83 protein-coding genes and 4 tRNA genes (1 of these 87 cut by a window edge) are annotated in these 90,452 nt (G+C 33.2%); 61 read left to right on the plus strand and 26 right to left on the minus strand.

The window, feature by feature from the left end; all coding sequences use genetic code 11:
• The 3 genes in view from GSY47_RS02165 to GSY47_RS02175 are tightly spaced (at most 43 nt apart) and all read left to right on the plus strand, a layout consistent with a single transcriptional unit that may run on beyond the window.
• On the plus strand, positions 1 to 5 hold the 3' portion of the coding sequence (locus tag GSY47_RS02165) for a dienelactone hydrolase family protein (protein WP_179002885.1). The gene continues 769 nt to the left of window position 1, outside the view; 5 of the gene's 774 nt are visible here — the last part of the coding sequence; its start codon lies off the left edge, out of view; it ends in the stop codon at positions 3 to 5.
• A gap of 43 nt (positions 6 to 48) precedes the next feature.
• The gene (locus GSY47_RS02170; protein WP_179002884.1) at positions 49 to 1,050 is read left to right on the plus strand and encodes a DUF3667 domain-containing protein; all 1,002 of its coding nucleotides are present in this window, start codon (positions 49 to 51) and stop codon (positions 1,048 to 1,050) included.
• 9 nt (positions 1,051 to 1,059) lie between these two features.
• Positions 1,060 to 2,076, plus strand: a complete 1,017-nt coding sequence (locus GSY47_RS02175) for a M28 family peptidase (protein WP_179002883.1) — start codon at positions 1,060 to 1,062, stop codon at positions 2,074 to 2,076.
• Between the two features lie 168 nt (positions 2,077 to 2,244).
• On the opposite strand, the gene rho is transcribed toward GSY47_RS02175, so the two are convergent.
• Positions 2,245 to 4,077, minus strand: coding sequence for a transcription termination factor Rho (gene rho / locus GSY47_RS02180; RefSeq protein ID WP_179002882.1), 1,833 nt, complete (start codon positions 4,075 to 4,077; stop codon positions 2,245 to 2,247).
• Positions 4,078 to 4,260: 183 nt separating this feature from the next.
• On the opposite strand from rho, the gene GSY47_RS02185 reads away from it, so the two are divergent.
• The 3 genes from GSY47_RS02185 (at position 4,261) to GSY47_RS02195 (ending at position 6,406) form a co-directional block, all read left to right on the plus strand.
• Positions 4,261 to 4,671: a DUF4293 domain-containing protein gene (locus GSY47_RS02185; RefSeq protein WP_179002881.1), complete on the plus strand. Its 411-nt coding sequence runs from the start codon at positions 4,261 to 4,263 to the stop codon at positions 4,669 to 4,671.
• A gap of 146 nt (positions 4,672 to 4,817) precedes the next feature.
• On the plus strand, positions 4,818 to 5,477 hold the full coding sequence (locus GSY47_RS02190; RefSeq protein ID WP_179002880.1) for a response regulator transcription factor: 660 nt from the start codon (positions 4,818 to 4,820) through the stop codon (positions 5,475 to 5,477).
• A gap of 11 nt (positions 5,478 to 5,488) precedes the next feature.
• Complete coding sequence (locus tag GSY47_RS02195) at positions 5,489 to 6,406, plus strand: sensor histidine kinase (protein ID WP_179002879.1); 918 nt, start codon at positions 5,489 to 5,491, stop codon at positions 6,404 to 6,406.
• Between the two features lie 2 nt (positions 6,407 to 6,408).
• On the opposite strand, the gene GSY47_RS02200 is transcribed toward GSY47_RS02195, so the two are convergent.
• Positions 6,409 to 6,903 carry a metallophosphoesterase family protein gene (locus GSY47_RS02200; protein ID WP_179002878.1) on the minus strand — a complete coding sequence of 165 codons (495 nt, stop codon included), beginning with the start codon at positions 6,901 to 6,903 and terminating at the stop codon, positions 6,409 to 6,411.
• 306 nt (positions 6,904 to 7,209) lie between these two features.
• Between GSY47_RS02200 and truA the strand changes: the two genes are divergently transcribed.
• The 42 genes from truA (at position 7,210) to GSY47_RS02410 (ending at position 45,411) form a co-directional block, all read left to right on the plus strand.
• Positions 7,210 to 7,944, plus strand: coding sequence for a tRNA pseudouridine(38-40) synthase TruA (truA, locus tag GSY47_RS02205; protein WP_179002877.1), 735 nt, complete (start codon positions 7,210 to 7,212; stop codon positions 7,942 to 7,944).
• A 151-nt stretch (positions 7,945 to 8,095) separates the two neighbouring features.
• Complete coding sequence (locus GSY47_RS02210; RefSeq protein WP_179002876.1) at positions 8,096 to 9,850, plus strand: ABC transporter ATP-binding protein; 1,755 nt, start codon at positions 8,096 to 8,098, stop codon at positions 9,848 to 9,850.
• 16 nt (positions 9,851 to 9,866) lie between these two features.
• Positions 9,867 to 11,444 (plus strand): histidine kinase, encoded by a 1,578-nt coding sequence (locus GSY47_RS02215; protein ID WP_179002875.1) that lies wholly within the window; start codon positions 9,867 to 9,869, stop codon positions 11,442 to 11,444.
• Positions 11,445 to 11,529: 85 nt separating this feature from the next.
• A complete protein-coding gene (locus GSY47_RS02220; RefSeq protein WP_179002874.1) occupies positions 11,530 to 14,127 on the plus strand; it encodes a zinc-dependent metalloprotease in 2,598 nt (865 codons plus the stop codon).
• Between the two features lie 16 nt (positions 14,128 to 14,143).
• On the plus strand, positions 14,144 to 17,482 hold the full coding sequence (locus GSY47_RS02225; protein WP_179002873.1) for a SusC/RagA family TonB-linked outer membrane protein: 3,339 nt from the start codon (positions 14,144 to 14,146) through the stop codon (positions 17,480 to 17,482).
• 12 nt (positions 17,483 to 17,494) lie between these two features.
• The gene (locus tag GSY47_RS02230; protein ID WP_179002872.1) at positions 17,495 to 18,814 is read left to right on the plus strand and encodes a RagB/SusD family nutrient uptake outer membrane protein; all 1,320 of its coding nucleotides are present in this window, start codon (positions 17,495 to 17,497) and stop codon (positions 18,812 to 18,814) included.
• Between the two features lie 115 nt (positions 18,815 to 18,929).
• Positions 18,930 to 19,694, plus strand: coding sequence for a LytR/AlgR family response regulator transcription factor (locus GSY47_RS02235; RefSeq protein WP_179002871.1), 765 nt, complete (start codon positions 18,930 to 18,932; stop codon positions 19,692 to 19,694).
• Between the two features lie 224 nt (positions 19,695 to 19,918).
• On the plus strand, positions 19,919 to 20,503 hold the full coding sequence (locus tag GSY47_RS02240; protein WP_109194317.1) for an NUMOD4 domain-containing protein: 585 nt from the start codon (positions 19,919 to 19,921) through the stop codon (positions 20,501 to 20,503).
• A 470-nt stretch (positions 20,504 to 20,973) separates the two neighbouring features.
• Positions 20,974 to 22,362 carry a dihydrolipoyl dehydrogenase gene (gene lpdA, locus GSY47_RS02245; RefSeq protein WP_219071086.1) on the plus strand — a complete coding sequence of 463 codons (1,389 nt, stop codon included), beginning with the start codon at positions 20,974 to 20,976 and terminating at the stop codon, positions 22,360 to 22,362.
• A gap of 236 nt (positions 22,363 to 22,598) precedes the next feature.
• Entirely contained in the window at positions 22,599 to 23,552 is a 954-nt protein-coding gene (locus tag GSY47_RS02250; protein WP_179002869.1) for an SPFH domain-containing protein, read from the plus strand.
• On the plus strand, positions 23,552 to 23,794 hold the full coding sequence (locus GSY47_RS02255) for a hypothetical protein (protein WP_179002868.1): 243 nt from the start codon (positions 23,552 to 23,554) through the stop codon (positions 23,792 to 23,794). Before GSY47_RS02250 ends, GSY47_RS02255 begins: the two co-directional genes overlap by 1 nt.
• Before the next feature lie 11 nt (positions 23,795 to 23,805).
• A complete protein-coding gene (locus GSY47_RS02260) occupies positions 23,806 to 24,753 on the plus strand; it encodes a hypothetical protein (protein WP_179002867.1) in 948 nt (315 codons plus the stop codon).
• A 26-nt stretch (positions 24,754 to 24,779) separates the two neighbouring features.
• Positions 24,780 to 25,736: a DUF6620 family protein gene (locus GSY47_RS02265; RefSeq protein WP_179002866.1), complete on the plus strand. Its 957-nt coding sequence runs from the start codon at positions 24,780 to 24,782 to the stop codon at positions 25,734 to 25,736.
• A 102-nt stretch (positions 25,737 to 25,838) separates the two neighbouring features.
• Complete coding sequence (locus tag GSY47_RS02270) at positions 25,839 to 26,588, plus strand: DUF2314 domain-containing protein (RefSeq protein ID WP_179002865.1); 750 nt, start codon at positions 25,839 to 25,841, stop codon at positions 26,586 to 26,588.
• A 142-nt stretch (positions 26,589 to 26,730) separates the two neighbouring features.
• Complete coding sequence (locus GSY47_RS02275; RefSeq protein WP_179002864.1) at positions 26,731 to 27,222, plus strand: TPM domain-containing protein; 492 nt, start codon at positions 26,731 to 26,733, stop codon at positions 27,220 to 27,222.
• Positions 27,223 to 27,330: 108 nt separating this feature from the next.
• Positions 27,331 to 27,975: a suppressor of fused domain protein gene (locus tag GSY47_RS02280; RefSeq protein WP_179002863.1), complete on the plus strand. Its 645-nt coding sequence runs from the start codon at positions 27,331 to 27,333 to the stop codon at positions 27,973 to 27,975.
• Entirely contained in the window at positions 27,975 to 28,385 is a 411-nt protein-coding gene (locus GSY47_RS02285) for a hypothetical protein (protein WP_179002862.1), read from the plus strand. The genes GSY47_RS02280 and GSY47_RS02285 overlap by 1 nt, the downstream gene beginning before the upstream one ends.
• Positions 28,386 to 28,442: 57 nt before the next feature.
• Positions 28,443 to 28,781, plus strand: a complete 339-nt coding sequence (locus GSY47_RS02290) for a n-acetylglutamate synthase (protein WP_179002861.1) — start codon at positions 28,443 to 28,445, stop codon at positions 28,779 to 28,781.
• Positions 28,782 to 28,797: 16 nt separating this feature from the next.
• Complete coding sequence (locus tag GSY47_RS02295; RefSeq protein ID WP_179002860.1) at positions 28,798 to 29,244, plus strand: hypothetical protein; 447 nt, start codon at positions 28,798 to 28,800, stop codon at positions 29,242 to 29,244.
• An 86-nt stretch (positions 29,245 to 29,330) separates the two neighbouring features.
• Entirely contained in the window at positions 29,331 to 29,732 is a 402-nt protein-coding gene (locus tag GSY47_RS02300) for a DUF1801 domain-containing protein (RefSeq protein ID WP_179002859.1), read from the plus strand.
• Positions 29,733 to 29,826: 94 nt separating this feature from the next.
• Positions 29,827 to 30,498 carry a DUF2625 domain-containing protein gene (locus GSY47_RS02305; RefSeq protein ID WP_179002858.1) on the plus strand — a complete coding sequence of 224 codons (672 nt, stop codon included), beginning with the start codon at positions 29,827 to 29,829 and terminating at the stop codon, positions 30,496 to 30,498.
• A 203-nt stretch (positions 30,499 to 30,701) separates the two neighbouring features.
• Entirely contained in the window at positions 30,702 to 31,382 is a 681-nt protein-coding gene (locus GSY47_RS02310; RefSeq protein ID WP_179002857.1) for a DUF4919 domain-containing protein, read from the plus strand.
• 148 nt (positions 31,383 to 31,530) lie between these two features.
• Complete coding sequence (locus GSY47_RS02315) at positions 31,531 to 32,073, plus strand: DUF2975 domain-containing protein (protein ID WP_179002856.1); 543 nt, start codon at positions 31,531 to 31,533, stop codon at positions 32,071 to 32,073.
• Positions 32,074 to 32,084: 11 nt separating this feature from the next.
• Positions 32,085 to 32,291, plus strand: coding sequence for a helix-turn-helix domain-containing protein (locus GSY47_RS02320; protein WP_179002855.1), 207 nt, complete (start codon positions 32,085 to 32,087; stop codon positions 32,289 to 32,291).
• 69 nt (positions 32,292 to 32,360) lie between these two features.
• On the plus strand, positions 32,361 to 32,804 hold the full coding sequence (locus GSY47_RS02325) for a hypothetical protein (protein ID WP_179002854.1): 444 nt from the start codon (positions 32,361 to 32,363) through the stop codon (positions 32,802 to 32,804).
• 26 nt (positions 32,805 to 32,830) lie between these two features.
• Positions 32,831 to 33,289 (plus strand): hypothetical protein, encoded by a 459-nt coding sequence (locus tag GSY47_RS02330; protein ID WP_179002853.1) that lies wholly within the window; start codon positions 32,831 to 32,833, stop codon positions 33,287 to 33,289.
• Between the two features lie 168 nt (positions 33,290 to 33,457).
• Positions 33,458 to 33,943: an SRPBCC family protein gene (locus GSY47_RS02335; RefSeq protein WP_179002852.1), complete on the plus strand. Its 486-nt coding sequence runs from the start codon at positions 33,458 to 33,460 to the stop codon at positions 33,941 to 33,943.
• Positions 33,944 to 34,078: 135 nt separating this feature from the next.
• The gene (locus tag GSY47_RS02340) at positions 34,079 to 34,969 is read left to right on the plus strand and encodes an SDR family oxidoreductase (protein ID WP_179002851.1); all 891 of its coding nucleotides are present in this window, start codon (positions 34,079 to 34,081) and stop codon (positions 34,967 to 34,969) included.
• 20 nt (positions 34,970 to 34,989) lie between these two features.
• A complete protein-coding gene (locus GSY47_RS02345) occupies positions 34,990 to 35,904 on the plus strand; it encodes a helix-turn-helix domain-containing protein (protein WP_179002850.1) in 915 nt (304 codons plus the stop codon).
• A gap of 66 nt (positions 35,905 to 35,970) precedes the next feature.
• Entirely contained in the window at positions 35,971 to 36,384 is a 414-nt protein-coding gene (locus GSY47_RS02350) for a hypothetical protein (protein ID WP_179002849.1), read from the plus strand.
• A gap of 2 nt (positions 36,385 to 36,386) precedes the next feature.
• Positions 36,387 to 36,599: an ArsR family transcriptional regulator gene (locus GSY47_RS02355; protein ID WP_179002848.1), complete on the plus strand. Its 213-nt coding sequence runs from the start codon at positions 36,387 to 36,389 to the stop codon at positions 36,597 to 36,599.
• Positions 36,600 to 36,679: 80 nt separating this feature from the next.
• The gene (locus tag GSY47_RS02360) at positions 36,680 to 37,048 is read left to right on the plus strand and encodes a nuclear transport factor 2 family protein (protein ID WP_179002847.1); all 369 of its coding nucleotides are present in this window, start codon (positions 36,680 to 36,682) and stop codon (positions 37,046 to 37,048) included.
• Positions 37,049 to 37,198: 150 nt separating this feature from the next.
• Entirely contained in the window at positions 37,199 to 38,230 is a 1,032-nt protein-coding gene (locus GSY47_RS02365) for a serine hydrolase domain-containing protein (RefSeq protein ID WP_179002846.1), read from the plus strand.
• Positions 38,231 to 38,248: 18 nt separating this feature from the next.
• Positions 38,249 to 38,671, plus strand: coding sequence for a DUF1801 domain-containing protein (locus GSY47_RS02370; RefSeq protein WP_179002845.1), 423 nt, complete (start codon positions 38,249 to 38,251; stop codon positions 38,669 to 38,671).
• Positions 38,672 to 39,775 (plus strand): MBL fold metallo-hydrolase, encoded by a 1,104-nt coding sequence (locus tag GSY47_RS02375; protein WP_179002844.1) that lies wholly within the window; start codon positions 38,672 to 38,674, stop codon positions 39,773 to 39,775.
• 56 nt (positions 39,776 to 39,831) lie between these two features.
• Positions 39,832 to 40,956 carry a lactonase family protein gene (locus tag GSY47_RS02380; protein WP_179002843.1) on the plus strand — a complete coding sequence of 375 codons (1,125 nt, stop codon included), beginning with the start codon at positions 39,832 to 39,834 and terminating at the stop codon, positions 40,954 to 40,956.
• Positions 40,957 to 41,006: 50 nt separating this feature from the next.
• Positions 41,007 to 41,531 (plus strand): GNAT family N-acetyltransferase, encoded by a 525-nt coding sequence (locus GSY47_RS02385; protein WP_179002842.1) that lies wholly within the window; start codon positions 41,007 to 41,009, stop codon positions 41,529 to 41,531.
• Between the two features lie 66 nt (positions 41,532 to 41,597).
• Entirely contained in the window at positions 41,598 to 42,179 is a 582-nt protein-coding gene (locus GSY47_RS02390) for an LOG family protein (protein WP_179002841.1), read from the plus strand.
• Between the two features lie 88 nt (positions 42,180 to 42,267).
• Positions 42,268 to 43,452 (plus strand): porin family protein, encoded by a 1,185-nt coding sequence (locus GSY47_RS02395; RefSeq protein WP_179002840.1) that lies wholly within the window; start codon positions 42,268 to 42,270, stop codon positions 43,450 to 43,452.
• A gap of 145 nt (positions 43,453 to 43,597) precedes the next feature.
• Positions 43,598 to 44,065, plus strand: a complete 468-nt coding sequence (locus GSY47_RS02400) for an SRPBCC family protein (RefSeq protein WP_179002839.1) — start codon at positions 43,598 to 43,600, stop codon at positions 44,063 to 44,065.
• A 286-nt stretch (positions 44,066 to 44,351) separates the two neighbouring features.
• Positions 44,352 to 44,720, plus strand: coding sequence for an iron chaperone (locus GSY47_RS02405; RefSeq protein ID WP_179002838.1), 369 nt, complete (start codon positions 44,352 to 44,354; stop codon positions 44,718 to 44,720).
• 7 nt (positions 44,721 to 44,727) lie between these two features.
• Positions 44,728 to 45,411: a 2'-5' RNA ligase family protein gene (locus GSY47_RS02410; RefSeq protein WP_179002837.1), complete on the plus strand. Its 684-nt coding sequence runs from the start codon at positions 44,728 to 44,730 to the stop codon at positions 45,409 to 45,411.
• A gap of 107 nt (positions 45,412 to 45,518) precedes the next feature.
• Here the strand turns inward: GSY47_RS02410 and GSY47_RS02415 are convergent, their stop codons facing one another.
• Genes GSY47_RS02415 through GSY47_RS02425 form a run of 3 tightly spaced genes read right to left on the minus strand, consistent with a single transcriptional unit; the run spans position 45,519 to position 48,491 of the window.
• Complete coding sequence (locus GSY47_RS02415) at positions 45,519 to 45,878, minus strand: VOC family protein (RefSeq protein ID WP_179002836.1); 360 nt, start codon at positions 45,876 to 45,878, stop codon at positions 45,519 to 45,521.
• A gap of 22 nt (positions 45,879 to 45,900) precedes the next feature.
• Positions 45,901 to 46,326: an SMI1/KNR4 family protein gene (locus GSY47_RS02420; RefSeq protein WP_179002835.1), complete on the minus strand. Its 426-nt coding sequence runs from the start codon at positions 46,324 to 46,326 to the stop codon at positions 45,901 to 45,903.
• A 17-nt stretch (positions 46,327 to 46,343) separates the two neighbouring features.
• Positions 46,344 to 48,491 (minus strand): cation:proton antiporter, encoded by a 2,148-nt coding sequence (locus GSY47_RS02425; RefSeq protein WP_179002834.1) that lies wholly within the window; start codon positions 48,489 to 48,491, stop codon positions 46,344 to 46,346.
• Positions 48,492 to 48,787: 296 nt separating this feature from the next.
• Here GSY47_RS02425 and GSY47_RS02430 point away from each other — a divergent pair, with 296 nt between their 5' ends.
• The 8 genes from GSY47_RS02430 (at position 48,788) to ypfJ (ending at position 60,815) form a co-directional block, all read left to right on the plus strand.
• Positions 48,788 to 50,215, plus strand: a complete 1,428-nt coding sequence (locus tag GSY47_RS02430) for an L-serine ammonia-lyase (protein WP_179002833.1) — start codon at positions 48,788 to 48,790, stop codon at positions 50,213 to 50,215.
• Positions 50,216 to 50,397: 182 nt separating this feature from the next.
• Positions 50,398 to 51,588: an SH3 domain-containing protein gene (locus GSY47_RS02435; RefSeq protein ID WP_179002832.1), complete on the plus strand. Its 1,191-nt coding sequence runs from the start codon at positions 50,398 to 50,400 to the stop codon at positions 51,586 to 51,588.
• Between the two features lie 51 nt (positions 51,589 to 51,639).
• On the plus strand, positions 51,640 to 52,458 hold the full coding sequence (panB, locus tag GSY47_RS02440; protein WP_091491724.1) for a 3-methyl-2-oxobutanoate hydroxymethyltransferase: 819 nt from the start codon (positions 51,640 to 51,642) through the stop codon (positions 52,456 to 52,458).
• 187 nt (positions 52,459 to 52,645) lie between these two features.
• Entirely contained in the window at positions 52,646 to 53,335 is a 690-nt protein-coding gene (locus GSY47_RS02445; RefSeq protein WP_179002831.1) for an RluA family pseudouridine synthase, read from the plus strand.
• A gap of 76 nt (positions 53,336 to 53,411) precedes the next feature.
• Positions 53,412 to 54,740, plus strand: coding sequence for an aldehyde dehydrogenase (locus tag GSY47_RS02450; RefSeq protein WP_179002830.1), 1,329 nt, complete (start codon positions 53,412 to 53,414; stop codon positions 54,738 to 54,740).
• A 119-nt stretch (positions 54,741 to 54,859) separates the two neighbouring features.
• Positions 54,860 to 55,654, plus strand: a complete 795-nt coding sequence (locus GSY47_RS02455) for a hypothetical protein (protein ID WP_179002829.1) — start codon at positions 54,860 to 54,862, stop codon at positions 55,652 to 55,654.
• Positions 55,655 to 55,747: 93 nt separating this feature from the next.
• The gene (locus GSY47_RS02460) at positions 55,748 to 59,800 is read left to right on the plus strand and encodes a PAS domain S-box protein (RefSeq protein WP_219071087.1); all 4,053 of its coding nucleotides are present in this window, start codon (positions 55,748 to 55,750) and stop codon (positions 59,798 to 59,800) included.
• Positions 59,801 to 59,963: 163 nt separating this feature from the next.
• On the plus strand, positions 59,964 to 60,815 hold the full coding sequence (gene ypfJ, locus GSY47_RS02465) for a KPN_02809 family neutral zinc metallopeptidase (protein WP_179002827.1): 852 nt from the start codon (positions 59,964 to 59,966) through the stop codon (positions 60,813 to 60,815).
• 270 nt (positions 60,816 to 61,085) lie between these two features.
• Here ypfJ and GSY47_RS02470 read toward each other — a convergent pair whose 3' ends face one another.
• The 6 genes from GSY47_RS02470 to GSY47_RS02495 all read right to left on the minus strand — a co-directional run bounded on the left by GSY47_RS02470 (position 61,086) and on the right by GSY47_RS02495 (position 68,539).
• Positions 61,086 to 62,444, minus strand: a complete 1,359-nt coding sequence (locus tag GSY47_RS02470; protein ID WP_219071088.1) for a RagB/SusD family nutrient uptake outer membrane protein — start codon at positions 62,442 to 62,444, stop codon at positions 61,086 to 61,088.
• 11 nt (positions 62,445 to 62,455) lie between these two features.
• On the minus strand, positions 62,456 to 65,530 hold the full coding sequence (locus tag GSY47_RS02475) for a SusC/RagA family TonB-linked outer membrane protein (protein WP_179002825.1): 3,075 nt from the start codon (positions 65,528 to 65,530) through the stop codon (positions 62,456 to 62,458).
• Between the two features lie 548 nt (positions 65,531 to 66,078).
• Positions 66,079 to 66,152: transfer RNA gene (locus GSY47_RS02480), tRNA-His, on the minus strand.
• Between the two features lie 77 nt (positions 66,153 to 66,229).
• The gene (bshB1, locus tag GSY47_RS02485) at positions 66,230 to 66,946 is read right to left on the minus strand and encodes a bacillithiol biosynthesis deacetylase BshB1 (protein ID WP_179002824.1); all 717 of its coding nucleotides are present in this window, start codon (positions 66,944 to 66,946) and stop codon (positions 66,230 to 66,232) included.
• 81 nt (positions 66,947 to 67,027) lie between these two features.
• Positions 67,028 to 68,104 carry a chorismate-binding protein gene (locus tag GSY47_RS02490; RefSeq protein ID WP_179002823.1) on the minus strand — a complete coding sequence of 359 codons (1,077 nt, stop codon included), beginning with the start codon at positions 68,102 to 68,104 and terminating at the stop codon, positions 67,028 to 67,030.
• A 3-nt stretch (positions 68,105 to 68,107) separates the two neighbouring features.
• Entirely contained in the window at positions 68,108 to 68,539 is a 432-nt protein-coding gene (locus GSY47_RS02495) for a PaaI family thioesterase (RefSeq protein ID WP_179002822.1), read from the minus strand.
• Between the two features lie 280 nt (positions 68,540 to 68,819).
• Between GSY47_RS02495 and GSY47_RS02500 the strand changes: the two genes are divergently transcribed.
• Together GSY47_RS02500 and purL are read left to right on the plus strand one after the other, a co-directional pair.
• Complete coding sequence (locus GSY47_RS02500; protein ID WP_179002821.1) at positions 68,820 to 70,331, plus strand: hypothetical protein; 1,512 nt, start codon at positions 68,820 to 68,822, stop codon at positions 70,329 to 70,331.
• A gap of 426 nt (positions 70,332 to 70,757) precedes the next feature.
• On the plus strand, positions 70,758 to 74,411 hold the full coding sequence (purL, locus tag GSY47_RS02505; protein ID WP_179002820.1) for a phosphoribosylformylglycinamidine synthase: 3,654 nt from the start codon (positions 70,758 to 70,760) through the stop codon (positions 74,409 to 74,411).
• A 209-nt stretch (positions 74,412 to 74,620) separates the two neighbouring features.
• Here the strand turns inward: purL and GSY47_RS02510 are convergent, their stop codons facing one another.
• A complete protein-coding gene (locus tag GSY47_RS02510) occupies positions 74,621 to 74,902 on the minus strand; it encodes a hypothetical protein (protein ID WP_179002819.1) in 282 nt (93 codons plus the stop codon).
• Positions 74,903 to 75,146: 244 nt separating this feature from the next.
• Here GSY47_RS02510 and GSY47_RS02515 point away from each other — a divergent pair, with 244 nt between their 5' ends.
• The 3 genes from GSY47_RS02515 (at position 75,147) to GSY47_RS02525 (ending at position 80,095) form a co-directional block, all read left to right on the plus strand.
• Positions 75,147 to 77,558, plus strand: coding sequence for a TonB-dependent receptor domain-containing protein (locus tag GSY47_RS02515; RefSeq protein WP_179002818.1), 2,412 nt, complete (start codon positions 75,147 to 75,149; stop codon positions 77,556 to 77,558).
• Positions 77,559 to 77,705: 147 nt separating this feature from the next.
• Positions 77,706 to 78,137, plus strand: coding sequence for a hypothetical protein (locus GSY47_RS02520; RefSeq protein WP_179002817.1), 432 nt, complete (start codon positions 77,706 to 77,708; stop codon positions 78,135 to 78,137).
• 179 nt (positions 78,138 to 78,316) lie between these two features.
• Positions 78,317 to 80,095 carry an AMP-dependent synthetase/ligase gene (locus tag GSY47_RS02525; protein WP_179002816.1) on the plus strand — a complete coding sequence of 593 codons (1,779 nt, stop codon included), beginning with the start codon at positions 78,317 to 78,319 and terminating at the stop codon, positions 80,093 to 80,095.
• Between the two features lie 49 nt (positions 80,096 to 80,144).
• On the opposite strand, the gene GSY47_RS02530 is transcribed toward GSY47_RS02525, so the two are convergent.
• The 14 genes from GSY47_RS02530 to GSY47_RS02595 all read right to left on the minus strand — a co-directional run bounded on the left by GSY47_RS02530 (position 80,145) and on the right by GSY47_RS02595 (position 90,338).
• Entirely contained in the window at positions 80,145 to 80,690 is a 546-nt protein-coding gene (locus tag GSY47_RS02530; protein ID WP_179002815.1) for a 3'-5' exonuclease, read from the minus strand.
• Between the two features lie 294 nt (positions 80,691 to 80,984).
• Complete coding sequence (locus tag GSY47_RS02535; RefSeq protein ID WP_179002814.1) at positions 80,985 to 81,488, minus strand: hypothetical protein; 504 nt, start codon at positions 81,486 to 81,488, stop codon at positions 80,985 to 80,987.
• 325 nt (positions 81,489 to 81,813) lie between these two features.
• Complete coding sequence (locus GSY47_RS02540; RefSeq protein WP_179002813.1) at positions 81,814 to 82,911, minus strand: slipin family protein; 1,098 nt, start codon at positions 82,909 to 82,911, stop codon at positions 81,814 to 81,816.
• A 795-nt stretch (positions 82,912 to 83,706) separates the two neighbouring features.
• Positions 83,707 to 84,489, minus strand: coding sequence for a hypothetical protein (locus GSY47_RS02545; RefSeq protein WP_179002812.1), 783 nt, complete (start codon positions 84,487 to 84,489; stop codon positions 83,707 to 83,709).
• A gap of 4 nt (positions 84,490 to 84,493) precedes the next feature.
• A complete protein-coding gene (locus tag GSY47_RS02550; RefSeq protein ID WP_219071089.1) occupies positions 84,494 to 85,018 on the minus strand; it encodes an exonuclease domain-containing protein in 525 nt (174 codons plus the stop codon).
• Between the two features lie 151 nt (positions 85,019 to 85,169).
• On the minus strand, positions 85,170 to 85,745 hold the full coding sequence (locus tag GSY47_RS02555) for a hypothetical protein (RefSeq protein ID WP_179002810.1): 576 nt from the start codon (positions 85,743 to 85,745) through the stop codon (positions 85,170 to 85,172).
• 58 nt (positions 85,746 to 85,803) lie between these two features.
• A tRNA-Leu gene (locus GSY47_RS02560) sits at positions 85,804 to 85,877 on the minus strand.
• Positions 85,878 to 85,906: 29 nt separating this feature from the next.
• A tRNA-Tyr gene (locus GSY47_RS02565) sits at positions 85,907 to 85,990 on the minus strand.
• 315 nt (positions 85,991 to 86,305) lie between these two features.
• Positions 86,306 to 86,379, minus strand: a tRNA-Arg gene (locus tag GSY47_RS02570).
• 1,339 nt (positions 86,380 to 87,718) lie between these two features.
• Positions 87,719 to 88,213: a hypothetical protein gene (locus GSY47_RS02575; protein WP_179002809.1), complete on the minus strand. Its 495-nt coding sequence runs from the start codon at positions 88,211 to 88,213 to the stop codon at positions 87,719 to 87,721.
• Positions 88,214 to 88,411: 198 nt separating this feature from the next.
• A complete protein-coding gene (locus tag GSY47_RS02580; RefSeq protein WP_179002808.1) occupies positions 88,412 to 89,041 on the minus strand; it encodes a hypothetical protein in 630 nt (209 codons plus the stop codon).
• A 202-nt stretch (positions 89,042 to 89,243) separates the two neighbouring features.
• A complete protein-coding gene (locus GSY47_RS02585; protein WP_179002807.1) occupies positions 89,244 to 89,651 on the minus strand; it encodes a hypothetical protein in 408 nt (135 codons plus the stop codon).
• Positions 89,651 to 90,001 carry an immunity 51 family protein gene (locus GSY47_RS02590; protein ID WP_179002806.1) on the minus strand — a complete coding sequence of 117 codons (351 nt, stop codon included), beginning with the start codon at positions 89,999 to 90,001 and terminating at the stop codon, positions 89,651 to 89,653. Before GSY47_RS02590 ends, GSY47_RS02585 begins: the two co-directional genes overlap by 1 nt.
• Positions 89,991 to 90,338, minus strand: coding sequence for a hypothetical protein (locus GSY47_RS02595; RefSeq protein WP_179002805.1), 348 nt, complete (start codon positions 90,336 to 90,338; stop codon positions 89,991 to 89,993). Before GSY47_RS02595 ends, GSY47_RS02590 begins: the two co-directional genes overlap by 11 nt.
• Between the last annotated feature and the right edge of the window lie 114 nt (positions 90,339 to 90,452).

A 90,452-nucleotide genomic window follows, 5' to 3' on the forward strand; every position in this document is an offset into this window, starting at 1 on the left:
AATAATACCACTTAAACTCTACCAAAAACAAATCAACTAAAAAAACCAATGTCACATAATAAAATCAGAGAAGATAAAACCTGTTTGAATTGCAGACACGTTGTAGAACAAAAATTCTGTCCAAACTGCGGACAAGAAAACAGCGACAGCCGAAAAACTTTTCACCATTTATTTATTCATTTCTTTGAAGATCTAACGCATTATGAAAATGCTTTCTGGAAAACGATTCGAAATCTTCTTCTTAAACCTTCTACGCTTACAAAAGAGTATCTTTCAGGGAAAAGATTATCTTATCTAGCTCCAGTTCGTCTGTATATCTTTATAAGTTTTATTACTTTTCTTTTAATCGCAATGTTTCCTAGTAAAGTAACTGAAGACCTAACGAAAAATGAAAAAGAAATCACTTCTAATTTTGAAAAAGAAGCTGCAAAAGAAAAGAAAGACTGGAATGAAAAATCATATTTAAAGTCTAAAACAATTGACAAATCTTATTTTCATTTGAAAAGTATGAAAGAGATTGACTCAATTCAGAAATATGGAAAGGAAAGAGAAAAGTTAAATACAACATCGTACTGGTTTTATGAAAAAGCCGTTCATGTTACTGAAAAATATACTAAAAAAGAGATAATTGTAAAATTCATCGACTCTTTTTTTCATAATCTTCCGAAAATCCTATTTATTATAATGCCGTTCTTTGCTTTTTTCTTGTGGCTTTTTCATAACAAAAAGAAATGGTATTATTTTGATCATGGTATTTTTACGCTCCATTATTTTTCATTTTTGCTACTTATTTTTCTTATTATGTTTATAATTGACAGACTTGTTGGTCTTTTTGGAGAAAATAGTCCGCTGTCTTATATATCTGCAATTACCAATTTTGCAGGAACTATCTGGATGTGTTATTATTTTTATCCAGCACATCATCGTTTTTATGGCGAGTCAAGAATCGTATCTTTTGTAAAAAGTTTCTTATTATTTATAATAAATTCTCTTTTTATTCTATTTTTACTCACTTTATACGTTCTTTACACATTTATTAATTTACACTAACTATAAGAAATGAAAAAAATACTCATTTTATTCTTAATTGTCTCTGCGTATTCATGCAAAACCGCACAGTCAGCCGCATCCAAAGACAATTCTGATCCAACCAAATATGTTAAAGCAATCAGCGAAAAAGATCTAAAGAAAATGCTGTATACGATTGCTTCTGACGAAATGGAAGGTCGTGAAACAGGTTCTGCTGGACAGAAAAAAGCGGGTCTTTACATGATTGAGCAATACAAAGAAAATGGTATCTCTTTTCCAAAAGGAGCATCAGATTATTACCAGCATATTCCAGCAGCTTTCTTAAATGCAAGACGAAACGAAAATCTGCCTGATTCTGAAAATATTTGGGCATTTATTGAAGGCTCTGAAAAACCAGATGAAATTTTAGTTATTTCTGCACATTACGATCACGTTGGAATTAAAAACGGCGAAGTTTATAATGGAGCTGATGATGATGGCTCTGGAACTGTAGCGCTTATAGAAATGGCTAAAGCATTTACTAAAGCTAAAAAACAAGGACACGGGCCAAAACGTTCGATTTTATTTCTTCATGTAACTGGAGAAGAACACGGGTTACATGGTTCTCGTTATTATTCTGAAAATCCTTTGTTTCCAATTGCGAATACTATTGCGGACATCAATATTGATATGATCGGACGCCGTGATGTAGAACATGCCAACACCAATAATTATGTATATGTAATTGGAGCTGATAGATTATCATCTGATTTACACAACGCAGTTGTGGCTCAAAACGACAAATACATTAAAATGGATTTGGATTTTAAATTTAATGATCCGAAAGACCCAAACCATTTTTATGAGCGTTCTGATCACTATAATTTCGCAAAACATGGTATTCCAGCCGTTTTCTTCTTTAATGGAGTTCACGAAGACTACCACAAACAAGGAGATGAACCACAAAAAATAGAATATGACGCTCTTACCAAAAGAACACAACTAGCTTTTGTTGTTGCATGGGAATTAGCAAATAGAGAAAATAGACCGGTAGTGGATAAGAAGTAAGATTCTAAGTACTAAGATTCTGAGATACTAAGTTTTCTCTTAGGAACGGTTATAAAAAAAGGATGAGTTAAACTCATCCTTTTTTTATTTTATATCTTTTTACTTTTAATACTTTAAATACTAAAAAACTTAGCATCTTAGCATCTTAGAACCTTAGCATCTTTAAAACTAGTCATTCATCGAAATCAAAAACTCTTCGTTGTTTTTGGTTTTCTTGAAGCGGTCGTTTACGAAATCCATAGATTCTACTGGATTCATGTCTGATAAGTATTTACGCATGATCCACATTCTTTGAAGTGTTTTTTCGTCTAATAATAAATCATCGCGACGTGTACTTGAAGAAGTAAGATCGATTGCAGGGAAAATACGTTTATTAGCTATCTTACGATCTAATTGAAGTTCCATGTTACCAGTTCCTTTAAATTCCTCGAAGATCACTTCGTCCATTTTAGAACCTGTTTCTGTTAATGCTGTTGCGATAATACTTAAAGATCCACCATTTTCTACATTTCTAGCTGCTCCGAAGAAACGTTTTGGTTTTTGTAACGCATTCGCATCAACACCACCACTTAACACTTTTCCTGATGCTGGCTGTACTGTGTTGTAAGCTCTTGCTAAACGTGTAATTGAATCTAGTAATATTACAACATCATGTCCACATTCTACTAAACGTTTTGCTTTCTCTAAAACAATGTTAGCAATTTTCACGTGTTCTTGAGGCTCTCTATCAAAAGTCGAAGCAATAACTTCTCCTCTTACACTTCTCTGCATATCTGTAACCTCCTCTGGACGTTCGTCAATAAGAAGGACAATTAAATAAACTTCTGGATGATTGGCTGCAATTGCGTTTGCTATATCTTTAAGAAGCATTGTTTTTCCTGTTTTAGGCTGTGCAACGATCATACCGCGCTGTCCTTTACCTATTGGTGAAAACAAATCTATAATTCGGGTTGAAATAGAACTTCCTTTTTCGGCAATTTTGAATTTTTCTGAAGGGAATACCGGTGTTAAATGTTCAAAAGAAACTCTGTCTCGAACCACCTGCGGGTCGTGTCCGTTAATTTTTAATACACGAACCAAAGGGAAAAATTTCTCTCCTTCTTTTGGAGGGCGAACCACTCCTTTAACTGTATCTCCAGTTTTTAAACCAAATAATCTGATTTGTGATGTTGACAAATAAATATCGTCTGGAGAAGCTAAATAATTATAATCTGATGAACGTAAAAATCCGTAACCGTCTGGCATCATTTCAAGAACGCCTTCACTTTCTATAATTCCGTCAAATTCAAAATCTGAATCCCTGAAATTATTATTGTTCTTTTTATTTTTGTGATTAGGATTTTGGTTGTTGTGATTTCCATTACCATTCCCGTTTTGATTTTGATTCTGATTCGGGTTTTGATTTTGGTTCTGGTTTTTATTTTGATTCGGATTAATCTTTTTTGCAGGAGCAAGAGGTGGAGTTTTCTCAGTTGTTTCGGCTGTTGGTTCAGAAACAGTTGGTTCTGCTGGAGTTGCTTCTACTACTTCTTCAACTGCAACATCTTGTACAGCTTCTTTTTCTTTTTTCAGCGCTACTTTCTTCTCGTAAGCCGACTTATTGAATTTCACAATTTTCGGTTCTTTTTTTGCTGCTGGTGTTTTATTTTCTGGAGCTTCTACAGTTACGTTTTCTGCAGTTGGCTGAACTGTTTCTACACTATCGTTTTTTTGAACAGTTTCCTCTACTTTATCAAATTCTAAAACGGGAGTGATTTTTGTATTTGCTGCTTTAGTTTTAGCTGGTGCAATTCTAGCGCGTTTCGGTTTGTCATCTTTAGCATCAGAAACCGCTTCTGTTTGAGGAGCTTGAGCTGGTGCATTTGTGCTCTCTTGGTGTGCTAAAATCTGACTAATCAAAGTCTCTTTTTTGACACCAGTAATCTTTATTGTTTTAGCTAACTTAGCTATTTCTTGAAGCTCAGCAAGCTTCATTTCTTTTAATGCAGAAATATCAAACATGAATATTCTATGAATTTAATTATTTTAAAGGAAATACTGTAAAAAGAATAGGTAGATAATAAATTTGAATTGACCGCAGTATGAAGTGCTTACGGTATTATGATGCAATAATACGAATAAAATTTTATCATACAATAGTATTTTAAAAAAAGAAAATATATTTTTGTAAAACATTTTTAGACCATGATACAAAGAATTCAAACTGTATATTTATTTCTCGCTTTTGTTGCAACAGGCATTTTGATGCTTTTCTTGCCACTTTGGACAACAAGCGCAGGAAAGCCGTTCTATTTTATGCAGGATCAACTTTATACTATTTTATTAGGTTTAACAACAATGCTTAGTATAATTAGTATAATTTCATTTAAAAAGAGACAAAATCAGTTTGTACTAAACAGACTGAATATCATATTAAATTTAATTTTATTAGGATTATTTGTTTATCGATCACTAAATTTATCTGGAGAAGCGGAAGTTTCTGAGAAAGGTATTGGGATGTTTCTTCCTATTGTTGCTATCGTGTTATTAGTATTAGCTAATAAGGCCATCAAAAAGGACGAAGATCTTGTAAAATCTGTAGATCGTTTGAGATAAACCTATAAACTTAGTTTATTGCGCGAAGAAGAACCCGAATTTTATATTCGGGTTTTTTTTACCCTATTATATTATAAATCAGACTTAAAGAGCACAATGAAAAGGTGATTTACATGATAAATTTGTATTTTCAAATTCAAATAATCATGACGCCAAAAATAAGAATCCATCTCGCAGACGATCATCAGGTTTTAATTGATGGACTCTCCAACTTACTAAGAACCGTTTCTAACTTTGAATTAGTAGGAAGCTCCCTTGACGGCACCACCGTTTATGATGATATACTATCTGATAAAGCCGACGTTTTGATTCTGGATATCAGCATGCCTAAAAAAGACGGCATTGAAACTCTAAAAGAATTTAAAGAAAAGCAATCTTCTTGTAAAGTCATTATTTTATCGAGTTATGATGATTTAAAAATCATAAAAGAAGTAATGAAACTAGGTGCAAAAGGATACCTGACAAAAAACTGCGCTGGAGAAAACATAATCGAAGCTGTGAACGCTGTTTATCAAGGACAGGAATATTTTAGTGATGCTATTAGAGAAAAGATTTTCAATACTTTTAAAGACAATCCTAAACTAAACCAACATATAATAATTGAAAATCCAATTTTAAGTCCCCGAGAAATTGAGATTATTATACTAATCGCTTTAGAATACAGTGGCAAAGAAATAAGTGAAAAGCTTTTTATCAGTTCTCATACGGTAGAAACACATCGCAAAAATCTTATGAAAAAGCTAAACATTAAAAGCACAATCGGCTTGGTAAAATATGCCCTAAAAAACAATTTGATTAATCCGTAGAAACAAACTTTATGATGGGTTTCAATTTTCTTATATCATTGTTTTTATGCATTGCTGTCAAAGGAACTTCTCTTTCGTATTACGCTTTGGCAAATGACAGCTTGAATACGACTCAAACACAAATACAAAACAAAACGGATCAAGAGCAAATTAAAAAATCAGAGCAGTTACGAAACAAAAAAATAGTCAGTTTATCTATTTTACTGATCATTATTATCTTTCTTCTATTCTATTTCCTTTATCAAAACAACAAATTAAAACAAAAAATAAAACGAAAAGATACCAAGCAGAAAATCCTTCTTAACATTATTAATTCTGGTATTGACACACAGGAAATAGAACGTAAAAAAATTGCTTCTTTTCTTCATGATAACATCAATTCACTTTTATCATCGGCTGGATTACATCTAAATACTTTTACGGCACAACATGATATAAAATCTGATGAAATACAAAAAGCAAAAACCATTTTATCTGAAGCTCATGAACTTTTAAGAGATATGTCTCACGATCTTGTCCCTACTCTTTTGGTTCGTTTCGGGTTAATTTATGCCCTGGAAGATCTATGCGAAAAACACTCTAATTCTGCTATCGATTTTGAATTTTCGAGTTCAATTCCAACAAGCAAAAGGTATGTGGAAAAATTTGAAATGAAAATTTATTTCATCGTCAGTGAACTATTCAATAATATTATCAAACACAGTCAGGCAGTAAAAGCCGAAATTCACTTAGTAGAGAAAAACGATGAATTAATATTGACGATAAATGATGATGGAATTGGTTTTAAAACGCAAACACTAAAAGATGCAGAAGGTTTTGGTTTAAACCGAATCAGAGCACGCATCAAGAAATATAAAGGTCGTTTGACCATTACTTCTAAAGAAAATAAGGGGACTAAGATAAAGATTCAAATTCCGTTGCCACATTAAGATTATTTTTCTCCAATTTCGATGATCTCCAAATCCTTGATTTTATCATCGTCAATTACAAATCGAAGCATTGTTCTCACTTTGTGAAAACCGCTTTTTCCAGCAGCGCCTGGATTCATGTGCAAAAGATTATTCTTTTTATCAAACATCACTTTTAAGATATGAGAATGTCCGCAGATAAAAATTTTTGGCGGATTCTGAGCCATTTCTTCTTTAATATTCGGATTGTATTTTCCCGGATAGCCTCCAATATGCGTAATCCAGACTGAGACATTCTCGCAAGAAAAACGATTGTTTAATGGAAATTCTAATCGTGCTTTAGCATCGTCGATATTCCCGTAAACTGCTCTTAATGGTTTTAGCTTTTTAATCGTATCGGTTACAACCAAATCCCCAATATCACCCGCATGCCAAACTTCATCAGCTTGATTTACGTATTTTAAAATTGTATCGTCTATATGACTGTGGGTATCTGAGAGCAGGAGGATTTTTTTCATTTTTTTCAAAAAGGGACAAAGGTTCAGAGAGACAAAGTTACAAAGGTTTTTTTATTTAGGAGCAAAGGTTCAGAGAGGTAAAGGGACAAAGTTTTTTTTGTAGAGATGCATCTCAATACGTCTTTCGTATTGTTTTAAAATTAATTACTTTTTTATATGGCGCTAGACGCACTGCAGTGCGTCTCTACAGATATGCGTGATGGAAACCTTTGTCTCTTTGTTTCTTTGTTTCTCTGAAACTTTGTTCCTAAAAAGAAAGAAACTTTTTTTCGTACCTTTGCCACTCTGAACCTTTTAACCTCTAAAGTGAGATATTTTATTCAATTTGCTTATAACGGAACACATTATCATGGCTGGCAGATACAGCCAAACGCCTCTTCTGTTCAGGAAACTTTAAATAAAGCTTTTTCGGTTTTATTGAATGAACCTATAAGTATTATGGGTGCAGGAAGAACAGATACCGGCGTACATGCTACTGAAATGTTTGGGCATTTTGATACTGAAAAAACTTTGGATATCCCTGTTTTGGTTCATAAGCTGAATTCTTTTTTGCCAAAAGATATTGCCATTTTTGACATTATTCTGGTTCACGATGATGCGCATTGTCGATTTGATGCTACCAAACGAACGTATGAATATCATATCAATACGATTAAGAATCCGTTTTTGCAGGAATTGAGCTGGTATGTCAATCAGAAATTGGATGTGGATTTTATGAATGAAGCTGCGCAGTTATTACTAAAGTATACGGATTTTCAGTGTTTTTCGAAAACCAATACGGATGTCAATACATTTGACTGCACGATTTTTGAGGCATTTTGGAAACAGGAAGAAGGAAAACTGATTTTTACGATTTCGGCCAATAGGTTTTTGAGGAATATGGTTCGGGCCATTGTGGGAACTTTGATTAATATCGGTTTACACAAAATTAAACTGGAGGATTTAGAAAACATTATTGCCAGCAAAAGCAGAGAAAAAGCGGGATTTTCGGTTCCGGCACATGGTTTATATTTAACCAATATTTATTACGATTACATTTAATAGCCCTGATTGAAGTGAAAAGCTTTTTTGAAAAAAATATTGTTTTTGTAATTTTTATGGAGCGACCAACGGAAGCTTTATAAAAATAATACAAAAACCTATTTTTGAGAAAAACTTGAAACGGAAAGCAGGAAACAGCTCCTAAAAATAAATGAAAGCAAAAGCATTCGACACAGGATTATTTAAACGAATTTTAAAATATACAAGGCCTTATAAATGGCGTTACTACGGCGTAATTATTTTTGCCGTTTCGCTTTCTATTTTTGCCGCACTTCGTCCCTATTTACTGAAAGAAACGGTTGATGGTTATATTAAAACTCACGACAAAATGGGATTATTAATGTACATCATTTTAATGGGCGTGGTTTTACTGATGGAGGTTTTCTCTCAATTTTACTTTGTATACTGGGCCAACTGGCTTGGACAGGATATTGTAAAAGATATTCGAACAAAACTTTTTAAGCACATTCTGAGTTTCAGAATGAAATATTTTGATTTGGTTCCGGTTGGACAGTTGGTTACGCGAGCTGTTTCGGATATTGAATCGATTGCACGTATTTTCAGTCAGGGATTGTTTATGATTATAAGCGATTTGATGAAAATGGTGGTCGTTTTGATTTTTATGTTTTATATGAACTGGAAACTGACCTGGATTGTAATCGTTGCGATGCCTATTTTGGTTTACATTACCCGAATTTTCCAACGTAAAATGCAGGTCGCTTTTGAGGAAGTAAGAACGCAGATTGCCAATATGAACTCTTTTGTTCAGGAACGTGTAACGGGAATGAAAATCGTACAGCTTTTTAACCGTGAAAAAATCGAAGCTGAAAATTTTAAAGACATCAACAACAAACATAGAGTGGCTTGGATTAAAACGATTTTGTACAATTCTATTTTCTTCCCAATTGCCGATATTATTTCGTCTATTACTTTAGGTTTGGTTGTGGTTTATGGCGGTTTCCGAATTTTGAACGGAGATCATTTTACGACTTTTGGAGATTTGTTTTCTTATACGATGTTTATCGGAATGTTATTTAATCCGCTGAGACAAATTGCAGATAAATTTAACGAGATGCAGTTGGGAATGATTGCAGCCAATCGTGTTTTTGATATTATCGACACACAAGATCATATTCAGGATACAGGTAAAATTGAAGCGCCAGTTTTTAACGGAAGTATCGAATTTAAGCAAGTTCGTTTTAGTTACATTCCCGAAGAAGAAGTAATCAAAGGAATCGATTTATCGGTTTCGGCTGGGCAGACTGTTGCAATTGTAGGTTCTACAGGTGCCGGAAAATCTACGATTATTAATCTGCTAAATCGTTTTTATGAAATCAACAGCGGAACGATTTGTATTGACGGCGAAAATATCGAAAACTATACTTTAGCCTCTCTTAGAAAACAAATCGCTGTGGTTTTACAAGATGTATTTTTGTTTGCAGATACGATTTACAATAATATTACTTTGCACAATCCAGAAATTACCCGAGACATGGTAATTGATGCAGCAAAGAAAATTGGTGTTCATGATTTTATTATGAACCTGCCAAACAATTACGATTTTGATGTAAAAGAGCGTGGTGTTATGTTATCATCCGGACAACGTCAGCTGATTGCCTTTTTACGTTCGTATGTAAGTAATCCGAGTATTTTGATTTTGGATGAGGCTACTTCTTCTATTGATACCTATTCAGAAGAAATGATTCAGCGTGCAACGGAAACGATTACAAAAGGAAGAACTTCTATTATTATAGCACATAGATTAGCAACAATTGTAAATGCAGATAAAATTGTGGTGATGGATAAGGGATTGATTGTTGAACAGGGAACGCATCAGGAGTTATTAACTAAAACTGATGGTTACTATAAAAATTTATATGACTCTCAGTTTGCTGTGGCAAACTAAGTCATAATGGTATTCTTTGAAATTTAGATTAAAAAATATTACTTCAAGACGTGCTTTTTTAATATACGTTATTGTCTCGATTCTGGTTACGGTTACATCGGTTTACATTTTGAGTAATCTGATTACGGATCTGACTGAAAAAGCGAACGATGATCTGGCGACGCGTAACTTCTTTAAAAAGCAGGAATTCATGTCCGAAGAGCTTACGAAGTTTTGGGAGCAGGAAAAAAGAATCGAACATGTTTTAAAAATTAGTAGTTCGGCAAATCTTGACAATAATTTGCAACTTTTGTCTTCGCTTCAGGCAAATAATAAATTGGTTGTAAACAATTGGTTTCAGATTAATGAAAACGCTATTCATTTTGGAAACAATACTATTTCGGACGAAATTAAAAATGATGTAAAATCATTTCTTCTTCAAAATAAAAATGCCAAACATCTCAGTGTTGTTATTCCGCAAGGAAACGAATGGGTTTGGCGCATTTATTTCAAATTAGTTTCAGAAAATAATACGACTATAAAATACGGTTATGATATCAATCTGAGATTACTTCATAGTTATATTTCTAAAATAGACAAAACCAAAACGGCTACCAATTACGCTTTTGTTTTTGATAAAAACGGAACCTGCGTTTACCATCCCGAAATTGCTTTTCTTGGAAAGAATATTTTTAAAATCTCAGGTTTCAATCCTTCTGATACTATTTACAGCAAAAAACAAGATTTCGCTAAAAGAACAACGTTATCTGAATTTTTGAAAGTTGATGTTATTCGTTTTACCAAAAAACTGGATATCAAACATTCCAACTGGTTTGTGTGTGTTAACGTTCCGAAAATGGTTTCGGATGAAAATGTGGCTTTGATTAAAAAGTACTCGACCTGGATTTATTCGATTACGACAGTAATGCTTCTTTTGATTTTTTATCTTTTCTCTTATGCCAACAGACGTGCTTACAGAGAAAAAGGAATTGTGATTAAAGAGAAAAACAAACTTCTGGTAGAGAATGAAAAAATCATCAAAGAAAAAGCTCTTATTCAGTTACAGCAATTAAAGGAGCAGATTAATCCGCATTTCCTGTTCAATTCGCTCAATTCACTTTATATGTTAATTGGAAGTGATATTAAAACAGCACAAAAATTTACGCTGAATTTATCCCGTATTTATCGTTATTTAATTGATCCGCCAGAAAAGAACATTGTTCTTTTAAAGGATGAATTACTATTTATTGAAAAATATATCTTTTTACAGCAGACTCGTTTTAAGGAAGAATTATTCTTTTCGATAGAAATCGAAGACGAATCGGCATTAAACAAACAGATCCCCTATCTTGCTTTTCAGGTTATAGTCGAAAATGCTATTAAGCATAACACCGCTACCCAAGAAAATCCACTTACTACAAAAATCCTGATTAAAGCAGATCAGGTAATTATCAGCAACAATCTTCAAAAGAAATTGACTGCTGAACCGAGTACCAAATTTGGATTAAATTATCTCCAAAGCATTTACAATTATTATTCAAAAAACGAATTTAAGACATCAGAAAAAGATGGCTATTTTGTTTGTACCCTTCCATTACTATCCATTCACTCCTGAAAAAAATCCATTCACTCCCTTTTTTTTTTTTGCTGCACGAAAATAAAATAGTTTCGGCCAAAAATTAACCTAAACTTAACATCTGATGAAGGAAAAGTCATTCCTGCATAATTTGATAACAATTTGCATACTCCTATTATTATTATCTCCGCTTAGTGTTCAATCTCAAAAAAAGAAGAAAGACAAAAAAGGAGAAACTACTGAAATTAAAAAAGATTCTACCGATTCTAAAAAAGGTAAAAAATACAGTGACCTTGTAAAAAAAGGTACCATTAAAAAAGGACTGTTCAATATTATTCAAGTTAAAACTGATGTTTATTTTGAAATTCAGGACAGTTTATTCAAAAGAGAATTTCTAGTTGTAAACAAATTATCTCAAGTCCCTTTACAGGCAAACGAATATGGTGTAAACAAAGGAATGAATTATGAAAACAAGGTAATTAGTTTTTATAAAGATACAATCGCAAAGAAAGTCTGGGTAAAATCATACGTTCCTAAAGTTTCTTCACCAAAAGAAGATGCAATTACCCAATCTGTTCAAAATAATTTCGCCGAATCTATTATTGAAGTTTTTGATATTGAAACGAAAAATAATGACTCGACCGCTGTTGTAATAAAAGTAAATAAGATTTTTGATGGAAAACAGAAAAGTTTCAATGATGTTTTAAGCAATATTGGTTTTGGCGGTTCTGTAAAATCTGAGCTTTCTTATATCGAAGGCGCAAAATCTTTTCCTAAAAATATTGTTGTAAAATCTCAATTGACAACTTCTGTAACCGAAGACGGTCCAGCGTTGTCGGTAACTCTTGGCGTTACAAGTAATATTGTTTTGTTGGATAAAACACCAATGAAACCCCGTTTTTCTGACAAAAGAATTGGTTTTTTTACAGAAAAACACTGGTATTTTACCGATGCACAACAAGCAATGCTTGAAAAAGAATTAATAACACGCTGGCGTCTTGAACCTAAAAAAGAAGATGAAGAGCGTTATTTAAAGGGTGAATTAGTAGAGCCGAAGAAGCCAATCGTTTATTACATCGATCCGTCGACTCCAAGGCAGTGGAGAAAGTACATCATTGATGGTGTGCACGATTGGCAGGCCGCTTTTGAAAAAGCTGGTTTTAAAAATGCTATTATAGCAAAAGAACCTACTGAGCAAGATTTAGATTTTGATATTGACGACGTTCGTTATTCTGTAATTACGTATGCAGCTTCTCCGAAATCAAACGCAATGGGTCCCTCTGTAGTTGACCCAAGAAGTGGTGAAATCATTGAATCCGATATTATTTGGTGGCACAATGTAATGACTTCTCTTCAAAGCTGGATGCGTATTCAAACTGGAGCAATTGATCCAAAAGCACGCGGCAATATATTCAGCGATGAACATATGGGAGAAGCTATTCGTTTCGTTTCGTCTCATGAAGTAGGCCATACTTTTGGTCTAAAACATAATATGGGTTCTTCTTTTGCTTATGATGTAGAATCGCTACGTTCAAAAGAATTCACAGCAAAAATGGGCGGCACTGCTCCATCTATCATGGATTATGCGCGTTACAACTATGTAGCACAACCAGAAGATAATGTAACTGTAATTACGCCAAAAATTGGAGAATACGATAAATATGCTATCGAATGGGGATACAGATGGTACGGGCCAAATGATAATGAGACTTTAAAACTAAATACTTTAATCGCTAGACACCAAGATGATCCAATTTATTTTTACGGTGAACAGCAGGAAAATATAATTGATCCGCGCTCGCAGTCAGAAGATTTAGGAAATGATGCTGTTAAGGCAAGCGAATACGGCTTAAAAAATTTAAAACGTGTTGTCGATAATATCTTAAACTGGACATACGATAAAGATCAGTCGTATTATGAAACTGGAAAATTATACATCGGAACTATTGGGCAATGGCAAATGTACAATCGTCACGTGATGAACAATATTGGCGGCGTTTATTTAAATGTAACCGTTCATGGCGACAACAAACAAAGTTATATTCCTGTTCCAGCTGCAATGCAAAAAAGAGCGGCAGATTATTTAGCTAAAAATGTAATTACAATTCCGCAATGGTTGTTTTTTAATGACATTTTAGACAAAACCAATCCGTTGAAAGATTCTCCTCTTGGGCCTTTCGAATATACGCCTTATACACTTTCAAGAGAATTGCAGTACGGTGTTATGTATGATTTATTCAGCGATGATCGTTTGCTTCGAATGACCGAAAACGAATTGTATCAACGTAATAAAACCAAAGACCCTGTTTTTACCGTAAATGACTTGTTTAAAAAAATGCATCAAAGTGTTTTTGCTGGAACAATTCAGAATAAATCTTTAAGCATTTTAGAAAGAATGACACAAAAGAATTACGTAGATGTTTTGATTGTTTCAACAAATAAAATATTTGAAAAAACAGATCCTAAAAAATTACTGGATATTCAGCAGACTTTAAATATGCCTCATTTGTGCAGTTATTTAGATAATGCCCATATGGCGAGAAACATTAATCAATCTTCTTTAAAAAGAGTTACTGAAGTGACTTCTGATAAAAAAGGAGAATTAAATAAAATCCTTCAATTATTAAAAACTAAAAAAAGTACAGGAGACCAATCTACCCAAAACCATTACCGCGATTTGATACAACGAATCGAAAAAGCTCTAAATAATACAACCTTTTAATACACAACCCAAAAACATGACAAAAATTTTACAAGCCTTACTGCTGTTCCTCGCCATTGCAGGATACTCGCAGGAAACCCGAACTATTACGGGAATCATTCAGGACGCGACAGATTCTTCACCAATTCCGGGTGCATCAATCTTTGTTGAGAATAATTCTATTTCAAACAAAACTGCTATGGCAGGTATTATTCATAGTGAAGCAATCGGAACTACTTCAGATTTTGATGGTAAATTCACCTTGAAAGTGGCAAAAAATGTAACCGCTTTGAGAGTTACTTTCATGGGATACAAATCGTATACTTTGGAATTAGACGGTCAAAAAAATTATACGATTAACTTAACGTCTGAAACAGCAAAACTTCAGGAAGTTGTAGTTACAGGTTATCAAAAAATCGAGAAAAGAAAAGTTACTGGAGCAATTGCAAAAGTAGAAATGGCTGCCATTCAACAAGCCGGAGTTGCTAGTATTGACCAAATGTTATTAGGTCAAGTAGCAGGGGTTGCCGTTACTACTCCATCCGGAGCACCTGGAGCACCAGCTAAAATTAGAATTAGAGGTACTGCTTCTCTTAATGGTTCTCAGGATCCTCTTTGGGTTCTTGACGGATTACCATTAGAAAGTGAGGACGTACCTAAAAACTACGATAAGGACAATATCGATTTATTAGCTAATTACTCTATCGCAGGATTAAATCCTGATGATATTAAGGATATTACTATTTTAAAAGATGCTGCAGCAACTTCTATTTATGGTGCACGTGCTGCAAATGGAGTTATTGTAATTACTACTAAAAAAGGAAAAAGTGGTAAAATGGTAATTAACGTTAACACTAATACTTTTATCAATCTTAAACCTGATTTTGATAAATTAAACTTGATGAATGCTAACCAAAAAGTTGATTTTGAACTTGGTTTGGCTAGTCGTTCAGATTTAACATACAGAGATACCAATGGTGAAGTCGCTCGTATTTTAAACGGAGCGAATGAATTAAATACTTTCAGAAATGGCGGATTCTCTTCTTTGAGTCCAACTACTCAAAACGCCATCAATGCTTTAAGAAATAATAATTTTAACTGGGGGAACTTAATTTACCAAAATGCAATCAATACACAGCATGGTTTAAGTATGTCTGGCGGAGGTGAAAAATCAGACTACTATTTTTCTGCTGGCTTTTATGATGAGCAAGGAACTACTATTGGAACTGGCTTTAAACGTTACAATTTAACTTTGAAAAATAACTACGAAGTATCAGACAGATTTAAAGTTGGCGTTGGACTTTTTGGCTCAGAGTCTATAAAAAACTCTTACGTTACAGATGTAAGTACAAATACAAATCCCGCTAATTATACAAGAAATGTAAATCCGTACCTGACACCTTATAATGCTGACGGAAGTTATAATTATGACCAGGATATCACAGGATATTCTGATCGTTACATTCCATTTAATATTTTAGAAGAAAGAGCAAATACTTCATACGACCTAAAAGCAAGAGCCATAAAAGCTATTTTAGATGCTGAATATAAAATTACAGATCATTTAAAAGCGAATAGCCAGCTTGGTCTTCAATTAGACAATAATTCTTCTGAGAAATTCGCCGGTCAAAACAGTTATTATACAAGAAGATATAGAGAAAAATCACGCTATTTTTCTAATGGTAGTTTTAATTACTTCCTTCCAAATGGTGGTGTAATTGAAAATTCTAATAAAGACTTTTTTCAATACAATTTAAAGACAACCCTTAATTACTCGAACACTTTTGCTGATAAACATGAGGTTGAAATTATGGCTGGTAATGAAATAAGAAGAAATTACCAAACTGCTATTTTTACAAAAGGATTCGGTTTTGATGAAAACAACTTAACAACACAGCAAATTGTTTTCCCTAATGCTGACATGGCAAACAACTCTGAATACAGAACGTACCGCAAAGAACAAAATGAAAATGCATTTGCTTCTTTCTTTGCAACGGCTTCTTATACCTACAACAGAAAATATACTGTTTTTGGAAGTGCCAGATATGATGGTTCAGATTTATTTGGTGTAGATCCAAAATACAAATATTTACCGCTTTGGTCTGGTTCTGCAGCCTGGTTGGTTTCTCAGGAAAACTTCTTAAGAGACAGCAACGTTATTTCTAACTTAAGACTACGTGGTTCTTATGGTTTACAAGGAAATATCGACAAAAATACATCTCCATTTGTTGTAGGAGAAAACAAAACTACAACTATTCTTCCGGGACAGACAGAACCTACAATTGTAGTAGTTAGCCCTCCGAACGAAAAATTACGTTGGGAAAAAACCACGAATACAAACTTTGGTGCAGACCTTGGATTGTTTCACAATCGTATCAGTATTATTGCTGATGTTTATGGAAGAAAAAGTACCGATTTATTAGGTAACAGAGCATTACCATTAGAAAATGGTTTCGAATTTACAAACATGAACTGGGCTCAGGTAACCAATAAAGGTTTTGAACTTTCTATCGCTACAAAAAATATTGATCGCCCAAATTTCAAATGGACGACCAACTTTAACCTTGCACAAAACAAGAGTAATGTTGACCGTATAGAAGTTCGTGATACTGATTATATGCCAAGCAGAGAGGGACGTCCTGTAAATGCAATTTTCGGATTTAAAACAAATGGAATCGATGAAAACGGAAATCCATTATTCGTAAACAAAAAAGGAGAAACAGTAAACAGCCAGACTTTCTTTGGATTGTATGATGTTTTAGCAGATATATTCCCAGGAGAGTTTTCTCAATCTAACTTATCGGCAGCAGAATTTAGAGATTTATTTACTTATTTAGGAGACAGCGATCCTAAATTTACAGGAGGTCTTACCAATACTTTCAAAGTGGGTAATTTTGATCTAGCAGTTGTGGCTTCGTTTACTTTAGACCAAACTATGGTAGAAACTCCTCCTTATTACGGAGCTGAATTAGACAGAGGACTAAATTATTCTACTAGAATTTTAAATGCCTGGTCACCAACCAATACATCTTCAAACTTGCCTGGTATTACAAGTCAGACTTCCGGAACAGGAGATTCATGGATGGCTTACCAATGGTATTCAGGAGGAAATCAAATTAAAACAATGAATTATCTGGATACCTGGGTTCATAAAATGAGTTATATGAGATTGAACAGTATGCGTTTAGGATATACTTTACCTAAAGCATTTACAGATCACATTAACATTCAAAGCATTAGACTGAATGTTGAAGCAAGAAACTTATTTGTAATCAGTTCTGATTTCAAAGGTTATTTTGATCCTGAAACTTACGGAAATATTTATGCTCAACCAGTTCCTAAGTCATTTACTTTAGGATGTAATGTTACATTTTAATACTATCAAAAGATGAAAAAATACTCAAAATATATATTGTTTTTTATCGCAGCGCTTACTGTAAGCAGCTGTGATGATTATCTGGATGTAACACCTATTGGTAAAGTAATTCCGGAAACATTACCACAATTTCGCGCCGTTTTAACCACAGGATATTCTGTTTATCCACAACATAAATCATTGACTGAAGTTCGTGCAGACGAGCTTACCATGAATGAGTTTAGTGATGATTTTATCTATTACAGAGATATCTACATTTGGAGAGACAGCAATCCTGACAAGATTACAACCACTTTTCAATATCAGAATTTATATACTGTAATTTTTTACACCAACGTTTTAATCAACGAAGCTTCTAAAAAAATCGAAACTTCTGCAGAAAGAGATCAATTAATTGGAGAAGCTTATGCATTAAGAGCAATGGCTTACTTTGATTTGGTTAATCTTTTCGGAAAACCATATAATGTGGCAACTGCAGCAAGCGACAAAGCAGTTCCGTTAGCATTAGAAATAGATTTAGAACAGGCTTTTATTCCTCAAACCGTTGAAGTAATTTACAATCAGATTATTTCTGACACCAACGAAGCCGAGAAATTACTTAACGTAGCATCTCAGCCAAAAGGATTAAACTACCGTTTTTCTAAAGCTTCATTATATAGTTTAGAAAGCCGTATATACTTGTACCAAAAACAATGGCAAAAATCTCTTGATGCAGCAAACAAAGCATTGGCGATTAATAATAATTTAATTGATTTAAATTCAACAAAAGTTTTAGCGAATAGATATGATAGCGCTGAATCTATTTTAGCTCTTGAAAATACATTTATCAATAGTTTAAAATCGGTTTCATATGCTTCACCAGATTTAATTGCTACTTATAACAGAACAGCAGATTTACGTTTCCCTCTTTACTTTTTAGCAAGCGGAAGCCGTTTCAGAATTCAAAAAGGAGGAGAAGACGCTCAAAAATGTTCTTTTAGATCTTCTGAATTATACCTGACAAAAGCAGAAACTTTATTAGAGTTAAATAATTTGGCAGATGCCAAAACAACTGTTTTAAGTTTTATCGCAAAACGTTACACTCCGGCAGGTCTAAGTGAGCTTACATCTTCTGTAAATGCAATGAGTGCAACTGATTTAGCAACTTTTATTGGTAACGAAAGACGCCGTGAATTTGCTGCTGAAGGACACCGTTGGTTCGACTTGAGAAGAACTTCTCAAAAACAAATCGTTCACACTGTAGATGGTGACGATTATACATTGATACAAAACGATCCGCGTTATACCATTGTTTATCCGGCAAACGCAAGATTAAACAATCCCAATCTATAATACCTATTTGTTTTTTTAAGAAGGTCCAGTTTTTTAAGCTGGGCCTTTTTTTATTGCAAAAACTAATTACTGAATTATCTTTGCAAATAATTAGAGAAAACCAAATGTCTAAAAAATGAAAGTTGCAATCGTCGAAGACGAATATCTAGCTTCTAGTTATCTAAAATCTATTTTAGAGCAGCAGTATATTTTACCAATTAAAGAAATCAGTGTTCTAAAATCGGTAAAAGAAGCTGTTATTTTCTTTAGTGAAAATAAAATTGATTTGGCTTTCATGGACATTCATTTGGGAGATGGAAAAAGTCTTGAAATTTTCGAAAAAACCATTATCGCCTGTCCCGTCGTTTTTATTACGGCTTACGATTCTTATGCCATTTCTGTTTTCAAACATTTTACAATCGATTATCTTTTAAAACCTTTTGAAGAATCAGAACTGTTAGAAGCACTTCATAAATTCAAAAAAATAAAAGACAGTTTTAACAGTGATTCTACGCTTCAATCTCTTGTTGCCATAGAAAATCCCGAAAGCAATAAAATACAGCGCCATTTCTTAGTAAATCATGGTTATAAACTGATTTCTATAAACGAAAGCGAAATCACTTATTTTGCTGCAACAGGAAAACATTTATTTATCTACTTAAAATCAGGAAACAGTTATTTATACAACAGTACAATAACAGATATCATAAACAGTTTAGATTCTTTCCATTTTTTTAAAATAAACAGAAAATATATCGTTCATCGAAACTGCATCAAAGAAGTCGTAAAACATTCTCATCAAAAAGTTGAACTCATTTTGACTGTTTCTTCAGTAGAAAATGATCCTATTTTTATCAGTAAAAAGGAAATCCACAACTTTAAAAACTGGCTGGACCAATAAATTAATCATTATTTAGCCATAAATTGACGTTAATTTCAAAATTAAAAAACTGAAGATTTGATAATTTGTGAATTAAAATCCGACTAAAAACTGTCAAAAACATTTTAAAACGTTAAATTAGCGTTATAGAAATCATAAAATTGCCATTTCACTATCAATGAGATAGCAAAAATTTTTCGTTTATTCTTTATCTTTGAGAGTATAGAAATCAAATGTAAAAGAATATGCCACACAATCGATTTTATCCGGATGAACAATTCAAAGAAATAGAAATAAACGCCTCATTACAACTTAAATATGCAATTTCAAACAGAGGAAGATTAATAAGCTTTACTGACGAAATTGAAAACGGCCGCATCTTAAAAGGCGGTTTAAGCGACGGATATCCAACTTTCCGTTTTAAAGTTAAAAAAGATGATAAAATCGTCAACAAATATCTTTTCTTATATAAGTTAGTTGCCCAATATTTTATTCCGAAGGAGTCCGAAGATCAAACTTATGTATTGCACTTAGATTACAATCGAAGCAATGATGATGTAAAAAACCTTCGCTGGGCAACCAAACAGGAAATGATGGCGCACAGCCGTAAAAGTCCACGTGTAATTCAGGCCAAAAAGAACCTGATTGAACACAACCTAAAAGCCGACGGACGAAAACTAACGACCACTAAAGTTATGTTAATCAAAAAGATACTAGCAAGACCAGAACAAAAAACACGTCTTAAAATGATTGCTAAACAATTCGGTGTAAGCGAAATGCAGATCAGAAGAATTGCCAGCGGTGAAAACTGGGGACACGTTAAGGTTTAAAATGTTTACAGTTTATAGTTTTTGGTTTATAGTTTTTGGTTTATAGTTAAATACGCTTAACCTTTAACCTATAACGCTTAACTTATATTTAGCCACAGATTATTTGGATTAAAAGGATTTTTAAAAAATCTGTGTTAATCTTTATAATCTGTGGCTTATTTTTTTTTTAATTAAAAGCACTTCTCTCTATTCACTAAAGACTAAGAACTAAGAACTAAGAACTAAGGACTAATTACTAAGAACTAATCACTAAATCACAAAAATCAATTCATAATTCATAATTTACAATTCACAATTCCTTCAGTTTCTGTGAAAAGGTCAAAATCTCTGACTTTAAAAACAAATTTTCGGGCGTTCATTTAAAATAAATCCTTAAATTCGCAAGCACAAATAACAAAAGAATAAATCGAAAGATGAGTTTCGGAATTGTAGAATTCATTTTTCGATAGTTAATACTAAAAGCAAAAAAAATGAAATACGACGTTATTGTTTTAGGAAGTGGTCCTGGCGGATATGTAACAGCAATTAGAGCTTCACAATTAGGCTTCAAAGTAGCTGTAGTTGAAAAAGAAAACCTTGGTGGTGTATGTTTAAACTGGGGATGTATCCCAACAAAAGCATTATTGAAATCAGCTCAGGTTTTTGATTATTTAAAACACGCTTCTGACTACGGATTAAAAGTTTCTGAATTCGATAAAGATTTCCCTGCTGTTGTTCAACGCAGCCGTGGTGTTGCGGAAGGAATGAGCAAAGGAGTTCAATTCTTAATGAAAAAAAATAAAATTGACGTTATCGAAGGTTTTGGAAAACTAAAACCAGGAAAAAAACTTGACGTTACAGATAAAGACAATAAAGTTACAGAATATAGCGCTGATCACATTATCATCGCAACTGGTGCTCGTTCTCGTGAGTTGCCAAACTTACCTCAAGATGGTGTAAAAGTAATTGGATACCGTCAGGCAATGACTTTGCCAACACAACCAAAATCTATGATTATTGTTGGTTCTGGAGCAATTGGAGTGGAGTTCGCTCACTTCTACAACTCAATGGGAACAGATGTTACTATCGTGGAATTTATGCCAAATGTAGTTCCTGTAGAAGACGAAGATATCTCAAAACAATTTGAGCGTTCTTTGAAAAAATCTGGAATTAAAGTAATGACTAATTCTTCTGTTGAGCGTATCGACACAACAGGTGCAGGAGTTAAAGCTTTCGTTAAAACAGCAAAAGGAGAAGAAGTTTTAGAAGCTGACATCGTACTTTCGGCAGTTGGAATCAAAACAAACATTGAAAACATCGGATTAGAAGAAGTGGGTATCGCTGTTGACAGAGATAAAATCTTAGTAAACGCTTACAACGCAACTAATATTCCAGGATACTATGCAATTGGAGACGTTACTCCAGGTCAGGCTTTAGCTCACGTAGCTTCTGCTGAAGGAATCAACTGTGTAGAAAAAATTAAAGGTCTTCACGTAGACCCAATCGATTATGGAAACGTTCCTGGTTGTACTTATGCAACTCCAGAAATCGCTTCTGTAGGTTTAACAGAAAAACAAGCAAAAGAAAAAGGTTACGAATTGAAAATTGGTAAATTCCCATTCTCAGCTTCTGGAAAAGCTAAAGCTGCCGGAAATGCTGACGGATTCGTAAAAGTAATTTTCGATGCTAAATACGGAGAATGGTTAGGATGCCACATGATTGGTGCTGGTGTTACAGATATGATTGCTGAAGCAGTTGTAGCTCGTAAACTAGAAACTACAGGTCACGAAATCCTTAAATCGATCCACCCTCACCCAACAATGAGCGAGGCTGTTATGGAAGCTGTTGCTGATGCTTACGGCGAAGTAATTCACTTGTAAAAATATACCGTTTTACGGTTGTATATAATTTTTCAATTTATAAAATCCGATTTGTGAAAACAGATCGGATTTTTTTGTTTTCATAGTTTTTTGTCAACATCAAATCATTTTACAAATCACTTCTCACATATTACACAAAAAACAACACCAAACAAAAATTTGTTTAAAACTTTACGTAAGAAAATTTTGTCATCGTTTCTAATTCCTTATTTTTATTCTCTATAAATAAGAAAGTAATGAAACTACCTTTTATAGAAATAATCGAAGCCACGACAAGCGACCCTAATTTATTAATGTGGAAGTATTTTGATGAAGACAAAGAAATAAAAAACGGCGCAAAATTAACGGTACGCGAAAGCCAGCAGGCCATGCTCTTAAACGAAGGACAACTTGCCGATGTATTCTCTCCCGGACTTCATACTTTATCTACAGAAAATATTCCTATTCTAAGTAAACTAAAAGGCTGGAAATACGGCTTCGAAAGTCCGTTTAAGGCTGATGTTTACTTTTTCAATACACATCAATTTATCAATAACAAATGGGGTACTCCTGCTCCTATTTTGATGAATGATCCGCAATTTGGACAAATTCGAATTCGAGCTTTTGGAAGTTTTGATCTTAAAATTGCTGATGTTCCTAAATTCTTCCGCCAATATGCCGGAACGTACAAACAGCTGACCATTTTTGAACTTCAAAGCCAATTAAGGGATTTTGTTGCTCCAAAATTCGGAGAAGTTTTGGCTAACGAAAACATAACCGTTACTGATGTCGCTGGAAATATTACGCAATTAGGAAAAAAAATAGAACCTTATCTAAAACCTTATTTTGAACAATTAGGAATCGAACTGACTCAGTTTGTCATTACAAGCGTAACCTTACCAGAAGAAGTTACGGCACATTACGACAAAATTACCAACATGAACATGGTAACCGATATAGACAAGTTTACCAAATTCAATACCGCAACTGCCATTGGGGATAAAGGAAACGGACTTCATGATGCGACTCAAAATGCAGTAAGCATGGGAATTCTATTCAATCAGTTACAGCAGAATAAAGAAACCCAAAAACAAGAAACTGGAGACGACATTACTTCTAAACTTCAAAAACTAAAATCATTGTTTGATGCAGGTTTAATAGATGAAGACGAATTTAAAACCAAAAAAGCCGAACTCTTAAGTCAATTGTAATGGAAGAAAAGAAAGTAAATTCATTTTTGAACAGACTCAAAGAAAATGCTCAAAAACAGACTAATTACGGAGGTGAGTTTGAAACAACCGAAGCCAAAATGAGTGTCAAAGACTGTCCAAACTGCGGTGCAGGAAGAGCCAAAGAAGATGGCGTAACGCATTGTGCCTACTGTGGATTTGAGTTTTTAAACGTAAAACTTACTGACGGATTATATATTAAAAAAGAAGACAATTCAATTTAAAACAACATAACGTGTTTGGATTATTTAATAAATCAAAAGACAAAAACGAAGGAAGCAAACAATCATATCCAGAATGGTATACGGAACTTCAGGAATCACAGCAAAGATGGTTTTCTTTTTTGGAAAAATTAGAAGCTAAAATGGAAGAATTGGCAACAGCTTCAATTCCGGAATTAAAACAGCTTTTACAAGAAGACGAAGATTTATACAAAAGAACTTTTCATAGAGTTTATTCAGGCGTAAATGGCCAGTTAAATAATATCCGTGAAAGAGCCAGAGATGTTTACGAAGAAAAGGTGAATGATCTTTATTATAACATCAATTCACAGATTTCTGTTTTAGACAAACATCACGATTTACTTTCTGATTTTAGAATTGCATGTTCCGATCGTTACAACGAATTTGATAATAAATATGATTATTGGCGAAAACAAATCGATAAAACACAAGAACGTGATCTTGAAATCGAATATCAGAAAATCTTAAACGAGTTTGAAACCATCAAAGATAAGTTCAGCTGTAAACAATGTGGCGGTCATATTACGATTGAAAAAATCTTTTTAATCGAAACTTATATTTCCTGTCCTTATTGCCAAACACAAAACACTTTTGCACCAAGTACATTGGGAAGAAACCTTCAAAATATTGCCCGAGAATTGGCAGAACAGAGAACAGCTCATTTACATGAAGCTTACGAAGCTGAAAAAGACAAAGAGCGCGACTTGTATCATCAACGTCATGAATTAAGTCTAAGTATTATTCATGAACGTGATAAAAAAGTGCTTAGCGAAGTTCAATCCAAAATGAATGATTTGGAAGAAGAAAGACAATTTGCGATCCAAAATGCTCCAAAATTACGTCAGGTCTATTTGAGGGCAATGTATGATGAATGGAATAAAATCACGCCAGATTTAAAAGAACACAACGAAAAAATGTATCAGAATCAATTGAAATATTAAATTTTATTAACCCTAAAAATCGACAAATGTTTAAGAAACTTTTTGGAGCTCTAACAGGAGACAAACAGGAAAACCAAAATTATGAAGCACAGACTTCAAATGATAATTACGAAAATGATTATGAGGATAATTATAAAGAAATAGAATACGATCCCGAAACTTTACACGGAACACATTATACAGTAGAAGATTTTGATAACGAAGTGGAAGCAAGAGCCGAAGCCTGGATTGCAGACGAACGCGCAAGCGGTGAAAACTTAGATGAGAAAGACATTCAAAACATCTATTTCAACTACAGAAGAACAGTTTATACAGAATGGAATAACTGCGACTCTGATCAAATGATTCGTTTTGAGCATGCTAATTCTTTAAAATACAGCGGTATCCAGACTTCGGGATTTGTAAAAGTAGACGATAACAATCCGTTTTTGGAGCCAGTTCACGGTGTAGATTTAAGAACTTATACTGCTATGTGTCTTAAAATAAGTGCTGGAATTGATTATCTAGAAGTTTGTAAAGCAATGGGATTTGAACCAATTGTTTGGGAAGAACTAAATACAATCTGGCCACAGCGTATGGGTGAAGATACTTCGTTTACGGTTACGACACTTTTCGGTCAATATTATGCTGAAAATGTAACGATTCCGCAATTGGAAAACTTAAAAGCAGAGGTTTCTGAAGAAGGTGCTGCAAACTTAGAAAGAATGAAAACCGATCGTTATTTCTACGAAGAATTAGCTGGAGCAAGACAAGCAGCTTACGAATACGGAATTGACGGTGCACAATGGATTCTGGAAAACTTCGGAATCAATCTGGCCGATTTCCAATCTGTAGCGATGCAATGGATGACGGAGCAAAATCAAAACTGGAATTCTCAGGACATTATCGAGTTTTCTAATTATCAGCAGGAAAAACAAAAAGAATATGCAGCAAAATTCGCCGCAGAGCAAGGCGGAAATATCGCAGACGATGTAAATTTTTAAATTTATTTTTTGATGATAAAAAAACCGATTTGCAAAAAAACAAATCGGTTTTTTATTCGTTCGAAGTAACTCATAATTCGAATTAATTAAACATTATATACCATGGAAGAAACAAAAATATTCTACGCCGACGGAGAGAATCCAAAAATGATCGAAGCTTACAAAAAAGCTCAGGAAACCTTTAAATATTTCTGGAGAGAATTATCTTGGGAATACAGAAGAATAGTTCCTGGATTGGATGTTGCCTGCGTAAAACTAGCTTTTACACAAGAAATTGACAATGAAACAGTGGTAGAACATATGTGGATTAATGATGTTAATTTTGATGGAGAAAATATCTACGGCGTGTTGGTAAACGATCCAGGCGAATTGACAAATGTGGCAAATGGAGATGAAATTCAAATTCCTGTAAATCAAATCAGTGATTGGTTATTTGCCATTGACGGACAAACTTATGGTGCTTTTACGATTCAAGCCATGCGTTCTGAAATGAGCGAAGACGAGAGAGATGCTCATGACGAAGCTTGGGGATTAGATTTTGGTGATTTTAATGACATTTTAGTCGTTAATGAACAAAAAGAAAAACCAGAAAATCTGATCGAACACCCAATGAGCAAAAACATGAAAGAAAGTTTGATTGATTTTGTGAAAAACAATCCTGAAGAAATTACACATCAAGATGAATTAGGCTATACTTTTTTACATCGTGAAGTAATTGCTGGAAACCAGACTTCTGTTGAAGTTTTGTTAGAATCTGGTGCAGATAAAAATGCGAAGACCGAAAGTGGTAAAACGGCACTAGATTTTGCAAAAGAACTAAAATGGGATCATTTACTGCCATTACTTCAATAAAAACTCGCAAATCCGATTTATCTTGATGAATCGGATTTTTTTTCTTTATTTTATGAGAAATAAATATTGATTTTTGATACGATTTTAAACACTGATTTTAAATAATAAAGCACTAATTTTGCAGCGCCCAACAAAATCTATCATGAAAAAAATATTGTTTTTATTTACGATTGTTCTTTTTTTACCCAATCATTTCTATGCACAAACAGCAGCAGATGCTGTTGCAATGTTTGCCAAATCATACGATTATATGAATGACTTCGAAAAAATTCTTACTCCAAGTCAGGTAAAAACTTTAAACGATTTTTTAAAATCGAGCGAGGCCAAAACCAGCAGCAAAATTCTTATAGTCACCACACCTTCTATTGCTCCTTATACTGATTTAAGCGACTATTCTTTGGCATTAGATAAATATATGCTTTCACAGCTAAAAATAGATACTTCTATTTTAATTGTAATCAGCAAACAATTAAGACAGATTCAGGTGCAAGGTGTCGAAAAAGTACGCTCTAAAATGAGCGATCAAGAACTGAAAGACATTATAACGAGTTATGTAGTTCCAGAATTAAAAAAAGGAGATTACTATAAAGGCTTAGAACTAGGCGTAAAACAGCTTCTAAAAAAAATAGAATAAAAAACTAAATCCGATCTATTATTAGGTCGGATTTTTTTTTATTAGAAATTCTCAATTCTGCAATAAAAGCAATATCTTGTCTATTCTATAAACTAAAAAATCATTAATATGAATTTAGAAGATTATAAAAAAGAATTTTCAGAAGATGATGCTGTCGGCTGGTTAGAAATCGACAAAGAATTTGACCGCTTGTATCCTGATCAAGAACCTAAACATTTTGCTCCCGCAATTAGCTATATGCTTGGTGGCGATAATCCGCTTGACGGTGTAAGTTTTTACGAAAGTAAAAAACAAGAAGATCACTATCATTTTATTACTTACGGTTTTTCTGAATTGTATTATAATGAAGAAAAAGTAAATGGAGAATTCAGCAAATGGGGATTTGAACTTACTTTTAGACTAAAACCTTATGAGGCCGATAACGGAAATCCAAGCTGGGCCGTAGCTTTATTACAGAATATTGCCAAATATGTTTTTAGCAGCGGTAACTGGTTCGAAGAATTTCACTATATGCCAGCAAACGGACCAATTCGTTTGAATACTGATACTGAAATTACTGCTCTAGTATTTGTTTCAGATCCAGAAATAGAAAAAAAACAAACACCTCACGGAGAAGTTTCTTTTTTACAAATAGTTGGAATAACTACTGCAGAATATGAGCATATCAAAGAAAATCCAAACAGCGTAGAAGAACTAGTTAATAAATTAAAAGAAAACAATCCGTTACTTATAACTGACCTAAACAGAAAATAATGGCTAATAGTTTTTATTCCTATTCCGCTTATATACTGCCCTCTTCAAATGCAACTATTACAACATTGAAAGCGTATTTAGAGAAATTCTATCAAAAATCAGACGCTGGAGATCAGCCAGAAATTGTCCTTAGCGATAATCAGATTACCATACTTTTTAATGATGAATATCATTTTTATATTTATTTATCAGATGAAAAACATGTAAATGAAGAAGCTTTGGAAATTGTCGAAGATTTGGAAGAAGATTGGAACGAAGAGCCTTTCGATAAAGAAAAATTAAAAACTGCTCAAAAACGATTTGAAGTTTGGGGAGATCAGGATTTTGATATGGATTATTTTAATGATAGTTTATTTATCATAGATCAGATAGAAAAATTTTCAGACATTATTATTTTTGAAAATAGTTAAAAACAGCTTTAAAGAGCATCAATCTGATTCAAGGAGCATAAAATTTCACATTGCAAAATGATTAATTATAACAACAAAACTTTTAAACCAGTCAGCAATACCGAAAACGGAGAAACTTCTAATAAAACAACATTTCTTTATAAACAGGAAAACAATATTTTAACTTCTAAATATTCTGGTGGAAAAATTATTTCTGGACATTTAATCGGTTTGGTTGACGATCACGGAAACATTGAAATGCGCTACCATCAAGTAAACGAAAAAGGCGAGTTAATGACAGGAATCTGCACTTCTAAACCTGAAATTTTAGAAAACGGAAAAATAAGACTTCATGAAACCTGGCAGTGGACATCGGGAGATCATTCCAAAGGAAATTCTATCATAGAAGAACAATAATCTTTAAACTTATAAAATGAAAAAACTTATTCTACTTTTTCTTGTTCTAACAAGTATTGCATACGCTCAAACAAAAAAAGATATCCTGATTGGAAATTGGAAAGCTACAGATTCTAATGGTACAGAAAATAAAATGGTTTTCAGTCCTGATGGATTCATTTCAATGACCATAAATGGTGAATTTATAGATGGGAAAAATTTTATGGTAAAAGACGGCAAAAATAAAGGACAGAAAGGAACTTTAAAATATGAAATTGATGATTCCAATGTACCTATCAAAATGGATATTATCGCTGCTAGTCTTGAAAAAGGAAAATCTGTTGAAAAAGGAAGACTTTTAGCCATATTAGAATTTATAAATAATGATGAAATTAAAATTAATATCAGTATTAACCAAGCGAGAGCTTTAGAATTTAATGAGGCCAATCAGCAAAGTACAATTGTACTTCGAAGACAAAAATAATTCTCCGGCAATTCAATAAAACAACTCTTAAAGAATCCTAAAATATTGATTTATAAAAAACGTTGTATAACTAAATAGTAGCAATCATGAATCAGGACATTCAAAATTATAATGATTCCCAAACAGAATCAGACAAAGCAATTTGTGATATTCTTTATAAGATTATAAACGAAAACTTAGTCGGCGCCGAAAACAAAATCTGGCATGCACATCCCGTTTGGTTTTTAGACGGAAATCCGATTGTAGGTTACAGCAAATTAAAAGGTTCTGTGAGATTGCTTTTTTGGAGTGGACAATCTTTTGATGAAGAACAGCTGCAAAACGAAGGCTCTTTTAAAGCAGCCGAAATGCGCTATACAGATTCCGATCAAATAAATGAAAATGACCTGAAACGCTGGCTCAAAAAAGGTCGTGAAATTCAGTGGGATTATAAAAATCTTGTAAAACGCAAAGGAGTCTTAATTCGTTTAATGACCAAACCTTATTAACACAAAAACCAAATTAACCCAAAAAACCAAAATGAAATTTTTCCGATTAACCGCCTTTTTTCTTTTAACCTCAATAACTTTTTCACAAACTAAAATGCGACCAGTAAACGAACTTATAGACCAAAATGATTCTGGATGGAAACTCGTAAAAGAATGGATTGATACAGCCAAAAACAAAGTAGAAATTCTTCCCGCCGACCCACAAAAAGCTAAAGATGCTTTATATCAAACACAAGTAACTACAAGTTCTCCAATGGGAGCCGTAATCTACAAAACAGGCGGACTTTTAATTGATAACGGCTGGATTAGGATTTTAGGTTCGGGAAGTTCAAAATTGAACCGAAGCCTGCCAGATTGGAATAAAGGCAAATCTTTTAATAATGCTGGCGAAAACCCGTCTTTTCTACTTATTGCCGATGATGCGTTGGGTGGTTTTTATCTGTTAAACGGTGGTGCTTTTGGAAAAGATCTTGGCAAAGTATATTATTTCTCTCCTGATAATTTAGAATATGAAGCCCTTGATATTACGTATTCAGAGTTCTTAGGATTCTGTTTTTCTAATGACTTGGATAAATTTTATGCAGGAAGCAGATGGAATGACTGGAAAAAAGAAGTGCCTCAGTTACAAGGCGACCAAGTCTTTAATTTTTATCCGTTTTTATGGACCGAAGAAGGAAGTGATATTAATAAAGTACAGCGAAAAATTATTCCAATTGAAGAGCAATACAGTCTTAATCTGGATTTAAGAAAACAACTGGGACATTAAAATTTATAATTTGGGCGTTCCCTACGGTCGGGCTGTCCGCTAAATTCCCGATTAACAAAAACTACGGCTAAAAAGCCTTGTTTTTCTAAATCGGGAGATACCGCTTCCATCCCCTAACGCATCCCGTTTTCAAAAGGATATTTTGTGTTAAAATAATTAGTATTTTAGTAAGACCAGAACTACAATCTAAAATCCTATAAATCATGCTAAAACAAATTATCTTCCTCCTTATTTTTTGTTTCGGGATTCAAATGAATTCTCAAGAAACTGGTTTTACAACTCCTGATTATAAAGCTATAGAAAAAGAAATAAACGATAAAAATTCGAAGTTTTTCTATCCCAAGTTAATAGAAAGACTTACAAAAAATGATACACTTTTAACGCATGAAGAATACCGTCATTTGTATCTAGGTTATGTTTTTCAGCCTAAGTATGATGCTTTTTGGAAATCTCCAGATGAAGAAAAACTAAACGCGCTTTACAATAAAGAAAAATTGGAAACTTCGGATTACGATGAGATCATTAAATTATCAAATCATTCCTTAAGTGACTTTCCTTTTGATTTAAGACAGCTGAATTATCTTTCTTATATCTATCATTTAAAAGGAGACGAAGTGGCTTCAAAAATTGCTTCTTTCAAATTTCATAGCATTATGAATGTCATTCTCTCATCAGGTGACGGAAAAAAATGTGAAACAGGTTTTCATGTTTTGCTGGTCGAACATGAGTATGTACTTCTAAATCTTTTCGAATTGGAATCAAAAGGGCAGTCTTTAGTCAAAAATTGTGACTATCTCAGTTTTGAAAAAGGCGCTTACAATGTCGAGGGAATTTACTTTAATATAGAAAAAATGCTAGAGAACGAAAGGAAAATGCTTCGTTAAATAAAAATCGAAATAACTATTATTAAAAATATTTTCAAAACTTCAACAATAATCTTGTTGGAGTTTTTTTTTTGATTAAAAGCATATTTTTATTGTTTATCAATAAATTTTTATTAATTTAGCATCATAAACTTTTAATCTAACCACAATGGAAATTAAAATTAGAACACAACAGATCTTAAAAATTTTGAATATTTTCTCCTGGATCATTTTTATCGGGTTATGTGTAGAAGCTGGAATGTATCTCTTCAACGGAATTTATACCCTAACTATAAATTCGTACAATGCCCGTTTTTTGAACTTACTTGATATTTATAATTACAATGTTTCTTTTTACATTCAGGAAATTTGTTTTATTAGTATTGTTGCCATCTTAAAAGCAATTATGTTTTATTTAATTGTCAAATTATTACATGAGAAAAAACTAAATATAGAACAGCCATTTACGCCGGAAACGGGACGTTTTATATCTTATCTTTCTTATCTCGCTTTCGGAATTGGTTTATTCTCTCTTTGGGCGGCAAAATTCAACAGTTTTCTTATTACAAACGGAGTGAAAGTTCCATCATTAGAAAGCTTAAATATTGAAGGCGGAAGTGTTTGGATATTTATGGCAGTTGTACTATTCGTTATCGGACAGATTTTTAAGAGAGGAATCGAAATTCAATCTGAAATTGAATTAACCGTTTAAAAGAAAAAATTATGCCTATTATAGTAAATTTAGACGTCATGATGGCTAAAAGAAAAATGTCATTGAACGAACTTTCAGAAAAAGTAGATTTGACTTTATCGAATCTTTCTATCTTAAAAACAGGAAAAGCAAAAGCGATTCGTTTCAGTACTTTGGAAGCTATTTGTAAAGTCTTAGACTGTCAGCCGGGGGATATTTTAGAATTTTCTAAAGAATAACCTATTTATCCTTTTTTTATATTTATTTTGTGTTTTCTTACAAAAAATTAAATCTAAAATTCATAAATAATGTCAACAGAAGAAAATATAGAAAAATCGGTTTTTGAAGAAATCCCAACCGAAAAAATTTACTCAGAAAAAGCTATTCGCATTGCAACATTTTTAGCAGGTCCGCTTGTAGCAGGTTATTGCATAGCAGAAAATTTCAGAGTTTTCAATGATAAAGAAAAAGCTCAAAAAACTTGGATAATTACTGGTATAGCTTCCTTTTTTATAATTTGTTTGGTTTTTCTATTACCTGAAAATTTCCCTTCCATAATTTTCCCAATAGTTTACTCTTTTATTGCTTCCTATTTCCTAAAAACATATCAGGAAAAAAACATTCAAAATCATATGAGTAATGGTGGAGAAACTTATAGCGGCTGGAGAATGACTCTAATTGGACTAATCAGTCTGTCAACTTTTTTAGCAGTAATTATGAGTGTTCTTTTTTTAGCTGGTGATATTCTTTAAAGGCAACTGAGAAAAAAGTTTAGAAAATGAATCTTCGAAAAATAAAAGTTTATCATTTATTTTGGTTTATTGCTATCTTAATTTTAGCTATTGGAATTGCGCAAAACAATAATCCTTTGGCAACGATGGATATAAATATCCATGATACTTACTTTGTTGTTAGAAATATAGAAAGCACCATATTTCTTTTTCTTTGTTATTTTTTAATGGGATTAGGATATTGGCTGATTCAAAAAGTTTTCGATAAACAACTTGTACAATTTCTAACCGCAATTCATTCCATTATATTAATTGGAAGTTTTATTTTTTATTGGATTATTTTCTTTTGTAACCCACAATATCAAGTAAACAGTAATTTCCCTTTATATGATGATTATGTGTCTGTTAATACAGTTTTAATTATTGAATTTTTGCTAATAATTTTTGTAGCAACACCAATTTATATTATCAATTTACTAATTGGTATTTTTAGAAAAAACAAATAAGGGATTATATACAGATTCCGATAAAAGCCCGACAGATTTTAAAACCTGTCGAGTTTACTATTAAAGATAAACATTGTCCGAAACACACCTCTATTTTGTCTTTTAACCACCTTAACAATTTGATTTATAGATTGTAATTTTACTTTACAAATTTCTAAATCAATCAAAATGAGCACACAAGATTTTACCACAAAAATAATAGTCAATCAATCTCCCGAAGAAGTTTTCAAAGCTATACAAAACGTACGAGGCTGGTGGTCGGAAGAAATTGAAGGCAAAACAGCCAACTTAAATGATGAATTTGATTATCATTATGAAGACGTACATCGCTGTAAAATCAAACTAATTGAAGTTATTTCAAATCAGAAAATAGTCTGGCTGATCGAACAAAACTATTTCAAATTCACAGAAGACAAAACCGAATGGACAGGAACAAAACCTACTTTTGATATCAAAGAAAAAAATGGAAAAACAGAACTTACCTTTACTCATTTTGGTTTAGTTCCCGAATATGAATGTTTCGAAATCTGCCGTGATGCTTGGACAAACTATATCCAGAATAGTTTAAAAAAACTAATCGAAACTGGAAAAGGCGAACCCAATGCAACAGGAAAACCGAAAACAGAAAACGAGAAGAAATTATCAGCAAATTAAAAGAGTTAAAAAAAATCTTAGAAACTCAGCCTCTCAGTATCTTAGAAACTTAAAAAAAGCTACAACAACAATAGATTTGGATACATCATTTGTTTAGATGTTGCACAACTTTGCAATGTCTAAAAATCAGAACAAATGAAAATTACAATCACAGGTTCTTTAGGGAACATCAGCAAACCATTAGCTACGGAGCTAATACACAAAGGACATTCAGTTACCATAATCACAAGTAGTCCTGAAAGAAAAGAAGAAATTGAAACACTTGGAGCAGAAACTGCTATTGGTTCCGTTGAAGATATTACTTTCTTAACTGAGACTTTTAAAGGTTCAGAGGCCGTATATTGTATGATACCTCGTGCCAATTATTTCGACCCAAATCTTGATTTAGATGCCTTTACCCGTAAAATTGGAAATAATTACGCCGAAGCTATCCAAAAATCGGGTGTGAAAAGAGTTGTTTTCTTAAGCAGTATTGGTGCGCATTTAAAGCAAAATTCAGGAATTATTCAGCGTTATAATGAAATTGAATCTGTTTTAAACACACTTTCTGATGTTTCGATAACATTTATGCGCCCAACTTCATTCTATTATAATTTACTGGCTTATATTCCGATGATTAAAAATCAGGGGATTATTGCTGCAAATTATGGAGCCGATCAATTAATTCCATGGGTTTCTCCAAATGATATTGCCGAAGCTATCGCTGAAGAATTAACCACTCCGCTTGAAGGAAGAAAAATTCGTTATGTTGCCAGTGAAGAATTAACTGGAAATGAAACGGTCAAAATTCTTGGAGAAGTGATTGGAAAACCAGATTTAAAATGGGTTTTAATTAGTGACCAAGAAACTTTTGATGGTTTGGTTAGTATTGGAATGCAACCAAAAATTGCACAAGGTCTTGTAGAAATGTACGCTGCACTTTATAATGGTACTTTGGGAGAGGATTATTATAAAAACAGACCTTTAGAAATGGGAAAAACAAAACTTTCAGATTATGCGAAAGAATTTGCAGCAATCTATAATTAATAATTAAGTATTTTTAGGTTATGGCAAATAAACAACCACATAGAATAAAAAGCATAAGCGAATTTCATGAGTTTCGAGATTTGCCAAAACCTGAACATCCGTTGGTAAGTGTTTACAATTTTGAACATATTAAATACCTTAATGAAGAAGAACCAAAAAGTCTAATTCTTGATTTTTATTCCATCGCACTCAAAAGAAATGCGAATGCCAAAATGCGTTATGGTCAGCAGGAATATGACTTTAAAGAAGGCGTTTTATTATTTATTGCTCCAGGTCAGGTGTTTTCTATTGAAGGAAATGCCGAATTACAGCATACGGGATATTCGTTACTAATTCATCCTGATTTTTTATGGAATACTCCTCTTGCACAAAAAATAAAACAATATGAATACTTTGGATATGTTGTGCATGAAGCATTACACTTGTCTGATAAAGAAGAAAAAATGATTATTGATATCATGAAAAATATTCAGCACGAATATCAGTCTAATATTGATAAATTTAGTCAGGACGTGATTATTGCACAAATTGATTTGCTACTCACTTATTCTGAACGTTTTTATAACAGACAATTTATAACCCGAAAAATAAATAATCATGAAATTTTAGCTCATCTAGAAAAACTCCTCGAAGATTTTTTCAATACTAAATCCCTTACCAGAAAAGGGCTCCCAACTGTAAATTATATTGCAGAAAATTTAAATGTTTCTCCAAATTATTTAAGCGGATTATTAAAACATCTTACTGGACAAAGTACACAGCAACACATCCATAATAAATTGATTGAAAAGGCAAAAGAGAAGCTTTCCACTACAAATTTGTCTATTAGCGAAATTGCTTTCGAATTAGGTTTTGAGCATCAACAGTCCTTCAGCAAATTATTTAAGACAAAGACAAATTCTTCTCCATTAGAATTCAGACAGTCATTTAATTAAAAAAGAAACTTAGCTAAAAGTTTTCGAAAAATCTTCCTAAATTCGTTGTACTAAAAAACGAAACTTATGAATCCACTTTTTAGAAACACTTTGGCAGTTCTTGCCGGTCTTGTTATTGGCAGCATTGTCAATATGAGCATTCTTTCAATAAGTGGTTCTATAATTCCTCCACCAAACGGTGTAGATGTTACAACTGCAGAAGGTTTAAAAGCAAATATGCATTTGTTTGAATCTAAACATTTTCTTTTCCCTTTTCTCGCACACGCCATTGGAACTTTTGCCGGTGCATTGACAACCGCTTTAATTGCTGTTTCAAACAAAACGAAACTGGCCTTTTTTATTGGGGCTTTCTTTTTGTTTGGAGGTATTGTAATGGTTTATACTTTGCCGTCTCCAGTTTGGTTTAGCATTATAGATTTAGTTTTCGCTTATCTTCCAACAACATATTTAGCTTCAAAAATTGCTATAAAAAAGAAATAATTATGACTACTCAATCTTCTATAAAACCAGCTAAAAAATGCTACGAACATCTTGGTGGCAAACTTGGTGAATTACTTTTGGAAAACTTTGCCGAGAAAAAATGGATTGCTAAAAAATCTGTTTCAGACAAACATTTTTATATAACCGAATTGGGAGAAAAAGAATTCACTAAACTAGGAATAGACCTTTCAAAAATCAAATCGGAGGCCATTTAATTTTATAAAATTCAATGCCTTTTCTGCAATAATTATAGCGCTGAATTTCATACCTTAGTTTGCTTTAAAATCATTGAATTATGACTAAGAAAGAAATCGCTAGAAACTTCCTGAACCTTGCCGCAAAAGGTCACCCTCACGAAGGTTTTCGATTATATGTCGGAAAGAATTTCAAACATCATAACGCGCATTTCAAAGGCGATGCACAAACTTTGATGCTCGCCATGGAAGAATCGGCCAGAACAAATCCGAATAAGATTTTTAAAATTCATCATATACTTGAAGACGAAAATTTGGTTGCAGTACATTCGCACCTAAAACAAAGTCCTGCAGATATTGGTTTTGCTGTAGTTCACATCCTAAAATTCAAAGATGATAAAATCGTTGAACTTTGGGATTTAGGACAGCCAATTCCGAAAGAAACTATTAACGAAAATGGAATGTTTTAATTTATAATTTTAGTGATCAGTGTTCAGTTTTTTAGTGGTCAGTCAAATTAGCACTGAATAATGAAACTAAAGATTGAGACTAAAAACTTAAATACTGAACACTAAAAAACTGAACACCGAATACTAAAAAAACTGAACACTGAACACTAAATGAACTTTATTCCTAAAATCTCCTTATTATTACTTTTTATTCTTTCAAGCTGTCATTCATCAGCACAAAAAAAAGACGATTATCAAAAAAGCATTGACAGCTTAATTCAAAATGCTACCAATCCAGTTTTTAATGGCGTTGTTTTGATTTCAAAAAATGGAAAAACAGTATATTCAAAAGCTAAAGGATATTCAAATTTTGAGACTAAAAAACCTTTGACGTTGGACAGTCAATTTGAAATTATGTCACTTACCCGACAAATTACGGCAGCTTTGATTTTGAAAGAAGTTGAAAAAGGTAAAATTAATCTTCATACTCCAATAAAAAAATACCTTCCCAATTTAAAACAAACCTGGGCAGATACTATAACAATTCATCAGTTATTGAATCATTCGCATGGAATCACTGATTTACAAAAACCTTTGCTTTTTAAACCTGGAAGTGATTTTAAATATGGAAATGAAGGCTATCCAATACTAGGTCAGATTCTTGAATCTGTATCCCAAAAAAGCTATTCAGAACTGGCTAATGATTTGTTTAAAAAGCTTAAAATGAACAATACCTTTTGTTACTCACAAGATAAGGACAGGAATTTAGTTACTGGATATATGAATAATGGTGGTACTTTAGAAAAAGCGGAGAATAATTTAATCTCACCTTACAAAGTACCTTCTAGCGGTCTTATTTCTACTGTTAATGATCTTTTAATCTGGAATAATAACCTTCACAAAGGAAAAATTCTCAAACCCGAATCATACAAATTGATGACATCGTATACGATTAAAAATCAACATAATTTCTTTGGAAAAGAGAAAGAAGGCTATGGTTATGGTTTAAGAATTATTGAAAAAGAACCTATAAAATATTTTGGCCATACTGGTCTTGGTAACGGATTTTCTGCTGTAAATTTGTATTTCCCCGAAAGCGACGTCAGCATGATTGTTTTAGAAAATCAGATGCCTGAAGATTCTAATTTGTTTTATGCATCAGAATTTAAAATCAAAAACATTCTTTTAAAAGTGACTTATTAAATAAAAAATAAACGCAAAATGGCTGTCAATAAAACTACTGAAACTACAAACAGCGTTACAGATTTTATTAATGCTGTCGAAAACGAAGTCAAAAGAAACGATGCTTTTGAGCTTCTTAAAATTATACAGGAAATAACTGGTTTTGAGCCCAAAATGTGGGGACCAAGCATCATTGGTTTCGGAAGTTATCATTACAAATATGACAGCGGACATGAGGGCGACGCGCCTTTAGCAGGTTTTTCGCCAAGAAAAACAGCAATGACAGTTTATTTTTATCTGCCTGAAAAAGAAAGAGAAGAACTTTTACCAAAACTAGGAAAACATACTTCCTCTAAAGCTTGTATTTACATTAAAAAATTAGCTGATATCGATATGGAGATCTTAAAAAAGATAATTTTACTTTCGGTTGACTGCACTCAAAAATTATATCCCTCCAAATAAATGATTACATTTTTAATTCTATTAGCGCTAATAGCACTTGCCCTTTACCGATTTTTGGAACATCCAAAATTTGGAAAAGCCCCTTCTGGCGAAAGACTGAATTTAATTCAGAAATCGCCTCAATATAAAAACGGAAAATTCGAAAATCAGAGTTTTACTCCCGATCTTGCTGAAGGCGCAAGTATGGCTGGAGTTTTACTTGAATTTTTCTTCAAAAAAGTAGATCGAAAAATTCCATCCGATTTAATTCCGTCCATAAAAACCAATTTACATGAACTTCCAATTGATGAAGATGTTTTGGTTTGGTTTGGGCATTCATCATATTTTATTCAGCTGGCAGGAAAACGTTTTCTGATTGATCCTGTTTTTAGCGGAAATGCCTCTCCTATTCCAGGCACTACAAAATCATTCAAAGGAAGTGACATTTACACTGTTGATGATCTTCCGGAAATTGATTATTTATTGATTACACACGATCATTATGATCATCTAGATTACGATACGATTCTGAAATTAAAACCTAAAACAAAAAAAATAATCACAGCTCTTGGAGTTGGTTCACATTTTGAGTTCTGGGGATTTCCATCTGAAAATATTATGGAAAAAGATTGGTTTTCTACAATCGAATTAGATGAGAATCTAACACTTTATACAGCACCATCTAGACATTTCTCTGGTAGAAGTTTCAAAAGATGCAACACGCTTTGGACATCTTTCATTTTAGAAACTAAAGATTTTAAAATGTATCTGGGCGGAGACAGCGGTTATGATAAACATTTTGCAGAAATAGGCGAAAAATATGGTCCGTTTGATGTTGCTTTATTGGACAATGGTCAATACAACGAAAAATGGAAATATATTCACAATATGCCAGAAGACGTTATAAAAGCCATGAAAGACCTAAAATCAAAGAGAGTATTTCCAGTTCATTCGTCTAAATTTGCCCTTTCCCTTCATTCCTGGGATGCGCCTTTAATCAAAGTAACCGAACTGAATAGTTTAAGCGAAAATCCTGTTCCGTTAATAACTCCAATGATTGGCGAAAAAGTAGAGCTTAAAAACGAAAAACAGGAATTTAAACAATGGTGGAAAGGAGTTCATTAATTTTGAATGGTATATTGTGAAATGCAACTTGAAACTTCAAACAAAGAAACCTAAAAATGAACCTAAAAAACCTCATACTAACCATAACCTTTCTTTTAAGCTGTAATCTATTTTCCCAGAACACTTACGTCTTTTTAGGATCATACAATCGTGATAAATCGGCAGAAGCGATTCAGGTATATCAATTGGATACTTTAAACGGAAAATTGACGAAATTTACTTCCGTTAACAATGTTATCAATCCTTCTTATTTAACGGTTTCACCAAACGGAAAATACGTTTATGCCTGCACTGACACCAAAACACCAAATGCAGGAAGTATAAGCAGTTTTGAATTTAATACTGAAAATAAAAGTCTGACATTTTTAAACAGTCAGCAAAGTGGCGGCGAAAACCCTGTTTACGTTTCAGTTCATAAAAGCGGAAAATGGATTACCAATGCGAATTATACAGAAGGAAGTGTTTCTGTTTTTCCTATTTTAGAAAATGGCAAAATTGACTCGATTGCGCAGAATTTTCAATATATGGATGGAAGTACTCATAAAGAAAGACAAACCAGATCACACGTTCATTCGGCTGTATTTTCTCCTCAGTATGATTATTTATTTTTGCCCGATTTAGGAGCCGATAAAATTCGCTGTTATGCTTTTGATGAAAATCAGAAAAAGCCTTTAGTGGAAACGAAAAATCCATTCACAAAAACCGATTTAGAAGCTGGTCCCAGACATTTTACTTTTCATCCAAATCAAAAATATGGATATTGTATTGAAGAAATGGCTGGGCAAATCAGTGTTTACAAATATGAAAATGGTGTTTTGAATAAAATCCAGCGTATTGCGACACATCCAGATAAAATAAAAGAAGGTTTTGAAAGTTCTGATGTTCATATTTCACCAGACGGAAAATTTCTTTATGCCACAAATCGAGGAAAAGAAAACAACATTACCATTTTTTCTATCGACGAAAACGGATTATTGAAAAACATTGGTTATCAATCTACTTTAGGAAAACATCCGCGAGTTTTTGCTATTGACGAAAGTGGAAATTTTTTAGTTGCATCAAATGTTCAAACAGGAAATGTAATTGTTTTTAAAAGAGACCCAAAAACGGGATTATTGAAGAAAACTGGAAAAGAAATTAAGATGCAAGATGTTTCTTGTGTGCAAATTAAAAGGATTTAATTTTTTCATTCTGACAAACTAACCAAAAAGAAACCACAAAAACTATAAAAATGACAACATCCAATTTCAATTTACAGCCTGATATTTTAGAAAATGAAATCACAAAATTAATTCCGTTAGAAGAAAAACATTTTGAGGAATTGTTCAAAGTTGCCTCAGATCCCTTAATTTGGGAACAACATCCTTCAAAGGACAGATATCATAGAGAAGGTTTTACTGCTTTTTTTGAAATGGCAATAAATTCAAAAGGTTCATTTTTAATTCTTGATAAACAAACAAACGAAATAATAGGCACAACTCGTTTTTATGAGTACAATCCCGAAAAATCTAGTGTTGCAATTGGATATACTTTTTTGGCTCGAAAATTTTGGGGTGGTCCTTACAATAAATCAAATAAAAAGCTTTTGATTGATTATGCCTTTCAGCATGTTGATTCCATATTTTTTCATGTGGGAGCCGAAAACTTCCGTTCTCAAAAAGCAGTCCTAAAACTTGGAGCTGAAAAGGTAAGAGACATGATTCTAACAGCAAATGGAATTGATATGCCTTATTTTGAATATGAATTAAAAAAGTAATAGGTTAAAGGTTATATGTTAGGAATTTGTACCATTAACCTTTAATTCATAATAAATAACAAAAAAATGAAAAGAATTACAGTATTCTGTGCCTCTAGTTTTGGTACAGAAAAAATATATGAAGAACAAGCAATTGCTTTAGGGAAAACACTTGCAGAACAAAATATTGAATTAGTTTACGGAGGTGCCAATGTTGGCTTGATGGGTGCTGTTGCAGATGGCGCATTGAATGCTGGCGGAAAAGTAATTGGTGTGCTGCCTAACTTTTTGAGATCAAAAGAAATCGCACATCAAGGTTTAACTGAATTGATTTTGGTAGAAAGCATGCATGAAAGAAAAACCAAAATGAATGATTTGTGCGACGGTGTAATTGCGTTGCCTGGAGGTTTTGGAACTCTTGAAGAGCTTTTCGAAATGCTGACATGGGCACAATTGGGACTTCATAAAAAACCGATAGCAATTTTAAATGTAGATGGCTATTATGACTCGCTTATAGAATTACTAAAAACTATGACCACTAAAGGTTTACTCAAAGAAACTAACAGAGAAATGCTTTTGATAAGCGATAACATCGATGATTTGTTACTTAAAATGAGAAATTATACGCCACCCACAGTTGGCAAATGGATTGAAAAAGATAAGGTTTAAAAAAGTTTTTTTGAGATTATTTAAATGAAATTTCTTATATATTTGCCCGCGAATAACATTTAAAAACAAAATTTCAAATTAACCAAAAATGATTAAAAAACTAACTTTATTAATTTTATTTACTTTCTTAAGCTTTCACTCTTATTCTCAAATTGTTTTCGAAAAAGCCTACTACATTGATAACAACAACACAAAAGTTAACTGTTTGATTAGAAATCAGGACTGGATAAAGACACCTAAAGAATTCCAATATAAACTTACAGAAACTGAACAACCACAAACTTTAACCATTCAACAAGTCAAAGAATTTGGTTTTGAAAACGACACAAAATATCAGAGATATACTGTAAACATTGATAAATCCAGTGAAATTATGCGTAACATGAGTTATGTTAAAAATCCTGAATTCAATGAAGAAACATTATTTTTAAAGGTCTTAGTTGAAGGAAAAGCAAGTTTATACCAATATGATGAAAACGACCTAAAAAGATTCTTCTTTAAAACCGATGATGTAGCAATAACCCAATTAGTTTATAAAAGCTATAAGATAACTGAATTAGAAATTGGCCACAACAACCATTATAAACAACAATTGGCAAATGCTTTAAAAGACAATTCTATCTCTGAAAAAAACATTAAGAATTTAACTTATAGTAAAGATAAATTAGTTGAGTTTTTTTCAAAATATAATCATTTAGTTGATCCAAAAGTTGCAACAACAGAGATTAAAGTAAAAAAAGATTTATTTAACTTAAATGTGCGAGCAGGAGTAAGTAATAGCAGTGTTAGTTTACAACATAAAAACATGCCTCTATATGATGCAGATTTTGGCAATAAAACACAACTAAGATTTGGTGTTGAAACTGAATTTATTCTTGGTTTTAATAAAAACAAATGGGCTTTTATTATAGAACCAACTTATCAATTTTATGAAGAAGAAAAAACAATTAGAAACCACAATATGGCGATCAATTATAAATCTATAGAACTGCCATTTGGAATTAGATACTACTCTTTCTTAAATACTAATTCTAAACTTTTCTTTAATTTTCAATATATAGTAGATTTTCAACTAGGTTCGGAGATCAAATATCCACCATTTGGTGATTTTGACATCTCTACTAGAAATTCTTTTGCATTTGGAATTGGCTATAAATTTAAAGATAAATACAGTTTAGAATTTAGATATGTTACCAAAAAAATTCTTCAACATACTTCAATTAATGCCGATTTTACATCCACCTCGCTAGTTCTTGGCTATACGATATTTTAATTATGCATTCATAGAAACATAGATCCAGACAAGAAAAAATTGTCTGGATTTTTTTTATCCCAATTTTAAAATTTTCTTTCTTAAATTAGAAGTCCCAAAAACAACTTACTATTATCTCACATATTTCACATATTTCACATTAACCATGAAAACAGAAAACAACAAATTTGCAAAAGCCGAGATGCTGATTCGGAAACCTGTTTCAGAAGTTTTTCAGGCATTTATAAATCCCGAAATTACCAGTAGATTTTGGTTTACAAAAGGTTCTGGTAAATTAGAAGAAAACCAAAAAACCGAATGGACTTGGGAGATGTACGGTTTTTCACTTACCGTTAAAACTTTGGTTTTACAAGAAAATAAAAAGATTGTTATTGAATGGGGAAATCCTGATGAAATCACTTTAGTCGAGTGGGTTTTTCATTCGTTAAATGAAAATGAAACTTTTGTAAGCATAACAAATTCAGGTTTTCACGGAGATACAGACAAAATCATAGATCAGGTTCGTAATTCTACGGAAGGATTCACTTTGGTTTTGGCTGGAGCTAAAGCCTTTTTAGAACATAATTTACAATTGAATTTAGTATTAGATAGATTCCCGAAAGGACTTGCTTAGAATAAATTTAACCGCAAAATCTGTGTGTTTTTTTTACCGCAAAGAGCACAAAGATTTACGCAAAGTACGCGAAGTTTTTTTTGAAAATCATTAAAATGATAAAGTTCGCAAAGCTTTATCTTGATTTTTTTTTACAGACAAAGCTTTGCGAACTTAATATATAGACCATACTTAGTCTAGTAATTAAAAATACTTAGCGTACTTTGCGGTAGAATAAAAGACATGTATTGACCACAGCTAAAAGCTTTAAGCTCTTTACAGCAACCTGAAACTTGAAACCAAAAAAATGGAAACAAAGAAGCCCGAAAATATAGACGAATACATCGGTGGATTTCCGAATGATGTTCAGGAAATTTTGGAGAAAGTTCGAATGACAATTCAGAAAGCAGCTCCAGATGCCAAAGAAAAAATCAGTTATTCGATGCCCGCTTTTGAGCAGAACGGAATCGTAGTTTATTTTGCAGCTTTCAAAAATCATATTGGACTTTATGCACTTCCAAGCGGCCACGAAGCTTTTGCAGAAGAGCTTTCTAAATATAAATCAGGGAAAGGTTCTGTACAATTTCCGTTGAAAGATAAAATACCTTACGATTTGATTACGAAAATTGTAAAATTTAGAGTAAAGGAAAATCTTGAAAAAGTAAAAAAGAAATAATTAAATAATGAATTTAACCGAACACTACGATCAACTTTATAAAACATCTTCTGAAGCTATTGCAGCAGGGAAATATGTGATTGATTCAGAAATTAAAAACGAATCTGATTCGCGGTTCGGAATAACTTTATTAATTCGTCCAAACGATGAAATAAAAGCCAATATACAGCATTTTATAAATGAACTAAAAAAAGTAGAACCTGAGCAATATTTTTATCCTGATTCAGACATTCATATCACCGTAATGTCTATCATTTCTTGTTCTACCGAATTCAATTTAAATCAGATTTCACCAAATGAATATATTGAAGTTATCTGTAGAAGTCTTGTGGATGTCAATAAAATTAAAATTCATTACAAAGGTATAACGGCTTCTCCATCGGCAATAATGATTCAGGGATTTCCAAGTGATGAAACGCTGAATAATTTAAGAAACAGACTTCGAGAAAATTTTAAAAATTCCGGTTTACAACAAAGCATTGATAGCCGATATGAGATTTCTACGGCACATTCGACTATAATGCGTTTTCAGGATAAACTTCAAAATCCTGAAAAACTAATAGAAACTGCTACAAAATTCCGTGATTATGATTTCGGAGAATTTGAGGTAAAAAGTATCGAATTAGTTTACAATGATTGGTATCAGCGCAAAACTACTACTCGGGTTTTGGGAGATTTTGGATTGAGATAGGTATTTTTTTTTAGCTACGAATTCACGAATTTAAGTGATTCTCTTTTGACGTCAAATTGCTTCAAATGATTTCCTAATACTCCAATTTTTCGAAACCAAATATTAAATTATTTAAACTTTCCAAAATGCCATAAAACTCCAGACGGATCGTGCAGAAAACATTCGCTTCCCCAATCTAAGTGTCTTGTTGGCGTTAATTTTACACCGTATTTTTCAGTTAAATTGAGTGCTTTCAATTCATTATAATAACGATCAACATCATCAACTTCAAGAAAAATCATAGTGTTTTCGTTCCAGCTTTTATCATAATAATCTTGAAGATAAAAAGCGATTTCTCCGACTTTAAAAACAGAAAAATTATGTTCTAAAACTATTTCTTCAAAACCTAAATCTCGGTAGAAACTTCTCGAGATTTCAAAATTTTTAGAACCTATAAATGGACGGATTGATTTTATTTGGTGTTTCATTTTTTTTCAATTTTAAATATTATTAAAACCATTCAACTCCTTTATCAAGTCGATCCAAAAAGTCAGTAAATGAATTTCCTATTTCAACATGATATTTTGCATTTAAATCAATAAAAGGCGAAAGGATAATTTTTATAGCATTATCATCATCAAATTCAATTCCAATAAATTCACCACTTCCATTTGTTCCAATAGCTAGTGTTTGTGGTAATTTTTCAAATATATGATACTCTAAGTTTGCATCAATAATTTCTTCTAAACTCCAAAGTTTTATAAACTCAGCGCCAATAAATTGATCAATTCCTAAATAATTTTCTACATAGAAAACATAATCTTCTGGAAGATCAAATTTTAAATGTACTTGAATATCTTCAATCTCAACTGAAGAACTCTCATCGCGTTTTGGAAAATCATACTTTCTAAAAATCTCTTTTAATTCTTCTGTCATAAAATGATAAATAAATCTTACCCTTTCTTCAAAATACTTCCTAAACCACGTCCAATCTGTTCGATTGCTTCAATTCCTTTTGCTAAAGGCGATGTTGTAAAATCTTCGTAGGCATCCATTGCGCTTTCCTTACGGTCGTCTTGCGGATAAACCAAAATCACATTATTGTCATTGAAAAACTTTTCAATTTTTTGTGGCAATCTCTCAAAAATGGACTGATATGAGACAGAACCTTTTCTGGATAAGTTGAAAACTACCAAATCTGTAGATTTCATTTCATCTGAAATAGATTCAAAATCTTCCCAATCGGAAACATTTTTAAATCCAAACTTCGCATTCAACTTCAAGTTATTAGCAATCTGCTGAATCGTTTCGTGTGTTTTATATTCGGCATGAATCATTATCGGAATACTTAACTCTTGTGATAATCTACATACTTTTTGAAGTAATACCTGAAATCCAACACCTCTTTCTGAAAAGGGAGGACAAACAAAAACCAATCTTTTCTCTTCAATAAAATTCTTTTGAAAGCGACAGATAAACAAACTCTTATCGACATTATTAATGATAGAATCTACATTTTCCCCGAAAATTTTATCAATAAATCCTGTTTTTCTAGGCCATCCGACAATTACTATATCCGACATGATTTCTTTAGAAGTTCTAGCGATTCCGCTTGCAGGATTATGATCAATTCTCGCAATTGTATTAATTTTTACTTCTGAGGCCGAAGCTTGAACTACAAATTTATCAACTGCTTTTCTATATTTTAAAATATTCTTCTCTGCCTGATTGTTATTAGGAACGATGGTCAATAATGTAACAGGATTTGACGATTTTTTGTCTTTAATTAAGAGAGCAAAATCCAATAAACTTGCAGCAGCAGAAGTTTTAGCTAACGGAATCAAAATATGTTCATCTAGAATCTGGTCCCTTCCTGTATCTTCTGGAGAAATTTCTTCTTCACAGATTGCGATTTTCTTAGCGGCTTTTTCAGTTGCAAAAGAAGCCACAATACAAGTAATTAGAATTAGGATAATAGTTCCGTTTAAGATATTTTCATCTAGGATTTTTGCTTTAAAACCAACTAGAATTACAGCCAAAGTTGCTGCGGCGTGTGCACTGCTCAATCCGAAAATAAGCTGCCTTTCAGTCCTTGTATATTTAAAAACAATTTGAGTAAAAAAGGCTGCAATCCATTTTCCGAAAATAGCCACAATGCTCAACGTTCCCGCTACAATCAAAGCTGTTGGTCCACTTAAAATCACGCTTACATCTACCAGCATTCCTACTGATATCAAGAAAAACGGAATAAACAACGAGTTTCCTATAAATTCAATTCGATTCATCAAAGCTGACGAATGCGGAATTAAAGGATTTAATGCCAAACCCGCAACGAACGCGCCAATGATGGGCTCTACTCCTGCTACCTCGGCCAAAAAAGCGGCAAAGAAAACTACAGAAAGTACAAAAATATAATGAGCATGTTTTTCACTTTCCAGTTTTTTGAAAAACCATTTGGCAATTCTTGGAATAACCAAAAACATAATGGCCGAAAAAATAGCTAATGAAATGGTTAATTTGATCCAGAAAGCTTGATTTAAACTTCCCTGTGCACTTCCCATAATCACGGCTAGAATAATCAAAACTGCTGTATCTGTCAAAATTGTTCCTCCGACAGTAATCGCAACAGCTTGGTTTTTAGCAATTCCCAATTTACTAACGATCGGATACGCCACCAATGTGTGTGTTGCAAACATACTTGCTGTTAAAAAACTGGCATTAAAATCATATTGCAGTAAATAAAAGCAAACTGGAAATCCTATCGAAAGTGGCAGAATAAAAGTAAAAAAACCAAACAATAAACTCTTGTTTCGATTGGCTTTAAACTCATTCATATCCAATTCTAAACCTGCAATAAACATAATATACAAAAGTCCGATGGTCGAAAATAAATCGACTGCTGAGTTTTTTGCTAAGATATTTAATCCGTGTGGACCAATAATAACTCCCGAAATAATAAGACCAATGATTCCTGGAATATTTATTTTTTTAAGTAAAATTGGAGAAAGCAGAATTATAAAAAGTATTAACGAAAAAATCAATACGGGATTGGTAAGTGGTAATTCGAATTCTTGTAATAGATGTTTGAAAAATTCTATCATATTGTAACTTTATCTTCTTTGTGGTATTAAATTGTAAAAAGACATTTTCAGTATTAGAACAAAATCCTTGAAGTATTAATATTAATGAATTGAGTCGTTTCTTTAAGCTCGTTTCTTTACAAAAATACCGAAAAAACACGAACTTTCTACGAAAACTGCATATTAAGGTTTTAAATTTATTTCCTTGCCGAATTATTAAAATTTAATATTTTTTTTAACAAAAACTCAAGATTAACATTCAAATATAACTATCCATTGCGGTATTCAATTATCTTTGTCTTAACAAAAAACGAACAATGGAAGAATGTATCTCAGTTTTTGATATGCTTAAAATTGGCGTTGGCCCTTCAAGCTCACATACTTTGGGACCTTGGCGCGCGGCCGAACGCTTTCTGGAAGAGCTTAAAGAGGAGGCAATTTTAGAAGATATTACAAGAGTAAAAGTCGATTTGTACGGCTCTTTATCACTAACCGGAAAAGGCCATGCAACAGATCTTGCTGTTATGCTAGGTTTGAGCGGTCAGGATCCTGAATATATTCCGGTTGAGGATATTGCAGGAATCATCAAAAAAATCGAAACTACAAACGAAATCAATTTGGGCAACCAAAAAGTGATTCCCTTTTATTTTCTTCAAGATATTGTTTTCAATAAAGATTTCCTTCCTTTTCATGCCAATGGATTAAAATTTACGGCTTACAAATCGGATGATTCTGAGTATGAATCTACTTTTTATTCTATCGGAGGCGGATTTGTAGTAAAAGAAGAACGTACAAATGCGAAACAAAAAGAAGCTATAAAATGTGCTTTTCCTTATCCTGTTCAAAACGCAGCAGAATTATTAAATTATACTATTTCTGAAAACAAATCCATTTCTGAAATTGTATATGAAAATGAAATTTCGATGCGTCCAGAAGCGGAAGTACATTCTGAATTAATGCGTATTTGGAATACCATGTTAGAATGCATGTACATCGGTTGTCATTCTGAAGGTATTCTTCCTGGTGGACTTCACGTAAGAAGAAGAGCTTTTGATATGCACCAAAACCTTATTGGACTATCTAATTACACTGATCCGCAGAGCTGGCTGGAAGAAATTAGAAAAACAGAAGTTAAATTTCGTCAAATCTTAAAATGGGTAAGCTGTTTTGCACTTGCCGTGAATGAAGTAAATGCTTCTTTAGGACGAGTTGTAACAGCTCCAACTAATGGAAGTTCAGGCGTAATTCCAGCTGTTTTAATGTATTATATGGTAATTGAAAACCATAATGCAGGCGAAAAAGAAATCAAACAATTTTTGATGGTTGCAGGCGAAATAGGAAGTATTTTCAAAAAAGGTTCTACTATTTCAGCAGCAATGGGTGGTTGTCAGGCCGAAATTGGCGTTTCGTCATCAATGGCCGCAGCGGCACTTTGCGAGCTAATGGGGGGTACTCCTGCTCAAGTTTTAATGGCTGCCGAAATTGCAATGGAACATCATTTAGGTTTAACCTGTGATCCAATTGGCGGTTTGGTTCAGATTCCGTGTATTGAAAGAAACACAATGGGTGCTATAAAAGCGATAAACGCAGCTGAATTGGCTTTAGAAACTGATTCTAAAAATGCGAAAGTACCGCTGGATAAAGTAATCAATACCATGTGGGAAACAGCAAAAGACATGAATTCCAAATACAAAGAAACCTCAGAAGGAGGTCTTGCCGTAGCAGTAAATATGGCTGATTGTTAAAAATTTTTAAGTTAGCCACAGATTAAAGGGATTAAAATGATTTTTTCACGCAGATTTGGCAGATTTCAGCAGATTTAAAATAAAAAAATCTGCATATATCTACTTAATTTTTTTAGATCTGCCTAAATAAAAAAATCTCTGTAAATCCTTTTAATCTTTGGCTAAAAACATAAATCAACTTCATGAAAAAATTTTGCTTTTTACTTTTTTTCTGTTCTGCTTTACTTCATTCACAAGAACGTTATTTTCTAAATTCAGATACAAGATTATATACTTCTCCAAATTCTACTTCTTTTTTAGGTTATTTTAAATATGGGGCAGAGGTTCGTTTATTGGAAGAAAATCAAAACGGCTGGCATAAAGTACAAGCAGATAATTTTAATGAAGGGTTTATTCAGGAAAAGCACATTGCTAAAAGTCTTAATGCTAAAGACGTAAAAATTAGAGATAACGAAAATCCCATTTTAGAAGGTGGCGATAATTATTACGGCGACAATCATCTTTTTGTAACTGTAGCTGGACTTAAGGCAAGGGCTTTACCTGATAAAAATTCAAAAATTAGAGAAATTCTTTTTAATGGAGATCCAGTTCCTGTAAATTACATTCCTGTAAATCCAGACGAATGGGTTAACATAAACGGGAGTTTTAATGAAGAATATGCGAAATTTACACTTCAAAAATTTCTAGGACAAAGACCGAATTTAGAAACGCTTATAAAAGATTTTGACAAACTAGATGTCAATGCAATTTCCGAACGCAAAACACTCAGCGAAAGAATTGTTGAATTGGCTTGGAATAGCAATTACAATGATTTGGTTCCTGCTTATCAAAGATATTATGAGGTTATAAAACAAATTAACGATCCAAAATTAATCGCCGATACGGAATTGAATATGGCTTTAGCCAAAGCTTTATCCAAACATAAACTGCCAGAGCAAATCAGTTCTTTTATACAGAAATCGGAATATTCATTAAAAGGCGTTAAAACAAAATCATTGTATTTAACACAAACAGAATTGGTTAAAAGTTTTGGAAATCCGCCAAAAAAGGCTCGTATTTCAGATGAATGTGGTTTGTATTCTAGTGACTTATTTTATTATTATCCAGATTTAGAAGCTTCTGTCGATGAGAAACTAAACAAGGCAGAAATTATCAAAGTTTTCATTAACGAAAACAATAAATTTATTATCAATCCAAACGCTATTTTGGATCATAAGTTGTCTGAAAAAGCTTTCATTGAAAAATATGGAACTTATGTTGAAGCTTCGTTAAAATCACCACATAAATACTTTATCTTAATGGAAGACAGTCAATTCCGATTAGAATTCAAAGAAGGAAAATTATTTTCTATCGAAATATTCTATTATTGCTGATTCCTCATTTACAATTATTCAATACTTTTACATATTCAAAAAAAACATAAAATGTCAGTAGCAAAGAAAGATTATAAAAGAATCACAACAAAGTCATTAATTGAAATGAAAAGCAACGGAGAAAAAATCTCTATGCTTACGGCTTACGATTATACAATGGCAAAAATTGTTGACACTGCGGGTGTCGATGTAATTTTAGTGGGTGATTCTGCATCAAATGTTATGGCTGGTCACGAAACGACACTGCCAATTACGCTAGATCAAATGATTTATCATGCTTCATCTGTAGTTCGTGCTGTCGAAAGAGCTTTGGTTGTAGTTGATTTACCTTTTGGTAGTTACCAATCAGATCCAAAAGAAGCACTTCGTTCTTCTATCAGAATAATGAAAGAAAGCGGTGGACACGCAGTGAAATTAGAAGGCGGAAAAGAAATTAAAGAATCTATTAAAAAAATATTACATGCTGGAATTCCAGTTATGGGACATTTGGGTTTAACACCTCAATCAATCTATAAATTCGGTACGTACAGTGTTCGTGCAAAAGAAGAAGAAGAAGCTGAAAAATTAATTGAAGACGCACAAATGCTTGAAAAAGTAGGATGTTTTGCAGTTGTTTTGGAAAAAATACCAGCAGAACTTGCTAAAAAAGTAGCAGACAGTATTTCTATTCCTGTAATTGGAATTGGTGCCGGCGGAGGCGTTGACGGCCAGGTTTTAGTAATTCATGATATGTTAGGAATGAATAATGAGTTTAGTCCGCGTTTCTTGCGTCGTTACTTAAACTTGTACGAAGAAATGACTAAAGCAATTGGTCAATATGCTGCTGATGTTAAGTCTCAGGATTTCCCTAACGAAAAAGAACAATATTAATTTTTTTGAGATACTAAGTTGCTAAGGTTCTAAGATGCTAAGTTTTTTTTAGTAACAAAGAGCCAAAGTTACATAGCTTCAAAGGTTTTCAAAAAACTCAATAACCTCCAGCTAAAGCTGGAGGTTCATTTTTAAGTACACAGGCAAGCTTTAGCCTAACTTTTCGTTATCTAAATTTTACACCAAAATGAAAATTCTTTCAGATAAAAATAATCTTCAAATTCTTCACGAAGACAATCACTTAATTGTGGTCAATAAACGTGTTGGTGATATTGTTCAAGGCGACAAAACGGGGGACAAACCGCTGTCTGATATTGTGAGAGAATATATCAAAGAAAAATACAACAAACCTGGAGATGTTTTTTTAGGTGTGATTCATCGTTTGGACAGACCTACAACTGGAATTGTGGTTTTTGCCAGAACAAGCAAAGCTTTGTCTCGAATGAATGAATTGTTCAGTAATCGTGAAACTAAAAAGACTTATTGGGCAGTTGTGAAAAACAAACCGAAAGAAACTAAAGCAAAACTCATTCATTATTTAAAAAGAAACGAAAAAAACAACACTTCAAGAGCACATTTAAAAGAAGTTCCTGATAGTAAAGTCGCAAGTTTAGATTATACAATTGTTAAAGAGCTTCAAAACTATACTGCACTGGAAATCAACTTACATACGGGTCGTCATCATCAAATCCGCGCGCAGTTATCTGCAATTGGATCTCCTATTAAAGGTGATTTAAAATATGGTGCAGACAGAAGTAATCCCGACGGAGGTATTCATCTGCATGCCAGAAAACTGACTTTTATTCATCCCGTTACAAAAGAAAATATCACGATTATTGCTCCAACTCCGGACGATCCAATTTGGAATGCTGTATGATTTTTATGATTTAATTGTTAATTTTTTAATTTTTATCGATTAACTTGCATAGAGAAAAAACAAGCTGATCGAAAAAATGGATTATAAAAGTGACATCGGGTATCGAAAAGAAACACTGAAAAAGTTATTACACAACATTCAGAAAAGCGAAGATTTAATTATCAAAGCTTTATACGATGACTTTCAAAAACCAGAGTTTGAAGCCGTAGTTACAGAAACAAGTTATGTTATTTCAGACCTTAAAAACACGATCAAAAACATTACAGCTTGGGCAAAACCTGAACGTGTTTTTCCTTCTTTTCTTAATTTTCCCTCCAGCGATTATATTTACAAAGAACCTTACGGACATGTTTTAATAATTGCTCCTTGGAATTATCCTTTTCAATTGGCTTTATGTCCACTTATTGCTGCTGTTGCTGCTGGGAATAGAGTTGCTGTAAAACCATCAGAACTTACCCCACACACATCGGCTATAATTGCAAAAATTATTGAAAAGACATTTCACATCAATCATGTAGAAGTTTTTGAAGGTGGTGTAGAAGTTTCTAATAAATTATTAGCACAGCGCTGGGATTATATTTTCTTTACAGGAAGTGTTGCTGTTGGAAAAATCGTTGCAAAAGCGGCAGCTGAAAATCTTACTCCAGTTACTTTAGAGTTAGGCGGAAAAAACCCTTGTATTGTTGATGAAACTGCCGATTTAAAACTTGCCGCAAAACGAATTGTCTGGGGTAAATTCATCAACGCAGGACAGACTTGTATAGCACCCGATTATGTTTTGGTTCAAAAAAACATGAAAGTCAATTTTATAACCTATTTAATTGAAGAAATCCTCAAAGCCTACGGAAAGAAAATAGACAAATCGCCTGATTTTGCCCGTATTATTAATACAAAAAATTGGTTTCGTTTAACCAATATGATCCAAAATGAAAATGTATTGTTTGGAGGCGAAAGCGATGCTAACAAATTATACATTGCTCCTACTCTTCTAGAAGAACCTGATTTGGATAGTCCCGTTATGAAAGAAGAAATCTTTGGGCCTGTCTTGCCAATTCTTACCTATGAAACCGAAAATGATATCGAAAACGTGGTGAGCCGTTATGAGAAACCTCTTTCATTTTATATTTTCAGCGAAAATAATTCATTTACTAAAAAATTAATTTCGAAATACTCTTTTGGAGGCGGATGTATCAACGATACAGTAGTACATTTCTCTAATAAAAGACTGCCTTTTGGCGGTGTTGGGCATAGCGGAATAGGCGCATACCACGGCCAGCTTAGCTTTGATACCTTCTCGCATCACAAAGCGATCGTCAAAAAAGGAAACTGGCTTGATTTACCTATGCGTTACGCGCCTTATAAAGATAAATTGGCCTCTATAAAAAGAATTTTAGACTGGTTGTAAAGGAGTTAAAATCATTTAAGAATGTTTTAAGATTTTTATATGGAATTGATTAAAAATATTATATTTACGTCAAGATACCCATATAAAAATACAAGTCAATAAAACAATTTTACATAAAAATGAAATCTACCCTTGCTCAAATTGAGGACATTAAAAAAAATGGCTATTCCCTTGATTTTGCTACAGTTTTTAATCATGCCTTCGAAAACTATAAAAAAATAGCACTTTATTCAGGACTTATTATCTTGGTTTTTTCCATTCTTGCCGCGATGGCCTTTATGGGAATAATGATTGCTTATTTTGGAGTAGGAAGCATTACAAAAGATTTTTTACTAGATTTAGAAAACAAACAGTTTACTTCGATCGAGCTTGTAATACAAACTATTGCTGTTTCAGCAGTTGCCGGAATCACAGCTCCTTTTGGTGCAGGTTTTCTAAAAATGGCTGATTGTGCAGACAAAGATATTGAGTTCAATGTATCAACTATTTTCAGTTATTACAGAGCTCCTTATTTTGGACAAATTTTTGTTGCTGCCTTTATTCCTGCTTTAGTTGGTACTGCGCTTTCTAATTTTATTGACAGCTTTGAAGTTTTATATGTTGGAAACGTAATTTCATTTATGGTGTCTTATTTCATGTATTTATCAATTCCATTGGTTGTTTTTGGAAATTTAAGTGCTGTTGATGCAATCAAATCAAGTATTATTGTTGTAACCAAGAATCCCCTTAACATATTTGCATTTTTTATAATAGGTTTTATCGGTTCATTAATAGGTATTTTTGCCTGCTGCGTTGGAATTATCTTTACTGTAGTTTTTAACAGTTCTATGATCTATGCAACTTATTTTGGAATTTTTGGAGCAAATCAAGAAGAAGATTCAATTGATTCGATTGGACAATCAAATGTAGATTAAAATAGGAAAATCATGTTTAGAAAGAAATTAACCAATTCTTTTTAAGGTTTCCAAAAGACCGTTTACTAAACAAAACAACATACCCCAAATTCTATGGCCGCAGACTATAGTTTTTTCAATTCGGTTATTTCAGGAATTGCCAGCCTTGGTAATACCTTAGAATCAATTATGACCGCATGGTATGTATTCGACTCTGACATCATTTTTTACAATAACCCTAAACTTATCGTTTTAGGGTTATCTCTTTTTGCGTTTCTTTCACTGCTTGTCTATCAGTTTTTTAAGATCAAAGCCAAAATTGGATATTTTATTGAAAAAAAGAAAGAACAAGACACAATCAGTAGAGAATATCAGCTCTATATTTTGTTTTTTGGTATTGCTGTAATCGTAATTGAAATCATCAATGAAATTTTTAAAATCAGACCCAAAAGTCTCTTAGTTGTAAATGTTTCTATTGGTGTTGCTGTACTTTTAATTTATTCGATAACAGATAAAATAAAATGGTTTAGAGAACATATTCAGCAGATTTTTATTTCCAGTTTTTTTATCTACATCTCTTACGTCGCATTCAACATCGTAATGCTTTCCAATGATGTTGTTCCGATTATTGTTTTCTTAATTTCCTTTTTCTTCTCCTACAGCATTCTTAAACCAATTAAAATCTATTGGTTTTTCGTTGGACTTACTTTTGTTTTTTTAATTTCCACCGTAGCATTTCAGCTAATTCCGATAAAATCTTCTATTTTACTCATTAATTTTTGTATACTAATTTTCATTATTAATCAGGTAAAATACGCTGTATTACTAAACAATAGAGATAATTTCAGATTTGCCAGCGAAATTGTTCATAAAGGAAATTCGCTCACAATTGCTTCAAATCAAAAAGGTGAAATCTTATTTACTAGTGAAACAATCACAGAAATTTTAGGCTATCTTCCAGAAGAAGTTATGGGAATGAAATTTTGGGAACTTACACAGGATTCAAAATTTATAGAAGAATTAAAGCCCATTAACAATGAAGAAAACAAACTTTACATTAGAAAATTAAAAAATAAAAGCGGTGAATTCAAATACATACAATGGAAAGATAAAAAGTTCTCTGATGATTTAATTATTAGTATTGGACAAGATGTTACGGAGCACATTCTTGTTCAGGATCAGTACAAAAATTTAATTCAAACTGCAACCGATATTATTTTTGAAATTAATCCAGAAGGTTATTTTACATTTATAAACGAGTTTGGTTTTTCTATTCTTGGTTATTCTGAAAACGAAATAATCAATAAACATTATTCTAATATCATTCATGAACATCACATTAACAGCGCTGTTGATTTTTATGAAAATTTAGTTCTTAATGAAAACAATTATCCAGTAATAGAAATTCCGATTTTGAAGAAAAACGGGGAACAAATCTGGATTTCCCAAAAGATTATTGTTCGCAAAAATGACTTAGGCCAAACCACAGGTTTTTCTGGAATTGCTAGAGATATTACAGAGAAAAAAAACATTGAAAAAGAGAAAAAAAGACGTCTTAAAAAAATCGAAGCTTATAATAACTCTACCAAAAAACTATCAACAACCGATTTCAGCAAATACGACAAACTCAATACTGTTATTGATCTTATTTTAAAAGAAGCAGCAACCATTAGTCGGGTAAATCGTGTCAGCTTCTGGAAATACCATAAGGATCTTATTCAATGCAAGAACCTTTACAGTCTTGACAATCAAAACCTAAGTGACAAAAATATTCTAAACAAAGAATCTTATCCAATATATTTTGAGACTTTAAGCAAAAAAGCCATTATCAATGCCCCAGATGTATTCAATAAATTAGAAACATCCGAATTTGAAAAACTATACTTTACTAAAAACAATATCAAATCGATGCTCGATGTTCCTATTTTTTTATCGGGACAATTAGCTGGAGTCGTTTGTTTTGAAAGCACTGAAAAGAAACGCGAATGGGATAATGAAGACATTAATTATGCTCGAACCATTTCAGATGTAATTTCTCTTGCTATTTCTTCACAGATGCGTTTGGAAGCCGAAAGAAAACTAGAATTCAAAAGTCAGCTTTTATCTGCTCTTTCTTTATGTACCGAAAAATTCCTGCTCAGCAAGACCACACAGCAGATGTTTCAGGAGACGTATGACATAATCGGAAAAGCCGCAAAAGTGGATCATATGTATTATTACGAAAAAGATCCTGTTTACAACACTGTATATCAAAAATACAAATGGTCACGTGAAGGAGTAACACATCAAATTACGCCTTTACGTCATATGACGGAAGATAATTTAAAAGAAATTTACGAAGCGGCACAGCAGAAAAAAATCCTCAATACCTTAACTAGAAACCTGGATGAAGGATTTTTCAAAACTCTTTTAATCAACAATGAGATTAAATCAATTTTGATTCTGCCTCTTTACATCAATGATATTTTTACTGGTTTTATTGGTTTTGACGATTGTACTAAAGAAAAAAGATGGTCCGAAGAAGAAATCTATATTTTTCAAGTATTAGCCAACAATATTTCTTCTGCTTTAGAAAGAAATCGAAACGAAAATAAGATTATTGAAAGCGAAGAAAAATTCAAACTGATTGCTAATAATATCCCTGGAACTGTCTATTTATCTAAATTTGATGCATTTTCTACGAAAATCTTTTTGAACGATGAAGTTTTGAATCTAACAGGTTATTCAAAATCCGAATTCATAGAAAATAATTTATCCTTTCTTTCTTTAATTCATCATGATGATAAAGATGAAGTGATCAACAATCAGATTGATAATTTACAAAAAGGAATGCCTTTACATAATGTGTATCGCATTAAGCGAAAAACCGGCGAATATATTTGGGTTGAGGAATTTGGAGATGTAATTAAAAGAGATGACGAGATTGAGTTTGTTGGTGGTATTTACTTTGACATTACCAACAAAAAAGAAATTGAAGATGCTATAAAAGCCAAACAATTGGCTGAAGCGGCAAATAAATCTAAATCTGATTTCCTCGCCAATATGTCGCACGAAATTAGAACTCCGCTTAACGGAATCATTGGTTTTACTCATTTATTAATGAAAACCGATTTGGAAGAAATTCAGGAAAAGTACATGACAACGATTAATCAATCAGCTCATTCTTTACTTGAAATTATCAATGATATTCTGGATTTTTCTAAAATTGAAGCTGGTAAATTAGAGCTATTTATTGATCTTTATGATATTAAAAAAGTTCTCGGACAGGTTTTTGATTTAATTGTTTACGAATCTAATCAGAAAAACTTGGAATTGGAACTAAATATCGATCCAGATGTACCCAAATACATTTGGACAGATATTGTCAGAATCAAACAGATTTTAATTAATCTTCTTTCTAACGCAGTAAAATTCACAACAGAAGGTTCTATCAAATTAAACGTAACAGTCTTAGAAAAGAAAAAAAACAACAATCATGTAATCCGTTTTTCGGTAGTGGATACAGGAATCGGAATATTAGAAAAAAATCAGAAGAAAATATTCAAAGCTTTTTCACAGGAAGACAGTTCTACAACTAGAAAATTTGGAGGCACAGGATTAGGTTTAACTATTTCCAATCAATTATTGGCACTAATGGAAAGCCGTCTGCAATTGGAAAGTACAATAAACGTAGGAAGTAACTTTTTCTTTGATTTAAATCTAAAAACAAGTAATCAAAGCATAAACGATAAATACAATGCTGAACTGAAAAGTTTAAATATCGAATTGGATTCTGAAGACATGGAACCCAACGATAATACCATTACTTTCTTAATTGTTGAAGACAATAAAGTAAACATGTTACTTTTAAAGACAATTATAAAAAACCTCTACAACAATGCATACATTCACGAATGTGAAAATGGATATGAAGCCATTCAACAATTTGAAAAGATAAATCCGACTATTGTTTTTATGGATATTCAAATGCCGATTATGAATGGTTATGAAACCACAAGAGCTATTAGAAACACTAAAAAAGGAAGAGATATTCCAATTATCGCTGTTACGGCAGGGGCAGAAAAAGACGAACGAAATAAATGTATTTCTGCAGGAATGGATGATTATATTTCAAAACCCATCATGAAAGGCAGCGTGGAAGAGACCTTGATTAAATGGCTTGGGTGATTTTTAGTTTTCAGCCTCCGTTTTCAGTTTGAAACCGTTACCAGCAATTCCGACTAAAAACCGAGACTGCGACTAAAAACTAAATTTATCTAAATCTAAAATTTTTCATAAAAAATCTATAAATTCGTATACCTTTTTATAACAAGTTAAAAAACAATTCAATATGAAATGGCAAGGCAGAAGACAAAGTGATAATGTAGAAGACCGCAGATCCATCGGTGGTGGCGGTAAAGCCATAATTGGCGGTGGCGTAATTGGTATTATTGTTTTGCTTCTGAACGTTTTTGGAGGTGAAACTGGTCAACAGATAGCTCCAATTTTAGAACAAATGCAAGGTGGAGGTCAGCAGACTGAAGCTGCGGCTCCCTTAAGCAAAGAAGATGAAGAAATGGGAAATTTTGTTAGAGTTGTTTTAGCAGATAATGAGGATATCTGGAGCAAAATTTTCGCAGAACATGGTATGACTTATGAAAAGCCAAAATTAGTATTATTTAAAGGTGCTGTACAAACAGCATGTGGCGGTGCATCATCTGCATCTGGACCGTTTTATTGTCCAGGAGATCGCAAAGTTTATATGGATTTGGGCTTTTTTGAAGAATTAAAAACTAAATTTGGTGCAAAAGGAGGTGATTTTGCCATTGCTTATGTAATTGCGCATGAAATTGGTCATCATATACAAACTTTACTTGGGACATCTGCAAAAATGCGCCAGGAACAGCAGGGAAAAAGTGAAGCTGAAGCTAATAAATTATCTGTAGCCCTAGAATTGCAAGCAGACTTTTATGCGGGTGTTTGGGCACATTATAATCAGGAAAACTTAGATACGGGAGATATTGAAGAAGCTCTAAGCGCTGCTAACGCAGTTGGAGATGATGCCATTCAAAGTAAAATGCAGGGACATGTTGTTCCTGATTCTTTTACTCACGGAACTTCAGAACAAAGAATGTATTGGTTTAAAAAAGGTTTTAAAACTGGAGATATTAAACAAGGTACAACCTTTGAAGAAATTAGATAATACATAAAACCAAATATATTAACCACCAGAAAAGCCCGACTTTACAGTCGGGCTTTTTTTTTAAAAAACTGTTCTTTGCCATAAATCACAGTTTATCTCTATTTATTGACTAAATTTTCGAGACAATTTATCCAACATTTTCTAAAAAAATGCCGTATTACAGAATTAAATTGAGAATGTTAGGAAATCTCATAGAAAAAAGAACTTCAGATGAATTTTTTACTATTATAGGGTGTAAATACATCGATTCCTGCTTAATGATCTGATTTTTTAATTATATAACGGATTCTGAACTAACATTCCTCCACTGATATTTATCTCAACTTGTGGAATTGGCAATAATAAATCTTTTGGCCCTTGAAAAGTAGATGAATAGGCAGATAGTACGCTTTGCGCCATATCAAACCTAATTAGATCATACAACCTTTGATTTTCATAGGCAAGTTCAGCTCTTCTTTGATTTAACAATGCTATTTTTGTTATTGAAGTACTTATTACCGGAATTGCAAATGCTCTATTGCGTACTTTATCATAGTATTTAATTGCATTGGCATCTGTTGTAGATGTGGCAGTTCCCATAATCGCTTCCGTATACATTAAATACACATCGGCTAAACGTAAAACAAGCCAATCATTTCCAGCCAATCTAGGCGAAGTTGATGTACGTAAATATTTTCCGTTTTGAGTTGGTATTGCAGGATTGATGTTTACTGCTATACGCTTATCAAGAGGATCGGCTTTCATAAAAGCGGCAAAATCATCTGTTACAAAGTTTAAGCCACTTGCCTGACCTACTGTCATTTCATAAGAAAAACTCTGGCTTTCTGTAGCGCTATCATTAGAATACGGAATAGCAAATAGAATTTCATCGTTTTTCTCGTTATAGAAAACATCTTTATAGTTCGCCTGTAAGCTGTATTGTGTATCCGCAACTAATGCTGCCAATAATGGCAATGCTAAATCGTATTTTTTTTGTGTCAAATATACTTTTGCTAACATTCCTTGAGCGGCCTGTTTTGTAGCTCTTCCAAAAGAAGTAGCCGATTTTACTGGAAGTTCATTAATAGCAGTAGTCAAATCACTTTGAATTAGGTCATACACTTCTGTAAGTGATTTTTTGGCGAAATATTTGGTGTCTTTAATTCCAACGACTTTATCAATTACAGGAACTTCACCAAAAGCACGAACTAAATTAAAATGTGCCAATGCTCTTGCAAATTTCGCTTCTCCATCATAATTCATTTTTTTAGTTGCATCAGAAACCACATTTAAATGTTCCAAAACTGTATTTGCCCTAAAAATAACATTGTAATTTACACTCCAATATCCCGCAACCACAGAGTTTGTTGGCAGTACTTCAAAAGTTTCTAATTGTTTCCATTCTCCTTCATGCAAAGCTGTCTTCCCATTGTCTGATCGCATTTCAGTTAAAGCAAATTCATTCATTGGCACAGCTTGTAATCCATCATAAATTGCAATAACTGCCCCTAAAACATCTGAATCGTTATTAAAATATTTTGTATCTGATATAGCTGATATTGGTGCTAAGTCCAAGTCTTCTTTAGAGCAGGAAACTGAAAAACCTAAAATCATTAATAGTCCAAAAAATTTATACTTTGTATTTTTCATTTTCTTAATTTTTAAAATTCAACATTTAAACCAATTGATACTGTTTTGTAAATTGGCGCTGCTCCTTTTTGATAACCATAAGTTATTGGAGATGAAGGAAGCGATCCTGCACCTGTTGTAGGTAAAATTCCTTCTGGGTTATATCCTTCATAATTTTTTGCCATGATATATAATAAATTCTGGGCAGCGGTATATAAACGAAGTCGGCTTATTCCGAAATTTTTAAGATTATCTTTTGAAAAGCTATACCCTAAATTGATATTCCTTAAAGCAATGTAAGATGCATCCTGAATATCTAAATTCGTGTAAATTCTTTCTCTTACTAAACCTGTATCTGGAAAACTTGGGACAGTTCCTGCATTATTACCAAATTCGTTTTTAATATATTGTGAGTCTATGTTTCTAACTTTGGCACCATGAGATCCTTGGAACATAAAACTAAAATCAATATTTTTATATTTTAGGTTGTTTGAAAAACTCCACACCAAATCTGGATAAGGATTTCCTAAAATAGTTCGGTCATCGCCATCAATTTTACCATCTCCATTCAAATCTTTCACATAAACAGACTGTGATTGCGAATTGATTGGATAAAGCGGATTTTTAATATATTGAGGCTGAATTTCTTTTGAAACTACATAACCATAAAACGAAGATATAGGATGACCTTCAAGAGCAATCCACTCTGCTGGACGTTTTGATTCAATTACACTAATCAGACCGTTTGAACCAGCAAAATCAAGTAAGGTATTCTTATTATGAGTAAATAAAGCTGAGGCATTCCAAGAGAAATTTTCATTTTTAAGAATAGTAGAACGCAATTCCAACTCAAAACCACGGTTTTCAACTTTACCTTTATTTACTAAAGCGCTGTTAAATCCTGTTACTCCAGGAACCGGAAGATCTAATAATAAATCTTTACTCGTCCTGATATAGTAATCAAATGATATATTTAAAATGCCTCCAAAAATACTGGCATCTAATCCTGGGTTAAATTCTACTAATTTCTCCCATCCTAAATCTGGATTTGAAATATTAGAAACATTATATCCGTTTGAAACACCTGTTAACGAAGTACTAATAGGATTTACCAATCCAAGATGTGCATATTCTCCAATTCCTGAGTTGCTTCCCGTTTGTCCATAACTCACTCGTAATTTAAGATCTTTAACAAAATTATTTTCTTTTAAAAACTGCTCATTTGACACTCTCCATCCCAAAGAAGTTGCAGGAAAATATCCGAATTTCTTATTCGGTCCAAATTTAGAGCTTCCGTCTGACCTGAAACTTACCGATAGTAGATATCTATCATCGAAAGAATAATTAACTCTCGTTAGATAAGAAACTAATTTTTCTTCTGTTTTAGACATAGAACCGCCACCAACACCAACATTTGCAGAAGGAATAGTTTCGATATAATCATTTACATACCCTGATCCTCTTAGATTCACAAACTCAGAATTCCAGTGTTCAAAAGTAAAACCAGCAACAGCGGCTATAGAGTGTCTTCCAAAATCATTATTATAACTAAAAATACTCTCTCCAGCAACGTGGTTTACAGTAGTAGAGTTATAGGAAGTACTTGCATCACCGGCATAGTTTTTTGTTGCCAAAACTCCAGTACGGTTATCATTTACAATGTTTCTGTAATCGCCCCCAATAGTTTGTTTAAAATTAAAATGATCTGTGAAATTAAATTTAAAATAAGTATTACCAATAAGCTTAGTCTGGCGTGTCTCATAATCTGCTTCTACCAATGAAGCATAAGGATTTCCATCGCCTGTAACACCAATAGAAGTTCCAAGTTTATCTGCTCTTGGTTTCCCTGTAGCCAGATCATAGTTTACAAAGAAACGTTCTTCAGCATAATCCCCCACTTTTACATTAGGAAATTGGTAAGTATTTACAAACTGAATAGAATGCTCATCTAAACGAATAGGAAGCCAAGGCTGCTGGCGAATAGCATTTAAATTTGAGTTTGCCAAAGATCTTTGTTGTGTAATCGATGGGTTAAGCATAATGCCAAACTCTAATTTATCTGCTTTGGAATCTAAATTCACACTGGCATTCATTTTTTTATAGTTATCGGTCAACTGCACACCTTCGTCATTTGTATATCCTAATGATGCTCTAAATTTTGTATTTTTTGTACCGCCGCTGACCGATAAATTATGATCTGTAATATAACCTCCATCATATATTTCTTTCTCCCAGTTTGTATAAGTGCCTAATGCCTGAACCATTTTCATTTCATCTGTCAAAACACCATTATTACTGCTTGATACATATTGAGCCCATTTATCTGGAGTAGATAAAATATTTGTTCTTGGCACAAACTTGTACCCCGTATAAGTATTGTAATTAAACTTGGTTGGTCCTTCTTTACCTTTTTTAGTAGTAATCATTATAACTCCGTTAGCACCTCTGGAACCGTAAATAGAAGATGATGAGGCATCTTTTAAAACTTCAACAGATTCGACCGTATTCATATCAATACTCCCCAAGAAATCTCCATCATTACCAACTGCAATTCCATCTAATACAATTAACGGATTAGCATTAAAAGAAATAGATCCCTGCCCCCTAACTTTAATAGTTGGAGCTGCCCCCGCCGCTGGGTTTGTCTGCTGGATATTTACACCCGAAACTTGTCCCTGTAAAGCATCATCAACACGTGAAACCGGAATTTGATCTAAGTCTTTATTGGTTACTTTTGATACAGAACCCGTGATGTTTTTCTTCTTTTGAGTACCGTAACCAATTACAACCACTTGGTCTAATTGATTTTGAGCTTCGGCTAAAGTCACGTTCAAAACGGTTTGATTGGTAATCGTAATAGTTTGTGAAGTATAGCCTATACAGCTAAATTGTACTTTATCTCCAGCTGAAACTGAAATTGAATAAACGCCGTCAAAATCAGTAGTGGTTCCTCCCTTAGAATTTGTTACCACTACATTAGCTCCTGGAATGGGAGTCTTGTCTGAAGCTGAAGTTATTTTTCCTTTTAATGCATATTTGCTTTGAGCAAATACCCCCGCATTAAACAGTAAAATAATGAGCAATGAAAATTTAACCTTTAAATTCATAATTTACTTTTTTGGTTTGTTTTTTAGTTAGCAAGCAATATAATTGTACATCCTTCCAGTTTTAAAGTGATGAAAGAAAATCAATTCAAATTAATTTGGTTTTCCAAATTGGTTTTCCAATTTAAAAAACCAAATATAAGCTCTTTTTTCCAATAAAAAAATAAATGGATTTTTTTAACAAAAAGTGTACAGCTAAAGAGTTAAATAAAACTTAGAATAATGAAATGGATATGCCGTTTCCTTAAATCTTAATCAAGACTTTAAGAATAGAATTAAAAGCATTAGTAAGTAAAGCGTTTTCTGTGTAAATGGCATAATGAAAATATTGGAGGTACATGAAAGTAACTCTTTCAAATAATTACTTCAAGTCAGTACTTTCAAAAACCTTTAAATCAAATTTGATATCGTTACTATTAAAAAAATAAAAAACGATAGTATTTTCCTTTTTTGGATTCTATGATTGTTTGAAAATAGGGATTTTGAATATTGAAATTTGTTTTCGGGCGAAAACAAAAAAAGCCTTGAATTTCTTCAAGGCTTTAAATCTGGGTGGCTGACCGGGTTCGAACCGGCGACCCGCGGCACCACAAACCGCTACTCTAACCAGCTGAGCTACAACCACCATTTTTGCTTAGCGAGTGCAAATATAGAACAAAGGTTGAGTTCTACAAAGAAAAAAATGAAAAATTTTCATAAAAATTAAATCAAATTTTCTAAACTATTGACTGCCAAACACCTTTCAACAGTAAATCCTTCGGCAAAATCTTTCCCAACCAGCCTTCCTAAGTCCTGCGCACGATAATTTAAACTTTCAAAGAAGTTTTTACTGGTAATTGGCGTAGCAGGTTCTTTTGAATTTGGATCATAAAATTGGGTTTTATAGGCCGAAATCGCTTCTACTTTCTTTTTTTCAAACCCTGTAATATCTACCACAAAATCTGGAGTGATATTTTTCCACTGAATATAATGATACACTACTTTCGGTCTCCAAGCTTCTTGTTTCTCTCCATCAATTGAAGTTTCGATTTTCATCAAACCAGATAAAAAGCAAGCATCCGAAACTAATTTGCTTCCTTTTCCGTGATCAATATGGCGATCATCGATCGCGTTGCACAATACGATTTCTGGCTTGTACTTGCGAATCATTTTTATGACTTCTAATTGATGTTTCTCGTCATTCACAAAAAATCCATCACGCATTGCCAAATTCTCGCGTACTTCAACTCCTAAAATCTTTGCAGCATCTTTTGCTTCTTGATCTCTAGTTTCGGCTGTTCCGCGCGTTCCTAATTCGCCACGCGTTAAATCAACTATTCCTACTTTTTTCCCAAGCGATACTTCTTTTAAAATGGTTCCCGCGCACCCCAATTCTACATCGTCTGGATGTGCGCCAAAGGCTAATATGTCTAGTTTCATAATTTTTAATATCAATGTCAAAAATCAATTTCAATTACAATTCTGCAAAATCAAATTGATCTTTTATCTATTTTCTTTGTTCTATCCTCTTTTTTCTTTTCTCAAAACTCTTTTCATCGTCATCGATTTATTGACGCTTTCTTCCCATTCTTTTTCAGGAATGCTTTCTTTTGTGATACCGCATCCCATATATAAAATGGCGTTATTTTCCTGAATCTGCATGCTTCGTAAATTTACGAATAAATCAGAACTATTATTATTTCCTGCAAAACTGCTGTTTAGTTCTCCCAAGAAACCACTGTAAAAAGTACGGTTGTAATTTTCGTTTTCTATAATAAATGCTTTTGCCTTTTTCTTTGGCAAACCGCAGACCGCCGGCGTTGGATGAAGTGTATCAATTACTTCTTCCAAAGTCGAATTCTCTTTTAAAACTCCCGAAATATCAGTTTTAATATGCCAGATGGAACCTGCTTTCAAACTATATGGTTCAGAAACTACAACCGAAGCAGCAAACTCACGAAGCCTTTTTACGATAAAATCGGTTACAAACTGCTGTTCGTCTTTTTCTTTCTGTTGCCAGATAATTTCTGTTCGAGCATTATCTTTCTGTGTTCCCGCCAAAGCCATGGTTTCAAAAACATTTCCATTTGCTTTTAAAAGTTTTTCAGGTGTTGCTCCCATCCAAAATCCAACTTTTGGATGAAAAAAACAATAACAGAATGTCGCAGGATATAATTGAACCAAATGCTGGAAAGTTTCAATAAAATCAAATTCGGCCAGAAGCACTTCTTCACTTCTCGATAAAACCACTTTTTTGAATTCCTCGTTTTTAATTGCCTGAATTCCCTGAGCGACTAAATATTCGTATTGGAATTTAGCTTCAGGATCAAAACTCAAATCGTCAATTTCGATTGGTTCAAATGAAGTCGGTTCTTTTTCAGAAGTAATAATTTCAGATTCATTTTCAGGAATTAGAATCAGCTGTTTTTCATCAAAAGAAGCGAAAACAAATCCTTTTTCACTGTAATCTGAAACAGTATGCAAACTATTATTCTTCTGCAATATCCCAGTAAGATCAAAAGTATTGGGTTTAGAATAAAGAACAAAAGGTAAATTCTGCTCTTTATGATTTTTAATTTTTAAGAAAAATGGATTCATAATCTATTCCCTTTTCTTTCTTTCCAAAACCATATTCGTCAATTTGCAAAGCGAAACCAAATTCCCTTCTTCATCTGTAATTTTGATTTCCCACAAATGAAGGCTTCTTCCTTTATGAATAATTCTGGCTGTACCAAAAACATAACCTTCACGAATACTTTTCAGATGATTTGCCGAAATTTCGATGCCTCTTACTTCCTGCTCTTTCGGATTGATAAAAAAGAAGGAAGCCGCACTCCCGACACTTTCGGCTAAAGCTACCGAAGCGCCGCCATGCAATAATCCCATTGGCTGATGTACGCTTGGATTTACTGGCATTTTTGCGGTTAAAAAATCTTCTCCGGCGTCGATATATTCAATTTTCAGCGTTTCCATTAATGTGTTTTTAGAAAACTCATTACAACGCGCTAAAATTTGTTCTTTTGTATAATTCATTAAAATAATCTTTAAAATCGTAAAATTAAAGAAAGATAAGACATGAATCTAAAATCAGATTCAAAAATTTAAAATTCAACTTCAAACATGTAGGTTTTTTGTTATTTTTACAAAAACAATCAAAATCAATCTTTGGCTTTTTTTTGTCACTGATTAAAAAAAACATCCGTGATTGTACAATTTATTCGCCACGACTCGAGCGATAGCGAATAGGCGAAGCAATTCACGAATTTTTATTTAAAATAATTCGTGAATTCGTGGCTAAAAAAATATATTTTAAATGCGTCAATACTTTACAATCTTTTTTCTGGGTTTAATTCTAGCTTTTAGTTCATGTAGAACTGACTTTGACACCGTTGCCAGTACTGGAGATTTGAAATTTTCAAAAGACACCGTTTATTTGGATACCGTTTTTAAAAATATTGGTTCAAGCACGTACCAATTAAAAGTTTACAATCGAAGCAAAAACGATATTTCAATTCCGATTGTACAGCTTAAAAAAGGTTTAAATTCTAAATACAGAATGACCGTCGATGGAATGACAGGAGACAACGGAAAGATTTTTAAAGATGTTACGCTTTTAGCAAAAGACAGTCTCTACATTTTTATAGAAACCACCGCCGATATTACAGACACCAATCCAACCGATTTTTTATATACCGATGAAATTGAATTTGACAGTGGCGCGAATCTTCAGGAAGTAGCTTTAGTAACTTTAATTCAAGATGCTGTTTTTCTTTATCCGAACCAAAATGCTGACGGAACAAAAGAAAAAATCAAAATTGAAGGTAAAGATGTCGACGGATTTTATCTAAATGAAAATGACCCTGAAAATGGAAACGAACTCATTTTTACGAAACAAAAACCTTACGTAATCTATGGCTATGCTGGAGTCCAGGAAAATAAAACCGTAATTTTTGAAGCCGGTGCAAGAGTACACTTCCACGCCAATTCTGGTTTATACATCGGAAACAAGGCTTCTTTACAAATTAACGGAACCACTTCTACAACAGATAAACTCGAAAATGAAGTTATTTTTGAAGGTGATCGTTTAGAATCACTTTATTCTGACATCCCTGGACAATGGAAATCGGTTCTATTTGCAAACGGAAGCATGAATCATAATATCAATCATTTGACTTTGAAAAATGCAGTTGTTGGTTTAGATTTTAAAAACCCTTTTAACAATATCACCATCCAAAACACTCAGATTTACAATTGTGTCGAATATGGTATTTTAGCTCAAAATGCGCAGATTACTGGAGAAAACATTGTGATTAATTATGCTGGTTTAGCCAGTTTGTCTTGTGTTTATGGTGGAAACTATAAATTCACGCATTGTACTTTCAACAATAATTGGTCGACTCCTTCCCAATTTGCGGTTAGTTTGAGCAATTCGTTAACTGGCGCAGTTCCAGAATCAAATGCTTTAACACAGGCTACTTTTAACAACTGCATTATTTATGGTTCAAGCACGAACGAATTTAATTTGAGTAAAAACGCTAATTCTCCTTTTGTTTATCAATTGAATAATTGTCTTTTAAAATTCAGCAATTCCTCTACAAATCCGCTTTATCAGTTTAAAACAGATACAGAACATTACAGCAACATCATTCTGAATGAAAATCCGAAGTTTTACAAACCTTCTGAAAACAAATTCAATATTGATAAAACTTCTGCCGCTTTCGCGAAAGGAAATCAGGTGTATCTCATTCCGTTGGATATTTTAGGATTAACCAGAACTTCTCCACCGGATTTGGGTGCTTATCAGAGTCAGGATTTCCCAAAGTAGTTTTTTTTTGCCACGAAGGCGCTAAAACACAAAGTTTCTTATCAAGTTTTCTAGCAAAGACGCAAAGTCGTCAAGTTTTAGACGAAAAAATTCAAAAAAATCTTCGCGTCTTAGCGCCTTCGTGGCAATAATTTTTACACAACTTGCAATTTTATCGGATTTCGTTTAGAAAAATTTGTAATTAAATTTTAAGAATTACTTCTTCTTCATAAAGTCTTTTTTGACTGAAATTTGAAAAAGAACAATAGTTTACAGCTAAAAATTCCAGATTAAAAAATGTTAAATTTTATACAGAATCAGTAGCAAAAAAATTGCATTTTCAGGGCAAAAAAGAGCAAAAATAAATAATTAAAAAGGCACTTATTGTTGCTTTTTTTTTCGGTTTAGATTGACTAAATTTGCAGCTCAATACAACAAACTACACAAATGATCCATTTCTTTGAAAACCAAAGCAAAACTGTTTTTGCCGTACAAACGCAAAACGAAATTTCAGCTCAAGACATTTCAAAATTAAACTGGCTTTTTGCCGACGCGAATAAGATCGAGAAATCTGCATTACCAGGTTTTTTTGTTGGACCACGCGCAACTATGATTACACCTTGGAGTACTAATGCTGTAGAAATTACTCAAAACATGGGGATTTCTGGCATTATCAGAATTGAAGAATTTCATCCTGCAACGGAAGATTTTACTGATTTTGATCCAATGCTTTCTCAAAAATTCAATGAATTAGATCAAGAAATCTTCACTATCAACATTCAACCAGAACCAATTTTGGAAATTGATGATATTGCTGCTTACAACAAAGTTGAAGGTTTAGCTTTAAGCGAAGAAGAAGTTGATTACTTAAACAATCTTTCGACTAAACTTGGAAGAAAATTAACTGATTCTGAGATTTTCGCTTTCTCACAAGCAAACTCAGAACACTGCCGTCACAAAATCTTCAACGGAACATTTGTAATTGACGGTGAAGAAAAAGAAACTTCTCTTTTCAAATTAATCAAAAAAACATCTCAGGAAAATCCTAACGATATTGTGTCTGCTTATAAAGACAACGTTGCTTTTGTAAAAGGACCAAAAGTGCAGCAATTTGCACCAAAATCAGCGGACAAACCTGATTTTTACGAAATAAAAGATTTTGATTCGGTTATCTCATTAAAAGCCGAAACACACAATTTCCCAACTACAGTTGAACCTTTCAACGGAGCTGCAACAGGTTCTGGAGGAGAAATTCGTGACCGTTTAGCTGGAGGACAAGGATCTTTGCCATTAGCAGGAACTGCAGTTTACATGACTTCATATTCTCGTTTAAACGATAATAGAAAATGGGAAAATGCTGTTGAAGAAAGAAAATGGTTGTACCAAACACCAATGGATATTTTGATCAAAGCTTCAAATGGAGCTTCTGATTTCGGAAATAAATTTGGTCAGCCGCTTATTACTGGTTCTGTTTTAACTTTCGAACACGAAGAAGAAAACAGAAAAATTGGTTACGATAAAGTAATCATGCAAGCAGGTGGAATTGGATACGGAAAACTGGATCAATCAATCAAAAAGAAACCACAAGAAGGCGATAAAATTGTCATTCTTGGAGGAGAAAATTATAGAATCGGAATGGGTGGTGCTGCGGTTTCTTCTGCAGATACTGGAGCTTTCGGTTCAGGAATCGAATTAAATGCGATTCAACGTTCAAATCCTGAAATGCAAAAACGTGCTGCAAATGCAATTCGTGGTTTGGTTGAAAGCGACAATAATCCAATTGTTTCTATTCACGATCACGGAGCTGGAGGACACTTAAACTGTCTTTCTGAATTAGTTGAAGAAACTGGAGGTTTAATCGATTTAGACAAATTACCAGTTGGAGATCCAACACTTTCTGCAAAAGAAATTATTGGTAACGAATCTCAGGAAAGAATGGGATTGGTTATTGGTCAAAAAGATATCGATACCTTACAAAGAATCGCTGACAGAGAGCGTTCACCAATGTACGAAGTTGGAGATGTAACAGGTGATCACCGTTTTACATTCGAATCAAAATCAAATGGTTCAAAACCGATGGATTATGCTTTAGAAGATTTCTTCGGAAGTTCTCCAAAAACGGTTATGACAGATAAAACTATCGATAGAAAATATGCTGATGTAGCTTATGCAGCAAATGACTTTGAAAGTTATTTAAAAGACGTTTTACGTTTAGAGGCTGTTGCTTCAAAAGATTGGCTAACGAATAAAGTTGACCGTTGTGTTGGAGGAAAAGTAGCGAAACAACAAAATGCAGGACCTTTGCAATTGCCTTTGAATAATGTCGGAGTTATGGCGCTGGATTATTTAGGAAAAGAAGGAATTGCAACTTCTATTGGCCACGCTCCTATTGCAGCTTTGATTGATCCGGTTGCTGGGTCTAGAAATGCGATTGCCGAATCATTATCAAACATTGTTTGGGCTCCTATTAAAGATGGTTTAAAAGGTATTTCATTATCTGCAAACTGGATGTGGGCTTGTAAAAATGAAGGTGAAGACGCTCGTTTGTACGATGCTGTACAAGGTTGTTCAGATTTTGCAATTGAATTGGGAATCAACATTCCAACTGGAAAAGATTCACTTTCGATGAAACAAAAATATCCAAACGACGAAGTAATTGCGCCTGGAACGGTTATTATTTCGGCTGCTGGAAACTGCACAGATATTAGAAAAGTTGTTGAACCTGTTTTACAGAAAAACGGAGATTCAATCTATTATATCAATTTGTCTCAGGATGATTTCAAATTAGGAGGTTCTTCTTTTGCACAAATCAGAAATACAATAGGAAACGAAACATCTACAATTAAAGATGCTTCTTTCTTCAAAAATGCATTTAATACGATTCAGGAATTAATCGGTGAAAACCAAATTTTAGCAGGTCACGATATCGGAAGCGGTGGTTTAATCACTACTTTATTAGAATTGTGTTTTGCAGATGTAAATCTTGGAGCAAAAATTGATTTCAGCGCTTTCGCAGAAAAAGATTTATTAAAAATCCTTTTCGCAGAAAACATCGGAATCGTATTCCAAGCAAAATCAGATTCTGCTGTTGAAGCTAAATTGAAAGCTAACAATATCGAATTCTTCAAAATTGGTTCTGTAAATTCTACAGCAACTTTAGAAGTTGGAAACTGGAACTTAGATATTCCAACTTACAGAGATGTTTGGTTCGAAACTTCTTATTTATTAGATCAAAAACAATCTAAAAACGGGACAGCAAAAGCTCGTTTTGAAAACTATAAAAATCAGGTTTTAAATTATACTTTCCCTGCACATTTTACAGGAAAGAAACCAGAAATCGACAATTCTAAACCAAGACCAAAAGCGGCTATTATTCGTGAAAAAGGAAGTAATTCTGAGCGCGAAATGGCAAATGCTATGTACTTAGCTGGATTTGACGTAAAAGACGTTCACATGACCGATTTAATTTCTGGTCGTGAAACGCTTGAAGACATTCAGTTTATTGGAGCAGTTGGAGGATTCTCTAACTCAGATGTTTTAGGTTCTGCTAAAGGTTGGGCTGGAGCTTTCTTATACAATGAAAAAGCAAAAACAGCTTTAGATAATTTCTTTAAAAGAGAAGATACGCTTTCTGTTGGAATCTGTAACGGATGCCAGTTGTTCATGGAATTAGAAGTGATTAATCCAGAACATGAAGTTCACGGAAAAATGCACCATAACGAAAGCCAGAAACACGAAAGTATCTTTACTTCTGTGAAAGTTCAAGAGAACAATTCAGTTATGTTGTCAACTTTGGCTGGAAGTACTTTAGGAGTTTGGGTTTCTCACGGAGAAGGTAAATTCAAATTGCCTTATTCAGAAGACCAATACAACATTGTTTCTAAATATGCTTACGAAGGTTATCCTGCAAATCCAAACGGTTCTGATTACAACACAGCAATGATGTGTGACAAAACAGGAAGACATTTGGTTATGATGCCTCATATTGAGCGTTCGACTTTCCAATGGAACTGGGCGCATTATCCAAAAGACAGAAATGACGAGGTTTCGCCTTGGCACGAAGCTTTTGTCAATGCCAGAAAATGGATTGAGAAAAACTAAGAAATATATTTTTATGAAAAGCGCCCGAATTTATCGGGCGCTTTTTTTTTGATAGCCACGAATTCACGAATTATTTTATTTTATTTTAAATAGATAATAATTCGTCGAAATCATTTAATCTGTAACTATAAAAAAATAATTCGTGAATTCGTGGCTGAAAAAAATACCACGACAACTATCCCCAAATATGTCAAGGCATTTCTATATTTTCAATCTTTAAATGCTGTTGCAATTCCCGTTACAATATTAGCAGTGCCAAAAGCAAATAATCCAGAAGCAATTGCTGCTTGTCCAGAGAAATATTGACTTTCGCGAATCACCATGCTAAAAACCGTTCCTCCTGCAAGTCCGGCAATTAAGCCCAAACCAATAGTCGAAATAATCCACCAAGGCTCTGGTTCCGGAATTGGAGGTTTCTTCAAAAAATGCCGCCACCAGCCTGGATATTTTGTACCGCACCAGCCCATCGCTAAGAAAAAAGCAGTTTCCATAGTATTTTAGTTTATATAGGGCCTACTCTTTTGCTTTTCGGCTTCCGCATTCTATCGGGATAAAAGTAAGATTTGACCTTTTGAATTAATCTATACATTTTCCTGTTTTTGAAAGGGGAAAAACACCCTTTTTTAGAATCTTAATTTCATTTAAAGAAAACCATTAATAAGCCCTAAGTCTAATTTAATAATATCTTAAGGCACTTTATTCGGCTGTAGTTCATGCGATAAATAACTTTGTCTCATGAAAAAATGGAAACAAAATTTAGTCGCTGCAATTCTACTATTTGCTATAAGCCAATCTTCTTTTAGTCAAAAAACTAATACTATAAACGGAACCGTTTCAGATGGAAAAACACCAATCGAATTTGTGGATGTTATTTTAAAGCCCGTTGCTGATACAACCAAGACAACCGCATACGCTGTTACAGATGCTACTGGAAAATTTATTCTGGAAAATATCAATCCATCAGATTATATTCTAAAACTTCGATTGATTGGTTTTAAAACATTCACTCAAAAAGTAAAATATACTGGAACTTCTATTTCACTAGGAAATATTATTTTAAAGGAAGATACCAACCTTTTAAATACTGTTGTTGTAAACTCTCAGAAAAAGCAAATTCAAAAAACCAATGAAGGTTTTGTTTTTAATGCTGTTTCCAATATTTCTCAATCCGGCGGAACAGCAATTGATATGTTGAAGAATATTCCAACTGTTTCTGTTGATGCCGATGATGCAATTTCGCTACGAGGAAAAACACCTTTGATTTTAATTAATGGAAAAAATTCTGCCATTACCAATATGAATCAGATTCCAGCAAGCAGTATTGAAAGCATCGAAATTATTACAAGTCCAACCGCAAAATATGATGCGAATGCAGAAAGCGGTATCATCAATATTAAACTGAAGAAAAACAATCTGAATGGATTAAATGGAGCCGCCGTTCTTGGAGGTGGATTTGGTGCAAAAGGAAGAATGAACAGTTCTGTTCTTTTAAATAATAAAACAGACAAATGGAATGTTGGTCTTGCTTATGACAATCGTTTTGCTGGAAGAACCAAAAGTATAAACGGCGAAAGAACCAATTATTTTATTGATGATGAACATTTCATCAATCAAAACAGACACGATGAAAGAACTGAAGGTTTACAGAACTTGAAATTCAATGCTGATTTTTCGCCTAATGAAAAAAACACTTTTTCGTTTGAAGCTCTTGAAAACATGGAGAGTCAGGATAATGACGAAACTCTAAAAACGGATATTTCTAATAGTTCTAATCAATTTTATTCCAGTAACAAACGTCATTCCTTAGAATTAGAACGTTCTAAAGCTGCGGAATTTGCTTTTAATTACGATCGAAAGTTTTCTGACGATAGAAAAAGCCTAAACGCGAGTATTACAACTTCATATAACTTTCATAGAGAAAATACGAATATTGATACTGATAATTATGATGAAAACCAGAACCTTATTGGTGATACTTTTTGGCAGCGAACGCATAATTACGAAAAAGAAAATATCTCAAATGCTATTTTAAACTATGCTTTTCCTATTGCAGCTAAATCTATGATTGAAACAGGATATAAAGGTACTTTCCGTTTCTTTAATTCTGATTTTCAAAGTGCAGATTTAATTAACAATGAATATGTCGTAAATCCTCTAGTTAGTACCATTTTTGATTTTAATGAACAAATAAATGCTGTTTATGGACTTTGGAATTCCTATTCGGGTTCAGAAGAAAACAAAAAATGGAAATACAATCTTGGACTTCGTGCTGAGCAAGTTTCAAATAATGGGAAGACAGAAAACGGAAATGATAGTTTTTCAAATCATTATTTAAAAATTTTCCCTTCGGCTTCTGTTCAACTGAATTTAAAATCAGATGAGTTTTTGAAATTTGGTTACAGCAAAAGAATAAACCGTCCGGACTTAGATGATTTAAATCCGTTTGTAGATATTACCGATGCTTTGAATCCGCATGGAGGAAATCCGTACTTAAAACCTGAAATTATTCATATTGTAGAATTAAGCTATAATAAAGAATGGGATCATTATTCTTTTTCAGGAAATGCTTTTTATAGAAATGCCAATAATACGATTAGACAATATGGTATTCTGCAAGACAACGGAGTGATTTTGTTACAACCTCAAAATATTGGAAATACAATTACTTACGGACTTGAGAGTATTTTTACCTTTAAACCATTTTCTTTTTATGATGCCAATCTGAGCTTAACTGCTTTCCAGCAAAACATCAATGCTGGTAATCTGGATCAAGCCGAAGATTTTGTAAAAAGTGCTTTTAGCTGGTACGGAAAAATGATTAATAATTTTACTCCTTGGAAAGGCGGAAAACTTCAAATCATTGGAAATTACAATTCTTCAGTAGCAACTGCACAAGGAAAAAGAATTCCAATTTATAATGTAGATTTGGGTTTTCAACAGAAATTAGGAAAAAGCAATGCCCGTTTGGGTTTAGTGGTAACCGATATGTTTAATACTTTAGAAAGCGGTTATAGAAACAATACTTTGTTATTCAGCAACAACAGAACTTCTAAATCAGACACCCGTGCTCTGATGATTACTTTCGCTTACACTTTCAAATCTGATTTTAAAGAAAAATTATTAGAAAATCAGTTTTCGACAGAATAAAAAAGCCTTCAAAAAGCCCTAAAAATTAAAAATTTCATTCTTGTATTTTTAAGTCATAGTTCTATTAAAAAATTGGACTATATTAGCCACAGAAAAAATGTACCACTAGATTTTTTCGAGCTCCAAAAACACTTAAACCTACATAGAATGAAATTTTTAAAATTACTTATCTGCAGTTTATTTCTGACTGCTTTTCAATTACAAGCCCAAGTTCAGGTAGATCAAATTAAACACAATTCTAAAGAGCGTTATATCACCACTACAATCGGGTATCCAGTTCAAGGGACTTACGCACCTTTAAATCAAAAACAACCTATTACGGTATTAAATCCAGACGGAACAGGTTTTATTCAAGCAGAAGATTTAAGCAAACAAAAAATCAATTGGGGAATTGAGTGTACTGAGGAAGGCGTTCCTGTTTTTAAAGAAGGATTCAACAGCGCTTCTTACACCTTCTGGTACAGACCAAATGACAGCGAAGAATGGTTTTATTCTCAATTTTCTATTCATTTTACCAAGAAAAAAATGTTCTTAATGGGCGAAAGAGTAAAAGATTATGTGGATTACAATGTTCAATAAAAGATAAAAAAGAGGCTTCTTATTAAAAATTCAGTCAATTTTACCCTTATTTTCTATAAAAAAGAAAACGTTTTCGTTGAATTTCAATAGTACTCGCAAAACTTCCGATTAAATTTTATAAATTTAAAAATCCTACCCAATTTTTATTTAATTTGCAATAATAATTCAATATATTAAACATGGTTTCAATCACACGTCTTTTTGATTTTCCCTATTATCAACAAGAAACTTACAACCTTCCCGTTGCTCTTGCTACTAAAAAAAATGGAGCATGGGAAAAAACATCTAGCCAGGAATATATTGCAAAAGCAAATGCTGTTTCGAGAGCATTATTGCGCATGGGCGTTCAGAAAGATGATAAAATTGCTTTAATTTCTTCCAATAATAGAACCGAATGGAATATTATGGATATTGGTATTTTGCAGACAGGTGCTCAGAATGTTCCCATTTATCCAACCATTGCCGAGGAAGATTATCAATATATTTTAAACCATAGTGGCAGTATTTACTGTTTTGTTTCAGATGATGAAGTTTTACAAAAAGTAAATGCAATTAAAGCCAATGTTCCAACCTTAAAAGAAGTTTATTCTTTTAACGAAATCCCAGGATGTAAACACTGGAGCGAACTTTTGACTTTGGGCGCGGACGAAAGTAACCAAAATGAAGTTGAAGCTAGAAAAGACAGTATTAAAACTGAAGATTTGGCTACAATTATTTATACTTCTGGAACAACTGGAAGACCAAAAGGAGTTATGCTTTCGCACCAAAACATTGTTTCGAATGTTTTAGACAGCGCACCAAGAATTCCGTTTGATCCGGGGAAAAGTACGGCTTTAAGCTTCTTGCCTATCTGTCATATTTTTGAAAGAATGATTTTATACATCTATCAATATTATGGTGTTTCTGTTTATTTTGGCGAATCCATTGATAAAATCAGTGATAATTTAAAAGAGGTAAAACCAACTGTTATTACAGCTGTTCCAAGGCTTTTAGAAAAAGTATACGATAAAATTTATGCTAAAGGAGCCGAATTGACCGGCATCAAGAAAAAGCTTTTTTTCTGGGCTATTGATTTAGGTTTGAAATATGAACCATACGGAGCAAACGGAGCTTGGTATGAATTCCAGTTAAAAATTGCCCGCAAATTGATTTTCAGTAAATGGAAAGAAGGTTTGGGAGGAAATCTTGATTTAATGGTTTCTGGAAGCGCCGCTTTACAACCTCGTTTGACAAGAGTTTTTGCTGCTGCAGAAATCCCGGTTATGGAAGGTTACGGTTTAACGGAAACTTCTCCAGTAATTGCTGTTAACGACCAAAGAAACAAAGGTTTTAAAATTGGAACCGTTGGAAAACCAATTCGTAATCTGGAAGTTAAAATTGCTCAAGACGGTGAAATTTTGATAAAAGGTCCTAATGTAATGTTAGGCTACTTTAAAGATCCTGAGAAAACAGATGAAGCTTTACAAGATGGTTATTTCCACACTGGAGATATTGGAGAAGTTGACAGTGAAGGTTTCTTAAAAATTACCGATCGTAAAAAAGAAATGTTCAAAACTTCAGGAGGTAAATATATTGCGCCGCAAATGATTGAAAATGCTATGAAACAATCTCGTTTTATTGAGCAGATTATGGTTATTGGTGAAGGCGAAAAAATGCCTGGAGCTTTTATTCAGCCAAATTTTGAATTCGTAAAAGAATGGGCAAAAATCCACAAAATTACTTTAGGAAGTACTGATGCTGAAATTAGTACAAATCCAGATGTTATTAAACGAATCGATGAAGAAGTGGAAAGCATCAACAAAAAATTCGGACACTGGGAACAAGTAAAACGTTTTGAGCTTACGCCTGATGTTTGGTCTATTGATGGTGGACAGCTTACGCCTACGTTGAAATTAAAACGTAAAATCATTAAAGAAATTTACAAAGATCTTTATGCTAAAATCTACGGAAACAATTAATCAAAATAATATAACCAAGTGGAAACGGCTGTCATTAGACAGCCGTTTTTTAATTATGCAGACACCAATGCAAAATCTTAGCAATATTTTTAGCATCGTCAATACCGCGATGATGCGTTCCTTCTAATGGAATATTCAATAATTGCAAAGCGCCATTCATACTAGTCGACCTTTTCAGGCCAAACTTTTCGGCAAAATGTTCTTTTACATTGATATGTTTTTCTCCCATTGGATAGGAAATTCCAAACGATTTACATTGCTTCGTTAGCATATTCAAATCGTACTGACCGTAACTTGCCCAAGTGTATAAATCGGGATTGTATTCATCGATTAATAAATCAACGGCTTCTTCAAAAGAAACTCCGTTTTTGTCCAGTAAATCCTGAGTAATAGTTGTCAGTTCTGTACAAAACGGACTCACACTGGAACGCTGTGGCTTGATTAAAATGCCTTTATTCTGGCTGATTGTTCCTGTTTCTGTATCCAAAACCGCTAATCCAATTTCTATAATTTCATTTTCCTGGCCTTTCGGGACCGCGCCCTGCCAGCATGTGGCTTCTAAATCAATAATGATGATTTTATCTGTAGTTTTCATTTGTTTAATTTTTAATAATTGTGTTTTTTTTTTAACCGCAAAGAGCGCTAAGATTTGTTTCACGCAGATTTTGCAGATTTTAGCAGATTTTTTAATAATCCTCTTAATCTTTATAATCTGTGCCTAAAACTTTGCGCTTTTGCGTCTTTGCGAGATTTTTTTTAACCGCAAAGGGCGCAAGGGTTTACGCAAAGGAACGCTAAGATTTGTTTCACGCAGATTTTTCAGATTTTTTTAATCCTTTTAATCTGTGGCTAAAAAACTTTGCGCCTTAGCGCCTTTGTGGCAGAAAGATTAGAAAAACATGCTTTTAATATCTCGAAAGAAACTTCTTTTCTTAGATTTTTTTTCAGGTTTCTCTTTTTTCAGAGCATTTTTCTTTTCCAAAACAGCTTTAACTTTCTCAAGCTTTTTTGCTGGTTTTGCTTCTTCTTTTTTAGAAGTTTCATAAAACTTTTTGAAAGGTCTTGGCTCAAAATCAACCATAATCGCTGCCATGTTTATAGCATCAATGTTTGACAAATCTGTTTCTCCTTTAAAGAAAGTTTCAATAGGTCTGAATTTATCTTTCTTCTCCTTGAATTTATTCTTTTTGGTGTGGTCAAAATCCAGAGACAGGAAGTTACTGAAGACATTCAGGTCATCCTTCGTTGGATTATTTTCGAAAATAAGCCAGCACAAATCACGAAGTTTACCACGAGAAGGCTTGTACAAATAATCAAAATATTGACCGCCTTTTTCTGTCTCGTATTTATTTCTAATTGCTTTTTTATATTTTTCTAGTGTATTGTTTTGCATGGTATTTTTTCTTTTGCAATTCTTAGGAATCTCAGGAAAAACAAGGTTGTTCTTGAGATTCCAGTAGTATGCAAAGCTTTAAAAACACCTTTACCTTACTGGATAAATACCTCTAAATGAGATAATCTCTAGATTTCACCTCCTCTTTCCATTGCTTAATGTGTTCTGCATTTACCTCTTTGCTCGAGGCAAACGCAGATTCACTAAGCTCAACTATACCGTCCTGGCCAAACTGATGGCACGACGTAAAAACTATTTCTTGATTCATCCTTAAATTTTTTATTATTAAACTTAAACCATCAGCATTTACTGCTAACAGTTCTATTTACTTTACGAAGATTTCTTTCAATTGACCAATTACGTTTCCACCGCCAGAAATGGTGATTTCACCAATCTTGTCTGCGATTTTCTCCACGTATTCCATCTCTTTTAACTTCCACAACATTTCGTTTTCTTCCATCAGCTTAGCTGTGTTTAGTAAACTTCTTGTTGAAGCCGTTTCTTCTCTTCTCATGATGCTGTTCGCCTGTGCTTTTTTCTCCGCAACCAAAACCTGATTCATAATCTCTTTCATATCGCCTGGAAGAATTACATCTCTTATTCCGGCGTCTGAAATTTTCAGACCTAAGTTTTCGATTTTTGAAGCCACTTCTGCCAGAATTTCTTCCGCAATAGCATCTTTTTTGTTTAACAATTCATCCAAGGTCAAACCTCCGATAAAAGCTCTTAAAGCCAATTGCATTGCTACATACAATTGCTTTTCAAAATCCTTGTTTTCTATCAAAGCTTTCATGATATCAACCACTTGGTATCTCACAAAGAAATTGATTCTCAATCCTGCTTTATCTTTAGTCAACAATTCCTGACCTGATATTTCAACTTGCTGTTGTCTCATATCGATTGTTTTTACTTCGATTGTAATCGCGTTGTTCCAGAAGTAATGCGTTCCAGATTTCAACTCTTTTACAAAAGTTCCGTTCACAAATAACAATGCTTTATCATTGCTTGCTACCACAAACTTTCTTACGAAATATCTCATTTTTACATTTTCCAATAAGTTTACCTTAATGTCTTCTGTGATTTCGATTTTTGACAAATCAGCTTTTGTGAATTCATTTTTCACAATTCCTTTCCAGAAAGCATATCTTCCTGGAGTTAAAACTTCTTTAAAGTTTCCGTTCACGAACTGTAATACAATTTCGTTATCGGCAACCTCAACAATTTCAAGCATTGAAGCCAAAACTTCATTCTCCAATAAAATATTCAATTCAAATGGAGCCTGAAAAACGGCATTCATATCGTAGATCAACACATTTTTGTTTCCAAAAATCCAGTGCAAACCTTCTTCTAATACTTTAATTAATTTTCTGTTCTCGAAGACCAAGCCCACTTGGTATGCTCCGATATTAATTTTCTTTATCATGGTTATTTTGTTTCAGGTTTCAGGTTTAAAGTTTCATGTTCCGAAATCTATAAAACCCTCATCCTCTATTATCTTTATTCTATTCTCTATTCTCTATTCTCTTTACTCTAATTTTATAAAAACCTCCTTGCCTTTATCCTCCGAAAAAAGCGGGTGAAAAGTTGTCATTTGTTTACCTGAGTTGTTTCCGATTATCTTTTGTCTTCATGATCCCCAAATCATTTTAACAATCAAACCGAAAAGAAAACAAATGTTTCAAAAAACAGTACTTTTCGCACTGGCTTTATCATGAGTGTGAAATTTCAGTCCCGAAGCCTCGGGATGGAATTCTTAGTTTCACTGACAAAGACAAATCAGTTTTTCTAACTGGTCATCTTTTTAAGAGTGATGGTCTCTACTGTTTACAGATTTTCAGTCTGTTGACTTACCAATTTGTCTAACCGAGTTATACTCGGTGCAGGACTCGAACCTACATAAACACTCTAATGTTCTATCCTGATTGAACTACCGCATTACTGCGAGTGGGATTCGAACCCACACCCCTTAGATCCCTTGTGTGTGATAGTTTTTTGGAAAACCATCAAAACCTCCAAATCAAGTTGCATAGAAAAACATAATCCGCTCCTTCGAAAAGTTCCCTACAATGGTGCTATACAGAAACACTCAACCGGACTTGTTTGATATTTTTAAACAAAGCCTAAACTTTGTTGTATTTCAGTTTTTAAAAGAACTTCTTTTATTTCTTATTCAAATATTCAAATTACACTGCGCAGTTATTTTGCGCAGTGCAAAATTTTAGTTGATCCATTCAATAACAGTTGACAAATAAACTTGCCTCACCTCTTCAAATCGGGTTATGTTAGGAATATGATTTACTTCTAATAAATATTTAGTACCATCTTTGGCTACGATGTAATCGTTTCCAATCATATCCATTTGCAAAGTGTTCCTGATGTAAATCGTATCTTCTAACAAGTCCTGATCTACAGTCATAAAAGTCGCATTGTCCGGATGAATTGATTTTAACCAGTCGTCACCTTCCAGTTTAATCTGCCAATAGGTATCGCCAATCATCATGATTCGAACAGCTTCTCCTTCATAAAAAGGTTCGATGGTAGCAGTAAATTCACTTTCCCATTCGCCTGTAAAACGATGTTTGTTTTCGCCACAATGCCAGTTTCCCCATTTCGCAACAGTATCATCCGTTGTATTGACAGAAGCGCCGGCACTTACAAATCCGCGTGGAGCACTAAATCTGGAAAGAGATAAAGCTTTTACCAGACACGGAATCTTAAATCGGCAATCCAGCATCGCAGCCGCTTTTGGATAACAATCGCCACCCCAGATCGCAAGACCTGCAATAAAGTCAAAGTCATTATCATAAATTCCGTAATAGACCACTTTATCAACCGGCAACATGCCAATTCCGTTAGATTTTTCTATATATAGAATTTCATCTTTCACTACAATTTTTGGTATCGACTGATGCCAGATAATGTGTCCCGAATATTGGGCTTTTATGATGTCATATTCTTCCTGTTCTATGCCAACTAAGGCTATTCTGTTATAGGTCTGCATTTTTTTATTTCTTTAAAACTTTATACAGCAGTTTGGCTGCATTGTAAGCATCATCCGCTCCATTATGATTCTCTCCTTCAAAAGATTCTCCTATTAACTCTAGCTCTTTCAATAATCCTTTAGGTTTCTCCTGAAGGTAAACTAAATTAAAAAGTGTCTTTATATTCAAATAGTCATTTCTAAATGGGTTTTCAATTGCTTTTGATTTACATTCTTGTTCTAATATTTCTTTATCAAAATCTCCATAACCGGCAAACGTTCTATACTTTGCCGAATATTTGGAATTAATTTTCTTCAATGCTTTCTCAAGAGAAGTTCCTTCTATCTGTAGTTTTTCATTTGTAATTCCAGTTAATTGGTTACAAAAAGAAGAAACTTGAGAAACTTCTGGTTTGATATAAAAACTTTGTTTATCTTCAATTTTTCCCGACGATAATACTAACTTACATACGCCTATCTCGATAATTTCTCTCTGATTTAAGAGTGTTTCCTCCTTAGATTCCCAGCAAGTTGCTTCAATATCAATCACTATAATTTTATCATATAACACCATGATTTCTAATTTCTTAATTATTATTTTTAAATAAATACACAATTTTCAGATACTTTTTTTTTTGAAATTGCTGTTCACATCTCATAAAAATACCCGAACTGACGGACTGCTAATCTCTAATAACTTTTTACAATTCATTAAGCACCATTCTCAATCGCTTAATACCAAAATCTGATTTTCTTAATTTGCACATTCTATCGTCTGAAATATGATGGAAAACAATTCCCTCAATATCATTTTCTGATAAGAACATTTTCAATTCGTCAAAATCAAAACTTAGAGAATCAAATACTTCTGAACCGTGTTTAACTAAAGTATGTTTTTCTAAGTTTTCAGGGTTTCCCTGTACTTTTGGCCCGCATAATTCGTAGGTTCCATCTGCTTTCAATTCTAAATGATCAAAACCTTCAAAGAAATGTTTATCCTCAGACTTTATACGATCACATTTTACCCAATGTGGATGATGACCTGTAATTACATCTGCTTCCTGACACGGAATTGCATTCGCTGGAATTGTACGTCCTTTTTTAGCATCAAATCGTTTGAATAATTCTCCGTCAATGATTGCTACCGCTGTACCGTCAAATTTTCTAGTTGCAATTGCTTCACCGTTCATTACCCAGGTATTTTCTGTGTTCAACTTGTTTATTACTCTTGCTAAATCGTTTGGATCTTTAGCGAATAATGTGCTTATCTTTTTCATTACTTTATATTTTAATTCAACCTGAATTGAGTTTAAACAAAAACAATTCTTTTATCTGTACAGGAAGAGAGACTCGAACTCTCAAAAAACTGATTCTAAGTCAGTCGCGTCTGCCAATTGCGCGATTCCTGCATTTAATCAAACTTCAAAAGTCTAATTTGTGGAAATAGTAGGATTCGAACCTACTCAGCCATAAGACAACGGTTTTACAGACCGACCTAACTCTCCAACTTTAGCGTATTTCCATTTGTCTGGGAAGCAATCCCGATAGCTATCGGGAGAACTTGCAACCTCCCGCGTCCAAGGCGGGTAAACAACCACCGTTATCTTCCCAGTTTTTCTAAGATTCTGAGTTGCTAAGATTCTAAGAGACTAAGTTTTTTTCCAAATCTTTGAATCTAGGCCTTATCAGCATCTAAAATTCTGAGAGTCTCAGTATCTTAGAACCTCAGCATCTTAAAAAAAAGCGGTTCATACGGGAATCGAACCCGTTTCTCCCGAGAGACAATCGGGAAGGTTAGCCAGTAACCCCAATGAACCTGTTCCTTCTAGAGAACGAGTGATTTTGGAAGGATTCGAACCTTCGACCATCTGCTTAGAAGGCAGACGCTCTATCCAACTGAGCTACAAAATCATTTATTTTCCTTTTTGCCACGAAGGCGCTAAGGCACTAAGTTTTTTTACGTTTATTAAATCTTTGCGACTTTGTGCCTTTGTGGCAAAACTATAGGCATAAAAAAAGCACCTGATCAAAGGTGCTTTACAAAATTCAACGTGATATAACTATCCTATTGCCTATATTGATGCACCTGCATTGTGAAACGTCCAAGATCGAATCTAGCGCTTCCTGGTAATCCGTATGATATTTTATTTTGTAAAGCCATTTTATACACTGTATTATATTTTAAAAATTCTTGTTATTATTTGAAACGCTGTGTTTCAATTTTGTTCGGCAAAGATAATGTCTAAAAAATCATATTTCCAAATATTTTTTAAGATTATTTTTCTGATTATCAGATAGTTAAACTTAAAATTAAAACAGAGAAAATCCTGTCCGCAAACTGGTGCAGATTCATCTTTTTATCAAATGACTGTTACTCATTAGATTACTTCTCAAGATTATATTTCGCTATTTTGATTAGTCATTAAACATTTGGTCAATTATTTTTTTAGTTTTTTTAGTTAATATTTCTTTTTAATCATTTTTCAATCTCCTTTTTGTACTATTCGACGAAATCAAATTGTCTAAAACAAAAAAAGCGTCCTACAATGTGGACGCTTTTTCTATTTTATGATGAGTTTGACTCTAAATTTTACATTTTAATTTCATAAAAATACATATAGCATCCTGATACTTTAGCCGGAAGTGATCCTGCTAAGTGGTCAAAATATTTTGCTATTGAAAGTCTCATATGTATTTTTCTGTTTTTTAATTACGGGACAAATGTAGTCTTTTTTATCCTAATTTAACATATAATTACAAAAAAACATAAAAATATCACAATTTTACAATCTAAGAAATCGTCATTTTTACTGCTAATATGTACTTACAAATTTCTCCCCTCCCGCACGAATCCTTTCGTGTGGTACGTTCTACTTAAACCCTTTCAATTATAAAATCTATAATTTCTACTCATTTTAATATTTTTAATATTTAAAAACTAGACCTTGACATACTTTGCGTCACACGAAAGGATTCGTGCGGGAGCGGGGTTATTGATTGTAGAGTGTTTGATTTTGTGCTAACGTTCTGTGCTATCCATTAACAAGTAAATTTACTGCATATTCGAGCAATCGAGTGCAATAACCCGATAGTGCGGATTTGCAATCCATGCCTGTTCCAATTGGTAAATCTTTTTTAATTCCCTGCTGGAGCGAGCATGTTGCTCGTGCTTAACTTTGCGGTCACGAGCAAGATGCTCGCGCTAGCTAGGTTGTTTTGTAAAGAATGCTTTGTAGAGTGGATTTGTTAATTACAGCTTATCCAGTTTGGATTTTATTTCTTTAAAACTTTTGTTGTTAAATATTCTGTTCCATGAAGTTCGCATCTCCGTTATTTTGTCTAACAATTCCTTTTTATCTTGGTCTGAAATTTTTTTTAGGAGATTTAATTTTACATCGGCTGGCAATGTTTCACTTCCAACTATGCTTTCAATTTCACTTTCAGAAAATGCTTTGTACTCTTCTAAGTACTCAATATAGTTTGCCAAAAGAACAATGTTTTGCCTCTGAAAACCAATTGTAGTTGCCATTTCATGCGTGGCAATATGTATTAAGCCATCTAATTTGTTGAGCATTGCTGTATTGGCAACTGTGTTTGGGAAACCAATGCTATAAATACCGAAGCCATTTTTGAAGGCAATACAGCTCTCATCGTTCAAATTTTCCAACTCTTGTTCAACGGTACGAAGCGTTTCATCCAAAGCTTTTATGTCGCCCATCCACTTCCAATTGTTTTTGCTGTCCATGTTATGCTTTTTTAAAATTTGTTAGCACGTAATTGTTTCTCATTTTATAAATAAAAAATTATTATTTATCATGCTGTTCTGAATAATTTACCCGCTCCCCGAAGCCTTCTCGAACAAGCAACTGTTATTTTTTTAGCATGCACAGCAATCTCTTAATTTTTGAAGGTTTGTTTTTTAAAAAATGCTTTGTTGAGCAGATTAAGTGTTTTTATTTTTTTCAAGTTCTCTTATCATGTCCAGATAAAAATTCTTCATGTTAATATCTTCTTCTTTCTCTATTTTTTCTTTCAAATATATAATTGTGTTTAGTGTTCCTTCGTACACTACATATTGCCCTATCGAATCCCAAGTGCAATGGTCATAATCTATAAATGGCAAAATATCAATCATAAGTTTTAATCCCAATTCTTTATTTAGGGCAAAAACACATTGTGCCATGTTCATTTTTAGATTGTTGTTTGTTGCTGTGTTATAATATTTTTCAAAATACTCATCAAATTTATTTGGACATAAATAAGTTAAGTATTGAAATGCCCATTCAGAAATATAAAAATTTATATCCCAATTTTTAAAACTTTCGTACTCTGTATTTAGGTTTTCTTCGATTTCCTGAATGCAAAATTTTTTCAGTCCATCCATTTTTGGAGAATTTAACAATAAAACCCAAATTAAATTATAAGTGATAAGCTCTCCTTTCTGTTTAAAGTTTGAGGCGATGAAATTCAATTCGTCAACAGTAAGTATTTCCTTTTTATCAATAAGTTCTTTTAGTTTCTCATCTCTTCCTTCTCGGGTTTTAAGTTTAAATATGGTTAGGATTCTATTCATTGTTTTTTTATTTTGTTTTTACAGCTCCCCCAAATCTTCCCCAACAAGCAACTATTATTTTTAGCATGCACAGCAATAGCTTAATTTTTTGAAGTCGAAATCCAGATGTAAAATACTGTCATTCAAGGCAGAAGTTGTTGCTTTTTTTTCATTTTCACTTTGTGTTTTTAAAAAAATTCTTGTCATAAGACTCCAGTGCCTGCTAATGAACTTTTGTAAAAACAAGGCTCAATAAATGTTTTTCATCCGGTTTTTGATAGGTGCCGTCTGCTTTCTCAATTGTTGGACATGTTTTGAATAACAGCTTACCGTTTTTTACTGTCATTTCAACATAGTCATTTTCATGAGTTTTTGCCGGAATTACCAATTTGTTCCGCTGAACGTATGCTTTTAAAATATGCGGAGGCGCTTCTCTGGTACCAATATCTATAAATGTGGCATAATCCTTATTTTTCTCAAATTTTATTTCGACTGTGTTGGTGTAATATTGCTTTACAATTATCCATTTGCCTTCAAATTGTGTTTTGATATTTTGAGGAATTGGATTGCTTTGACCAAACGAAAATCCGATTGAACAAACAAATGCGAATATGGCGAAAAGTGATTTCATTAATCTAAAATGGCTCGTGAAAACAAATCGAATAGTAAGCTGTCGTTTTCGCAGGCTTCTTTAAAAGAGAGAATGAACTTTTTTAGCGCATCTGCATCTGAAGAATAGGCACAAAACATATCTGCTTCGGGGTCAAATTCAATGGCTTCTATTAATTCGGGCTTTTGTTCTTCTAAAAATACTGTTGCCAGCGAACCCCAATCATAGCCGTTTCCTTCAAATCCCTCTTCTTCTCTTGTTTGGAAAACTTCGGTTTTGTATTCTCCAACATTTAAACATACCGAAACACTTTTTTCGTGTTCAACCCAAAAAAAGGGTTTAATTGATTCCTTAAAATTGTTAATGTCCATATTGTTCTAATTCTTTAAAAAGTTCGTCTGCATTTGTTTTTATTCCGTCTCTGTATTTTGCAGGTATTTTACTGTTTACTCTTTCGTACCAATCATCGAAAGTTTTTTTTATCTCACTGCAATTTAATTTGGCTATTCTTCTTTTTGCCATTTCAGGATAACGTTTGCCAAAATGAACAAAGGCATCAACATGAATAAGTAAGGCTTGGCATATTTCATTAGAAGACCTTAACCATTCTTCTGCTTCTTGAATTTGTTCTATTGCTAAATTAAAATATCGTGCCGGCTCTAAATCAGCCATTTGATTACCTTCCGGTACTGTACTAAATATTTTCATTTTTTAATTGTTTGCAGTTAATGAAAATCTATTTTTACTATCAACATTCCCATTAATTGATTCCTTAAAATTGTTAATGTCCATATTGTTCTAATTCTTTAAAAAGTTCGTCTG

The organism is Flavobacterium quisquiliarum (assembly GCF_019308285.1).
Lineage (GTDB): Bacteria > Bacteroidota > Bacteroidia > Flavobacteriales > Flavobacteriaceae > Flavobacterium > Flavobacterium quisquiliarum.

Coding starts and splice junctions, on each gene's coding strand:
- GSY47_RS02170 (WP_179002884.1), top strand. CDS start 49: ATGTCACATAATAAAATCAGAGAAGATAAAACCTGTTTGAATTGCAGA.
- GSY47_RS02175 (WP_179002883.1), top strand. CDS start 1,060: ATGAAAAAAATACTCATTTTATTCTTAATTGTCTCTGCGTATTCATGC.
- rho (WP_179002882.1), bottom strand. CDS start 4,077: ATGTTTGATATTTCTGCATTAAAAGAAATGAAGCTTGCTGAGCTTCAA.
- GSY47_RS02185 (WP_179002881.1), top strand. CDS start 4,261: ATGATACAAAGAATTCAAACTGTATATTTATTTCTCGCTTTTGTTGCA.
- GSY47_RS02190 (WP_179002880.1), top strand. CDS start 4,818: ATGACGCCAAAAATAAGAATCCATCTCGCAGACGATCATCAGGTTTTA.
- GSY47_RS02195 (WP_179002879.1), top strand. CDS start 5,489: ATGATGGGTTTCAATTTTCTTATATCATTGTTTTTATGCATTGCTGTC.
- GSY47_RS02200 (WP_179002878.1), bottom strand. CDS start 6,903: ATGAAAAAAATCCTCCTGCTCTCAGATACCCACAGTCATATAGACGAT.
- GSY47_RS02210 (WP_179002876.1), top strand. CDS start 8,096: ATGAAAGCAAAAGCATTCGACACAGGATTATTTAAACGAATTTTAAAA.
- GSY47_RS02220 (WP_179002874.1), top strand. CDS start 11,530: ATGAAGGAAAAGTCATTCCTGCATAATTTGATAACAATTTGCATACTC.
- GSY47_RS02225 (WP_179002873.1), top strand. CDS start 14,144: ATGACAAAAATTTTACAAGCCTTACTGCTGTTCCTCGCCATTGCAGGA.
- GSY47_RS02230 (WP_179002872.1), top strand. CDS start 17,495: ATGAAAAAATACTCAAAATATATATTGTTTTTTATCGCAGCGCTTACT.
- GSY47_RS02235 (WP_179002871.1), top strand. CDS start 18,930: ATGAAAGTTGCAATCGTCGAAGACGAATATCTAGCTTCTAGTTATCTA.
- GSY47_RS02240 (WP_109194317.1), top strand. CDS start 19,919: ATGCCACACAATCGATTTTATCCGGATGAACAATTCAAAGAAATAGAA.
- lpdA (WP_219071086.1), top strand. CDS start 20,974: ATGAAATACGACGTTATTGTTTTAGGAAGTGGTCCTGGCGGATATGTA.
- GSY47_RS02250 (WP_179002869.1), top strand. CDS start 22,599: ATGAAACTACCTTTTATAGAAATAATCGAAGCCACGACAAGCGACCCT.
- GSY47_RS02255 (WP_179002868.1), top strand. CDS start 23,552: ATGGAAGAAAAGAAAGTAAATTCATTTTTGAACAGACTCAAAGAAAAT.
- GSY47_RS02265 (WP_179002866.1), top strand. CDS start 24,780: ATGTTTAAGAAACTTTTTGGAGCTCTAACAGGAGACAAACAGGAAAAC.
- GSY47_RS02270 (WP_179002865.1), top strand. CDS start 25,839: ATGGAAGAAACAAAAATATTCTACGCCGACGGAGAGAATCCAAAAATG.
- GSY47_RS02275 (WP_179002864.1), top strand. CDS start 26,731: ATGAAAAAAATATTGTTTTTATTTACGATTGTTCTTTTTTTACCCAAT.
- GSY47_RS02280 (WP_179002863.1), top strand. CDS start 27,331: ATGAATTTAGAAGATTATAAAAAAGAATTTTCAGAAGATGATGCTGTC.
- GSY47_RS02285 (WP_179002862.1), top strand. CDS start 27,975: ATGGCTAATAGTTTTTATTCCTATTCCGCTTATATACTGCCCTCTTCA.
- GSY47_RS02290 (WP_179002861.1), top strand. CDS start 28,443: ATGATTAATTATAACAACAAAACTTTTAAACCAGTCAGCAATACCGAA.
- GSY47_RS02295 (WP_179002860.1), top strand. CDS start 28,798: ATGAAAAAACTTATTCTACTTTTTCTTGTTCTAACAAGTATTGCATAC.
- GSY47_RS02300 (WP_179002859.1), top strand. CDS start 29,331: ATGAATCAGGACATTCAAAATTATAATGATTCCCAAACAGAATCAGAC.
- GSY47_RS02305 (WP_179002858.1), top strand. CDS start 29,827: ATGCGACCAGTAAACGAACTTATAGACCAAAATGATTCTGGATGGAAA.
- GSY47_RS02310 (WP_179002857.1), top strand. CDS start 30,702: ATGCTAAAACAAATTATCTTCCTCCTTATTTTTTGTTTCGGGATTCAA.
- GSY47_RS02315 (WP_179002856.1), top strand. CDS start 31,531: ATGGAAATTAAAATTAGAACACAACAGATCTTAAAAATTTTGAATATT.
- GSY47_RS02320 (WP_179002855.1), top strand. CDS start 32,085: ATGCCTATTATAGTAAATTTAGACGTCATGATGGCTAAAAGAAAAATG.
- GSY47_RS02325 (WP_179002854.1), top strand. CDS start 32,361: ATGTCAACAGAAGAAAATATAGAAAAATCGGTTTTTGAAGAAATCCCA.
- GSY47_RS02330 (WP_179002853.1), top strand. CDS start 32,831: ATGAATCTTCGAAAAATAAAAGTTTATCATTTATTTTGGTTTATTGCT.
- GSY47_RS02335 (WP_179002852.1), top strand. CDS start 33,458: ATGAGCACACAAGATTTTACCACAAAAATAATAGTCAATCAATCTCCC.
- GSY47_RS02340 (WP_179002851.1), top strand. CDS start 34,079: ATGAAAATTACAATCACAGGTTCTTTAGGGAACATCAGCAAACCATTA.
- GSY47_RS02345 (WP_179002850.1), top strand. CDS start 34,990: ATGGCAAATAAACAACCACATAGAATAAAAAGCATAAGCGAATTTCAT.
- GSY47_RS02350 (WP_179002849.1), top strand. CDS start 35,971: ATGAATCCACTTTTTAGAAACACTTTGGCAGTTCTTGCCGGTCTTGTT.
- GSY47_RS02355 (WP_179002848.1), top strand. CDS start 36,387: ATGACTACTCAATCTTCTATAAAACCAGCTAAAAAATGCTACGAACAT.
- GSY47_RS02360 (WP_179002847.1), top strand. CDS start 36,680: ATGACTAAGAAAGAAATCGCTAGAAACTTCCTGAACCTTGCCGCAAAA.
- GSY47_RS02365 (WP_179002846.1), top strand. CDS start 37,199: ATGAACTTTATTCCTAAAATCTCCTTATTATTACTTTTTATTCTTTCA.
- GSY47_RS02370 (WP_179002845.1), top strand. CDS start 38,249: ATGGCTGTCAATAAAACTACTGAAACTACAAACAGCGTTACAGATTTT.
- GSY47_RS02375 (WP_179002844.1), top strand. CDS start 38,672: ATGATTACATTTTTAATTCTATTAGCGCTAATAGCACTTGCCCTTTAC.
- GSY47_RS02380 (WP_179002843.1), top strand. CDS start 39,832: ATGAACCTAAAAAACCTCATACTAACCATAACCTTTCTTTTAAGCTGT.
- GSY47_RS02385 (WP_179002842.1), top strand. CDS start 41,007: ATGACAACATCCAATTTCAATTTACAGCCTGATATTTTAGAAAATGAA.
- GSY47_RS02390 (WP_179002841.1), top strand. CDS start 41,598: ATGAAAAGAATTACAGTATTCTGTGCCTCTAGTTTTGGTACAGAAAAA.
- GSY47_RS02395 (WP_179002840.1), top strand. CDS start 42,268: ATGATTAAAAAACTAACTTTATTAATTTTATTTACTTTCTTAAGCTTT.
- GSY47_RS02400 (WP_179002839.1), top strand. CDS start 43,598: ATGAAAACAGAAAACAACAAATTTGCAAAAGCCGAGATGCTGATTCGG.
- GSY47_RS02405 (WP_179002838.1), top strand. CDS start 44,352: ATGGAAACAAAGAAGCCCGAAAATATAGACGAATACATCGGTGGATTT.
- GSY47_RS02410 (WP_179002837.1), top strand. CDS start 44,728: ATGAATTTAACCGAACACTACGATCAACTTTATAAAACATCTTCTGAA.
- GSY47_RS02415 (WP_179002836.1), bottom strand. CDS start 45,878: ATGAAACACCAAATAAAATCAATCCGTCCATTTATAGGTTCTAAAAAT.
- GSY47_RS02420 (WP_179002835.1), bottom strand. CDS start 46,326: ATGACAGAAGAATTAAAAGAGATTTTTAGAAAGTATGATTTTCCAAAA.
- GSY47_RS02425 (WP_179002834.1), bottom strand. CDS start 48,491: ATGATAGAATTTTTCAAACATCTATTACAAGAATTCGAATTACCACTT.
- GSY47_RS02430 (WP_179002833.1), top strand. CDS start 48,788: ATGGAAGAATGTATCTCAGTTTTTGATATGCTTAAAATTGGCGTTGGC.
- GSY47_RS02435 (WP_179002832.1), top strand. CDS start 50,398: ATGAAAAAATTTTGCTTTTTACTTTTTTTCTGTTCTGCTTTACTTCAT.
- panB (WP_091491724.1), top strand. CDS start 51,640: ATGTCAGTAGCAAAGAAAGATTATAAAAGAATCACAACAAAGTCATTA.
- GSY47_RS02445 (WP_179002831.1), top strand. CDS start 52,646: ATGAAAATTCTTTCAGATAAAAATAATCTTCAAATTCTTCACGAAGAC.
- GSY47_RS02450 (WP_179002830.1), top strand. CDS start 53,412: ATGGATTATAAAAGTGACATCGGGTATCGAAAAGAAACACTGAAAAAG.
- GSY47_RS02455 (WP_179002829.1), top strand. CDS start 54,860: ATGAAATCTACCCTTGCTCAAATTGAGGACATTAAAAAAAATGGCTAT.
- GSY47_RS02460 (WP_219071087.1), top strand. CDS start 55,748: ATGGCCGCAGACTATAGTTTTTTCAATTCGGTTATTTCAGGAATTGCC.
- ypfJ (WP_179002827.1), top strand. CDS start 59,964: ATGAAATGGCAAGGCAGAAGACAAAGTGATAATGTAGAAGACCGCAGA.
- GSY47_RS02470 (WP_219071088.1), bottom strand. CDS start 62,444: ATGAAAAATACAAAGTATAAATTTTTTGGACTATTAATGATTTTAGGT.
- GSY47_RS02475 (WP_179002825.1), bottom strand. CDS start 65,530: ATGAATTTAAAGGTTAAATTTTCATTGCTCATTATTTTACTGTTTAAT.
- bshB1 (WP_179002824.1), bottom strand. CDS start 66,946: ATGAAACTAGACATATTAGCCTTTGGCGCACATCCAGACGATGTAGAA.
- GSY47_RS02490 (WP_179002823.1), bottom strand. CDS start 68,104: ATGAATCCATTTTTCTTAAAAATTAAAAATCATAAAGAGCAGAATTTA.
- GSY47_RS02495 (WP_179002822.1), bottom strand. CDS start 68,539: ATGAATTATACAAAAGAACAAATTTTAGCGCGTTGTAATGAGTTTTCT.
- GSY47_RS02500 (WP_179002821.1), top strand. CDS start 68,820: ATGCGTCAATACTTTACAATCTTTTTTCTGGGTTTAATTCTAGCTTTT.
- purL (WP_179002820.1), top strand. CDS start 70,758: ATGATCCATTTCTTTGAAAACCAAAGCAAAACTGTTTTTGCCGTACAA.
- GSY47_RS02510 (WP_179002819.1), bottom strand. CDS start 74,902: ATGGAAACTGCTTTTTTCTTAGCGATGGGCTGGTGCGGTACAAAATAT.
- GSY47_RS02515 (WP_179002818.1), top strand. CDS start 75,147: ATGAAAAAATGGAAACAAAATTTAGTCGCTGCAATTCTACTATTTGCT.
- GSY47_RS02520 (WP_179002817.1), top strand. CDS start 77,706: ATGAAATTTTTAAAATTACTTATCTGCAGTTTATTTCTGACTGCTTTT.
- GSY47_RS02525 (WP_179002816.1), top strand. CDS start 78,317: ATGGTTTCAATCACACGTCTTTTTGATTTTCCCTATTATCAACAAGAA.
- GSY47_RS02530 (WP_179002815.1), bottom strand. CDS start 80,690: ATGAAAACTACAGATAAAATCATCATTATTGATTTAGAAGCCACATGC.
- GSY47_RS02535 (WP_179002814.1), bottom strand. CDS start 81,488: ATGCAAAACAATACACTAGAAAAATATAAAAAAGCAATTAGAAATAAA.
- GSY47_RS02540 (WP_179002813.1), bottom strand. CDS start 82,911: ATGATAAAGAAAATTAATATCGGAGCATACCAAGTGGGCTTGGTCTTC.
- GSY47_RS02545 (WP_179002812.1), bottom strand. CDS start 84,489: ATGCAGACCTATAACAGAATAGCCTTAGTTGGCATAGAACAGGAAGAA.
- GSY47_RS02555 (WP_179002810.1), bottom strand. CDS start 85,745: ATGAAAAAGATAAGCACATTATTCGCTAAAGATCCAAACGATTTAGCA.
- GSY47_RS02575 (WP_179002809.1), bottom strand. CDS start 88,213: ATGGACAGCAAAAACAATTGGAAGTGGATGGGCGACATAAAAGCTTTG.
- GSY47_RS02580 (WP_179002808.1), bottom strand. CDS start 89,041: ATGAATAGAATCCTAACCATATTTAAACTTAAAACCCGAGAAGGAAGA.
- GSY47_RS02585 (WP_179002807.1), bottom strand. CDS start 89,651: ATGAAATCACTTTTCGCCATATTCGCATTTGTTTGTTCAATCGGATTT.
- GSY47_RS02590 (WP_179002806.1), bottom strand. CDS start 90,001: ATGGACATTAACAATTTTAAGGAATCAATTAAACCCTTTTTTTGGGTT.
- GSY47_RS02595 (WP_179002805.1), bottom strand. CDS start 90,338: ATGAAAATATTTAGTACAGTACCGGAAGGTAATCAAATGGCTGATTTA.